This is a genomic window from Streptomyces sp. NBC_01320, assembly GCF_035974375.1.
In the GTDB taxonomy this organism is placed as follows: domain Bacteria; phylum Actinomycetota; class Actinomycetes; order Streptomycetales; family Streptomycetaceae; genus Streptomyces; species Streptomyces yanii.
On the sequence record NZ_CP108391.1, the window covers coordinates 343,636 to 458,978 of the forward strand.

The window sequence follows — 115,343 nt, forward strand, 5'->3', positions numbered from 1 at the left end:
AGCTACGGCAGCGGTTCAGGCGACTCCGAGGGGGTTAGCTGGTCCGGCGGCGGCAGTTGGTCCAGATACCGCCACGACGACGTCCACGACCACGCGGTGACTGGCGGCATAAGCCGCGGCGGGGATACGGGCTCGTCCGCCTGGACGTCGGGCGGACGCGCACCACGGATGACCCTGCGGAGCCCGTCCGTCCTGGTGTCATTCGAGGTGGATCTGCGGCTCATCGCGACGCTGAAGCGCAGCGGCCAACCCCTCAGCGCTTCCCCGGGCTCGGAGGACACACAGCTCAGGCTGCCCACGCGGGTGGTCGTCCGGATGGCGCTGGAATCCGCGCTGAAGCTGGTGACGGCAGGGGCCCTGAGCGATCCCCGAGGCCACCTGGACGCGCTCGCCCTCGCGCCCGCCCCAGCGGTGCCGTGGCACTCGACCGTTCTGGTCCGTCCCATCCTCGACGACGAGGGCAAGCGGATCGGCACGGCGTCATTCCCCCTGGCAGCCTGGCAGCGGCGCGAGGCCATCTACCAGCGGCTGAACGAGGTGACCGAGTACGTCGAGCAGCGCCCCGGCGAGACGGGCGAGCCCGTGCGCGTCACCCGCCCCCTCCCGCTCGCCGACCGGACGCGGTACTGGCTGGCCATGCACGGTGCGGACCACCGGATCACGGTCGCCACGACCGACGGCGTGACGCGGGACGTGGACGAGCGCGAGACCGGCGCCCTGCTTCGCGCGTACGGCGACCTGGCGACCGTTCCGCTCGGCGCAGTGATCGTGCTGCTGAAGGATGGCCCAGGCCACGTGGAGGAAGCGGACTCGTCGACCAACGGCGAGAGGGGAGCTGGCCGTTCCATCCCAGTGGCCCGTCGGATCGCAGCTGCAACCGGGCTGACCGTCATCGAACCCGGCGGGGCACTTCGGGTGACCGCTACGGACGACGGAACCGCGCGGATCGAGATGTCCCCGGCCCCGGACGGCGGACCAGCACGCTGGCGGATCTTCCGCCCCGGAGATCCGGAGCCGCAGGAGCACCCGGCCGCACGGCACGACGAGCCGCGGCCAGCCGGGTCTAACGGTGCCACGGAACCCGCGGGCGCGCGTGAGCCGGAGGAGGCCGTGCCACAGGTCCCGCAGCCCCCCGAGGCTCCCCGCTTCCGGCACGAGGGCCCGGACACGGTATCGTTCGAGGGACGCACCTTCCGACTGCAGTCGCCCCCGAGCGATCAACCCGGATTCGTTTCGGCCCTCCTCCACGCACTCAGCCTGGACGCGCCGCAGGCTCTGCGAGCGGTGGCAGGACTAAAGGACCAGGCACCCGGCAACTCCCCGGCGCCGCCGCCCGCCACGGCGGCACGCACCCTGCGAACCTGGCTCGACCAGCGCCTCACGGACGGCGACATACCCGCAGGCCTGCCAACTCCGGCGGATGAAGAACGCTTCTCGCTGGACGAACTGGTAGCCGCCGGATACGAGGTGAGCCGTGTGCTGCGCACCGAAGACGTGCTCATGGGAGGGAGAAGCACGCTGACGCTCGGCGCGGCGAGGGCCGGCGCTGAAGTCCGGCCGATCCAGCGGTACCGGCTGCTCGTGGCGAGGGGCGCACTGTCCGATGCGGTCCTCGCGGAGATCACGGCCCTCGTGGCGGCCCGAGAGCTCGGGGTACGGCTGGTGCTCGCCGGACCTGGTGAAGGGACGGTGAGGGAATTCGGCGTCGCGACGGCAACGCCCGTGCTGCTCGTATTGGCAGGGGGCGGATACCTGCCTGCGCTGCAGACGGACTGGTACAGCCCTTCTGCCTATCGCCCATACGCGGCGCCAGACTCGAATCCAGTGTCACATCCCGCATTCCGTGAGCCGTCGGACGCGGGAGGTGTTTTGCCCACCGAATCGTGACAGCGCATTCCGTGCCGAGATCCGCCGCATCCGGCCTTGGGTGTTGCACCCCCCGCCCCGCGCCGACCTGGCCATCGCGACTCGAGAGCTGACAGTGACATGTTGATGCGACGGCCCGAGCTACCAGAACTGGCCCGCGAGCGCCCGCCACAACCGTGCACGACGCGCGTCGAGTTGGTTACCGGTGTCAGCCTGTGACCGTGAAGGTGGCAAAAAATCACGGCGAGCTGCCGATCCCGCTTACCCGTAGGTGGTCCGGGCCGCTAGGATGCGCAGCAGCGGGTATCGGTGTGGGCCCGATCCCTGTGTGGCAGACAGCGTCCGGCGGTTCACCGCCAACGAGGTCGTCAGGCCCAGTTCGACGGATCCGGCTACGGACGGCACTCCGGAGTCGATGCGCGGAGCCGGGCCTAGGGCCTTAGCCGTCTGCTGATGTGCTGCTTCCCTGCGCGGGAGTGAGTGTCGCTGGGGGCGCGTTCGTGGGCGGCGTGCCACGCAGTGAGACACGAGGTTGCGTCCGTGTCGGCGCATCGTGCCGCGCCAAACCGGTGAAAATTTCGCCCGGCTGCCTGTAAAGGACTGCTCGGATATCGGGAATTCAGCTGCTGTCCACGCTTCCGGCCAGCCTGTTTCCGGCCAGCCCATCCCTGCCTTCCGAGAAATCCGGTAATGCCATGAGGTCATACCCATGAATACATCGCGGCCGGCCTGATTCGGGAAGATGAAGTGCCGCTGCGCACCGCAACGTTGAAACCCTGGTGCGCAGCCTCTGCCACGTGTCGAATGAGGAAAAGATGAGCAAGAACAACCCTGCCAAGCCTGAGGCGTCCGGCGACGCCGAGCCCGGCGACGTCGCTCGCGCCGAGACCGAGCCCGCAAAGGACACCGTCTCGAGCCCCGACACAGGTGCCGATACGGGCCAGGAGCTTGGCGGTGCCGCGCCCTCCGCCCCCGACGCCGCCGCAGAACAGGAACTGGACGGCACGAGCCCCGACGTCGACGAGCCCATCATCGGGGCGGGCGAGAACATGCCACCGATCCCCGACGAAATCCGCGAGGCCGGAAGGCTCGCTCCCGACCACTGGCTGGGCATGGTTGACCCGACCTGGAACGGCGAAGGCGCCCCTCCCGAGTGGGCCATGGTCGGCCGGTGGCGCTCCGGCCTCGACGGCGAGATCGAGGAGTGGCAGGACAACGAGGACTACCGGCCCTCCCCAAGGGCTCTCGGCTGGCCTGAGCCGGCCGACGACGTGGACGCCGCCGTTCAGCTCGCCGCGACTGGGTACGGGCCAGGCGAGGACGTCGTCAAGACCCTGGCGCACCACGAGGTCGCCGTGTTCGTCAAGCCGGGCGGCGGCCCGCTGCCCGCAACCACCCCTGACGGCACCTCGGTCGTCCCGGTGTTCACCTCACCCATCTATGTGCACACCGCGGGCCGCTTGGCATTCGAGTTGCTCAAGGTGCCCGATCTTCTCGACCTGGTGCCCGAGGGACACCTCATCTACCTGAACCCCTCCGGCCCAGTGAGCATGACGGTGGAACTCGACGTCCTCCGCGAAGAGATCGAGGGCCGCCATCAGACACGCGACGCCGGCGCGGACTCCGGCGACGACCAGGCCCCGGCCGAAGCCCTGCCCGAGCAGACCATCCCCGCTCTGCCCCGGTCCCGCCCGGTGACCACCGTCAGCCTCGACGGTCCGGAGAGCGGCTCCTCCCCGGGAGCGGCCGACTCCGTGAGCGAGGTGTTGTCCGGCGCACAGGAAGCAGAGCAGAGCGATGGGAACAGCTCCGGCGAAGCACCGGGCGCCCAGGCCGGAGGGTGAGTGGGATGAGCCGTTGGACCGCTGTCTTCTCGCGGGAGGACGGCAGGTCCGGGGCATCGGGCGGCATACGGCGGTCAGCCAGGCGGTCTCGCCAGGAGAGCGGGGCAGGCCAGCAGGAATGGGCTGGTTTTCCCCTTGTCGAGGATGTCGGCGGCGTCCTGCTCCTGCGGTCGTCCGACGACGATGCCCCGGATCTGGCGACCCTGACCGAAGTAGCCCATGCGGTCATGGACGAAGAGGACGTCGTCACCCTGGTGATCGGCGCCCCTCCTGGGGCGGGAACGTACCCCTCAGCGTTCTGGACGCGACTTGGCGAGGTACTCGACTCGCTACGGCACAAGGGCACTTCCTGCGTCCGGCTGGTGATGGCGGGCGCCGGTGACGAACGGCGGGGCCGCCCTTGTGCGGCCCGCCGTATCGCCGATGCCTGGAAGATGGACGTGCTCGCTCCGGACGGTGCGGTGCTGATCGCACCAGGTGGAACACTCTTCGCCCAGCAGGACGGCACCGGTTCCGGAAGGGGCTGGTGGCGCTTTGCCCCTGGACGGGCGCCGAGCATGGCGGGGTGCCGGGCCCCTGCGCCGCTGTGGCAAGACGCCTTCGCCAGAATCCCCGCGAGCACCGACGGCGGCTGCGTGATCGAGCACATACCCGCCGGGGTACTCATGCGTCCGGCTGAATCCCCCGCACCCGTGACCGGCGACCTTTGCTTCGCCGTTCCCATGGACAGTGAACTCCCCACGGTGCTGGTCGGCGCGGCGGGGGCGGAGAATGTGGCGGTCGACGAGGTCGCCGCCCTGCTCGCGGCGCTGCCCGCCGCACAGCGAACCCGGACCCGGCTGGCTCCCGGAGGCAGCCGCGACCTACTGCCGCTCGGGAACTCCGTCGCCGACATGCTCGGCAGCGATGTGAAGGTGCTTACCGGCCTGCCCCTGTTGCCGGGCGACGCCCGGCCGGGAAGGGAAACGACCGAGGCCCGCCCGACACTGATGGGCTTCGACGGACGTCCCAGGTGGCGGCCGTTCGTCGCAGCCGTGGCCTGCCGACCCGCCGGGAGCGCGGCGACAGGCGAGGCAGGGGAGGCACGGAAGGGGACGACGGTGCTGGAGCGTCCCGCCCCTCGGCTGCTCCAGTGGTTCCCGCCCCTGCCCGGCGAAGGCATCGTCGACCAGGGCGTCGTATATCTCGATGAACGGTGGCAGGTCGCGGTCACCAGGGCTGGTCTCGCGATCGGGGAGCGGGGCACTCCACGTCCCCCGATCGCCGCGAGCCCCCCGGACCCGGACGCCTTTGCCATCGAACTGGGCAGCCACGGACAGGAACTCGACCCATCCGTATGGCCTGCGCTCTCCCGACTCCTGGAGGAGCTGGGCTCCGAGGTTAGTGCCAAGGCCTCATTCCTGGTAAGCGGCACACTCGCCCACGGAGAGCGGGAGCTACGAGAGGTCGCCGCGAAGCACCGGGTGGCGGGCATCCGATACGTGGCAACCGAGTCGGCCGATCACGGCAGGCCCCGTGCAGGTGAGCGGTCGGCCGAAGCCTCGGACGCGGTAACGGGCGGGCTGGGCAGCGCCGCTCTCACCAACCCCGGCCCGCATCCGGCGGCCGCCCGCGGCGAAGGCGATGCGCCGGAACCCGCTAAGTCGCCAGATCCGTCGCTGGCTTCTTCCTCGGCACCGGACACCGCGGCGGATACGACTGCCGGTATCCACTCGGTGCCGGCGCTCAAACCCGCGACCGAAACTGCGGCCACCACGAACCCGGCGGGGCCGTCTGCCGTGCCCACCGCGGCCGCGAGAGGTGAAACGGCTCGACCGGCAACCGGTACAAGTCTTAGCCCGGGAGCCGGGTTCCCGGAACCTGCTTCAGAGGGGGAGGCGGCAGGGCCCGACGGCGAGTCGGCGGCTGGTGTGGTGGCGACTGCGCTCGACGGACAGTTCGCCGGGAACGAGCTACCCCAGGGCAGAGGCGCAGAGGGTGTGGCTGTTGCCGACGCGGTCACGACCAGGGGGCAGCATGAAACCCCCCAGCCCCACGGCGGCCACGCCGCCGACGCCGACCCTCTGCGCCCTCGGGCGCCGCACGCGCCTGCCCCGTCTCCGAAGGCGGCAGCCGATGTATCCGTCTCGATCCGCCCAGGACATGTCAGCAGCCAGGCCGAGAGATCACAGTTCCGGGAACTCGCTGCGGGGGTTTGGGAACACCACAGCGCTGCCGTGTCCCGTGCGCTCACAAGGATGCCTGCCTTGCGGGGCGAGGAGCTGGAGGCGGCAAGGGCCGATCTGATTGCCGTTCAGGCCTACCTGACGAGCTACGAGGAGTTCGTCAGCGGACAAGCGCTGGCTGAGGACCTGCTCGCGGGCGGTACCAGGCTGCTGCCCTACCTCGCCTGCTTGGCGTCTGGTCTGCGGCGGCTGTCCTCGTACCGGGGGATCAGCTTGCGTGGTCTTCGATCGGTTGGGGGTATTCCTGGGAATGCCGGCGAGGCGCTGGAACCCGGGTCCCTGCTCCAGGCGCCAGGACCGGTCAGCTCGCTGGCGCACGCTGCCGAGTGGCCAGGCGGAGCCCCCCTGGGCTATGCGATTTGGTCGGTGACGGGCCGCAGAGTCCGCCAGCTCCTCCCGGGAGGGTCCGGCTCCGGGGCCGGCGAGGTGGTCTTCGCCCCCGGCACCGCGTTCCGGGTGCTCGGGACTCAGGAGGTGGCGGGATTGGCCGTTGTCCTGCTGCGTGAGCTGCCCGCAACGGAGTCCGCCATCGCGACCAACTCGCCTGCGGGACAGCAGCTGGACCGAACGGCGCTCACCCGTCTCGAGGAGGCTCTGACCGGAGGTCTCCCGATGAGAGGCAGCTGGCCGGAGCGCTGTGTCGGCCGTGTGACGTCTGGCGGGTAGCCGGTGCCGGATTCCCCTTCCGTCCTCTTTCAACCGGGGGCAGCCGGCTGTGCCACAGCCGGCTTAACTGATGTGCATGACCTGGAGGAACAGCTGATGAAAATTCGTGGTGAGAGCGTCGAAGACGCCGACGCGCAGGCGCATCCGGCGTCAGGCGAGCCGGCCTCACCCACCGGAGAGGTCCGGCGTGCGGTGGCACTGCCAGCCATGTCCGCAAACCCTGGACAGGCGCTGGCTCCGGCCGTCTTACCCTCGGCTGTCGCCGGCGCTTCCGGCAATGAAGGCGGCGGCGAGCGCCGGACCAGGCCGGACACTGGTACGGGGCGCTCCGCCTCAGGTGCGCTGACCGCGGGCGCTACCGGAGCCGACGCAGCGCTCGGCTCCGGTAGCGCCAGGGAAGTGACGGAAACCGGTGCGGTGGCCCGGAAGGAAGCCAAGCCGGAGAGGGCTTCGTCCGCGAGCGGCCAGGCGGCTCCTACCACCACCACCGCCGGTGCCCGGCTGGCCTCCGATGCCGAAGATCAGGAGTCAGGCGTCGTCGCAGCGGTCGGCTCGATGCCTCCAGGCGGGGGCGACGAGGACGACGGCGAGAACTCGGAAAAGCCGAAGAAGCCGTTTCTGGCCGCCGCCGCCATCGCAGGCGTCGTGCTGGCAGCAATCCCGCTGCTGATCTTTGTCACAGGCAGGTCAGATGATTCGGCGAAGAAGAATACGGCGTCGTCGGCCGCTGAGGTGAAAATGCCGTTCGAGGAGTCAGGCACCGATGCACCACTCGATGTGTATGTGGCCGCCAAGCCGGGCAACGAGAAAAGCACGCCGACGCCTACACCGAATAAGTCCGCTTCGAGCCAGCCGCGCAAGTCTCCTGACGCTGGGGCCGAGACAATGCCGACAGCAACGGCCACATCCCGCCCCACGAAGGCCAAGCCTCGTAGCGGCGTCCAGAAAATCGCCCAGGCACCGGTGGGAAGCTCTGGCAGCGTCGTGACCTACCACCTCGTCAGCGCCCAAACCGGAAAGTGCCTGAGCGCCGATCACGCCTCGGACGGCGCATGGCTGTTCATCTGGGACTGCGACGGCTCCCGTGAGCAGAACTGGACGTTCAAGAATGACGGAACGATCCAGCTGAAGGGCCTCTGCATGGAAGTCTCCCACGCTTCCCGGGATGAAGGCGCGGTCGTGCAGCTCTCGAGGTGCAGCGGCAATGCGGCCCAGCAGTTCCGGCTCAACTCCAACCACGAACTGTTTGCCGTGAACTCGGGCAACTGCGTCGATGTCCGGAAGTTTGGAGAGGACAACGGCACCCCGGTGCAGACCTGGGGGTGCAGCCGTCGGGCGAACCAGTCCTGGTCGCGTAGGTAGGACCGCACCTGGCACAAACCCCGCAGCTGCGCCCGGCAGCCGGCGCCACAGATCGCAGGTCAATCAGGTCGGATTTCCACGGATCATTGATCACCGGTCAGGTGGCGTTAGCCGGGGCGCACGCCGTCGCGCTGCCCGTGCATTACACCTGCCTCCGGGGCCGGCGAGGTGGTCTTCGCCCCCGGCACCGCGTTCCGGGTGCTCGGGACTCAGGAGGTGGCGGGATTGGCCGTTGTCCTGCTGCGTGAGCTGCCCGCAACGGAGTCCGCCATCGCGACCAACTCGCCTGGGGGGCAGCAGCTGGACCGAACGGCGCTCACCCGTCTTGAAGAGGCTCTGACTGGAGGTCTCCCGATGAGAGGCAGCTGGCCGGAGCGTTGTGTCGGCCGTGTGACGTCTGGCGGGTAGCCGGTGCCGGATTCCCCTTCCGTCCTCTTTCAACGTCCGGCGTGCGGCCCTGGACAGGCGCTGGCTCCGGCCGTCTTACCCTCGGCTGTCGCCGGCGCTTCCGGCAATGAATGTCAACGGCCTCGTAGTGCTCCCCGCGGGCGGCCAGTGATCTGCCCCGCTGATGGCCAGGTGGGTGCCCCCGGTGACGGCCAGTTATCTCCCCGCCATCGGTTGGTGGTGGATCAGCTGAAGGGCTTCACTCCCTTTCCGGTGGTGGCTTCGGTGAACCTGAACGAATCACCCTGAGTGACGGTGACGTGGGCATGGTGGAGGAGGCGGTCGACGGTCGCGGTGGCCAGGGTCTTGGGCATGATCTCGTCGAAGCCATCTGGGGCTGGCACTTGTTCCCTCACAAGAGTTGCCGCTGCCACCTGGCCGTATCCCCCTCCTGCGGTCCTCGTTGGTTCTCGCGGTAGCAATCTGGATTTCCAGGTGCTGCCTTGACCGTTCAGGTGCGAGGAAGGTGTGCCGATGACCGCGTCGAGACTCCAGGTCATCGCGGGTGGGGCTGTCCCGCAGGAACCGCTGGTCACTGACCCGTGGCAGTTCCAGACCGCATGCGTTGATGCGTTCGTCGCCTCGTGGCGGGCCCGCGGCTTCAGCCCGGTGACCATCGACAACGACGTCGGGCAACTGGAACGGACACTCACGGCGCTCGGCCGACCGGCCTGGGAGGTGACGCCCGAGGACATCGACCGCGTGGTCGGTGACCTCGCGGTGAAGGGCCGCAAGACCTCGACCCGCCGCGAGTACGTGCAGATCTTCAAAGGCTTCCACCGGTTCCTGCAGGCCCGCAAGGCGGCCGAGATCGAGGCCGCCTTCGGCGTCCGACTGGTCTGCCCGGTCGACGAGTTCAACGCCTCCCGGCATGTCGGCGACGACTCCCCTGCCCTCATGCCGCCCCCGACGCCGGACCGGGTGAGCGAGTTCTTCGACTTCATGAAACAGAGGATCGCGACCGCCCGGAAGTACGGGCCCGCCGCCCGGGACTATGCGATGTTCCGGACGCTGTATCACGCCGGGCTCCGCTCCGATGAAGCATCGCAGCTGGACAAGCCGGACCTGCACTTCACCCGCGGCCCGTTCGGAAAGCTCCACGTCCGCTTCGGCAAGGGAGCTCACACCTCCGGTCCGCGGCCACGGTGGGTGCCCATGCTTGATGGCCTCGACCTGGTGCTGCGGTGGTTCCTGGAGGACGTGCGGCCCAAGTTCCCTGATTCGCCAGTGCTGTTCGCCGATGAGTCCGGCGGCAGCCTGCATCGCGGGACGATCCGCAACCGGCTGCGGTATCTCATGGAACTCGAAGGCCGGCCTGCGGCCGAGCGGTTCAGCCCGCATGCTCTCAGGCGAGCGTGCGCGACCCACAATTACGAACGCGGCGTCGATCTCGTGGCCATCCAGCAGATGCTCGGTCACTGGACCGTCAGTTCCACCATGCGGTATGTCCGGCCCTCCGCGACGTTCATCGAGGACGCCTATCAGCGGGCGGTGGCCAGCACTCTGGCGGAGCTGACCGGGAAGGACTCCACGGCATGAAGATCCAATGGCGGCTGCGGATGGCGGCCGCCCAGCGTGAGGTATGGACCGGTACCGAGCTGCGGCGGCTGCTGGCCGAGAAAGCAGGTCTGGAGCTGTCCTCGGCATCGGTGTCCGCGCTGTTCACCAAGGAGCCTTCCCAGGTGAAGATGACCACCCTGGCCGCGTTGTGCACCGCGCTGGAGTGCACCCCGAACGATCTCATCGAGGTCGACACCACCCCCGTCGAGCGCCCAATCGTCCCGCCCCGGCCCGTTGCCGACCTCCCCAAGGCCGCGTCGGGCCGGGGCCGGTCGATGCCGCCCCTGTGACAGGCTGACCGCGATGGGCAAGAAGCAACGGGACTGCGTCATCTGCGGTGCCCCGGTCGGCTATCTCGACCGACAGCACTGCTGCCGGTGCTGGCGCCGGATCAAGGAACAGTCCGAGAAGGCGAGTTGTCCTTCGTGCGGCCGTGACCGCGTACTCCAGGAGGACACCGGCCGGTGCGTGCTCTGCTCGCGGGCCTGCGAACAGTGCGGCCACCCGGTCCGGTCCGCGCGCAGTCGTCTGTGCCGCGACTGCCGGAACAAGGCCCGCCGCCTGGCGGCCCAACAGCAGTGTCCCCGCTGCGGCAAGCCGGGCTATCTGCGCGAGCAGACCGGCTGTTGCGGTCCCTGCTCTCATCCAGGATCACCAAAGCAGCCCCCGCGGACCTGCCGCGGGTGCGGGCATCTGCGGCGCCATGAAGGACTGGGACTGTGCTCGGCCTGCTGGCAAAAGCACCCCGGGCGTCCCTTCCTGAGAGGCGAACACCTCCAGGACCGGCTGACCGATCCGCCCGGATGGCTGGCCGACTTCGTCGCTCACGTCGCGGCCCGCCACTGCGTCTCCCGAGCTTGTGGCTTCATTACTGACTTGGGCCGCCTCCTGAAGGACGAACACTCTAAATCGCCCCAGGCTCTGCTCGAACGGTCCCGCCGACCCGGACGGTCGATGGGCTCCTTCGCCCGCGCACTCGAAGACTTCTTCACCCTGCGTGGCCTGGCCCTGCCCACCGACCAGGCCGAACGGCTCGCCGCCGGACGGCGAAAGCGCCGACTTGACGCGGTCCCCGATCCGCTGCGGCAAGCCGTCACCGCCTTCGACGCCTCCCGGATGCGGAACCAGGACCGAGCCCGCAGGGCCGGCACCCGTCCCCGCAGCGATCACACCCTGGAAACGGCTCTGTCCACCATGCGTGACCTGGCCGTCTTCCTCGTGTCCCACCGCGGCAAGGACGACTGGGCCCTGGCGGACGTGCACGACATCGAAGCATTTCTGGCCACCTTGCCCAAGGCCCGCAAGCGTCGCCTGATCGTGCTGCGGCAGTTCTTCCGCTTCGCTCGCTCCCAGCACATCGTGCTGGTCGATCCGACCGTGACCCTGACCGCGAAGGAGTCGAACAACTTCCGCGGCAGAACCCTCACTCTCGACCAGCAGCGCGAGCTCTTCCGCCGCTGGACCACCGGCGAGCACGTGCACCCGCACGAAGCCCTGGTGGGCATGCTCGCCCCGCTGCACGGCGCCTCCAGCGGGGAAGCCCGGATGCTGCAGATCACCGCCGTGGACCAAATCACGCGAGCAGTCTGTCTTGGCAAGCGGCCCCGTCCCACCCCGCTGGACCCTGCCTCCTGGGCGGTGCTGGAACGGTGTCTGGCCCATCGTGAGGAATGGCGGACCGACAACCCGCACGTCGTGGTCACAAAAGGAACAAAGGCCGGGCGAAGCCCGGCCTCAACTGCCTATCTCTCCCACGTACTTGACGACTGCGGATACCCGCCCCGGATGATCCGCAGCACCCGCCTCCTCGACCTGGTGAACACCATGGAACCCAAGCTCGTCGCCGCCGCCTTCGGCATGGACCCGCAGGCCACGATGATCTATCTCGCCGACCGCGTCGACCCCGGACGACTGCCAGCCCTGCCGAAAACCGCTGGCGCAACACCACACAGAACATGAGGATAAACAACCGGTGTCCAGCACTCAGCAGAGGGGAACCGGAATGGTCGGTTGGGTGGAAGTGCAGCAAGTGGACGAGGAAAGCCTCGAAGAACTTCTCGCGGTGGCCGTCGAGGATGCAGCACCCGGAGAGGTCATGCCTCCCGTGGCCGGTCCACCAGGATGGACGACCGAACGACAGGAAGCCTTCCGGAACTGGCACCGGTCTCGACGCCCCGGACTTGCCGGCCCGCTCCGCGAGTCCACATTCGCGGTCATCCACAACGGGAGAATCGTGGGGTCAGCCCGTTTGGCTCTCCGTGACAGCCATGACGTCCTCGAAACCGGCATGTGGCTCGGCCGTTCGCATCGCGGACGCGGAATCGGTACCGCCACTCTCCGCATCCTCCTCGACGAAGCCGCGAGAGCCGGTGCACGTGCCGTAGTGGCGGACACCAAGACTCACAACACGGCGGCACTTGCCGCCTTGCGCCGCAATGGTGCAACGCTCATCGCAAGCCAGGACACCGTCGAGATCCACGCCGAGCTGATGCCGAAGGAGATGCTGCCGCCTTCACCCTTCACCGCGAACCCGTGAAGCTTCGGCAGCACCTGGCACGGGTTCGCCGGAACATATGCGCTTTGGAGGGGTGGAGGTTGCTGGTGAAGTTCCACCCTGGAGCTGGACAGCCTGATACTGGGACGACAGGTTCCGGAGGAAGCAGATCCAGGTAGTGAGCAAGAAGAGCAATACGAGCAAGCGGTACACGGCCGAGTTCAAGCGGGACGCGGTCGGGCTGGTCCGCTCCTCCGGGCGGACGGTGACGGAGGTGGCCCGTGAGCTCGGGGTGAGCTCCGAAGGGCTGCGGGGCTGGGTGAAGCAGGCCGCGATCGACCGGGGCGAGGGGCCGGCCGGGGTGTTGACCACCGCGGAGCGTGAGGAACTGGTCCGGCTGCGACGCAAGGTCCGCGAGCAGGAACAGACGATCGAGGTGCTGGGAAAAGCGACCGCCTTCGTGCGTCCTGAACGGAAAGGGGCTGCCGGTGTAGGTCGGTAGCAACTGGATGATGCTGCACAGATGATGAGGGTTTTGGCCCCTCGGAGTCGCCCCCGCGGAGGGAGGCTCCAAATCGCCTCCTGCCGCGTTGGCTGAAGACCGTCGTGGTGAGCGTCGGAGGAAAAGGCGTCCTTGAAAGGGCGTCAGGTGGGGATCGGGAAGGCGAGCGAGAGCGAACCACTGCTGATGCGTCGAAATGCTTGGACGACATCGAAACCGGGGCTTGAAGGCTCCCCGGGATGAGTCTGGCGGGTGTCCGCTTCCTGGCCAGGTGGTGTCCGGCGTGAAGGTGGCGCGAGCCCGATCTGCGGGGTCTGTGCGGAACAGGAGAAGGCGTACGTCCATGCCGGGCGTGCGCCGGCGGACCGGCTCGTAGTAGTGGTGAAGTCCCTGTAATGGGGGCGGAGCGAAGGGGCCGGGTCGTTCGTGACTTGTTCATTCGATCAACCGGAAGTGCTCCGGGAGGAATTGGCGTGGATGAGTTGAAAGCACCGGTCAAGCCGTTCGGTATACCGAAGCTGCTGGTGATGGAGGCTTGGGAGAAGGTCAGGGCGAACAAGGGCGCGCCGGGCGTGGACGCGGTGGCTATCGAGGAGTTCGAGGAGGATCTGCGGGGAAACCTGTACAAGATCTGGAACCGGATGTCCTCGGGCTGCTACTTCCCGCCGCCGGTGCGCATGGTGGAGATCCCGAAGCCGCAGGGCGGCATCAGGGTCCTCGGAGTGCCGACCGTGGGCGACCGTGTCGCGCAGACGGTGGTGGCGATGGTGCTGGAGAAGAGGGTCGAGCCGATCTTCCATCCGGACTCCTACGGCTACCGCCCGGGGCGCGGAGCGATCGACGCGGTGGGCACGTGCCGGGAGCGGTGCTGGAAGTACGACTGGGTGGTCGATCTCGACATCAAGGCGTTCTTCGACTCGGTGCCGTGGGACTTGATGCTCAAGGCGGTGGGCTCGGTCTGTGAGCTCCCCTGGGTCCTGCTTTATGTCAAGCGGTGGCTTGCTGCCCCGCTGCAACATGCGGACGGTGTGCTGATCGAGCGCGCCAAGGGCACCCCGCAGGGATCAGCGGTATCTCCCGTCCTGGCGAACCTGTTCATGCATTACGCGTTCGACATGTGGTTGCACTGGGCCTTCCCGGACGTCCGCTTCGAACGGTATGCCGACGACGCGGTCATCCACTGCCGCAGTCTCGCCGAGGCGAGAGCGGTGCTGGCCGCGCTGGATGCGCGCATGGACTCGGTCGGCCTTCAACTACACCCCGACAAGACGCAGATCGTCTACTGCCGGGACGCGAACCGCAAGAGTTCTTTCGAGCACACGAGGTTCACGTTCCTGGGCTACGACTTCCGCGAGCGCACCGTGGACGGGCGGAAAGGACTGTTCCGGAGTTTCTCTCCGGCGGTCTCGGACAAGGCCCTGAAGCGGATGGGCGAGGTGGTGCGTTCCTGGCGCCTGCACCGGTGGGTGCAGGGCGAGGCCCGAGACCTCGCGGACTGGATCAATCCGGTCGTGCGGGGATGGATGCAGTACTACGGGGCCTACAACAGGTCGGCCCTATATCCCCTCCTGAAACGGATCAACGCCTACGTGGTCCGGTGGCTGCGCGGGAAGTACCGGAGGCTGCGGCGAAGCTGGTCGGCGACCTTCCGTGCGTGGTGGTCCGGGGTTGATCGACATCCCCGGCTTCTCGCGCACTGGGTTTGGGTGACCGAGCCCGCCCGGGTCTGGTGACCAGGACGACAAGAGCCGTATGACCGGAGACGGTCACGTACGGATCTGTGGGAGCCCGGGGGCGAAATCCCCCCGGGCCACCCGACTTCGCGCGGCAGAAGACGAAGTAGCCGCGCGCTACCGGTTCATCGACGCGGAGAAGGCATCCGAGGACAATCCCGGCGGCTACGGCGTGAGTCTGCTGTGCCGGGCGTTGAAGGTGGCGCGATCGGCGTATTACGTCTGGCTTGCCGCGCGGCCCGCCGCCGAGGTGCGCCAGGCGGCCGAGGACGAGCTCGCCGGGGAGATCCGGCAGATCCACGCCGATTCCCGTGGGGCTTACGGGGCCCCGCGGGTGACCGCGAAACTGCGACGCGGGGGCAGGCGGATCAATCGGAAGAAGGTCGAGCGGATCATGCGCGAGCGCGACATCCGCGGGATCACCTGTCGGCGTACGGGCTCTGGTGCAGAGGTGCGTACGGGTTGATCTGCAGAGGTAAACCGGCGTGTCGGGGTGGGGTCTGGCGTGCTGAGAGGAGTCTGGCGCTGACCGTATGAAGCGTCGAGGAGGGCCTGCCGGATGTTGCTGGAACCGGAGCGGTGGCTGGAACTGCGGCGTTTCCGGGCTCTGCATGAGGCGGGTGCGAGCATCTCGGAGATTGCCCGGGAGACTGGCCTGAACTGGCGGACGGTCAAGAAGTACCTGGAGAGCGACGGGCCTCCTGAGCCTCCGGCTCCGGCGCCGCGGTCGGATCTGGGCAACCAGGTGATCAAGCCGTGGGCGCATGTGATCGATGCCTGGCTGCGGGCCGAGGTGCTGCTGAAGGCCGCGGTGATCCATGAGCGTCTCGTCGAGCAGTATGACTTCCCGCACCACTACCAGCGCGTCAAGATGTATGTGCAGCAGGCCCGCCCCAGGATTGCGGAGGAGCTCGGATACACCCCGCGCGAGCTGGCCCGGCTGCACCGCCGCTTCGAAGTGGTGCCCGGCGCCCAGGCCCAGGTCGACTGGGGCGATGAGGGCGGCATCCTGGCCCATGTCGGGATCCCGAAGGTCTACTCCTTCCACATGGTCCTGTCTTATTCTCGGGATCCGTTCTGCTGCTTCACCACCAGCCAGAACCTGGCGGCGTTCTGGGAGTGCCACCGCCGGGCGTTCGCGCACTACGGCGGGGTGCCCGGGGTGATCGTCTACGACCGGACCAAGACCGTGGTCCGCCGTCATGTCGCACCCGGCGAGGCGGTCCCCTTGCATCCGGAGGCCGTCGCGTTCGCCGGGCACTACGACTTCGACATCGACGTACTGGCCGCCTACCGGCCCACCGGCAAGGGCCGGGTCGAGCGTCAGGTGACCATCGTCCGTGATCATGTGCTGGCCGGCCGGGCCTTCTCGGGCCTGGACGATCTGGACGGGGCGTTCATGGCCTGGGTCCCCCAGCGCCGGGCCCGCACCCACCGCACCCACGGCGAAGTGATCGGCGTGCGGGCCGGGCGGGATCATGCCGCGCTGCGGCCGGTGCCCGCTCGCCCCTACGTTGTCGCCGACCGGTTTCTGCGGCACGTGGCCAAGGACTGCCTGGTCGCTTTCGACGCCAACTTGTACTCGGTGCCCGCCGTCAAGGTCCGCCACCGGCAGTTGGTCGAGGTCAGGGCGTCGGCGGCCACGGTCGCACTGCATTCCACGGTGCCCGACGCGCAGGGCATCACGCTGCTGGCTGTCCACCCACGCGCGGTCGGCCGCGGCGCCCGCATCGTGGACGAGGCCCACTGGCAGTGCCTGCCCGACGGACATACCCGCGCCACCACCACCGATCCCGGCACCCCCGCAGCCAGGCCGGCCCGCACGGACACCGAGCCCGGCGGGCTTGTCTCCCTGCTGACCCGGGCCCGGGCCGCACAAGTCCACGTCGGCACCCGGCCGCTGGCGCTCTACGACCAGATCACCGGCACTCGCCCCTTCACCCCCGCCCCCATCGACCCCAAGGACATGCGTTGAGCGAGCTGGTCACCGCCCGGATCCGCACCACCGCCACCAAGCTCGGCCTGCCTCACCTGACCCAGTCGCTGGCCGAGTACGTCGGCCGGGCCGATGCCGGTCAGATGGCCTACCTCGACTTCCTCGACCTCGTCCTGGAAGAAGAACTCGCCGTCCGTGAAGAGCGCCGCTTCCGTCATGCCCTGCGGCTTTCCCGGCTGCCGCACTACAAGACGATCGAGGAGTACGACTTCTCCTACCAGCCCGAACTCGACCCCAGGAAGGTCAAGGACCTGGCCACCCTCGCGTTCGTCGAGGCCAAGGCCAACGTTGCTCTGCTGGGCCCGCCGGGAGTAGGGAAAACACACCTCGCGGTCGCCCTGGCGGTCGCCGCCTGCCGGGCCGGCTACACGATCTACTTCACCACCCTCGACGACATGGTCCGCGACTCTGGTGCGCAATTCTCGGCGGCTGCTTGACCGGTAGGTGATGATCGTTCCTGCGGTCGTTACGTGTCGTCCGGCCGTGGAGGGTGGGTTGTGATGTCGTTGCGGCCGATGGGGCTGCCGCCGGTCCCGGAGCAGACGGTTCGGGTCGCGCGGGCGGCGTTCCCGCAGGAGAGTTTGGCGATCCGGGTGCGGGACCGGCTCGGGGAGGTCTTCACCGATGAGCCGTTCGCTGAGGCGTTCGGGGTGCGTGGGGCGCCGGGCCTGTCGCCGGGGATGCTGTCGCTGGTCACGGTGTTGCAGTTCGCGGAGAATTTGACCGATCGGCAGGCCGCGGCGATGGCGATACGGGCCATCGACTGGAAGTACGCCCTCGGCCTGGAGCTGACGGACACCGGCTTCGACCACAGTGTGCTGCCCCGGTTCCGGGCCCGCCTGGTCGGCAACGGCATGGAACGTGTCGTCTTCGACCGGCTCCTTGAGCACTGCGTTGATGCCGGGCTGGTGGCCGCGGGAGGAAAGCAGCGCACCGATTCCACCCATGTGGTCAGCGCGGTACGGGACTTGAACCGGTTGGAACTGGCCGGGGAGAGCGTGCGGGCTGCGCTGGAGGCGCTGTCGGCCGCGGCACCGGACTGGCTGGCCCGGGCCGTGGACGTGCCGGAGTTCGCCCACCGCTACGGACCTCGGGTCGACAGCTGGAAACTGCCCGGCTCCAAGGTCAAGCGCGACCAGCTGTCCCAGGTCTACGGCCAGGACGCGTTGCGGCTGTGCCGGGCCGTCTGGTCGCCCGACGCGCCGGCCTGGCTGCGGGAGATCGGGGCCGTGGACATCATGCGCCAAGTCCTCGTGCAGACCTACACCGTCCGCACCAGCAGCCGGGGCAAGGAGGTGGTCAGCAAGCGGGAAGCCGACGAGGACGGTGTCCCGCCCGGCCATCTCCGCCTCGCCTCGCCCTACGACCCCGACGCCCGCTGGTCCGCCAAGGGCGACGACCTGTTCTGGCTCGGCTACAAGGTCCACCTCACCGAGAGCTGCGACAACACTCCCCCCGAAGCCGAAGCCGAAGCCGAAGCCGAAGCCGAAGCCGAAGCCGAAGCCGAAGCCCGGGGACTGCCGAAACTGATCACGGATGTGACCACCACCCTGTCGACGGTGCCGGACGTGAAGGCCACCGCGCCGATCCAGCAACAACTCGCCGACCGCGGCCTCCCGCCCGCCGAGCACTACCTGGACTCCGGCTACCCCTCCGCCGAACTGATCGAGGCCGCACGCAGCCGCGGAACCGTCATGGTCACTCCCGTCCTCCTCGACCGATCCGCCCAGGCCAAGAGCCACACCGGCTACGACAAGAGTGCCTTCCGGATCGACTGGAAAGCCCGCCAGGTCCGCTGCCCCCAGGGCAACACCAGCACCGGATGGCACCCGGTGCGACAACGCGAACGAGACGCCATCGTCGTCGAGTTCGCCAAGACGGACTGCCAGGCATGCCCCGTCCGACCCGAGTGCACCTCGGCCCGGCGCGGCAACCGCATGCTCACCCTCTACCCCGAGCACCTGCACACCGCCCTCGCCGCCGCCCGCACCGAACAGAAGACCAAGACCTGGAAGGACAAGTACGCCCTGCGGGCCGGAGTGGAAGGAACCATCAACCAGGCCCTCGACATCACCGGCATCCGCCGGGCCCGCTACCGCGGGCTGCCGAAAGTCCGCCTCCAGCACGCCTTCTCCGCCACCGCGATCAACGTCGTCCGCCTCGACGCCCACTGGACCGAGCATCCACTGGACCGCAGCCGCACCAGCAACCTCACCCGCCTCAGCTACCGACTCACAGCCTGACCACCCACCCGGAATTGCGCACCAGAGTCGTCCGCCAGCTCAAAGCCGCCGACTCCATCGGCCGCCTGGCCAGCAAACTCCGCACCTACCTGCGGCCAGGCGTCCTCGTGGTCGACGAGGTTGGATACCTCCCGCTGGAGCGTGACGAGGCGAACCTCGTCTTCCAGATGCTCTCCAAGCGCTACGAAAAGGGCTCCACCTTGCTGACATCGAACAAAAGTTTCAGCGAGTGGGGGCAGGTCTTCGGCGACGACGTCCTGGCCACCGCCATCATTGACCGCCTCCTCCACCACTGCGAGATCCTCGCGATCAACGGCGCCAGCTACCGGCTGAAGAACCGCCTCACCGCCATCGAAGGCGGCGTCACCGCCGTCAGCTGACACGGTCTCAAGCTCTGCGCATCAGCCCGTACATACCTCTGCACTACAGCCCGTACGCCGACATCACCCGCCGTAAGCGCCGCAGCCTGACCAAGGCCGACACCAAGGCGGCCCCGTCGCCGGACCTGGTCGGGAGGGACTTCACCGCCGCCGAGCCCGGCACGAAACTGGTCTCGGACATCACATATCTGCCCACACTCGCCGGCTGGTGGTATCTGGCGACGGTCATCGATCTGGCGACCCGCGAGGTGATCGGGTACGCGATGGCCGACCACCATCGCGCCGAACTTGTTGTCGGCGCCCTGAAGATGGCCGCCGGCCGCGGCGCCCTGAGGGAGGACTGCATCGCACACTCGGATCGCGGATCGGAGTACACGTCGAGTGAATACCGCAAGCTGATACGGGAGTTGAAGCTGAGCCAGAGCATGGGACGAACCGGGTCATGTTACGATAACGCCGCGGCTGAAAGCTTTTTCGGTTTGCTGAAAGCGGAGATCGGGACCACCGTCTGGGAGTCCCACGAGGCTGCTCGCGCGGACGTCTTCCGCTTTATCGAGGTCGAATACAACCGAACCCGTCTGCGCAAGCATCCGGTCTACGGCTACGTCACCCCGATCGAGACCAGGGCCCTGGCGGCCCAAGATCTCACCCACGCAGCGTAAACATTCGCTGTCCATGATCGTGGGGGAACTTCACCCCAACCGAAACGGCGAGGCTAGGACTACCGGGCCAAGTCACACTGTCGCCGCCTTGCAGGTAGCTGAAGTCGACCAAGCGGGCGCGGGTCCGGCCTCGACGTTGAACTCGTGGCCAGACCGGCGCCCGGGTTGGGGTGCGACGGTTTTGTGAGTGGGATGACCCGAACGGTTTCGGGACGCGGTGGACTGATGGCCGCGGCCCACGCCCTTAGGCTTCCTCGCCCTGCGAAGGAGATGGTTATTCCACTGAGGAAGGGGTCATGGGCGGCCGCCACCGTGAATGGCGGCGTTCAGCGGAAAAACTTCATATTTCCGTCGCTGCCGCTGTGGTCAGAAGTCGAACTCCGTGAAACCGCCGTAGTCGTTGAAGTACCTGGTGGCTACCGCCAGCCAGTGTCCGTTGACATATCTGTAGCCCACGGCTTCGTCGTTGGTACGCCCGGACAGCGAGGCAGACCAGCACGTTCCGGGCGCGATAACGGTCGAGGACCACCCACTTCGGTAGGGGAACTGGACGAATTCCTGATAGCCCGTGTGGTTGCAGGACCGGAAGTTGATGGTGCTGGCGTGAGCTGCGGGTGCCGGTATCAGCACAGCTGCGAGTAGGCCTGCGGCTGTGACGCCGAGCGTGGATTTGATGTGCGTAAGCACGGTCTTCAGTTCCTTCCGTGTGGGAGAAGTTCCGACGTAAGACGGTCGGTCACTTGTATAGACGCATGACATTGACTGCAGTTCATGCCACTTTTAAGCGACGTGCAAACGGGGAACTTCAGGTCGGCAAGTACGTGATGTCGCCGACCAGCTTCCGGCCCGGCTCGTCGGCGGTGAAGTCGTGTCCGATCAGGTCCGGGGACGAAGCGGCCTTGGTGCCGGCCTTGGTCAGGTTGCGGCGCTTGCGGCGGGTGATCCCGGGGATGTCGTGCTCGCGAATCAGCCGCTCGACCCTCTTCCGGGTGATCCGGCGTCCCCGGTGGCCCAGGGCCGCGTTGATCCTCGGGGCGCCGTAGGCGCGGCGGGACTCCTCGTGGATCTGCCGGATCTCGGCCACCGGTTCGTCCTCCTCGCGCGCTGTGACGGCAGCGGCCGGACGGGCGGCGAGGTAGGCGTAGTAGCCGGAGCGGGAGAGCTTCAGGGCCCGGCACAGCAGCGAGATGCTGTAGCCGTCCGGACGGTCGAGGCCGGCCTTCTCCACGTCGACGAACGCGTAGCGCGCGGCTACGTCTACTTCGTCTTGTGGTTCGCGAAGAAGGCGGTCGCTTTCCCCAGCACCTCGATCGTCCGTTCCATCTCGCGGACCTTGCGGCGCAGGCGCACCAGTTCCTCGCGCTCGGCCGTGGTCAGCGCGCCCGCAGGCCCCTGGCCGCGGTCGGTCTTGTCCTGGTTGACCCAGTTCCACAGTCCCTCGGGGCTGACACCGATCTCCCGGGCGACCTCGGTGACCGTCTTGCCCGACGAGGACACCAGGGCCACCGCGTCGCGCTTGAACTCGGGCGCGTACCGCTTGCTCGTATTGCTCTTCTTGCTCACTACCTGGAACTGCTTTCTCCGGGACTGTCCGTCCCAGTATCAGGTTGTCCTGGCAGCGGGGGGAACTTCAGGTGCGGTTGTACTCGACTTCGATGAAGCGGAAGACGTCGGCTCGGGCTGCCTGACGGGTGTCCCAGACGCTGGTGCCGATCTCCGCTTTGAGCAGGCCGAAGAAACTCTCAGCTGCAGCGTTATCATAGCATATGCCGGTTCTGCCCATGCTCTGTCGCAGTTCCAACTTCCTTGCCTGTTCTCGGAATTCGCTGCTCGTGTATTCGCTTCCGCGGTCGGTGTGCATGATGCAGCCGGGCTGGAGATCGCCGCGGCCGGCGGCCATTTTCAGGGCGTCGGTGACCAGTTCGGCGCGGTGGTGGTCGGCCATCGCGTAGCCGATGACTTCGCGGGTGGCCAGGTCGATGACCGTGGCCAGATACCACCAGCCCTCGATCGTCGGCAGGTACGTGATGTCCCCGACGAGTTTCGTTCCGGTCCGAGCGGCGGTGAAGTCCCGGCCGACCAGGTCCGGAGCCGGAGCGGCCTTCCCGTCCTGAACCGTCAAGTGGCGCCGCTTGCGACGGATGATGCCGTGGATGTCGCGCTCGCGCATGATCCGCTCGACCTTCTTCCGGTTGATCGCACGGCCGCCTCGCTTCAGCGCGGCGTGCACCCGCGGGGCACCGTAGGCGCCCCGCGAGCCGGCATGGATCTCCCGGATCTCCCCGGCCAGCTCGTCCTCCGCCTCCTGCCGGATCCGAGCGGCAGGCCGGGCGGCCAGCCACGCGTAGTAGGTGGAACGGTTGATGCCCATGACACGGCACAGCAGCGCGACGCTGTAGCCGTCGGGGTTGTCCCCGGCGGCCTTCTCCGCGTCGATGAAACGGCAGGCTTCGCCTACTTCATCGACTCCGTGGCGAAGAAGGCCGCGGCTTTTTTCAAGATCTCGATGGTCTGCTGCTGTTCGCGGCTCTGCCGCCGCAACCGGGCGAGCTCGTCCTTCTCCAAGCTGGTCAGGGCACCCGCCGGCCCCTGGCCACGGTCGGTACTGTCCTGCTTGACCCAGCCTCGCAGCCCCTCGGGGCTCACGCCCAGCTCCCGGGCGATCTCGGTGACGTTCCGATGCGGCGAGGATCGCACGAGAGCGACCGCATCCCGCTTGAACTCCGCCGTGTACCGCTTGCTCATGTTGCTCTTGCCACTCACTACCTGGACTGCTTCCTCCGGGACCAACCGTCCCAGTATCAGGCTGTCCACTTCAGTGGGGGAACTTCACTGTCGGTGATGTTGCCAACGTGCGTCACTGGTATGACTCGGAGCGGAGGTTCAGGCTTGACCTACGTCCCTCTTCGGGCCATGTGTTCGAGCGGAGCGGGCAGCAAGTGGGCGCAAGCGGGTCTCGATCGGGCACTGTCTCTCGCTCTGTAACTCGGCAATCTGGTGTCTGACCAGCAGATATACGCGAGTTTGAACGGGCTTGATCGGGCGCGAAAGCCATCAAAACTTGTCTGTTCCTGCGACTCTCCACCTTGTACAAACAATCCACAGGCCCGAACGGGCAATGTTTCCGAGGCGATAAAGGGAGTGTGAAGTGGATACCGATGGGCGTCGACGACGGGTCCTCAAGCTCGCCCGGAGTGCGGGTGGCGTTGAAGTCGCCGCATTAGCCCAGGACTTGATGGTTGCTCAGGAGACGATCCGCCGAGATCTTCGCGCGCTGGAGGAACAAGGGCTGGTCCGCCGCACGCACGGTGGGGCCCACGCGGTGGAGAGCTCCGGCTTCGAGACGAATCTGTCCAGCCGCACCACCAACTACGTTCCACAGAAGAACCGTATCGCTGCGGCCGCCGCCGAGTTGCTGGGGGAAGCGGAGACGGTGTTCATCGACGAGGGGTATACCCCGCACCTGATTGCCTCGGCGCTGCCCCGGGACCGGGCCCTGACCGTGGTGACCGCTTCTTTGAGCGTGTCCCACACTCTGGCCGACGCGGAGAAGATCACTGTCCTGCTGCTTGGCGGCCGCGTGCGCAATGCCACCCTGGCCACCGTCGACCACTGGGCCTCGCGAATGCTGGCGGAGCTGGTCATCGACCTCGCCTATATCGGGGCCAACGGCATCTCCCGCGAGCACGGCCTCACTACCCCCGATCCGGCGGTGAGCGAGGTCAAGGCGCAGGCGGTACGGGGATCCAGGCGCCGGGTCTTCGCCGGAGTGCACACCAAATTCGGCGCCGTCACTTTCTGCCGCTTCGCCGACGTCCGGGACGTCGAGTCCATCGTGACCGACACCGGACTGTCGGCAGCCGAGGCCCAGCGGTACTCCCTGCTGGGCCCAAACGTCATCCGGGCGTGAATCCACGCTCCTTGACGCCATCAGATCCTTCAACTCGCAGTCTCACCCCCTAGGAGATGTCATGTCCGAGAGCTCGGCAACCGTGCCTGTACTCCGTTCCAGAACAGTGGCAATCCGTCTCAGCGCAACAGCCGTCGCGGCCGCGCTGCTCGCCGCGTGCAGCGGGGCAGGTGGCAGCACTACCTCGGGCGGGGACGACACCCTGCGCGTCCTGATGGTGAACAACCCGCAGATGGTCGAGCTCCAGAAGCTGACCGCGGCCAACTTCACCAAGGACACCGGGATCAAGGTCGACTTCACGGTCCTTCCGGAGAACGACGTGCGCGACAAGATCAGTCAGGACTTCTCCAACCAGGCCGGCCAGTACGACGTCGCCACCATCAGCAACTACGAGGTTCCGATCTTCGCGAAGAACCAGTGGCTGCACCCGCTTGACGAGTACATCGCCAAGGATTCTTCCTTCGACCAGAAGGACATTCTCGAACCGCTGAGGAAGTCGCTCACGGCCAAGGACGGCAAGATCTACGGCGAGCCCTTCTACGGTGAGTCCTCGTTCCTGATGTACCGCAAGGACGTCTTCGCTGAGAAGAAGCTGACGATGCCTGAGCGCCCGACCTGGCAGGAGGTCGCTGACCTGGCTGCCAAGGCGGACGGAGCGACGGCGGGCATGAGGGGCATCTGTCTGCGCGGGCTGCCCGGCTGGGGCGAGGTCATCGCCCCGCTCACCACCGTTGTCAACACGATGGGCGGCACCTGGTTCACCAAGGGCTGGCAGGCCAAGCTCACCTCGCCCGAGTTCACCAAGGCGACCAAGTTCTACGTCGACCTGGTACGCAAGCACGGGGAGGCGGGCGCCGCGCAGTCCGGGTACGCGGAGTGCCTCAACAACCTCACTCAGGGCAAGACGGCCATGTGGTATGACGCCACAGCCGCGGCCGGCTCCCTGGAGGCCAAGGACTCCCCAGTGAAGGGCAAGATCGGTTACGTGCAGGCGCCGGTCGACAAGACCAGCAATTCCGGCTGGCTCTACACCTGGGCCTGGGGTATGCAAAAGGCGTCCAAGCACTCCGACGCGGCCTGGAAGTTCATCTCCTGGGCGTCGGGCAAGAAGTACGAGCAGCTTGTCGGCGAGAGCATCGGCTGGGCCAACGTCCCTGCGGGCAAGCGGACGTCGACGTACAAGAACGCCGACTACGTTCGGGAGTCAAAGGCATTCTCCGACGTAACGCTGAACGCGATCGGCGGGGCTGACCCGGAGAACCCGGGCACCCAGCCCCGTCCCACGCTCGGTGTCCAGTTCGTCGGCATCCCCGAGTTCACCGACCTCGGCACCAAGGTCTCCCAGGAGATCAGCGCTGCCATCGCCGGGCGCCAGTCCGTCGAAGCGGCTCTGAAGAAGTCGCAGGTGTTGGCGGAGAAGGTCGCGAAGGAGTACCGGAAGTGACCGTCTCCCTGAGCGCACGCCCCCGCGGGGGCGGCGCTCCACCCCGTAGCACACCCGCCGGGAGGAAGAGCGGACCGCGTGCTTGGGCGACCCGTGCCCCGCTGCTGCCCGCCCTGGTCTTCCTGATCGCGGTCACCCAGCTGCCGTTCGTGGCCACGCTGGTGATCTCGCTCTTCGACTGGAACTCGCTGGCTCCCGACGCCCGCCACTTCACCGGGTTTGGCAACTACACATCCGTCGCCACCGATCCCGCGCTGCGCGAGTCGGTCCTGACGACGGTCGTGCTCACTGCCTCGGTGGTCATCACCAGCGTCGTGCTGGGGCTGATGCTGGCACTGCTTCTGGACCGGACGTTCATGGGCAGGGGGTTCGTACGCACCCTGCTGATCGCGCCGTTCCTGATCGTGCCGGTCTCGGCCGCGCTGTTGTGGAAGCACGTGCTCTACAACCCGGAGTATGGGCTGCTCAACGGGGCCTGGACGTGGATAGCGGGCCTGTTCGGAGACGACAGTCCCGCCCAGCCCGACTGGATTTCCGGTATGCCGCTGATCGCCGTGGAGGCCTCGCTGGTGTGGCAGTGGACGCCGTTCATGATGCTGATCCTGCTCGCCGGACTGCAGAGCCAGCCGGCCGACATGATGGAGGCGGCCCGGCTTGACGGTGCGAGCACCTGGCAGATGTTCCGCTACCTGACCGTGCCTCATCTCCGGCGCTATCTCGAACTCGGGGTTCTGCTCGGCTCGATCTACATCGTGCAGAACTTCGACGCCGTCTTCACGATCACCGCGGGGGGCCTGGGCACCGCCAATCTCCCGTACACGATCTACCAGACCTTCTATCAGGCCCATGAGTACGGACTGGCCTCCGCTGCGGGGGTGCTGGTCGTGATCGGCACCATGGTGATTGCGACCTTCGCGCTGCGGGTGGTCTCGTCTCTGTTCAATGAGGAGGCGAAGCGGTAATGACCACCCGCACCGACGAAACGAACCCCACGATGGTGTGCATCGACCATGTACCGGACACCAGGAGCATCGTCTTCTTTCCACGCGCGGCCCGCAAGGCCAGGCGGCGTGGCACGGCGCTCGGCGTGCTGGCCTGGCTGGTCGGGATCGCATTCTGTCTTCCGGCGATGTGGATGCTGCTGACCTCGCTGCACTCCGAGCCGGACGCCGCGACGAACCCGCCGTCACTGACCGCACCGCTCACACTGGACAGCTACCGGAAGTTCTTCGGCGCCGCGGGCGGCGCAAGCCCCTGGCCGTCGCTGATCAACTCGACGTCGGCGAGCCTGGTCTCGACGCTCCTCGTGCTAGTCCTGGCGCTCCCGGCGGCGTACGCACTGTCGGTGCGTCCGGTCCGCAAGTGGACGGACGTGATGTTCTTCTTCCTGTCCACCAAGATGCTGCCGGTCGTGGCCGGGCTGCTGCCGGTGTATCTGTTCGCGAAGAACGCCGGGATGCTGGACAACATCTGGCTGCTGATCATCCTCTACACCTCGATGAATCTGCCGATCGCGGTGTGGATGATGCAGTCCTTCCTCGCCGACGTACCCGTCTCGATCATCGAGGCGGCCCAGGTCGACGGTGCCCGGCTACCGACCATCCTGGCTCGCATCGTCGCCCCGGTGGCCGGCCCCGGCATCGCCGCCACTGCCCTGATCTGCTTCATCTTCAGCTGGAACGAGATGCTCTTCGCCCGGGTGCTCACCAGCGTCACCGCCCAGACGGCGCCCGTGTTCCTGACCGGATTCGTCACCAGCCAGGGCCTTTTCCTCGCCCAGCTGTGCGCGGCTTCGGTTGTCGTGTCCCTGCCGGTTCTCGCCGCCGGTTTCGCCGCCCAGGACAAGCTTGTCCAGGGCCTCTCCCTTGGAGCCGTCAAATGAGAGCTGCACAGATCGAAGCTCCTGGCAAGGTCTCCGTCATCACCGTCCCCGACCCGACACCCGGGCCGCGCGACGTCGTCGTCGATGTCCACGCGTGTGGACTGTGCGGAACCGACCTGCACATTCTCCAGGGGGAGTTCGCACCCACGCTGCCGATCGTGCCGGGACACGAGTTCGCGGGCGAAGTCGTCGGCATCGGCTCCCAGGTCACCGAACTGGCCGTTGGCGACCGGGTCGCGGTCGACCCTTCCCTGTACTGCCACGAGTGCCGCTACTGCCGGGCGGGCCGCGACAACCTCTGCGAGCGCTGGGCCGCAATCGGTGTCACGGTCGCGGGCGGCGCCGCCGAGTTCGCCGTCGCACCGGTGGCGAACTGCGTCAAGTTGCCCGACCATGTCGACGCGCGCGACGCCGCGCTGATCGAGCCACTGTCCTGCGCGGTGCGCGGCTACGACGTCCTGAACAGCAGCACGCTGGGCGCCGAGGTGCTGATCTACGGCTCGGGAACCATGGGTCTGATGATGCTGGAGCTGGCCAAGCACACGGGCGTGGCGAGCGTCGACATCCTGGACGTGAACCCCGAACGACTCGCCACAGCACAGAAGCTGGGCGTCTCACGGTCCGCGGCCGCCGCGGACGAACTGGACCAGCCGCAGGGCTGGGACTTCGTAATCGACGCTACGGGCAACGCGGCGGCCATCCAGGACGGTCTCGGCCGGGTCGCGAAGGGGGGCACATTCCTGCAGTTCGGGGTCTCCGACTACGCGACGCGGGTGGTCATCGAGCCGTATCGGATCTACAACCAGGAGATCACGATCACCGGTTCGATGGCCGTCCTGCACAGTTTTGAGCGTGCGGCCGCGCTCTTCGCGACAGGCATCCTCGACCCGGAGGTCTTCATCAGCGACCGGCTGCCGCTGGAGCAGTACCCACAGGCCATCGACCGGTTCAAGGCGGGCCAGGGCCGCAAGATCGTGGTACAGCCATGAGCGACGCGAGGGCATCGCGCCCAGTACTGGTCATGGGGGAGGCACTCACCGACCTCGTCCCCGATCGCGACGGCCGTCTGCTCCCGCACCCCGGGGGCGCACCCGCCAACGTCGCCACAGGACTCGCCCGCCTCGGGGTGCATACCGCGTTCGCAGGGGCGCTGGGCGGCGACGCGTTCTCCCTGGCCCACGAGGACCGACTGGCCGCCGCCGGCGTCAACCTGGACCTCGCCGGACGCTCCGCCCGCCCCACGGCACTGGCCGTGGCGAGCCCAACACCGACCGGGATGAGCTACGACTTCCACCTCCACGACACCGCAACGTTCCGGCTGACACCCCAGGTCGAGGGGCTGGAACGCTTCCAGGCCGTATACGTCGGCGGTCTGGCGGCCGTCGTGCCCCCGGCCGCAGACGCGGTGGCCGAGACGGCCTGCGCGGCGGCCGATTCCACGCTGCTGGTCGTAGACCCCAATGTGCGCCAGGACCGCACCGTGGACCCGGGGGCGGGACTGTCCCGGCTACGGGACCTGTGCGCGCTGGCCCACGTGGTGAAGGCCAGCGACGAGGACATACAGACGCTGTGGCCGGAGAGTATGCCGGATGCCAGATGCCGGAGGCTGGCAGACGAAGGCCGCCTTGTCGTCCTGACCCGAGGGATGCATGGCAGCACCGCCTTCCTGCCGTCGGGCGTCCAGATCTCTGTGCCCGCAGTGCCGGTGACGGTGGTCAACACGATCGGCGCGGGAGATGCGTTCATGGCAGGGCTGCTCGCCGGGCTTGCCGCACGCACAGTCGTGGCAAGCGGACAGTCAGTCGACATCACAGCCGCCCAGGCTCGTGACCTGCTGGAGGAAGGAGCGCGAGCGGCAGCGTTGGTGTGCGCGCAGACGGGGTCCGACGCTTCGTTCCGCGCCCTCGGCGCGAGACCCGGTTAGGACACTGATCCGGGCGAATCGTGGACCGCCTCCCGGACCGGTCACAAAATCGCCGCGCAATCGCGTAATGACGTGGACGACGTTCCTGGGTCGGAGCGTGCAGAACCACACGTCGTCCCACGTCGAGCTCACGGCCGTCCCCTGGAGGCGCTTCAAGGGCGAAGCAGGGCGGACGGACTCCGCGATCCGCGCCCAGACCGGACACCCACCCGGCCGCCTTCGCCCGCTCTACGGTCCGTCAATCAGTCAGGTGCTGCAGCGTGCCCGACACCGTGGGTAAGAAGCTCCGCTTCTGGACGGTCGCCCCGCAGGACTGGGTCCCGCCCGGCACGTGAGTGATCTTGCGCCGGGTACTCGAAAACGTGCACCCCGACTCCGTGATCCTCCTGCATGACAACGGCGGGACCAGAAACCGGGCAGTACCGCACTGTCGAAGATCCTCACCACTCTCCAGGCGCGTGGAGGCAGTTCCACCGCAAGGAGCCGCTGACCAGTCAGATTGCGAACTGGTCGTGCTGAACCCATTGACTCACATATTCGTAGAAAGCACTGATCCCAACAGAATGCGATTCATGGTCATGAGTGATGATCTGGTGCAGGAGCGTCTGTCTGAGGGCGCGGAACTGACAACCGACTCCGTTCACGAGCGTGCCGAGCGTCAACTGGAGGAAGGTCTCGAATGCCTTCGGCAGGCGGTGCGACGGGCACAGGACGCTTTAAGAAGGACAGAGGCAGGTCAGGCAGGGAGTGGTCGGCCCCAGGGCCCTTGAGTTCTCCGGGCTCGTCCGGTTTTGATCACGGGATGCCGTGGAGAGTGAGGATACTTGCGGCCCCGTATAAGCCCGTCGGGCGCTGGCCATGTTGGCCCGGCCTGAGGGTTGTGAACTGCACAGCGATGGTCCTCAACGACGACGTGCTCAGCTATCTCGAGCTGGACCGGCGCTCCGACACGATCGCCGAACATCTCGCCCAACTGGGTGCAGGACCAGAGACCGTCGTGGGCCTGTGCGACCAGCCCCACCCGGACTGGCTGGCCGCCCTGCTGTGGATCCTCAAGGCTGGTGCGGCCCTCCTGCCCCTGGACCCGACCTACCCCGCAGGTCGTGTACAGACCATGCTGGCGGACGCGTCCGTAGAGACAGTGTGTGTGACAGGGCCGCCGCCGCGGAACCTGGCTGACTTCGCGGGACATCTGCTCGACTGCACGCAGCCGCTGCCGCCCGAGCACAACCGTGCCTGCTGACCGGTCCGGTCAGAAAGCCGCCCGGATCTCGCCCACCTCCGCGCTGCCGCCCAGCAGCGGCGCCCGGCCGATCCGGTCCAGCACCGGTGCATCGACGCCGAGCAGCTCCAGCGCCCTGGCCAGCACCGGGCCGAGCGCCCGGCCCCCACCGTCGGTGATCTTGAAAGCCAGCGCCCGGACGTTCGGCAGCGCCGCCGCCGGGACCGCCTCCGCGCCCATCTTGAAGAGCGTGCCGGGCACCTCCCGCATCAGCCAGGTGTCGGGGCGCCGGGTGCCCGCGACGTACTCGGGGTGGGCACGCATCGCGTCCGCCACCCGGCGCTCCGCGGTGCCCTCCTTCGCTCGCACGAACGAGCGGAACGCCCGCGCCAGACCCACCAGGCTGATCGCCATCAGCGGCGCCCCGCAGCCGTCCGTACCGACCGCCGCGACGGGTTCGCCCGCCGCCTCTTCGACCACCTGGTGGACCACCTGCTGGAGCGGGTGCGCCGGGTCCAGATAGGTCGCTCGGTCCCAGCCGTTGAGTGCGCACACCGCGAGCATGGCGGCGTGCTTGCCGGAGCAGTTCATGGTGATCCGCTCACGGACCTGGCCTGCGGCTAGATACGTCTCCGCCTCCGCCGGGGCCAGCGGCAGATCGGGCGGGGTCTGCAGATCCTCGGGCGTCAGTCCGTAGTCGGCGAGCATCTTGCGTACGAGGTCGAGGTGGAACCCCTCGCCCGAGTGGCTCGCGGCGGCCAGCGCCAGCCGCTCCCCGGAGAGGTCGAGCCCGGCCCGCAGCACGGCGGCGGCCTGCATCGGCTTGTTCGAGGAGCGGGGGAAGACCGGCCGTCCGGGGTCTCCGAGGGTCCGCTCCACACTGCCGTCCGCTGCCAGCACGACCACGGAGCCCCGGTGGTGGCCCTCCACGAGGCCGGAACGTACGACCTCGGCCAGAATGGGAAGAGCGGGGCCGGCGGGCAGCGCGGGGTCGCCGGGGATATGAGAGGTGTGGAGGTCATGGGGGGCGGCCTGCCGGGCGGGGCGAGTGACCCGCCCCGCCCGGCAGGATCGCTTCAGGCGAGCAGGTCGTCTACTTGTGCTTCCCCATCACGGTACCTGCGGGCGATCTCGGCACTGCAATCGTCAGCGGCCTGAACGGCCATCTCGGTGAACCGGTCGGCACGGGCGACCCTGCGGGTACGCAGCCAGATCTCCAGCCGTGCGGCACCGATCCGGCACAGGGCGGTTGGCATCAGGTAGCCCGTCAGCACGACGAGCGAGCCAGTGTTGTTGAGGCCGAACACGTTCCAAACTCGGGAAGATGCCAGTCAGTTGAGCGGAGAGACGGTTGATGGCGGAACTTCGCTCTTGGAGTGAACCTGCGTGTCCGCGCCGCCGTTGAGTAGATGCCGGAACAGTCATTCCCCGGACACCGGCACCCATTAGCCCGGCGGCTCGACACATTCGGCCGTCGGGCTGACCCACATCCGGCTTGCCGTGGCGGACTCCCCGGGAGCTCAAGCGTCCGCCGCTTGTGTACCGTTCCTGGGCAGTGAGCGGGAGTGAGTCCTGGCTTACGGGCACGCCCCGAACGGTCTTGTGCGCACTGGTCCCCCGCTTTCGCGTCCCGGTCGGCGACACATATCCCGTATGCGGCCCAATCCCAGGCGGGCCGAATCCCCCACGACCTGGCCCCTATGGGTGTTGCCAGAGGAGACGGGCAGGCCTCGAACCATCTCGCTGGTGACGCGGAGGCCCCGACTGCTGACACCACACCCGACCTCCCGGATCACTGCGGATCTTCGTTTTCTGGCAGGCATCGACGAACGCCTTCGAGGTTTACTCGCGCCGTGATCGCTGTGGGAAATGACACTGTCGACACGGCCGCCGGGTCCGGACGGCTGCGGCCAAGGCGTCGGTGACCAGCTCGTGCGCATGTGGCCGACGATGGGCCAACCCAGCAGACGCCGCGAGTTAATGTCGATCACCATCGCCGAGTACAAGAACTACTCGTCAGCCCGGAAGCCGACAGCGGCTGGACGACCAGCACCGATGGCATCCGCGAAACCGGCACGAACAGTAACAGCGCATGCCGTGAAGAATCTGGTCGAACGGCTGCTCTTGCTTGTACAAACTACGCACGGGTCCGGACGGACACGGGCCCGTAACAAGATCGCACCTCAAGCAGGGGAGTGTGCCGTGGATACCGATGAACGCCGACGGGGAATCCTCGAGATGGCCCGACGGAACGGGACCGTCGACGTCAACCATCTGGCTGACCTGTTCAAGGTGGCCAAGGAGACCATCAGGCGGGACCTGCGCGCGATCGAGGAACACGGTCTGGTCCGGCGGACGCACGGCGGGGCGTACCCCGTGGAGAGCGCCGGCTTCGAGACCACGCTCGCGACGCGGACCACCCGCTATGTGCCTCAGAAGTCGCGGATTGCTGCAGCGGCCGCAGATCTTCTCGGTGACGCGGAGACGGTCTTCGTCGACGAGGGGTTCACCCCACAGCTCATCGCCGAAGCTCTCCCGCGGGACCGGCCCCTGACCGTGGTCACCGCGTCCCTGGTGGTGGCGACCACCCTCGCGGATGCGGAGAAGATCGTCGTGCTTCTGCTCGGGGGGCGTGTCCGTGGCGGTACCCTGGCCACGGTCGACCACTGGGCCCCCCGCATGCTCGCGGACTTCGTCATCGATCTGGCGTATGTCGGTGCGAACGGTATCTCCCGCGAGTACGGGCTGACCACGCCCGACCCAGCAGTCGGCGATGTCAAGGCGCAGGCCATGCGCAGCGCACGCCGCCGGGTGTTCGCCGGTGTACATACGAAGTTCGGCGCGGTGAGCTTCTGTCGTTTCGCCGACGTCCGTGACTTCGAGGCCATCGTCACCGACGTCGGACTCCCTTCGACCGAGGCCCAGCGATACTCCCTCCTCGGCCCGCAGGTCATCCGCATCTGAGCAACTCCGTACGCCCTCTGTCCGCGCCAGGACGGCCAGGGGCACGGTCACCATCCCTGATCTTCGCAGGGATGGTGCGGACAGCGTCGACCGGTAGTTTCGGGTACCAACTCCCGCAGACGACCATGCCGTGATCCGCGAAAGAATGGTTGGCCCCGCGCCGGTGCGAAGTACCGCAGGGCCAACCCGAACGCTACGTCCTGTCAGGAAGCACCCGCACCGACCGTACGGGCACGGCGCCCTGACCGCTCGTCGGCGATGCCCAGCTGGCCTACTTTCCGGCATACAAGAGGACGTGCGGAACGCCGTATGCTCGGCCCTCGCCCACCGGGGCGGCCGGGGCGACGGCTGCCACCAGCTAAGCCACTCCCCCACCGTCACCCAGGAACACGTGTCGACCGAGTGCGGCCCCGCGCACGCTGGTCCGCGAAGAAGTTGCGGCTGGGCACTACTCAACACCGAACAGCAACGACGACTGGATGAACTCGGCGTGAAACCCGGTGCACGGCCCCAGAAGGCTTCGGCGCGAGCCAGTGCGAGGACAGGGACACGACAGGGCGCAGCACGCGGTACAGAAGCCCTCCACCGGGGCGTAGGAGCGTGGCCGCTGGTACCTCACCGCGTCCTGGCAACGCCCCGTCATCCGGACCATCCCCTGGAGACCGCCCACGCCCGGAGCATGACCGGCGTCGATACCAACGCCGACCACTTCACCGCCTACCGGCTCGACCGGCACGGCAACCCCATCGGTGACCCGCACCGCTTCCCCTACGACCTGCCCGATACGGCTGGTCACCGCGACGTGCAGATCCGCCACACCCTCACCCAGCTGATCAACTGGGCGGGGATGTTGGTGTGACTGCGATCGGGATTGAAAGCCTCAATTTCACCACCGATAAGACCCGCGAGAATCGCGGCCGCCAGAAGCGATTCCGGCACCTCACTCCGGTATGCCCGCCCGGCAAGCTCAAGGCCCGGCAGGTCTCCATGGCCGCCGAACACGGCCTGAGCATTGTCGAGGTCGACCCCGTCTACACCAGCATGTCGGGTGCCCAACCTGGCAGAAACCGCTGGCCACCCCACGGCGAAAGATGTCCCGTCACGATGCCGCGGGTATCGCGATCGGACGACACACCCTCGGACACCCGATCCGGGATGGGGTATCCCCTGCTCAAACGGAGTTGAGAGCTTGGGGAAGGACGGCACCGCCCCACACGACCAGAGCGATCGCGCGGGGCATCGGAGCGCCCGGGCCGGACCAGGCGCCCGCGGGTGTGAGGGAACCCGATCGCCCGCAACGGACCGGCCCCCTGGAAGGCCGTCGCCGAGCGGGATGCGAAAGGTGGAACCCAGTGCATCCATTCGGGATGCACCCAGTACGCAACAGCGGACCCAAGACTCACTTACGCACGCTGGTTGGGAACGGTTCCACCGATCTGACGTACGTTCCTAGCTTCGCTCCGAGGGCGGTCGTACGTCAGGTGGCCGATGTTTCCGAGGAAGTGTCTGAGCAGAGTGTTCCTTGCCAGCAGACAGGGCGGCGGACCGCCCCGTCAAAAAGGGGATCACTATGACAACCGCGCTCCTCACCCGCCGCAAGGCCAGCCGCCACGACGCCCCCCTCCATGTCACGACTCACCCGCCCACGGCAACCCCCACGACACACCGCGCAGAGACAGCTGCGACTCAACGGACGGCAACCACGGCCCAGATGGAAATCATCGTTGAGCTGCACGGATCCGCGCTGCACCGATTCTGCCTGTCGCTGACGCGTGGAGACCGTTGGCGTGCGGAGGAGATCACACAGGAGACCCTGGTCCGGGCGTGGAAGCACCCGACCGCGATCGACGCCAGCCGGGAGTTCGAATCGTTCCGGCCTTGGCTGTTCACCGTCGCCCGGCGTATTGCGATTGACGCGGCCCGAGCGCGCCGAGTGCGGCCCCCGGAGTGCAACGACGCTGTGCTCACGCTGATTGCTGAGCCTGAACGCGGCTATGACCGGCTGCTGGTCGCCGAGTTGGTCCGGGATGCTCTCGCATCACTGACGGCGGAGCAACAGGCCGTCATTTACTGCCTGTATTTCAGGTCGCTGACCGGGCTCGAGACCGCGAAAGAACTAGGTGTGCCGCTCGGAACCGTCAAATCCCGCTCTCACTACGCCGTCAAGGCACTGAAGCAGGCACTCGAGGGAGTCGGCTTCGGGAAGTGAGCCGCCCCAGCACTCGAGGAAGTCGGCCTCCGGAAGTGAGCCCCCTAAGGATAGTGGCACATGCACGGAGCATGTGGTGAGACGCGGCACACCCGAGACACCACGCCGTGGAGCGCACAATCCGTCACCCCTAACCCTCTTTTGTGCTCAGCGCCCTCCTCGCTGCAAACAGGCTCACTACCGCCCCCGAACAGCCAGCGCCCCCGCCTGCGGACCACACCATGGCTGACCATCCAGCCGCGCAACAACAGAAGTTTTCGGCGGCCGGCATTTTGATGACCTGGCGGGCTCCCCTCGGACCACTTTCAGCGTCACCTCGCCGCAAATTGCAGCGACATCAGCGATGTGCCATGAGCCGTTCAGCGTCAACGGACCAGATCCGGTCGCAGCGCCTCCCTGCCCGTATTGCATCGCCTCCCCGCCCGTGCAGCTGCAGCGGGATTCCGGCGCCCGCCACCCAGGAAAGCGAGAATCCCATGTCAGCACCCACCGCGTCAGCGCCTGCCGCGCCCCTTCTGACGACCACGTGCACCATCGACCGTCCTCGGCACGCACCCTCCTCATCGGCTCCCGGGCGCCGGACGCTGCTACGCCCTCAGCGCGGCTGCGACGATCCGGTCTCCCCGCCGCACCCTGCGACTGCGGCCACGACCCGAAGTACCCACCCCTCCGCGGCAAACCCAGGGACACCGGACGAGACCGAAGAACAGGATCCGCCGCTCACCCCGCAGCAGCGGACAGCCCTCATCGAGCAGCTGTACACAGAGAACGTCCGCTACCTCACGTCCCTGCTGCTGTCGCGCGTCGACGGCGACCGGCAGATGGCGGAGGACATCGTGCAGGAGACGATGCTACGGGCCTGGTCCCACGCCGAGAAACTGTCCGCCGAGCCCGAGGGCGCGCGGCCATGGCTGATCACCGTCGCCAAGCACCTGCTCACCGACCTCCACCGGCGCCGCCAGTGCCGACCGCAGGAGATCGCCTACAACCCCTCCTGGCCCAGTCACGTGCCCATCAGCACGGATATCTCCGGACGCATCGTGAGCGCCCTGACCGTCCAACAGGTCCTGCCCAAGCTCACACCGCAACAGAGCGACATCGTCCGACGGGTCTACCTGATGGACCACTCACTGGAAGAAGTCGCCACCGCACTCGGCATACCACAGGGCACCGTCAAGTCACGTCTGTTCTACGCCCTGCGGTCCATGGGACAGATCCTGGCCCGCGCAGAAGCACATGCCGACCTCAACCGATGAGGTCAGCGGCGCGTACGGTCCCACTGCCCACCGGGGCGGCGGCCACACGCACCAGAGCGCCACGGATATTCCAGTCGACCCAGGATGTGGAGGCAAACGGCCCCAGCGAACGCCGCGACTTGAGGACATCACCGGTAAGTTCGGCGCCCCAACCGCTGTCGCGGATCTCGTCGTCCGGCTCGAACGCTGCTGTACACGCGGCGGGCGAAGCCTTGAGGACGGCCTGGTGAATCTGCTCGGTGATGGTCATGCCGACCGAGTACGAAGGCCACCTGCCCCACTGGGCGAGCCAGGCTGTTAGCTCGTGGGTGCCGCCGCCAGAGTCGGTGCGAATCAGCGTGGGTTCGCCCGCTACCTCGGCGTCCCCCCACCACCACCCACATGACACAGGCCCGGATCACCGAAGCGGTCCGCCACACCTACAACCAGGCTGGCGTCCGCCTGGTCCTCATCAACGAGATCCACCGCCTCAATCCCCGCACCACCACCGGCGCCGAAACTGCCGACCGGTTGAAAGACCTCACCGAACGCATCGCGGCGATGTTCGTCTACGCCGGCATCGTCGTGACCACCATCGCGCTGTTCAGCGGTGTCCGCGGCGCACAACTCGCCGGATGCGCCAGCCTGATCGACTGCGACGCATTCCCCGCCCGCCTCGGGAAACGCGAACCCTTCCGCGACCTGATCACTCCTCGAAAACGCCATCTCCCTCGAGCACCACCGACCAGGCACCCGCCCCCGCCGCGCGCCCTACCTCCACCAGCAAGGATTATCGGCATCGCGTTGTTGCTGGCGGCCTCGGCGTTCGGGCTGATCAGGCCCATGCCGACCGCGATCCAGGTGAGATCCAAGGCGAAGAGCACGAGCCCGAACGCCGCCAGCCACTCCAGGACGCCGCCATCCGTGGACCGGAAGCCGATGGCCACGACGCCCGGACACCGCAGGTCTGCCGGTACCCGGGCAGGTCAGCCCCGCTCCGTCCCCGGTCAGTCCTCGGTCCAGCCGTGAAGCTTACCGAACTGCAGCAACCCGCTGCGGATCTGGAGGATCTGAGATCCGGTCAGTGACGGTGCCGACTCCAGCAGGACGTCGGTCACCTCCTTCGTGTACTCGGCCGTACCGAGCACATCGCACAGGGTGTCATCGTCCGCCGATCCGGAAACGACGCCGGCCGCGGGTCTCGGAGGAATCAGCAGCTTCCCGACGGAACCCTCGGCGAGCCGGACAGACGATGCCTTCAGCCCGCGGTCACCGTCCTCGACCTCGAACGCCACCGCCGTACCTCCGCGCACGCAGGACTCAGGGATCAGTAGATCGTTCGCATGAACGAAAACATCCTCACCTCCATGATCGGGTGAAATAAAACCGTATCCCCGTGCTTCGTCGAACCGCACCACACGACCGGTAACCACACCAACCCCCAGAAAAAGGCCGGGCCCCTTGCCCGTTGTCACACATAGCCCGCCCGAAGGCGCCGGAAAGTTCACTCGCCGGCCCCGAGTGAACGACCGGCCCGGCGCGGGCCCTCCGCACACGCGCGTCGCACCCATAGATCTCCCGCCTGCAAGGCCCACGCAGCAACCACTTCGGGGTGATGCCCAGCACAGCAGTGCGGATCATCCAGCCGCCCCACCGCGAGAAAATCCGCCGTCGCACACGGCCCGTGATCACACCAGCCCCCATGCGGACGCACCACACGCGCAGGCACCACCAGTACCCCGTTCACCGGCCGCTTGTCGAAATCCACCATTCCCTGTCCTGTCCCAGAGCCGACCCTGCCGGGCGGGCGGCAACACGCCCTGCCCCTATGCACGTAACTACGCACACTCAGGCCCCAGGGATCAGCACACTCGCAGCCGCCTGAAAACACTCCTGGGAACCTGAAGTTCCCATCCTGATCCGGACAGGTTGATACTGGGATGTATGGGTCCCGGAGGAAGCAGTCCAGGTAGTGAGTAAGAAGAGCAATACGAGCAAGCGGTATGCGGACGAGTACAAGAAGGACGCGGTCGAGCTGGCCCGTTCCTCCGGGCGGACGGTGGCCGATGTGGCCCGGGAGTTGGATGTCAGTACCGAGGGCCTGCGAGGCTGGCTGAAGCAGGCGACGATCGATCGGGGTGAGGGCCCGTCGGCGCGCTGACCACAGCCGAGCGGGAAGAACTCCAGCGACTGCGCAAGCAGGACCGGGAACAGCAGTAGACCATCGAGATCTTGAAAAGGGTCTCGCCTTCGTGCGTCCTGAACGGAAAGGGGCTGCCGGTGTAGGTCGGTAGCAACTGGATGATGCTGCACAGATGATGAGGGTTTTGGCCCCTCGGAGTCGCCCCCGCGGAGGGAGGCTCCAAATCGCCTCCTGCCGCGTTGGCTGAAGACCGTCGTGGTGAGCGTCGGAGGAAAAGGCGTCCTTGAAAGGGCGTCAGGTGGGGATCGGGAAGGCGAGCGAGAGCGAACCACTGCTGATGCGTCGAAATGCTTGGACGACATCGAAACCGGGGCTTGAAGGCTCCCCGGGATGAGTCTGGCGGGTGTCCGCTTCCTGGCCAGGTGGTGTCCGGCGTGAAGGTGGCGCGAGCCCGATCTGCGGGGTCTGTGCGGAACAGGAGAAGGCGTACGTCCATGCCGGGCGTGCGCCGGCGGACCGGCTCGTAGTAGTGGTGAAGTCCCTGTAATGGGGGCGGAGCGAAGGGGCCGGGTCGTTCGTGACTTGTTCATTCGATCAACCGGAAGTGCTCCGGGAGGAATTGGCGTGGATGAGTTGAAAGCACCGGTCAAGCCGTTCGGTATACCGAAGCTGCTGGTGATGGAGGCTTGGGAGAAGGTCAGGGCGAACAAGGGCGCGCCGGGCGTGGACGCGGTGGCTATCGAGGAGTTCGAGGAGGATCTGCGGGGAAACCTGTACAAGATCTGGAACCGGATGTCCTCGGGCTGCTACTTCCCGCCGCCGGTGCGCATGGTGGAGATCCCGAAGCCGCAGGGCGGCATCAGGGTCCTCGGAGTGCCGACCGTGGGCGACCGTGTCGCGCAGACGGTGGTGGCGATGGTGCTGGAGAAGAGGGTCGAGCCGATCTTCCATCCGGACTCCTACGGCTACCGCCCGGGGCGCGGAGCGATCGACGCGGTGGGCACGTGCCGGGAGCGGTGCTGGAAGTACGACTGGGTGGTCGATCTCGACATCAAGGCGTTCTTCGACTCGGTGCCGTGGGACTTGATGCTCAAGGCGGTGGGCTCGGTCTGTGAGCTCCCCTGGGTCCTGCTTTATGTCAAGCGGTGGCTTGCTGCCCCGCTGCAACATGCGGACGGTGTGCTGATCGAGCGCGCCAAGGGCACCCCGCAGGGATCAGCGGTATCTCCCGTCCTGGCGAACCTGTTCATGCATTACGCGTTCGACATGTGGTTGCACTGGGCCTTCCCGGACGTCCGCTTCGAACGGTATGCCGACGACGCGGTCATCCACTGCCGCAGTCTCGCCGAGGCGAGAGCGGTGCTGGCCGCGCTGGATGCGCGCATGGACTCGGTCGGCCTTCAACTACACCCCGACAAGACGCAGATCGTCTACTGCCGGGACGCGAACCGCAAGAGTTCTTTCGAGCACACGAGGTTCACGTTCCTGGGCTACGACTTCCGCGAGCGCACCGTGGACGGGCGGAAAGGACTGTTCCGGAGTTTCTCTCCGGCGGTCTCGGACAAGGCCCTGAAGCGGATGGGCGAGGTGGTGCGTTCCTGGCGCCTGCACCGGTGGGTGCAGGGCGAGGCCCGAGACCTCGCGGACTGGATCAATCCGGTCGTGCGGGGATGGATGCAGTACTACGGGGCCTACAACAGGTCGGCCCTATATCCCCTCCTGAAACGGATCAACGCCTACGTGGTCCGGTGGCTGCGCGGGAAGTACCGGAGGCTGCGGCGAAGCTGGTCGGCGACCTTCCGTGCGTGGTGGTCCGGGGTTGATCGACATCCCCGGCTTCTCGCGCACTGGGTTTGGGTGACCGAGCCCGCCCGGGTCTGGTGACCAGGACGACAAGAGCCGTATGACCGGAGACGGTCACGTACGGATCTGTGGGAGCCCGGGGGCGAAATCCCCCCGGGCCACCCGACTTCGCGAAGGAGATGAAGTAGGAGTGCACCAAGCGTAGCCAGACCGCCACTCCCGTTGCTTTGATCATCAAGTGATCTCAGCCATCTCGGCGTTTCCGCCGGGATGGTGACGACAGCGGCGACGTGCACGTCCGCCGCCTCGTGCTTCTCATAGCCGAGGTGATCGGTGATCTCGCCCTCCAGGGCGGACTCCAGAACCCGCTTGGTCAGCTGCTGCAACAGCCCGCCCTCGCCGGTCAGCTGCAGGCCCTCGCTCCGCGCCCGGTCGACCAGCATCGCGATCAACTGCTCGCCCGACGTGGCCGCACCGACCGGCTCAGCCACGGACTCATACTCGATCGTCATCGCAACAGATCCGCCGTTGATTAGACACTCCCATCCCGGTGCGGTGCGGACACGACTGAACCGGCAACGTTGCTTTCTCGTTTGTCTCGACAAAGCCGGGTGGTAGTCACGACCTTGAGGGGTGCACGGATGGGTTACGCGCAGAGAGCGATACTTCATGGCGTGCGTGCCGACAGAGCAGGTAATCATGCCCCCGCACTCGTCAGGCCGATCGCCCCGCTTCCAGAAGGCTGACCCATGTCCAGCGGAAACCGGATGCTTATCCCTTCGTTCCTGGCCGGGCTGAACTCACGGGTTCCCTGTGCCGAACAGCCTTACCTCTTTCATCCGCCCGACGACGGTTGCAGCGACCTGGGTCCTCGTGGTCGGCAACGGAGCGACGAGGCGATCGCCTTGTGCCGCAGATGCGAGGCGATGTCTGCCTGTCGCCAATGGGCCAGGGATCAAGGCGAGTTCGGTATATGGGGAGCCGAGACGGACGCGCAGCGGGCCGCCGCAGAGCATCCGTCGAAGGTCCAAGGCAGTCAAGTGGGGAACCGAGCGGCCGTGACCGCGAACAAATCTGCGCGGACGGACCCGCACGCGAAGCGGCAGCGGCCGGATTCCGCTCCGGCCACTGCCCCAGCCCCGCTGTGGCCGCCACGTCTCACCCCGACGGAGCGATCGGTGTTGCTCGCTTTGTGCAAGGGCATCGACGCCGACGATCTTCAGGCAGAGTTGGCGCGCAGCCGGATGGCCGTGATGCGTGCCGTCGTCGGATTGCAGCGGAAACTGGGAACCGACATGGCTGGCCTCACGGGCGTCGCGCGCGAGGCAGGGCTCCTTCAGGTTCCGCGCAGGCCGGCGGCCTGAGTCACCAGACCGGGCGGTCGGGCCGCCCGCTGCTGTGCAGCCCCCTGGGCATCGGCCTGAGTCCGGGGGAACGGGTGAGCGCCTCTCACTCGCTCACCCGGTTAAACGGGGGCCACGCGCTGCCTGGGCCTCTCCCTTCGTGGCAATGTCGGCGTACACGTGAACGTCGCAGGCAAGATTTTCGTAGCCGGAGATCATCCCGGTTCGGCGGTCGTCCGGTTTGCGGGGTGGGCAGCCTTTGGGTGCGTGCTGTTGAACTGTCCAAATTTTTAACGCACTTGGCCGGGATGCTGGTGTTCTCGGTCGACACTTCCGGTCCTGTCGTGGTGATCGAGGCGAGTACGCGCTCCCGTGTTCCAGCGGGATGCAGCGGCGTCCTGAGCGACTGGATTCATAGCCGCTATGTCCGGCACCTCGCCGGTGCAGCGATCGGCGGCCGGCCAGTCCGGATCGACCTGAGTGTGCGCCGTCTGTACTGCGAGAACGCGGCCTGCGCGAAGGTGACCTTCGCCGAGCAGGTGCCGGGGCTGACCGTGCGCTACCAACGGCGAACGCCACCGCTGCAGCTCCTGGTGGAGGCGGTCGGCGTGGTACTGGCAGGCCGGGGCGGGGCCCGGATGCTGCGCGTCATGAACGTCAGACTCTCCCGGCCAACCGTGCTCACTCAGCTGATGCGGATGCCGCTGCCGCCGCCGCTGGTCACGCCCAGAGTGCTGAGGGTGGACGACTTCGCGCTCAATGGCGACGCCTACGGCACCCTCCTGGTCGACGCAACGACCCGTCTTCCGCTGACGCTCTGGGAGGGCAGGGACGCCGAACAGCTCAGCCGATGGCTCCGCACGCATCCCGGAGTCGAGATCGCTTGCCGCGACGGCTCCCTCACCTACCGGCAGGGCATAGCCGATGGTGCCCCCGACGCCATTGATGGCGATCTTTGAAATCGGCCACCCCCTGCTCGGGGGCCTCATCTACCTGCGAAGACTGTGCACCCTGGACGTCCTTACTGACGCCCTGGGCGACGTTAGCCGATCCTCCATCGGCAACGTCGTCCGCGAGATCCGCCCCCTGCTCGAAGCAGACGGATACGTCCCAGCCCCGGCCACCACCCGCTACCGCACCGCAGCCGACCTCCTTGCCGCAGCACACCCTGACGACACACCGACATCGTGACTCTTTACGGCTTCACTACGCCCGCAACCTGCTCTCTCAGGTCCCCAAGTCCGCCCAGCCATGGGTGGCGACCCTGCTGCGGACCGTGTTCGATCAGCCCGACGCAGCCGCCGTCCGCACGCAGATGGCCGCCATCGCCGGGCTGGACGAGAAGTACCCCAAGGCCGCCGAGCACCTCGAAGCCGCCCGCGAAGACCTCCTGGCCCTCGCCGCCTTTCCCCGCGAAGTGTGGAAGCAGATCTGGTCCAACAACCCCCAAGAGCACTTGAACAAGGAGATCAGGCGCCGGACCGACGTCGTCGGCATCGTCGCCGACCGAGGCGCAATCGTCCGCCTGATCGACGCCGTTCTGGCCGAGCAGAGCGACGAATGGGCCGAACAGCGCCGCTACATGGGACCCGAGATCCTCGGCCGCTGCCGCCTTCACCTGATCAAAGGAAACCCACCGAGACAACCGAGCCGACAGCCCTCACCGCCTAGCATTCACAGTGGATCACCGAGTCGCCGTCGATACACCACGCCACCGGACGTGACCCAGTTGGCGCTCGAAGAGCGCCTGCAATGGCTTGGCGCCCAGGCGTTGGCGGGCCCTGGTCAGCGCCGAGCTGGTGGGAAGGCACTGGACAGCCCCACCCGGCAGGTGACGGAGTTTCTCGGTCAAGGTGCGCAGAACCGCCCGACATCCCGGCGGTCCGGCGCTGTCCGAGCTGCTGAACAGGCACAGGTGAAAGTCGGCCTGGGGCGCGGTTCCGGTCGTGAGACCGGCCCGTTTCCCCAGGCCGCTTCCCGAACCCGCCGTGCGGCTCTCACCGCAACGGGCTCTCCACAAGTCCCGCTGGGGGCTCACTGATTGGTCGTCATCCTGTGGTCGCCCAGGGAGTCGGGATCGCTGCGCCCCGGTACCGGTAGCGGGTCGTGCCTACCTTCTCGGGGTTGAACAGTGCCCTCTCCTGCCCGGTCGGCCATCCCCATGGGTCGCAGAAGCGACGATGGAGGTCCTTCCAGGTGATCCGGCGGTGTTTGCGGCGCAACCACCGGATGACCTGTTCACGCGCGTAATGCGCCAGGTATCCGAAGGTGGCACTGGACACGCCGGGTTGGAAGAAGGCGCACCAGCCCCGCAGCATCTGGTTGAGCCGGATGAGCAGGGTGTCGAGCGGCTGGCTCGTGTCCATCTCGCGGCACCAGGTCTTGACCTTGGCCATCAGGGCCTTGAGGGCCTTGCGGGCCGGGTAGGTGTAGACGTAATACCGGTCGGTGCCTCGTTTTCGGTGGCGCTGGATGTGCCACCCGAGGAAATTCAGCCCGTCGTCGATGTGGGTGATCAGGGTCTTCTCCTGTGAGAGCCGCAGTCCCATCCTGGTGGACAGGACGTCGGTGATCTCCTCCCGCAGGGTCACGGCATCGGCTCTGGTGCCGGAGATCATCAGGCACCAGTCGTCGGCGAAACGGACCAGCCGGTAGTTCGGCAGCCCGTGACGGCGACGTCTGCCGCGCTCCACTTGACTGGAAGCGGGACCTCCCGGTCCTTGGGCGATATACCCGTCCAGGACCGACAGGGCCACGTTGCTGAGCAACGGGGACAAGATCGAACCCTGTGGGGTACCGGCGTTGTTCTCCCGCAACACGCGGTCCTCACCGAGGATGCCCGCCTTGAGGAACGCCTTCACCAGTGCCAGGACACGTTTGTCTCCGACTCGCGCCCGCACCCTGTCCATCAGGTCCGGATGCGAAATTTCGTCGAAACAGGCTTGGATGTCTCCCTCAACGATCCACTCGTAGGAGCGGGAGGAGAGGTAGCGCACCTCGGCCACCGCGTCGTGGACCCGGCGCATCGGACGGAACCCGTAGGAGCACGGGAGGAAGTCCGCTTCGAACACCGGCTCCAGCACCAGCTTCAAGGCTGCCTGGACCACCCGGTCGCGGATGGTAGCGATCCCCAGGCGACGCAGCTTGCCGTTCGCCTTGGGGATCATCCGCTCCCGTACCGGCTGGGGTTGGAAACTGCGGTCCTTCAGCGAGGCCCGCAGCCCGTCGAGAAAGCTCTCCACGCCCGTCCCCACAGTGACCGACGCCGCTGTGCGGCCGTCCACCCCGGCGGTCTTGGCACCCTTGTTACCCCGCACCCGGTCCCACGCCACCAGAAGGAACGCGGGATCGGCGACAAGATTGAAAAGATCATCGAACCTGCGATGAGGATCACCGCGAGCCCAGCGGTGCAGCTTGGTCTGGATCTCCAGTACCCGCAGCTCCGCCCTGAACAGGGCGTGCTCCAGCTCGTCGGTGTTCACCGGCGACAACCTCCCAGCCTTCCAGTCCTTCAGCCACCAACTTGCTGTCCTCCTTCGCCATGTACGCACCTCTCGTGCGCGCGGACTACTACGAGGACTCCGCCCCATCCCACGGCCCTCAGTCGGCAACGGACCTGCCCGCCCCCCAGACCGGCTGCCTGGGCCGCGGACGGCCGCGGATGGTTCCAACGTTCCCTACGCCTCGATCGGCCAAGTAGGCGCCCAGCTCTGCCCCGGCAGCCTCGCCATACCTACGCCGCAGACCTTCGGCATGGCCTCCCCACCGACCTCGCTCCTCGGCTTCGGAGTTGACTGACACCTCACGACGTCCGTCACGCGCTGCTGACCGGCCCCGATCCACCAGATTCGAGCCGGCACTTCGATTACGGGACTTCAACCACTGATTCGCTTCCGCTGCACCTCTTGGCCTCGCTCGCCGACCCCGGACCGTCTGGCAGTACCGATCCGTCCCGGCTTTGTCAGGACTGCTTCCCGCCCTCCCCGGCGATCCCCGGATCAGGCTGTCCTCAGCTTCGATCAGGCCGCTGCGACGACCCAACGGCAGGGGCCTTCCACCCCTGCTCGAACACGTAGAACCTCGTTGCGCACTGCGAGGACGAAGTAGACCACCGCCCGGTCCGGCAGCAGTCTGCGGCGGCATTCGACGCGGCTGGTCAACTCCCGTACTTCATCGACTACTTCGGGGGTGATTTCTCCTCGGACAGCACACCGAGGCGGATTCGGTTCCCGAACCGCTTGCCTACTGGATTGCAGGCGTCTCGCGAAGGGGCTGGACCTGCTGCTGTCGTGGCGGACGCGGCAAGGAGGATGGCAGACCGAGCACCCAACGGAGCTCCCATGCGGACAGTCGGATCTTGGTCGATCTCCTGGCTTACCGCTCCGTTGCTATGTCCCGAGATCATCTGGCACATCATCAGTTCGTGGCGAACTACCCAACCACTTACCCACCCAAATCGGGCTCTCCTGCCGTATGAGTGGGTCACTCTGTGGCGGGTTGGCGGCCGGGGAGGGTGGGACGTTCCCCGGCGAGGGTGAGCATGACGAGGGCGATGATCGCGTCCGCGCTGTGGAAGCCGAAGCCGCGGCGGATGATCAGTCGGGTCTTGGTGTTCGTCGACTCGATCAGGCCGTTGCTCATGCCCGTCAGCAGAGCCGCGCGGATCGCCTCGCGGTGACGGCGGACGCGGCGTTGGAGGTCGACGAAGGCGGGGATGCGGCAGCGGCGGGCCCAGCCGATCCACCGGTCCAGGGCCTGTAGCGCCACGGTGGGACGGGTCTTGGCCAGGGTGAATACGGTCCGCAGAGCTTCCTTGAGGAGGTAGGCGCGGTGGAGGCGGGGGTCGGTCGCGGCGATCCAGGTGAGCTTGGCGGCCTGGCGGTCGGTGAGGTCGTCGGCGTTCTTCCACAGCGCGAACCGGGAGTCCTTCAACGCGCGGGCCGTCTCGCGGCCGCCGGTGTCCTGGGCCTGGTGGCGGGCCCGGTTCCACGAGGCTCTGCGTTCGGTGTCCAGGGCATCGGTGGCCCAGGCGACCACGTGGAAGGGGTCCATCACCCGTACCGCCCTCTCAGCACGCTCGGCGAGGACGTCGGCGATCCAGCCGGCGCCGTCGGCGCTGATGTGGGTGAGTGCGGCGGCCCGTTGGTCGCCGAGGCCGTCGAAGAAGCGGTGCAGGACGGTCCTGCCGTGCCCGTCGGCCATCCAGACGACCCGGCCGGTGTCGTGGTCCACGACCACGGTCATGTACTTCTGCCCCTTGCGGCAGCTGATCTCATCGATCCCGAGCCGGGTCAGCCCCGCGAGCCGGTCGACGGTCCGGTCGCGGTCGGCGACCACGCGCGCCACGATGCCGCCGACCGTGCGCCACGAGGTCCGCATCAACTGCGCGGTCGCGGACTTGGAGCACTCCGCGGCCATCCACGCGGTCTGCCGGTCGAAAGCCAGGGTGTGCCCGGCGTCGTGGCGGGCCCAGGGCACGGCGGCCGTGACGACGCCGTGCGACCGGCACCACACTCGCGGCATGTCGGCCTCCAGGAACACCCGCACCGCCCCGTGGTCCAGGCACCGCCACCGGCGCCTGCCCCGGCCGGCGTCGTACCCGGCGGCCGGACGGCGGCACTGTCCGCACCTGCCACGACGGCGGGCATCAGGCCGTACTGACACGATCACACACTGTTCGTTCTCATCGATCCGGACGCCCTCGACCACCATGTTTTGGGTCATCAGCGTCCGCTTCCATATCCTGAAGACAGACACGCCGTTTTCCTGCTTGATCCAACTTGAGCCTCAACACCTCAAGGATCACAGGAGACGGCGTGTTTCACGTATCAGGGCAGGTCAGAGCACCCACTCATACGGCAGGAGAGCCCCAAAATCGGCTATCGACGCGCTCTCTACCTGCAGCGATGCACTAAATCACCGGCATTGCTCTGACCAGCGAGAATGAGGATTTCTGAGTCCTTGTTCCCGCCCCAGCAGCCCGATCGATGTTGGGTCTGACGGCGCCACGAGGATGAGCCGACAAGCGGTGTTTCCGCCGCGAGGATGTTACGGCTGGACAGCGTGTAGGGATGGACAGAGCCCACAGCCCGGCCGTAGTCGGTTAAGTTTCGACGGTAGACGTCGACCGCCTTCTGATGCTCCCCGAACTTGTTGCTCGCTCCCCGGCCGGCGGTGCCGTGGCGGCCGGCTCGACGCCCGTTGATGGACGGCACGGTGATGTGCTGGACCGTGGCGAGGACCGCGCGGCCGGAATGCTTGCCCTCGTACAGAGAGGCGTCGGCCGCCCGCTGGAGCTGCGACAGGTCGGTGGTGCCGAGCACGTCGGGGGAGGCGGCGCCGACCGACGCGGCGACGTCGACGGCCTGGCCGTTGTCGAGAATGACTGGCTTGCCGAGCATCCGAACGAGCTGCGCCAGGCGGAGCTCTCGACAACCGGGACCGATCCGCAGCGTCACGGCGAACTCGTCTCCTCCGAGCCTGCCCACGGCAGCGCGGCTGCCCGCCCAGGCGGTGAGCCGCTGCGCGGTGGCGGCCAGTACGGCGTCCCCGGTGGCGTGGCCGCGACTGTCGTTGATCTCCTTGAAGTGGTCCAGGTCGCAGATGACCACTAGGGAGCTGTCGCTGTAGCGGGTGAGGATTTGCCGGGCCTTGGCGGTGTAGCCGTCGCGTCCGAGCAATCCCGTCAAGGGATCACGGCGAGCAGCGGCCAGACGGCGGTGCAGCGCAACGGCGTGCACGGTCCAGCCGGTCAAGGGGACCGCGAGTGTGGCAATGAGCAGAGCACGGTGTCTGGTTCGGGCCTGCAGGTGCAGGGCGGAGTCCATGCTGGGATCTCCTCTCGTCGCGTACGGGATGGGTGGCCCCGGGGACGGCCGACTGGTGCTCCGGCCTCTGACGACCGCTCGGGGGAATTCAGATCAGGCTGTTGGGGTTGCCCCACTCGTTCGCGGTGGCCTTTTGCCAGTCAAGGACCCAGTCGGGACGCAGGCCGCGCACGGCCCATCCGTCGCCCGGAGCATCCGGCACCGTTGAGCTGGCGGCCACGTGCTGCGCGGCTCGGTCGTAGGCGGCGCGCGCGGCGGTCAGAGCATCTCTGGCCCCAGTCGCCGGTCCGGTGAAGGCGTGCAGGCCGTGCCGGGACTGGTTGGTGCAGTGGTGCATCGGGACGTCGACCTCGTAGTAGGAGAGTTGAGTCATGACGTCCACCTTCTTTCGGTGTTAATGGTGGTGAGGGGCCATCACGACCGCCCCGGCCCCCAGGTGTGCGAGGCCGGGTCGGCACAGAACGTCCGTCATGCGCAACAGGGGACTGGCGTCGGCAACGGGCGCTGGCGGGCAATGTGGGTGTGACCCATGGCCTCCGCGACGTAGCGGGCATCAGGCACCCGGCGCGGTAGTGCTGGGTGGTCAGCGTGCGCGGTGCCCGGTCGGCCTGTCCGGTCCTTGGCAGCAGAGGCGGCCGAGGGCCAGACAGAGCGAAAGGTCAGGCGGCGCGGTCGGCTGGGCGCAGTCCCGGCCGATTATTTCTATGCGTTCGACGAGAGGCTTGGGGAGGTGGATGGAAGGGTGTACATGAACGGAGGGTGGCTTGACATCGTCGTTAACTTGAACGAAAGAAGGTGGGTGCGGGTTCAGTCCGCGTAGGGCGAGGGGGCAAGGCTACGGTCCAGGAAACCCCGATCATCCCTGGAGGGTGAGGAATCCACTCCCTTCAGGACTCCGTTGGGAAATCCGCAAACCGGTGATCAGGGACTGTCCGGGCTGTCATGATCGTGTCGTTCGTCGATCGAGGGTGGGGCTGGGGTGTCGCTGGAGTCGCGGGCCGATCGCGCGGTGCCGGAGCTGGCCGCGCTGGTGGTTCGGGCTTCGTTCCCGAAGGGGACGCTGGCGGTCTGTACTCGTGAGGCGCTCCGCCCGCTGGTCGAGGACGGGTCCTTCGCTGAGGCATTCTGCAGGCGGGGTCGGCCTGGGGTCTCGCCCGGGGCGTTTGGCCCTGGTGTCGGTGCTGCAATACGCCGAGGGGCTTACCGACCGGCAGGCTGCTGACCAGGTGCGGGCACGCATCGACTGGAAGTTCCTCCTCGGCTTGGAGCTGGCCCATCCGGGGTTCGACTTCTCCGTCCTGAGTGAGTTCCGTGCCCGGCTGATCGGGCACGGGCTGGAAGAGCATGTCCTGGACCTGGTTCTGGCCAGGTGCTCCGAACTCGGGCTGCTGCGTGCAGGCGGTCGGCAGCGCACCGACTCCACCCACGTCCTGGCAGCCGTGAGGACGCTGAACCGGATGGAGTTCGTCGGTGAGACCTTGCGCGCGGCGTTGGAGGCACTGGCCGCAGCCGCCCCGGCATGGCTGTCCCCGCTGGTCGACGCCGACTGGGCCAAACACTACGGCACCCGGATCGACTCCTATCGCTTCCCCAAGGGCGACAACGTCCGCCGGGAGTGGGCCGAGCAGGTCGGCCGGGATGGCTTCACCATCCTGGAGGCCGTCTACGCACCCGAGGCTCCTGCGTGGTTACGGGAAGTCCCCGCCGACCAGGTCCTGCGCCGGGCCCGGGTCGAGCAGTACCACCGCGACGGCGAGGAGGTGCGCTGGCGGGAGGGCAAGGACCTCCCGCCGGGCAGACGCCGGCTCGCCTCGCCCTACGACCCCGACGCCCGCTACGCGACCAAGCGCGGCTCGGGCTGGTGCGATTACAAGACCCATCTGAGCGAGACCTCCGAACCCGACGCCCCGCACTTGATCACCCACGTGGCCACCACTGACGCCCGAGATGACCGGGACCATCCACCAGGGCCTGGCCGCACGGGAGTTACTGTCCGTCGAACACGCTGTGGATGCCGGCTTAGATTCCGCCGCCCACATCGCCACCGCCCGCGACGACCACACCATCGAACTGTTGGGGCCGGTCGGGCTCGACACTGCCACGACAACCACCAGGGCGAGCACTTCACGCGGAGAGCCTTCACGATCGACTGGCAGGCAAAGAAGGTCACCTGTCCCCAGGGCAAGGTCAGCGCCAGCTGGTCCGACAGGCGGTGCGGCGCACCCGCATCCGCCGGTCCCGCTACACCGGACAGCCCAAGACCCACCTCGGCCACATCCTCGCCGCCACCGCGATCAACATCATCCGACTCGACGCCTGGCTCACCGGCACCCCGATCGGCGAGACCAGAACCTCACACCTGGCCCGCTCGAACTCGCCGCGTGAACCCGTGGGTCCAATCCTCGGAGCGGAATTCGTCGTCGCCGCCGCAGGGGACATGACGGCGTCCGCCGACGACGGCCATCTCGCCTCCGCCGCCAGACCACTACCCGAGCCCCGGGACTCCGGGCGCCCGACCGGCAACCTGGGCCGGCCCGCACGGTGTTCTACTGTCCGCGCAGACCAGCATCATCCGCGAAAGTCCGAACCGGACAGCGTGGCGAAGGCTGCAAGCCCGTCCAGGCCGTCGTCGCCCTGACCCGCCGACGCGCCGCAGCCTTGTAGGCACTCCTGCGCGACCATCGGCATTCACCCACACCCCACGTCGCGCAGGCGGTCTGACTTCGTCATTTAACCTCTGGCGGACACGGGTGATCTTGGTCGAGGGCCCGTTTATCAGGCGCTTCGTCGCTGCACAGGACAGTCCAACTCGCGGTAATTACCAGCAGATTGACAGAAACTCAGTGAACCACTGCAAGTCTGAGCACGTAGGTGCAGTTACCGGATCAGCAGGCGCACAGCTATCCCCTGCCGAACTCTCCGCACCAGGGCAGGCACACCAAGTCGCTGCCCCACCGCCTTGGTACCGCCCCTAGAGGAGGGCCCCGTGTCGCTGCTAGGTGCACCCTTCACTTCGTCGCAGTCTCCACCGAAAGCCCTGCATAAGCGCGTGCAATTGATCAATACAGCGATCGATACACGCCAGTACATGCTCGCGGCCAGACAGGCCGATCGGCTCGTCTGGCGCATCATGGCTGAGTATGATATCAATCCCGAGTGCGTACTGTGCCTACGACAACTAGGCGCCTACGCTCGCTTCCTGGACGGTCACTACGGGTGCGCGGCGCATGAAAGCCTCGAGCTTGCCCGCGCCTGGGCGCTCAAAGGCGACTACACGCAGGCCACCGACGATCTGGTCCGTGCTGCGTCGGCCTGGCTACACATGCCGGACTCCGACGACGCCAGGCACCTTGGCTATGTCCTACTGGCAGCGTGGGATCGGACGCCCTCGCCCGCCCGGACCCCTGGACTCATGCGCCGTCGCTACAGAGCACAGATCGAACACCGCATATCCGCCCTTACTCACCGGCTTCAGCGACTTCCGCGGAGGGGTTGTGAGCTGGCGTCGATTTACTGAGCTGGAGTGAGAAGCCGTATCTCAGCCGATCTTGGAACGTGAAGGTCGAACAGGGTTCCTGGTCGGGTATCTTCCGGCTGAAGTTCCCCACCCTCCGGATGACGCATACCAACGGCATACCGCAAGGATCATCAACCGTCACTACCCGACGACAACCGGAAAACCTCAGTAGGTGCGGCGTTACTTCGTTGAGGTCGATGAGGGGCGCGGCCGGCGTTGTCGTGGGCATGGTGGGTGAGTTTGCCGCGGCGGAGCGAGACGCGTGGGTGCCGGCCTGGGCGGCCCATGCGTCGACGAGGAGCCGGGTGGTCATGGCCTCAGTGTGGCTGAGGGGAGGCTGCCTCCTGCGCAGTAGGCGACTCTGCCTCTGAAGGGCAATTTCAGGGGCAGAGTCGTCTCGGGCCGCCGCTCGCTCACGGCCCGAGGCCTCGACGGGACGCGCGAGGCCACTTGCAGTTCGCCCCAAGAGCGGGGAGAGGGCGGACTGGTTCAGGCAGCGGCCAGGGAGAGTCGGCCGCCTGTTTCCTGTCACCCCCACGGTAGACGGGAGCCTTCACCGCCTACAACGGCTGCCGTCTGCGCGCAGTTCACCTTGCTTTCGAAGGTCACGTGCCCGCGAGCAGGAGCGGAACGGTCTCCAGGCGCTGGAGGAGAATGTGTAGTGCGGGCCCTGTTCCTAGGCGATGGAAGGGCAGGGCCCGCCTGGCGCGTGGTGTGTTCCGGGGCACGCGCTGCCCAATGCGCCTGGAGCGTGTGGGGGCATGCATCGCTTCGCTTGTCGGCTCATACTGCCGAGTCGTACGCCGAGATGGCAAGTGCGGCGGGTTGCTGCGTGCTCATTCCCTCGTGATGTGGTGGCTGATGGGCTGCTGCTGACATACTGTGGGGTTCTCTCCGTTCTGCGCTAACTGGGTGTTATACGCGTCTTGAAGTCGGCTGAACCTTTCAAGGAGACGCGTGGCGGACGCGCAGGTGGTGTCAGCCTGGCAGGCCGTGCACGTAGTGCTGTGGACAGTGTGCTCGTGGGCGGCGGTCATGTAGCGCTCATACAAGGCGTTCATCATGATCACGGTGCCCTGCACGCGGGTTACTGTCAAAGCCGGACGATTGCCTGTCCGGAGCGGCTGCGCGGCCAAGTCGTTTGGAGAGTGCAGCAAGTTGCTCCTCACTTAATACGTAAGCATTCAGAAGGTCGGCTGTGCGTCAGTCTCCTGACGATGTGACAGGTGTGGTGTGGGTGCGGCAGGATCCGTGCATGTCGTCCGCTCTGGAGTCCGCATCGCGTGAGGATCTCCTCATGCTGATCGGGCTGCTCCAGCGGCAGGTGGCAGCGGCGGAGGCGCGGGCCGATGCGGCGGAGGCCCGGGCGGCCGAACTCGCGGTGGCCAACGAGCGGTTGACGGCTCGGGTGGCGGAGCTGGAGCGGCGTCTTGGCCGCAACTCGGGCAACTCCTCGATGCCGCCCTCCTCGGACACCTTCGGCCGTCCGGAGAAGAAGCCGCAGCCCAAGAGCGGACGCAAGCGGGGCCGTCAGCCCGGCTCCGGCGGGTCCGGTCTGGCCATGACCGACAGGCCCGATGCCACCGAAGACCATGTCCCGGCGGCCTGTACCGGCTGCGGAAGCACGTTGGGCCAGGGCGACAGCGTCGGCTTCGAGCGGCGCCAGGTCCGGGACATTCCCCTGTCCACGGTGAAGATCACCGAGCACCGGGCTCACCGCTGCCGGTGCGCCTGCGGCACCATCACCGCCCAGCCGATGCCCGGACGGATCGCCGGGTCCCCGTCCTCCTACGGGCCGAACCTGCGCGCGCTCGCCGTCTATCTGCTGGTCTTCCAGCACATTCCTGTTGAGCGGACCGCGCAGCTGGTCAGGGATGTGACCGGGGCGGAGGTCTCCACCGGCTGGGTCGCCTCCCTGCTTCCCGAGGCCGCCGGCCTGGTCGCGGACTCCGTGAACCTGATCCGGGCCCTGCTGGTGATGGGGCACGTCCTGCACGCGGACGAGACCACCACCCGGATCGGCTCCGTGCGGCGCTGGCTGCACGTGGCCTGCACCGACCTCCTCACCCTGCTCCATCTCGCCCCGCGCTCGCGCGCCGGGGCGGACGCGGGCGGGGTGCTGCCCCACTACCGGGGCGTCCTGGTCCACGACTCACTGTCGCTGTATGCGGGCTATCCGCACTGCAGCCACCAGTTGTGCGGTGCCCATCTGATCCGTGAACTGACCGCCGCGGAGGAGGACTTCCCCCACCAGAAGTGGCACCAACAGATCCGCTGGGCCCTGGCCGGGCTGAACATCCAGGCCCTGCGGGTACGCGCCGGCGAGATCGGCGAGATCACCCCCGAGGCCCTGCTGCTGCACCAAGGCGCCTTCCACCACGGCATCACCGTCGGACTCTCCGAGCACCCCCGAGCACCGGGCCGCAAACAGTCCCCGGCCCGCAACCTGCTCGAACGCCTGCGGGACCAGGCCCACTCGATCCTGCGGTTCGCCGACGACCCCCGACGTACGCCCTTCACCAACAACTGCGGCGAGCGAGCGCTGCGGCCCGTCAAGACCCAGCTGAAGATCTCCGGCTGCCACCAGTCCGAACACGGTGCGACGGCCTGGCTCGCCGTGCGCTCCTACCTCGACTCCGCCCGCAAGCACGGCCTGAGCGCCTTCGAGGCCATCCACCACGCCTTTACCGGCAACCTCTGGATGCCCCCGATCGAACAAGCCGCTTGACCAGCACGTCTCACACACCGTCATCAGTCAGCCGCATTCCTTCTGAATGCCTACCTTAATACTGCAACCGCATTTGGGGGTTGTGGCCTCGACGTTTGTAGTGGGAGCGGCGGGCTCGGGCCTGGCTGCGTCGTCGAAAGCGTGACCAGTGCAGATGGTGCTCGTTGGTCTGGTGACGGGGCTTGACGAGGTGGCCCATCAACCGGCGGATCTCCGGGACGCTGAGGGGTATGAGGTCTTGCTCGTCGTCTGCGGTGCCCCTTTTGCGGCTTCTGCGGCGCGGACGGCAGTCAGGTAGGCGAGTGCGGCCATGGCCAGGGTGATGTGCCGGTACCACGCCCGGTAGAGCCTGACCTGGTAGTGGTCCAGGCCGCACTCGCCCTTCGCGGTCTGGAAGCACTCCTCCACTGCCCACCTCGCGGCGGCCACCCTGACCAGGTCTTTCAGCCGGGAGATGGCCGGTCCGTAGCAGACGTAGTGAGCGATCTCGGTGGGGTCGCTGACACTGCGGCGGGCCAGGACCCAGTGCCCGAATCCCTCTTCCCAGCAGGGGCGGATTGCGACGCGGGCCCAGTCGTAGATCCGTTCCCCGTGCGCGCCCTGCCCGCCCGACAGACGCTTCCAGCGTTGCCGTGGCAGCGCGGCGATGAGGTCGTCGACGCGCGACTCGGCCCAACTGGTGGTGATCACGGTGTCGTTGACCTTGGTGGCCAGGACATGCGCGATCTTGCGTTCCTCCAGCCAGGCCCGCGTGTGCTTGACCTGCCCGTACGCCTCGTCCGCGGTCACCCAGGCGAACGGAACGCCGGCGTCGATGGCACGTTGCAGCATCTGCCGGAAATGCTCGTTCTTGGTCGCGAAGGGCACCTCGTCGTCGATCCCGGCAGCGCGGCAGCGGTCCCGGTCATCGGTCCAGGAAGACGGCAGGTAGAGCTCCCGGTCGATCAGGGCTCGCCCCTTCGCCGAGGCGTAGGCCAGGAAGGTCCCGATCTGGCAGTTCTCGGTCCGGCCCGGGACTTGCAATTGAATAACTGTCAGATTTGATCTGAAGCATCGTCATCGTCAGGGTGCCGGTGGGAGGCTGTGGCATGGCTACGCATCCGCAACCCCGTACAGCGGCCGAAGCCCTGCAGACAAAGTTCGACCAGATCCTGCCGCACCTTGATGAGCGCCGTCGTCGGCTCTATCTGGCCAGCGAGGCCACCGCGATCGGCCACGGCGGCATCGCTCTGGTGGCGACGGCCTCCGGTACCAGCACCGCCACCATCGCACGCGGCATCGTCGAACTGGCCGGGCAGCCTGCACCGACCCGTCGGATCCGGGTTCCGGGAGGCGGCCGCAAGCCTTTGACGGCCACCGATTCCGGTCTACTGCCGGCACTCGAGGCGTTGATCGAGCCGCACACTCGCGGCGATCCCGTCTCCCCGCTGCGCTGGACCACGCTGTCGCTGCGCGCCTTGGCATCGTCCTTGACCGACCAGGGCCACCCGGTCAGCGCCACGACCGTCGGGCACCTGCTGCACAACCTGGGCTACAGCCTGCAGGGCACCGCGAAGACCCACGAGGGCGTCGGCCATCCGGACCGCGACGCCCAGTTCGCCCACCTGAACCGCACCGCCGCCGCCTTCCTCAACGACAACCAGCCGGTGATCAGTATCGACACCAAGGCCAAAGAGTGGCTCGGCGACCGCGACCGGCCCGGCCGCACCTGGCGACCGGGCGGAAACCCGATCAAAGTGGACTGCCACACCTTCATCACAAGCGACCAGCCGGTAGTCATCCCCTTCGGGATCTACGACATCGCCCACAACAGCGGCTGGGTCAACGTCGGAACCGACCATGACACCTCCGAGTTCGCGGTGGAGTCCATCCGCCGCTGGTGGCAGCACCGCGGACAAGCTGACCACCCGGACGCCACCCGGCTGCTGATCACCGCCGACTCCGGCGGCTCCAACGATCCCCGCCGCTGGACATGGAAGAAGCACCTGCACGCCTTCGCGCAGGAGAGTGGGCTCGAGATCACGGTCTGCCACTTCCCACCTGGCACATCAAAGTGGAACAAGATAGAACACCGAATGTTCTGCCACATCACCGCGAACTGGCGAGGACGGCCGCTGACCAGCTACGAGGTCGCCCTCGAGACCATCGCCGCAACGACCACCACGACCGGGCTTTCGATCGGGGCCGAACTCGACACCGGTAGCTACCACCTTGGCACGACCGTCACGCCAGCCGAGTTCCACGCTCTGCCGATCACACCGAGCACGTTCCACGGCGACTGGAACTACACCCTCGCACCTGCCCCGCCCAAGCCTCCCGAGGCGCCACGGACTCGTCGCCGGATCGACCCGGCCGGTGGATTTCAAGTCCAGTGAGACGTTTGTGTGGCTATGAGATCTGTGGTGTGGTTTCCCTGCGCTTGGCGGGGTCGTTGATCCACGCTTGCTGGGGTATCTCGGGCGGTGTGGGGCGGCGACCGAAGCGTTCGGGGTGGCGGGCGAACGCTTCGGCGAGCGTGACGGCTCTCTGGTCGCGGACCTCCTCGGCGGTGCCGAAGTGGACGCTGGCGGGCGTGTGCCATCCAATGCCCGAGTGCCGGTGCTCGTGGTTGTAGTACGCGATGAACGCGTCGAACCAATCACGGGCGTGGGCCAGGGAATCGAACCGCTCGGGGTAGTCGGACATGTACTTGGTGGTCTTGAAATGGGCCTCGCTGTAGGGGTTGTCATTGGAGACTTTCGGCCGGGAATGGCTGCGGGTGACGCCGAGGTCGATCAGCAGCTGGGAGACCTTCTTGCTGGTCATGGAGGTGCCCCGGTCGGCGTGGACGGTCTCGGGCACGATGCCGTTGCGCTCGATGGTGTCCCGGATCAACTCCTCGGCACGCTCTGCTGATTCGGCGCGTTCGACGGTGTGGCCGACGATGTAGCGGCTGAAGATGTCGATGACGACGTAGGCGTGGTACCAGGTGCCCTTGGCCGGTCCGGCGAGCTTGGTGATGTCCCTTGTGTCCTGAACACGGAAAGGAAGCGCGTATAGGCGGCTTTCTGTAAGTGATGCTGTACGGATGATGAAGGTTTCGTTGGCCCTTCGAAGTCGCCCTGCGGGGGGAGATTTCAAACCGCCTCATGCTGCGTTGGCTGAAGACCGTCGTGGTGAGCGATGAGGAAAAGGCATCGGAAGAGATGTCAGGTGGGGACCGGGAAGACGAACGCAAGTGAATCGCTGCTGACGTGTCGTAAAACAATCAGGTGGCGTCAAAACCGGGGTGTGGGATAGACCCCGGGATGAGCCTGACGGGAGCCCGTCTATTGGTCAGGTGGCGTCCGGCATGTAGGCGACGTGAGCCCGGTCTGCGGCGTCCGTACGGAACAGGAGAAGGCAGGTCCCGGTACTGTCCCGCCGCTCGGCGGTGGACGAGAGGGAGAACTTCGAGCAGCGGAATCTGCAAGGAGCTGAGTACCGACCCGGGTCCTGCTGGCGGACCGGCCCGTAGTAGTGGGGATGCCCCTGTAACGGGGGCGGAGCGAAGGGGCCGGGTCGTTCGTGACTGTGTTGATCGCGTCAACCGGAAGCACTCCGGGAGGAATTCGGTGGGCCAGTTGAAGTCGAGGACCAAGCCGTTTGAAATTTCCAAGTGGGAGATCAAGGAGGCATGGGAGGAAGTCAGGGCGAACAAAGGCGCCCCGGGAGTGGGCGGGCAGAGTATCGATGACTTCGAGAAGGATCTGAGAGGTAATCTCTACAAGATCTGGAACCGGATGTCATCGGGCTCATACTTCCCGCCTCCGGTGCGCGCGGTGGAAATTCCAAAGTCGCAAGGAAGCGGCACGAGAATGCTCGGCATTCCCGCTGTCGCGGACCGCGTGGCGCAGACCGTCGTGGCCCGGCACCTGATGCGGCGGGTGGATCCAGTGTTCCACTCGGACAGCTATGGGTATCGGCCGGGGCGGTCCGCCTTGGACGCCGTGGAGAAGTGTCGGGAACGCTGCTGGAAACGGGATTGGGTCGTCGAATTCGACATCGCCCGGTTCTTCGACAGCGTGCCCTGGGATCTCCTGGTCAAGGCGGTGGAGGCTCACACCGACGCCGTTTGGGTGAAGTTGTACGTGCGCAGGTGGCTCGCCGCCCTGCTCGTCATGCCCGACGGCTCCCTGCTGCAACGGGAGCGCGGAACCCCACAAGGGGCTCCGGTCTCACCGGTGATGGCGAATCTGTTCTTGCACTACGCGTTCGACCTCTGGATGGACCGGGAGTTCCCGTCCGTCCAGTTCGAGCGGTATGCCGATGACGCGGTCATGCACTGCGTCACGGAGCGTCAGGCCCGCGAGGTCCTGGACGCGCTGCGGAACAGGATGGTCGAGGTCGGGCTGGAACTGCACCCGGACAAGACCCGGATCGTGTACTGCAAGGACGCCAGGCGTCGCGGCTCGCACGAGCACGAGGCGTTCACGTTCCTGGGCTACACCTTCCGCGCCAGAATGAGCCGCGACCGGCAGGGAGTTCAGTTCCTGTCGTTCACGCCAGCCGTCAGCAAGGAAGCCCTGAAGAAGATGGGGCGGGAGGTGCGGTCCTGGAGGCTGCACACCCGCTCGGACCTGTCCTTCGTGCAGCTCGCCCGCAGGATCAACCCTGTGGTGGCGGGCTGGGTCAACTACTACAGCCGGTTCCGGCCGTGGGAGATGAACCCCGTCCTCAGGCGCATCAATGCCTATCTGGTGCGCTGGATCCGGCGGAAGTACGAGCGGTTGGCGCCGAAGCGCAAGGCCATCGCGAAGTTCCAGGAGATTGTGAAGCGATACCCGAGGATGTTCGCGCACTGGCGAGTGACGATGGCGATCTCGGTGGTCTGACGATCAGGGCGACAAGAGCCGTGTAACGGGAGACTGTTACGCACGGTTCTGTGAGGGCCGGGAGGTGAGATTCCTCCCGGCTACTCGGCAGGTGAAGACCTGGGATGGGGCGGTGGCGACCAGTTCGGGCACGGTCTTGGCCGGGTGGGTGGCCTGACGGCGACGCTCGCCGGACTGGCCCTTGTCACGCAGGATCCGGTACATCGTGGAGACCGAGCAGTGATAGCGGCCCGCGTCCAGCTCACGGGCCCAGATCTGCGCGGGCGGCAGCTCCACGTACTCGGCGCTGTTCATCAATTCCAGTACTGCCGCACGCTCTTGATCCGTCAGCGCCGAGGGCTGGGCCTGGACGTGGGAGCGGGGCGTGCGGTCGGTCGGGGGCTTGAGCCTGCGGTAGTGGGTGGCCCGGGAGCGGCCTGTCAGCCGGCACGCGGCCGTGATGCCCAGCTGGCCCTGAACGCCGGTGAACGCGGTGTCCATCACGGGGTCGGTGGCGTGTTTCAGTCCGCGCTCTCGGAGATCATTTCCAAGAGCGCGGAGGCTTTTCCCATCACCTCGAGTGCGGCCTTGTTCCGGGCCAGGTCCTTCTGCAGCCGCTCCACCTGCTGTCGCAGCTTCTCGTTCTCCACCTCCGCGGCGGACTTCTTCGTGCGGGCGGGGCTGGTCCGGCGGTCGACCAGGTTTTCCAGGGCCCCGGCATCCCGGGCGGCCCGCCACTCCTTGACATGCGAGTGGTAGAGGCGTTCCCGGCGCAGGACCGCGCCCTTCTCGTTCCTGGGCGCGGCGTCGTACTCGGCGACGATCCGCAGTTTGTACTCCGAGGTGAAGGTACGGCGCTTCGGCCTCGGTGCCGGGTCGGACCCGACGGGCTCAGTGCTGGGCATAAGGGGCGGTTCTCCTGTCGTGCCCTCTCAGGCTAACCCCGCAGAACGGGACGTCTCACCCGAGGCTGACAGAGAGGGGGCCCTGACCGAACTGCTCACCGACCCGGCCCTGACGGGCATGGCCCGCTCCGACTTCGACCACTTGGTGGCGGTCTCGGAGCCGTACTGGGACGCCTTGGCCGAGGCAGCATTCCAACGACGCTTTCACCGTCCGCGCAGCTATCTCCACCCGCAGACCAGCAGCCTGGACCACTACCACCGACTGCTGACAGCGTTGTTACGCCGCCGCAGAGCATCGACGAGTACGCTCCTGGCCCACTTGCTGGGCGTCACCCGCACCAACCTGTCCAATCAGTTCCAGGACGGGCACCGTCTCCTGGACCTGCACAAAATCACCGTCAAGCCATTGCCCGGAGCGCCCGCCCGCACCCTGGAGCAACTGAAGGCCCGTGGGACGCCTATCGAAAGACACCCCACAGATCAAATCTGACAGTTATTCAATTACAAGCCCCCGCGGTGCCCGAGTACTGCCGCTGGACACCGGCGGACTTGGTGCCCTTCTTCAAAAAGCCGGTGTCGTCGCAGATCAGGACGCCGTCCGCACTGCCGATGGTCTCCACGACGAAGTCGCGGATGTCGTCGCGGACGGCGTTCTCGTCCCAGTCGGAGTGGTTGAGCAGGCGCTGGACGCCGTCGGGGCGCAGCTGCCCGACCTGCTCCGACAGCGTCCACCCGTTCTTTTTCTCAAGCGGCGCGAGCAACCCGTTCAGGTAGTCCGACGCCCGCTCGCGGGGCTCCGACCTGCCGAAACGGTGGGCGAACCGGGCATGGAACCCGGCTATCCCCTCGGACCACGACTCGACCTGCTCAACCGTCAACGATTCATCGCACAGTCGGAACAACGAGCCACTCCGGTACCTGTCACGGCAGATGCGGTTGCAGTATTAACCGGTCGCACCAGCTCTTCTGGTTGCTCAGAAAAGACGTCCAACCTCACGGAACTACCGTCCGGGAACTCTGCAACATGCTGCCTTCCGACCACGCACTTCTCCGGTCACGTCCGGTGGCGTGGTGTAACGACGGCCACGGTGATCCACTGTGAAAGCTAGGCGGTGAGGACTGCCGGGTTCGTTGTCTCGGCGGTATTTCCTTCGATCAGGTGAAGGCGGCTGCGGCCGAGGATCCCGGGTCCCATGTAGCGGCGCTGTTCGGCCCATTCGTCGCTCTGCTCGGCCAGAAGGGCGCCGATCAGGCGGATGATGGCGCCTCGGTCGGGGAAGATGCCGACGACATCGGTCCGGCGCCTGATCTCCTAGTTCAAGCGCTCCTGGGGGTTGTTGGACCAGTTCGGACGGCCGACCGGCCCGACGACGAGCTGTGCTGCTGACGACCTACAGGCCGACCGACTTGGGCATGTCCAGCAGGGTCTGTGTTGTTGACCGCGGCCTGCAGCGACTCGCGGGCCGCCCGCAGCAGCCCGGCCTGCGCGTCCGGGGTCTCCACGCCGCCGGCCACGGTCGCCGCGTAACTGGCGCCGATCACGGCTCAGCCCTTGACTGCACCCCGCATGATCCCACCGACGATCTGCTTGCCGAACAGCGTGAAGGCGAGCAGCAGGGGTAGGGTGCCGAGGAGTGCGCCGGCCATGATGACCGACTGGTCCGGGATGTAGCCGCGACCCAGGCCGGTCAGAGCGACCTGTACGGTCGGGTTGTCCTGGGTCAGCGCGATGATCGGCCAGAAGAAGTCGTTCCACGCCTGGACGAAGGTGAGCATGGCCAGCACCGCCATTGCGGGCCGCGCGGCCGGGAAGACCACATGCCATAGCATGCGCAGGCTGCTCACGCCGTCCACCCGAGCTGCCTCGATCAGCTCGGTCGGCAGCGCCTCGGTGAGGTACTGCCGCATGAAGAACACGCCGAATGCACTGACCAAGGTCGGCAGGATCACCGCCTGCAGCTGGTTCGTCCACTCCAGTTCGGCGACCAGCATGAACAGCGGCACCACGCTGAGCTGCGGCGGCACCATCATGGTGGCAATAGTCAGCATCAACAGGACGTTCTTGAGGCGGAAGCGCAGCTTGGCGAAGGCGAAGCCGGCGATGGTGGAGAACAGCACGGTGCCGAACGAGATCGTGGCCGCCACCGTGGTCGTGTTGAGCAGGGCCAGGCCCATGTTGCCGTCGGACCAGGCCGTCTCCAAGTTGGCGAAGATCCTTCCGCCGAACCAGAAAGGCGGGGGTGTCTCTGCCAGCCGGGTGTTGGTACGGGAGGCGGCGATGGCTGTCCACACCAGGGGGAAGAGGGAACCAGCGGTGAAGAGGATCAGTACGGCGTAGGTGATCCTGCCACCGCTCAGTTGCCCGTCCACGTGGCGCGCGTCGCCCATGCGCCGCGGTGTCATGCGCTGCTGCGCAGTGATGGCCTTCGCCGTCATACTGCTTTCTCCTCACGACCCTTGCGCAGTGCCCGCGCCACAACGAGATAGAGCGGAAAAATCACCATCAGGATCAGAAACATCGTCCAGGCGATGGCCGCTGCCCGGCCGAGGTGGAAGTTGATCCAGCCCTGCTCGTACATGTAGAGGCCAAGGGTCTGGAACTGGTGTGAGGCGCCGCCCTTCTGGCCGCCAGCCCCGCCGAACAACAGCGGCTCGCCGAACAACTGGGTCGCGCCGATCGTCGAGACGACCACGGTGAATTGGATCGTCGGCCGCAGGGAGGGGATCGTCACGTGGATGAACTGCTGCCAGCGGGAGGCCCCGTCCAGGGCTGCCGACTCGTACAGGTCGTTCGGCACGGCCTGCATGGCGGCCAAATAGATCAACGCGTTGTATCCGGTCCACCGCCAGATCACGATCGACGAGACTGCGATCTGCGAACTCCATTTGCCGTTTTGCCAGTCGATGGTGTCGATCCCGACCTGGCCGAGTGCCCAGTTGACCATCCCGTAGTCGCGTCCGAAGAGCAGCACGAAGACGAGTGTCGCGGCCGCCACCGAGGTGGCGTATGGGGTGAGCATCGCGACCCGGAAGAACGTTGAACCGCGCAGGCGGTAGTTGAGCAGTTGCGCGATTCCGAGCGCCATCAGTAGCTGCGGGACTGTCGATATCACCCCGATGGTGAAGGTGTTACGCAGCGCGTTCCAGAAGAATTCGTCCTCCAGCAGGCGCGTGTAGTTGTGCAGCCCGTCCCACTCCATCGCTGTCGGGTCGTTCAGCGAGACCTGGTGCAGCGACGTCCATCCCGTATAGAGCAGCGGGAAGAGGCCAAAGGCGGTGAAGAAGAGGAAGAAGGGTGCGATGAAGGCGTACGGGCTCCAGCGTATATCTCGCCGGTAGCGGCGGTTGCGCCGTTCGGCTTTGCGCTCTGCTTTGAGCCGCTCGCGGTGGGCAGCGCCCCCCTGCTTGGCGGGGGGCGCAGCCGTTCCGGACTCGACAGCCATCGGTGTCGCCGTCACTGGTCCAGGGCGTTGTCGATGTCTTTCACCGCCGCGGCCCAGCCCTGCGCGGGCGTCTTGCCCTGCTGCTCGACCTGGAGGATGCCGACGTCGGTGATGGTGTTCTGGATGATCTGGTCCTTCTCGCCGACCACCAGCGTCGGGATGTCTTTGGCGGCGTCGGTGAAGATCTCACCGATGGGGGCGTTGTCGAAGAACGCGTGCTTAGCATCGGCGACTTCGGGTAGCTCGTAGGCCGCCTGCGAGCTGGGGAAGCTGCCCTGCTTCGCGAAGAGCTTGGCCTGCTGCTCGGGTGCGGTCAGCCAGGTGGCGAGCTTGATTGCCTCGTCCTTGTTCTTGGCCGCCTCGGGGACGCTGAGGAAGGAGCCGCCCCAGTTGGCGGGCTTGGGGGCCGAGGCGATGCCCCACTGGTCCTCGGCCTTCGTCCCGGCCTTCTCCTTAATGTAGCCAAGCATCCAGGGTGGGCAGGAGACGGTGGCGAAGCGGGCGTTGGCGTATGCCTGATCCCAAGTCTGGTCGAACTGCTTGAGCTTAGCTGTCATCTTCCCGTCGATGACGTCCATGGCCAGGTTCCAGGCCTCTTTGACGGCCGGGCTGTCCTTGTAGATGAGCTTGCCATCCTTGTCGTAGTAGCGCTCTTCGCTGCCCGAGATGACGGCGTTGTAGACCCCTCCTGCGGCGTCCATGAAGGTTGTGCCCTTGGGGGCGTTAGCCATGTAGTCCTTGCCGGCGTTGACATATTTCTGCCAGTCGCCCGTCCACAGCTTCCCGACCTTCTCCGGGTCGGTCGGCAGCCCGGCCTTTTTGAACAAGTCCTTGCGGTAGCAGATCGCTATCGGCCCGATGTCGGTGCCGAGGCCGACCGTCCTTCCGCTCGCTGTGGTGGCCTGCGCCCACTTCCACGGGACAAAGCTGTTCTTGTCGACGCCCTGAGCCTTGCCAAGGTCGACGAATTGGTCGGAGTGCCGGTTCACGATCTCGGCGATGTTGCCGACCTCGAGGGCCTGGATGTCCTGCATGCCGCTGCCGGCTCCGAGATGGGTGAGCAACTGCGGGTAGTACTGGTCGAGCCGCTCGATCGAGGTCTCCTTGACGGTGACGCCGGGGTTGAGTCTCTCGTACTCGTCGTACAGCCCGGCCTGCTTGTAGCCGAAGACGCCGAAGACCCCGATGGTGACTGTGATCTTCCCCTTGCCGTTCGTGCCGCCGCCCGAACTCCTGGTCCCCGGTGTGTCACTGTCGTCGGCGCAGCCCGCCAGCAGGACGGCGCCCAGAGCGACGACCGCCGTGAGGGCAGCCGCCCGGTGGGAGGTGTGGGACTTCAATCGCATTTCGTCCTCCTGTGCAACTAACGGTCAGATCCGGCACCCCGTGATCGGCCCGCGACTCCAGCGACATCCAACCCCGCCCTCGATCGACGAACGACACGATCGTGGCAGCTCGGACAGCCCCTCATCACCGGTTTGCGGATTTCCCAACGGAGTCCTTCAGGGCGGGGAGGGGTCACGGGCGCCTGACGATTCCTGCTTCCGTCGCTGGGGGGTGCCCCTATCTGTTTCGTCAAGCCTGGCGGGGCTGGTTCGTAGGGGTTGGTCCTGGTTTTCGGGAACGTCCCGCGAAGCGGGATGTTCCCGGCGGATCGGGTGCCTGGTGGGCAGCTCGGTGGCCGGCAGGACGGGGGTGGCGTGCCGGCGTGCGGACGTGAGGAGGGCTGAAGGGCAGACGGATGGGGTGTCAGGCTGCGAGGTCGACGTCACTCGGAGTGCGTGGTTCGTAGAGGGCGCCGGTGCGGATCATCGCGTGGATGACGTTCACGCGTTGCCGGGCCAGGCGGAGGACCGCCTGGGTGTGGGTCCTGCCGCGTGCGCGCTGGCGGTCGTAGTAGATCCGGGAGGACGGGTCGCTCTTGCAGCCGATCGCGGCGAACGCGGCCTGGAACAAGGCACGTTTGAGGAGCCGGTTGCCGCGGTGGGGTGCGTGCTCACCGCGGATGGAGGTGCCCGAGGACTTCGTGGCGGGGGCGAGTCCGGCATAGGAGGCGAGGTGTCCGGCGGTGGGGAAGCCGGTGCCGTCACCGATCGCGACGATCACCGCGGCCGTGGTCCTGACGCCCAGACCGGGCAGCGACGTCAGGAGATGGAAAAGAGGGAGGGCCTCCAGCAGGACGGCGATCTCCTGCTCGGTGGCCTGACGCTGGGTATGGGCGGCGGCGAGCTGGGCGGCCAGGCCCGGCACGATCAGCGCGGACGCCTCGGTGCCGGGAACAACCAGGGTCTGCTCGGCAAGCGCGTCGTAGATCTCGGTGGTGAGGTGGTGGGCCTTGCGCGAGCCGTGTGCCTTCAGCAGAGCCTCGCACCGCGTGCGGCCGAGCTTCTTCAGCCTGGCCGGCGAGCCGTGCCTGGCCAGGAGGGCCAGGACGTAGGGGTAGGCCAGGCGCGGGCCGAGCACTCGCTCGAGGGAAGGATGAATCTGGGAGAGCAGACCGCGCAGCCGGTTGGTGGTGCGGTTGACCTCGCCGGCCAGGTCGTTGTCGTAGCCGGTGAGCATCGTCAGCTCGGCCAGCACCTCGTCGTCGCGGTCCACCGCGCGCAGGGTGTGCGGCATGGACCGGGCGGTCTCCGCGATCACGAACGCGTCGCGGGCATCGGTCTTGGCCTCGCCCGGGTGAAGGTCGGCTGCCCGCCGCATCGACAACCCGGGCAGGTAGGCGACCCGGCAGCCCGCCGCGCGGGCTGCCGTCAACGGCAGCGCGCCGATGTTGGCCACCTGGTCCACGATCACCAGTACGGTGCCGAACTTCGCCACCAGTTTGGTGAACAGCTCCAGCAGCTTCGGCTCGGTGTTGGGCAGCCGTTTGTCGTGCACGGTTCTGCCGTCCGCGGTCCGGCCGTGGGCGTGGTGGAACTCCTTGCCCAGGTCCAGACCGAGGAAGAGATCTGTCGCGGTCGTGTCGACCATGTGCGCGTGCCCCTCGCCTCTCGTCGCCTCAACTCCCAGCCGTCCCTGCGGCACCACACGCCGGCAACCACGTTACGCAGACATCCCCACCCGCAAAGCGGTCCGGCATTGCGCCGGACCAGGCGGTCGTCAGGCCCCTCATCAGCGGTCAAGCGGTGTCAATCCCCTGATTTCGTAGAGACCTTGTTATGCAACTTGGCCCTGATGGTGGGTGTGGTTGCGTGCTTCTTGGATGGTGTTCTCGAACGTGACGGGCGGCTGCCCGCCGGCGGCGCTGTGGCGCCTCCTCGTGTTGTAGAAGTCGGTGATCCAGGTCGCGGTCTTGATCCTGGCCTCGGCCCGGGTGTCGAAGCGGTGCCGGTGCACGTACTCGACCTTCAGCACAGAGTGGAACGACTCCGCGGCGGCGTTGTCCAGCGCCGACCCCACGCGCCCCATCGACTGCACGACACCCCACCGGCCGCAGAGCTGCTGGAACGCCGCACTGGTGTATTCCGAGCCGCGGTCCGAATGAAAGATCACGCCGTCCACCTCGCCACCCCGGGTGGCGATCGCCATCTGCAGTGCGGCGCTGACCAGGGCGGTGTCGTGCCGGGAACCCATGGCGTAACCGAGTGCCCGGCGGGAGAACGCGTCGTGGACGGAGGCAAGGTAGAGCTTGCCCTCGCCGGTGTCAATCTCGGTCATGTCGCCCCACCACAGCACGTCCGGAGCGATGGCGTCGAACCCGCGTCGCACCAGGTCAGGAGAGGCTTTCCGTTTGCCCTGCCGCGTCAGCGACTTGCGCCGACGCGGCGGCCTGCGGCCCTGGAGGCCGAGCTCGGCCATGATGTCGGCGACGGTGTTCCGCGACACCTGCCAGCCCTCCTCCCACAGATCCAGCGTGATCCTCGGCGAGCCGTACGTCCTGCCCGACCGGTCGAAGAAATACCGGATCCTCTCCGCCAGCTCGGCCCGTCTCACCTCGCGTTTCGTCGGCCGGTCAGGGCGCCGGTGCCACTTGTAGAACCACGCCTCCGACACCCCCAGAGCACGGCACGAGACGCGATACGGAATGTTGCACTCGGTCTTCTGGTCGCTGATCACCCCGACGACAGCCGTCGGGTCCGCCGCAGCTACTTCACCCAGATGACCATGCAGCGTTTGAGGACATCACGCTCCATGACCAGCTCCTTGTTGTCCTTCCGCAGCTGGGCGTTCTCCCGCCGCAACCGGACCAGTTCCTCGCTCTCCACCGCCTGGCCGGCCCCGGCCCCGCCGACCCTGCGGGCCCGCGAGACCCAGCTCGCCAGCGTCGTCTCGTTGATCCCCAAATCCTTCGCGACCTGCCCGACCGGCTTCCCGGTCTCGGTCACGATCCGCACAGCCCCCTCACGGAACTCCGCGTCGAACTTCCGCCTCTTCTCCGCCATGACTCCCAACTTCCCCTGCAGTCACGGTCTCTACGCTACGAGGGAAGACTCAGCGGTGCCCCGAAGCCCGGCGGCAACACCCCCCAGGTCATCGACTTCGACAGGGGGCACACAGCCATACCGGACCCGGGGGCCAGGCACCCCATTGCGGGGCCACGAAAACGGTAACGGGGCATAGGTTCTGCCAGACGGACACCGCAACTGACCTTTCGCGCCGCGCACCGACCGAATCAAGTCATTCCCGGGGCGGCGTGAACCTTGTCGGGAGGACCTCGTAGTCACGGGTGCCCGATCCGGGGTCTTGGATATACGCGGGCTTTGCATAGTGCAGGAGAAGGCGGACAGACTGAGGTGTGCGGTCGAGATCACGGAGGCAGCGGTGGCAAAGCTAGCCGTCCTGTCGCGCCGCCAGGAGCCCGGGCTGGCACCGGCACCTATGCGAACCTCCCGGCCAAAACGCAGAAAGAGCATGATGAGGGCTCACGGACGAGGACGACACCGAGACGAGGTCCCAGCCCGCCGTTCTGGACGAGGATGAGGATGCCCGTGCCCTGGTACAGGCGGTTCGTCGTGTTGATCGATCCGAGGAGTGCCCCCTGGGGGGCGATCGCTTACCTGGACACACTGGAGAAGCCAGGATGCACGAGCGCCAACCCGAACGCGCAGGGCACCTGCATCTGCGGACGACTCCTTGTGGCACGCCTGCGCAGTGCCACGGCCGACGTGCCGTTGGCCTGGCCGCGAGCGCGTGATGTGCTAGATGGCTCCTCGCGCAGAGCGGTGGATGCCGGGCACATGCGTCGATCAAGGACCGTGCTGTGCGTGATGCCTGGCCCTGACATGGCTGTTCGCGTGCCGAGACGATCCCTCGCTCGAGGTGAGCCGAGCCGAGCCTGGCGTGCCAGGGGCATTGGTGGCCCACGATGTGGAGTGGCGAGCCGGTTGCTCGGCGGCTCTCTCGTCGAGGCAGTGGGTGCGCGCGGTCACGGTGACGTCTCCCGTGGCTGGTGTGAGCGTCGGTGCGGCACTAATCCAGGGAGTGCTCCACGCACGGGTGCCTTAATGCCACACCGACAGCGGCCAGAAACCTCGGGACAGGCCCGGCCACTGGGCCGGGATGCTGCAAGATGCGGTGGATGCTCACACGTGTGGGCCACACCCGATCACAGTGACATTTCAGGCTCAAACCAGCTTCCTGCGTTGGGAGTCCTCTCCATGTCCACCTTCCCGCCCGGTTTCCGGTGGGGCGTCGCCACATCCGCATACCAGATCGAAGGAGCGGCACGCGAGGACGGCCGCGGCCCCTCCATCTGGGACACCTTCAGTCACACGCCAGGGAAGATCGCCGGCGACGAGAACGGCGACGTCGCCGTCGACCACTACCATCGCTACCGCGACGACGTGGCGCTCATGGCCGAGCTCGGACTGAACGCGTACCGCTTCTCGGTGTCTTGGCCGAGGGTGCAGCCGACCGGGTGCGGCCCAGCCGTCCCGCGCGGTCTGGACTTCTACCGTCGGCTCGTCGACGAACTGCTCGGTTATGGCATCAAGCCTGCCCTCACCCTGTACCACTGGGACCTGCCGCAGGATCTGGAGGACGCGGGCGGCTGGCCCGAGCGCGACACGGCGTACCGGTTCGCCGAGTACGCTGCGCTGGTCGGTGAGGCCCTGGGCGACCGGGTCGAGCAGTGGATCACGATCAACGAGCCGTGGTGCGGGGCATTCCTCGGCTACGGCTCGGGCGTGCACGCGCCGGGCCGCGCCGACCCGGTGGCGGCCCTGCGCGCCGCCCACCATTTCAACCTCGCCCATGGCCTGGCCACATCGGCCCTACGCGGCGTCATGCCGTCCAGTAACAGCATCGCGGTGAGCCTCAACTCGGTGAGCGTTCGGTCGGTCACGGACTCGCCCGAGGACCAGGTGGCCCGGCGGCGCATCGACGACCTGGCGAACGGGATCTTCCACGGTCCGATGCTGCACGGCGCCTACCCCGAGCACTTGTTCGGGGACACTGCCCAGGTTACGGACTGGTCGTTCGTACGCGACCAAGACCTGGCGGTCAGCCACCAGCGGCTGGACTGGCTGGGCCTGAACTACTACACGCCCGCACTGGTGTCCGCGGCCGACGACCCCGCCTCCGCGTCCTGCATGGAGGGGCTTGGCACGAGCGCGCACTCTCCTTGGCCGGGCGTGGACGACATCTCTTTCCACCAGCCGCCGGGCGAGCGCACTGCGATGGGCTGGACCGTCGACCCGTCCGGTCTGTACGACCTGCTGCTGCGCTACAGCGGAGAGGTGCCGGGACTGCCCCTGTACGTCACCGAGAATGGGGCCGCGTATGACGACAAGCCCGAGCTGGACGGCCGGGTACACGACGCCGAGCGGATCGCCTATCTGAACGGGCACCTGTCCGCCGTTCGCCGTGCCATCCAGGATGGGGCGGACGTACGCGGCTACTACCTGTGGTCCCTGCTGGACAACTTCGAGTGGTCGTACGGCTACGAGAAGCGGTTCGGCTCCGTGTACGTCGACTACGCCACCTTGGCCCGTACGCCCAAGTCGAGTGCCATTTGGTACGGGCGAGCGGCGCGGAACGGATCTCTGCCTCCGGTCGACGACTGCATATAGGCGCGACTACGTGTCAGCACCGAACCGTTCCTGGGCAGTGAGCAGGGTGAGTCCTGGCCCACCGGCGCGCCCCGAACGGTTTTGGGCGCGCAGGTCCTCCGCTTCGCCTCCCGGTCGGCGACGCATATCCCGTATGCGGTCCCTCCCAGGTGGGCGGAAAACCTCACGACATGGCCATATGGGTGTGGCCAGAGGCTACGGGGAGGCCCCGAATCATCTCTCTGGTGACACGGGGCCCCGACTGCTGACGCCACACCCGGCGTCCCAGATCGCACCGAGTAACGTACACCTCGCCAGGTATACCCACAGACCGTCACACCGTTCACCCAACCGGCTATCTGCGCCGAAGCGGCATGGATGCTCAGCAGTTGTGAACTCTTGGGGTAAATGCCGGCGGGACCCACTCGGACATGCCGTTCATGACGCTGCCTGCACAGGTTCCGTTATCCGGCCCGGCAGGGCTGGGACGCCTGAGAGGACGCCGCAATCCACGAGGGCACAGCACCAGGTCGAGGTCACCGGCGATACGGCCTCGGCCTGGCCCGCTATCCGCACGAACACGACGTGACTTTGGCCGGGATCGACCGCCCGGACCTCAAGACCCGCCGCTGGCAGGGCAAGTCCGATCTCCTGGACGCGGAGGCCGCGGCCAGGGCCGCGCTAGCCGAACGTCGCACCAGGAGCCCGGCTCACCCAGGAGATCAACCCGGTCCTGACCGAGCGAGACGCTGTCGGACCAAGAGGCGAATCACGCGTACATCGCGATAGGCCCCAGAGAGCCAGGCTCTCACTGGTGCCGGCGCCTGCTGGGTGTCTCCAGGCAACGGTCCGGTGTTACTGATCGGTGGAAATAACTGTGGGATGGCGGTTGAAGGCTTCCCGGGCGATTTCCACGCGGCTGCTCATCCCAAGTTTGGCCAGGATGTGGGAGATGTGCGTCTGCACCGTGCGCCGGGTGAGGTACATGCTCTGTGCGATGTCGGACGTGGAGCAGCCGGTTGCGACCAGGAGGGCGACCTTGTTCTCGGCCGGGGTCAGGGCGTCCCAGCCGTGCGTGGGCCGCTTAGGCCGGGCGCCGCGCACGCCGCAACGGATCCCGTACTGGCGCAGCCGCCCCTCGGCACGGCGGATGTCCCAGGCCGCGCCGAACCGGCTGTAGAGGTCGAGTGCATCGCCGATCACATGCTTGGACTCGGCCGTGTTCCCTTGCTCAGCGAGAACGACGGCCAGGTCCTCCAGCGCACCCGCCTGCTCCACCCGTACGCCGACGGCTCGGTAGTGCTCTATCGCCGACCGCAACGGCGCCGTATCGCGCTCATACAGTCCTGTGCACCAGTTGGCAGCCGCCGCGGCGCGGGCGGGCACCTGTTCCGCGGCGGCCTCGGTTCGGCAGGCTTCCAGCGCGGCCACGGCGGCGGAGCGGTCATCCACGGCCAGTGCCAGGCGGAGAACCCCCGGCAGCCATTGGTGGATCAGCGTCATCTCGCTGGGCTGCCGGGCGAGGAGATCACCCAGGTGCGATAGAGCACGGGGCTGGTCACCGTCCTGCTCGGCGGCGAGCGCTTGCGCGAACAGCATGAAGTCGGTGTTCTCGCGATCGGCGATCGTGACCGGTGTTTGACGCAGCCCGGCCCTCAGGTGTGCGTCGGCTGTGGCGCGATCATCCCGGCGGACAGCGATGAGGGCGGCTACTCCGTGCCACAGCCACACGGGGCCGCTCTCGCGCAGGCCCCGGTAGGTCATCGCGGAGACGCTGTGGTCGACGGAGTCAAGCTCCGCCAGCGCGTCGTCCCATTGGCCCAGCCAGTACATGAGGACCGCGGCGGTTACGCTGGACATGGTGTCCTCGGCACGGTCGGAGTTGAACAGGAACTGCCGCGCCTCCCGCAGGGCTTTCTCGGCGTCCGACCACCGGCTCAAGTTCTGCAGGGTGAAGATCCTGGCGTGTAGCGCATAAGCCCGCAGGTCCGCGTGGTTGTCGTTGCTGTTCAGCGTCTGTAGCGCCTGGTCCACGCATTCCAGCGCCGACAGGTGCCGCCGCTGCACAGAATGGTTGGCCCACAGATCGGTGAGCGCGTATGCGACGGCGACGGTGTCCCCAGCTTTCTCGCCGATTTCCAGGGCTCGGCGCGCGGTGGTGTCGGCGGCGTCGAGCGCGCCCGTTCCCGCTCGTTGGAACATCGCCAGTGAGGCGAGCAACCGAGCTCGCCAGGCGTCTGGCACGTCGGTTTGCTTCAACGCCTGCTCCAGGGCTGCGACGGCTGCGTGGTTGTCACCGCCACTGAACAGTGCCCGGGCCAGCACCCAGTACATCCGTCCCCGGTCGGCCGGATCCTTCGACACCGCCAGGGCCTGCCGGGCGCGGATCGCGGCTTTCTCGTGATCGCCAGTGCCGATCAGGATCTGGGCAAGGGCCACGCTGAACACGGCACGGTCACTCTCGTCCGCGACCCCATGCTCCAGTTCCCGATGCAGCAGCTCAGTAGCGATGTGCGGTGCCCTGACCACCAGCACCGGTGCGGTGTCGGCGAGCCAGCGCCGGGCCCAGCGGTTGCCGACGCGGCCCGACTCCAGCAGTTGCTGTGCCACCCGTTGAGGCTCGACACTGCCGATGTCGTGGAGCGCCCGGGCCGCGTCCTGGTGCAGCGCGACGCGCAATGCCGTCGGCATGCCGTCGTAAAGTGCCTGGCGGATCAGTGGATGCCGGAATGCCATCTGCTGACCGGCGTCGACGAGGATCCCGGCTGCGGCAGCCTCTTGCAGATAATTAGCGATGCCGATGGTGGACCGGCCCAGGAGGGCTGCCACCTCCGTCACCGCGAACTCCCGGCCGAGCAGCGCGGCCACCCGCAGCATGTCGAGCGCGTCGGCGCCGACGAAGCTCAACCGGCTGTCCAGCGCCGCAGCCAACGACCGCCGGACTGTGCTCAACGAGGTCTCCCGCAGCTCGGCGTGCTCGCCGATCGTCACCCCGCCTTCACGTACCAGGGACTCGACAAGCTCCCGCGCGTACAGGGGATTGCCGCTGGTCTGAGCGGCAAGATCGATCAACGCAGGGCCCGGGGGAGCGCCGACGACATCGGCCAGCAGATCATGGATCGCGTCCGGACCAAGCGGCCCCAGCGAGATCGTTGCCGTGGTGTGGCCGCGTAGAGCGGCGCGCAGTTGTCGCATCCCCCATCCACGGGGAACCGGTCGGCAGGACAGGACCAACAACAGCGGCAGGTGCGCGGCGGTTGATGCCAGGCGCCGGCACACATCCAGTGACATGTCGTCGGCCCACTGCACATCGTCGAGCACGATCATGGTCGGCGCGCTGGTGCAGTCCTCCTCGATGAGGGTGACGAGCATGTCGGGCACTGCGGCGTGTACGGCGTTGCCCAGGAGGACGTCAGGCCACTCGGCGCGCGCGACGCGCAGGATCTCCGCGTTGCGTGGGTCGGTCGCGTGCTGCGTGATCCCGAGGCAGTCGTACAGCAAGCGCAGCGGCAACGGGTGAGTGGCCTGATCGGCGATCCCGAACAGCACTGTGCAGCCCGAGTCCTGGCCGGCCGCGGTCGCTGCGGCGACCAGCGACGACTTGCCGATACCAGGCTCACCTTCGACCAGAACCACGCCGCCGGTGCCCGCTTGCAGCTGTGCGATGGCATCTCGCAGTACCGTCAGCTCCGCCTCGCGTCCCACAAGACGAGCCGGGAGACCCAACGCCATCGTCGATTCCCCTCGCCTCGGAGGCGATATCCGGGGTTTATGGGTGGTATCTCCTGCACCCGCCGTCATGTGGCCTCCACCCCGCCGCACCACCCAATTTCCCGCTCGGCATAAAGCGTACTGCCGCTGTCGCAGCCTGCCACACTCTGCGTTAAGAATCGCCGATCCCAGCACGTCGACGGTGACGATGTGTGCCGCTTCGGCACCACTATGTTGGCGAAGTCCTGCCGTCATGCGGCGATGTGTGAGCACCCAAGCGCGTCCGAGTATGTGGGGTTGTCAGCACCATCACGGGCGACGGCATCCGCGCCACAGCTGCCATGGGCGAGCTGAGAGCCGCCATCGGCGCCCTGGCCGCTCTGAACCTGGAACCGGACGAACTTGTTCAGCGCCTGCACGAGCTCGTCACCTGGCTCGGCCAGGAACCCCCACCCCGGAAGCCGGACCGCGCACCGCGACCGCGGGCGCCACCTGCACCTACGTCATCTGCGACCACGTCAGGCGGCACGGCGCCCTGTCTGTGGCAGGTCACCGGCCGCCGGTCTTCGTCCTCCCGGATGGCACCATGCAGCTCGCCGGCACCCCGCAGGGACCAGCACTCGGGTAGGGACGACCCACCTATCAGACAACGGAACACGAACTGCCCGAGGGAACCGTCCTCATCCTCACCAGCGCCGCCGAACGCAAGGACCGCGCGCCGCAGAACACCACCCAGACACTGGCCCAGGTCCAGGCCGTCTTCACGTCCGGCACCGGCTCACTCCAGGGAGCCTGCCACGCCCTCATGGACATCCTGCCCCCCAGCCCCCTGAGCGCGGCACGAACCTGCTGCCGGCAAAAACCTGCGCCCTCGGCCCCGAGCAGCTGGCGTCCTGGACCCTGTAACCCTCGCCCGAGCACGTGGCCCAGGCACGCAAGCACGCCGCCGACCAGCTTGCCGCCTGGAACCTCAACGACCTCACCCCCACCACCGAACTCGTCGTCAGCGAACCGGTCACCAAGGCGGCCACGCATCTCGCCCCGGTCCTCGGCCTCGGCGAGCTGTGCGGACCGGACACGCACGGTTTCCTCCGCCTCCACCGCGGCCCGGCCTTCACGCGCGTGCGTAGGGCGGTCTCACGAGTTCGACGGATGTACCTCTTCGCAGGTCATGAGGGTGGGAGCCAGGTCTCACGGGCGATCGGTCAGTTGCGGAAGCGCCAGCGGGTGAACACGCACGTTGTCCCCTGCGTGTATAGCGAAAGGGCAATCCGATGGGGCTTCGCCTGACTTGGCAGAACGAAACCCTTGGCCATGTACGCCGTTCTGCGGCTAGTGATGCAGTTCTTACCGACACCCCAACCGGGGACAACCTGAACGAAGGAACACACTGTGCCCGTCAGCCTCGACAAGACCCCGGGACCCCGCCCCGAAGACATGGACCGTGCCCCCGCCTACCGCCCCCAGCTCTCTAAGCTCACCGCCCTGTTCCTCGTGATCGCTGACGACCAAGGCCAGTGGGCATCCGACAACACCACCCCCCGAACCCGGGAGGTCCTCGCCGTCGAACGCGCCGCCACCAACGACGTGGAGCGCGCCATGCGAAAGGCAGACATCACTGAGGAATGCCAGGCGTCCGGTCTCACGCTGGTGGAGGTCTACGCCGACAGCGCCGCGCAGGCCGCCGTACTCGCTTGCCGGGCCCACGCCGACGCCCTGGTGATCGAAGCGGTGGAGAACGCCGTACTCGGCCAGCTTGACGCCTGACTGACAGGCCCGCTACGCGGTCCCTTCCGGAGTGGAGGACCCCGCCACCGAGTTCGCCCATGGTTACGGCACTACTCGATGGCAGACCACCACCGCGCATCCCTGGTCGTGGACGCGCTGACGATGGCCGCCGGACGCGGCGGGCTGAAGCCCGGCTGCATCGCACACTCCGCTCGCGGATCGGAGTACACCTCTGACGAACTCGGTGGCAAACTAGGCCGGTTGGGGTTGCGGCAGTGTATGGGCAGGACCGGCTCGTGCTTCGACAATGCCGCCGCAGAGAGTTTCCTCGCGCTGCTCAAAGAAGAGATCGGCACCCGCAGATGGCCCGACCGGGCCACCGCCCGTGCGGAGATATTCGCCTTCGTCGAGGCCTTCTACAACCGCGAACGGCTACGGAAGCAGCCACCCTGGGGCTACCTCACCCCACGGGAGATCTGGCAGCGACACGAGCAAGGACATGCCCTCGCGGCGTAATGGTGTGCGGCCCTGCTCGCAGCCACGGCCCGCACATCTGCCCCGGAGCCGCTCTCTCGCGGGTGGAAGCCGGCATCGCGCTGCCGGCGCTGTTCGGCCGGTTCCCCGGTCTGCGGCTCGCCGTGCCGGACGAGGAGATACGCAAGCTGCCGGTGATGACGCAGAACGACCTGGAGTCCCTCCCCGTGCGGCTGAACGGCTGAACGGCTGAACGAGGGAGAGGGCGGACCGCCCGTCGTCGTCGCGCCTCTTGGTGGGACGGGGGCACGGTCCACACGGAACTCGGCAGTGGTGAGCGTTATCCGACCGTGTGTCGACAGCATCGTGCGGCATCGGCAATGGGGGTGAGGTCGATGCGTCTTGCTGTGCCTTGGCCGGCGATTTTCAGTAAGCGTGAACCCGACCTGCCCTGATTCCGTCATTTGTTTGGTGCCCGGGCAACATGCCGGGCCGCGGGTGCTCGCATCCCGCGAGCTGAACGGAAGGGGCGGCCTGGATGCCCATCTTGGCAAGTGTGTTAGGCGTGCTGCTCGGCGTGAGCTTTGCGGGAGGCGGTGGACGCTTTCGACGCGGTCATTCCCACCGATACCGGCATGGCCTATCACTACGGGTCGAGTCGGTTCACGGTCGATCCTCGGGATCCTCTCGTGCCCGGATTCGTCCTCCGGTGACATCCATGAGGGAACTTCCGATCCTCTCGGCTGATGACGTCGAGCGGGCTCTGACGCGGGGCAAGCAGCAGAAGCAGTAACCCGGGCGCTTCAGGCCGGACTGGAACCGTTCCCGACCAGCCGAAACCGCTTCGTACACCACACCGTAAGGATTCGATCCATGACGCAGACGACTCTGGCAGGGCCGGGCCACCAGCCCGGTGAGCCGGACCGGGCGGACAAGCCGGGCTCCTCCGACGGGCTCCAGGCCGGTCTCAAGAATCGTCACCTCTCGATGATCGCCATCGGCGGGGTGATCGGCGCCGGCCTCTTCGTGGGCTCCGGCGCCGGTATCGCCGCCGCGGGTCCCGCCATCCTGCTGTCGTACGCACTGGTCGGCCTCATGGTCGTCTTCGTGATGCGGATGCTCGGCGAGATGGCCGCGGCCCGACCGAGCTCGGGCTCCTTCTCCGCATACGCCGACCAGGCCCTCGGCCGCTGGGCCGGATTCTCGATCGGCTGGCTGTACTGGTTCTTCTGGGTCGTGGTGCTCGCCGTCGAAGCCACGGCGGGTGCCAAGATCCTGGAGGGCTGGGTGCCGGGCGTCCCGCAGTGGGCGTGGGCGCTGATCGTGATGGTGGTGCTCACCGCGACGAACCTGGTCTCGGTCGGTTCGTACGGAGAGTTCGAGTTCTGGTTCGCCGGGATCAAGGTCGTGGCGATCGGCGCGTTCGTCGTCGTCGGGCTGCTCGCCGTCTTCGGGCTGCTGCCCGGTTCGGACAACCCCGGCTCGGGGCTCGCGCATCTCACGGACACCGGCGGGTTCTTCCCCAAGGGGCCGGGCGCCATCCTCACCGGTGTGCTGATGGTCGTCTTCTCGTTCATGGGCAGCGAGATCGTGACGCTGGCGGCCGGCGAGTCGGAGAACCCGCAGCGCGCCGTCCAGAAGGCCACCAACAGCGTGATCTGGCGCATCGCCGTCTTCTACCTGGGCTCGATCTTCATCGTGCTGACGCTGCTGCCGTGGAACGACGCGTCGATCCTCAAGGACGGCAGCTATGTCGCCGCACTGAACTCGATCGGCATCCCGCACGCCGGCCAGGTGATGGACGTCATCGTGCTGACGGCCGTGCTGTCCTGCCTCAACTCCGGCCTCTACACGGCCTCGCGGATGGCGTTCTCGCTCGGCGGCCGCGGTGACGCGCCGAAGGCGTTCGCCCGGACGAACAAGCGGGGCGTGCCGCAGGCGGCCATCCTGTCCTCCGTCGTCTTCGGCTTCGTCGCCGTGTTCTTCAACTACCAGTGGCCGGACACCGTCTTCCAGTTCCTGCTGAACTCGTCCGGTGCGGTCGCCCTGTTCGTCTGGCTGGTCATCTGCTTCACCCAGCTGCGCATGCGGGGCATCATCCTGCGCGAGTCGCCGGAGAAGCTGGTCGTACGGATGTGGCTCTTCCCGTATCTGACCTGGGCGACCATCGCGATGATCTCGTTCGTGCTGGTCTACATGCTGACCGACGACAGCGGCCGTGAGCAGGTGCTGCTCTCGCTGCTCGTCGCGGCGGTCGTGGTGGCGATCTCGCTGGTACGTGAGGTCCGGCAACGCAAGAACGGAGCGGTCACGGTCACGGCGGACGCGTCCGCCGACGCCTGACCGGGCCGTCCGTGCACAGCACCGCGTCCGTGAGCTCGAAGAGCACGTCCGCTCGGGCGTAGAGGCATTCGTGGAACTCGACCCGAAAGCGGGACTGCAGGCCGAGCGGGAACACCGGCACCAACGCGATGTCTTGGTGGGCGGCGCGCCGTGCGGAGAAGATCGTGTCCGCATGCCGTACGAGGGCTTGTCCCGTCGGGGTGAGCCGCAGTCCGCGGCCGACGCGGATCCAACTCGCGCCCTGTTCACCCATGACGACGGGTTCGGCCAGGTCACGGCCCCGGCGCACGATCAGCCGGGCGGTGACCCGCTCGCTCTTTTTTGCGGCTCGCGAAGGCGGTGTATTGAGTTTCCGGGACCGCTTCACGGCGGCCTGTACCAGCCTCGGCTTCGAGCCCCGGATCAGCGCGACCGTCGACGACACACGCACCATCCAGGCGCTGGTCGCCGCAGGCCTCGACATCAACCTGATGAGTGAACTGGCCCTGCGCGACAACACACCTGGAACTGGTGCACCGGACCCTGCGGGACTGGCCGCTGCGCCGCACCTACGCACTGCTGTGGCCGGATATGGAGCATGTCACGGCCGTTGCCACGGTGCTGCGGAGGTGCGCCGTGCGGCCTACTTTCTGCGTACCGTGGATGGCCTGAGCGGCCCGCACGTTCCGGACGGACCGGGTGGTCCGGAGGGGGCGAGCGGGTCGTACAGTCCCGAGGAGTCGGGCGGTCCCGGCGGTTCTGACGGGTGACGGGTGGCAGCTGACGGCCGGATGCGGGTCGTCACCTGCCGGGAGAACCATCCTCCGCCGGGTGTGGCCTGGACCGTGTGTCATCCGGGTTCGTGTCCGTGCTCCCGGTCGCCGCCGTGCCGCACAGGACCTCGAACACTGTCTGAGTCAGGGAGGTCCCTGGCGTGGGTGACGCCGGCACCGGCTCGGCCGCGGACGCCGACGTGGCTTCGGGCATGGGCGTGGGCACGGGTGCGGGGGCGGTGGGCACGGCCGGCAGGAAGTGCAGTGGGCTGTCCGTGATGTGCATCAGCGTGACGGGTGTACCCTCCTCGGGTCCCATCACACTGACCCACCCGTCGGGTTCGACGAGGGTAAGGCGCAGCCCGAAGCGCTCGGCCGCGAGCCACGGCGTGACATCGCCGGCCAGATTGGCGAAGTTCTTGTGCTTGCGGATGTCAGCGGCGAGCCGCCTCACGGACGTGTCCGTTGCCTCACCGCCAATGTGGTCGGCGTACCTGTCCTGATGGGTGGTCAGCTCCTCCGCCGTCTGTGCGCGCATCGTCGCGATCAGCTCGTCCATGCCGGTCCGGTCGGTCGCGCCGGTGCGCTGTCGCAGCTTGTCCCCGGCGACCTCCAGCAGCGCCCGGAAGAAGCAGTCGCCGTCGCCGTAGACGTCGCGTGGGGCGAGCCGCAGCGAGTCGAGATGAGCCCACTGGTACGCCGTGAGCAGCCGGTGCCCGCCGTCGTACCGGGGCACGGGGCGGTCCGTCACGAACGTCGTCGGGTCCGGTTCGGGGTCGGTCTCCGGCGATGCCTGCTGCTCGGCTGGCTCGGCCTGCTCTGCCTTATGGTTTTGCTCCGCCGATTCGGGATGAGGGGTCTGCTCGGCCTGTTCCGTCCGACGACTCTGCCCGGTTCCCTCCGGCTGCTCGGTCCGCTCGGTTCGACCTGTCTGATCGGACAGGTCGGTTTCGGGGGGTGTCTCGGTCGTGCGGAACAGGACGTCTCCGGCGACCCAGCGCGCACCTTGGGGGCCGTGGACCTCCAGCAGTGCGACGGCGCGGACCCGGTGGCCGACCAGTCCTTCGCCCTTGGCGTTGGCCATCGGAGTGCCGATCCGCAGCAGTTCACGGCGTTGGCTGGAGGAGGTGGCGTTCTGGCCGAGCGTGGCGTGGTCGCCCGCGACCGGGACGGTCGGCCCCCCGCGGTCGGCGGAGCTGTAGCTGTACCGGGAGGAGTGGTTGTAGCCGAGGCTCGGCGTGATGGTGTTGTCCGCCTGCGTCTGGAAGCCGTCCGCGGACAGCTCGATCCGGTCGATGGCAGTGTCCTTGCTGGTCACCTCCGTACGCGGCGAGTACAGAGTGATCTTCGCCGAGATGCCGGTGCCGCCCGGGTGACCGAGGAAGGGCGCGACGGCTGCGGGCTCCAGCCGGGTGAGCCGGTTGCTCTGTGCCAGAGTCGTCAGGCGGATGAACATGCCCTCGGCCGACATGGTGGTTTTCGGTCCGGACGTCCCCTTCAGAGAGTGGTCGACGGCTCGCAGCGCCTCACCCAGCTCGTGTACGCCGCCGAAGTCGTAGATTTCGATCGGCCGTGGGGGCACCCAGGCCGGACCGGACAGCAGGGCGCGCAGGTCCGCCGGGACTTCCATCTCCACGGCCATGCTGCTGGCCGCGGGCGCCGGGCGCGGTATGGACGGATCGGTCTCGAAGACGGCCGGCCTGACGGACGCGGCGCGCCGCTCGCCCTCGTCCGGTGCCTCCGAGGCGTTGAACCGCAGCACAGTGGTGGCCGGTTCCACCTCCCGGCGCCCGGTCCGGGGTGCAGGCAGGACGTCGGCTCGCGTGCGGGGCAGGACGAACACGTCCTTCGCCAGGTCCAGACCGGTGCCGATCACGTTGATGAGACGTCCGAAGAGGGACTCGGTCAGCGGGCGCGAGGAGACGCGCACCTCGTACTCGTACGGTACGGAGAACTCGGTGGTGTTGCCGAACGTGCGCTGCCAGGAGCGCATTTCACGGCTGGAGTTCTGAGCGTCCAGCCGGTTGCTCTGCCGTGCCAGGCTCAGCGTGGGCCGGGCCTGCTCTCCGTCGCGCTCGCCGAGCGGCGAGAAGTCGGCCTGCATGCCGAAGGTCCGGGTGCTGCTGGTTCGGGTGGCGCCAGGGACCTCCAGTGCGGTGCCGTCGCCGTGGGAGTGGCCGAAGACGTTGTCCATGCCGGACGTCGCCGTCACCCGCTTGCCGCGCCGCGCCGACAGGTCTTGGCAGGGGGCCGGCCGCGCGACGAGCGCCACCTCGACCAGCCGGGGTCCGAGCCAGGAGCGGTGGACGAAGTGGAAGGCGGTGTGCCCCCTGGGCCCGGCGTTGACCAGGGCACGCAGGCCGAGGCTGGTGGCGTGCTCGTTGATCCGGGTCAGCACCCCGGGCACGTAGGCGGCGTGACCCGGCGTGGTGACACCGGGCGCGTCCTGCTGAACGAGGCGGTGGATGCGCCGCTGGAACGAGCCGCGGCCGCCGGCCGTGTGGACCTCCGTGACCGCGCCCGCGCCGATGGTGCCGCCGCTGTCGATGTACCACGACGGCAGGCGGTGGTTCGATGGGTTGGCGGGCAGGGACGTCTGACCGGCCTCGGCGACCAGCGCCGCCAGGTCCGGGTGGTTCTGCGGGTCGTTGTCGACCAGCAGGAACTCCACGCCCTCGGGCAGTTCGACGACGCGGGTTCGGTCCAGGCCGCCCTGTCCCGGGGCGACGGTGCCGCTCACCACGTTGCGCGCGCCGCTGCGGACGGTCACCACGTAATGGGCCTTCGCGGTGAAGCGGTACGCGGGAGTGGTGTCCTCGGTGGTGACGCGGAAGACACCGGTGTTGTCATTGACGGTGACGCCGTCCGTACGCGCGACGCGTGCCTGGAGGCCACCCTGGGGCTCGAAGGCACTGTTCCTCCCTCCGTAGCGGCCCGCCAGGGACAGGCCGCCCTGATGGCCGGACTGCCTGTTCTCGGTGGAGGCGGAGGCGTCGGTGGACTGCAGCCAGCGTTCCGCGTCCAGCTTCGGCGGTTGCGGCAGCACCCGCACGTCGGTGAGGTACCCCTTGACCTCGATGGTGAAGTCCGTGCCGGCCAGCGCGCCCGGAGTGGCGGCACTTTCGATGACGTAGGAGTCGCGGAAGATCCGCAGCGCGTTGGCGGACAGGTGGTGCGGAGAGAGCGCGGTGTCGGCGACCTCGTTCGCCAGAGACTCGCGGTCGGTGGCGGGCTCGCCCACCGCGGCGCGCCACACCCAGCGCCCCGCGTCGGCCGTCCGGCCGCCAACCCAGTGCGCGCTGCCGGCGATGAGGCCGCCCGTGGCCCGCAGCAGCGACGAGGGCCACCAACGGGCGGCCGCCTGCGGCACCGCAGGCGCCCCCACCGCGCCCGTTCCGTCGGCGTCCGTACCTGCAGTGGCCGGGGTGCGTGTGGCGAGGGCAGGCGGCGGTGGACCCGTCGTGGTGTCCTGGGCTTCGAGGTCGTCCCGGTTCTCCCCGTCCTCCTCGACCCACCCGCCCGGGGTGGGCGGCATGACGTACCGCTCGGCCTGCTCCGTCGCTTCGCGCTCGATGTCCTTGATCATGTCCAGGACCTCGCGGCGAAGGTCGGCGCTGCCATCGACACGGTCGAGCCAGGCCGTCTCCGGCAACCGCAGAACGCCCTCCTGGAGGGTGCGCCCGGGATTCGGCAGGTTGAGCATCCGGTCGTCCTGGTGGCGGTGGTCGCGGACCTCCGCCGGGCCGGGGCGGGGAGCGCAGGAGGGGCGGTCGAGCGTGCGGTAGGTGGGCACTGCCAGGCGTACGCTGCCGTCCGCGCTGCCCGGTTCGGGGTTCGGGCCGTGGCTGTCGGAGATCTCCATGCGGTAGGTGACCGGGACGGAGAACGCCTGGATGCCGTTCTCGGTGGGACTGAGCATGTAGTACTCGTGGCCGGTGCCCGCGCCGGCCCCCGTGATCCTCGTGGTCTGCGACGTGTACGAGTACTGCGGCCGGATCTGCCGCAGCCGCTGGTCGCCGTTGACATCGAAGGGGTTGCTGACTGCGGCGTCGCCACCGACGTTCCAGGCGAAGGGCGTGCTCTGGAACTGCTCGTCCCCCGTGATCGTGGACCCGGTGTAGTTCAGCGTCTGGATCTTCGGGAAGGTGCGCTGGTGGTCGACGCCCGTGTTGGCGTCCTGGCCGATGTAGCGGCGCTCGGCGACCAGGCGGACGGAGACGCGCCGGGTGCCGAGGGGGCCGGGCAGCTCGAACCATGTGGTGTCGCCGCCCTCGACCATCTCGTCCAAAGCAGAGCGCAGGCCCAGCCGGGAGCGCATCTGGTCCAGCTTGCGTAGGTTGTTCAGCCGCTGCGTGCGGGCGGCCTGTTCGGTCACCCTGTCCCACTGCCGTGGCCCGGGCCGGTCGGAGGGCAGCAAGCCGTTGTCGCGCAGCCACCGTTCGGCCTGGTCGAACAGGAGCTCGGTGCCGGAGACTTGGAGCGGGGTGGTGGACACGCCGAGCTGCTTGAGGTGCAGTACCTCCGGCGGCAGATAGCGCGTCTGGACCGGCATGTGGCCGAGGGCGTCGAGCGAGGGGACAAGCATGTCCACCGGGTACTGTCTGCAGTCGGCCAGGGGCGATCCGGTGGCGGGGGAGAGTGGTGCGCTGTCCGGGCGGACGAGGGTGACGTGCAGCTGCATCCGGGGCGTGACGTTGAGCAGCGGGGTCCCCGTCCGCAGCGAGTGGGCGATACGGGCGCTTCCCCCACTGTTCAGGGCGTGCGCGAACTGGTGCTGCGCGCCGAACTGGAACGTGAGCTGTCCGCCGATCGGCTCCACGCCGGTGAGCGTGTCGGGGGCGCCGGCCGCGAAGCCGAAGGTGACCGATAGGTTGAGGCCGGCGCCGTTGCTGATCTGGGCGTTGCCCTGCATGCGCATCGAGCGCAGGACGTACGTCTCCAGTACCGAGCTCGCCGTGGTGGGGCCGGTGATGGTGTTGCCGCTGGTCAGCTCCGCGCTGATCCGCAGATAACCGATGGTCTCGCCGGAGGCGGTGTAGAGGGTGGGGGAGGCGACCGAACCGCCCCACGCCTGCGGCAGGTTGCCGCGGTGGTTGCCCTCACCGAAGAACTCGAACAGCTCCCGGCGGGAACCGTCCGACAGCGAGGCGAACTGGTCGGCGAACGAGCGCAGCACGTCGGCGAAGAGCACGTCGTGGTCCGCCAGGGCCTTGGGGCCGAACAGCGGCATCTCGTCCAGCAGCCGGTCGAGCGGTGCGGGCACGGTCTCCGGCCGCGCGGGGTCGGCGTCGGGCAGTTTTTCTGAGGTGGACAGGTAGGTGGGGAACCACACCAGCAGGTTGTCCGGCGTGCCCGGGACGGACTCCCATCCGAGGTCGGGCAGCGTGCCGAGCGGCGACCCGATCGGCACGTCGTTGCGCCGCAGTTCCCAGTTCATCGCGTAGTCGAACGGCCAGTGCCGGCCCTTGCTGCGGATCAGCACCATCGGCTGGACCGTCGTCCCGACTGTTACCGAGGTCGTGAGCTGGTTGTACGTGAGCCTGATCTGCGGCGTGAGGGTGATGCGGCGCAGCGGCCCCTTGTCCACCGTCCACGTGTGGGAGAAGGGATGTCCGAAGCCGCGCAGATCGCCGCTGCCGCCGGTGTCACCGGCCTCGTTGATGCCGAAGGTCCAGCGCTGGATGCTCACCGGCGGGCCGTCGGGCATGGGATCGAGCTGCTGGGGTGAGGGGCCGAGGGCGGTGAGGCCGAGGCGGAGCGAGACGGGATGCCGCTGCCTGCGGTAGGTGACGTTGAGAGGCAGGCCAGCGGTGCTGAACAGCCGAGCCCACTCGGCGGACAGCAGGCGTGCGGTCAGGACCCGGCGCACCGCGGCGCGGAAGGTGGGGTCGGGACCGCGGCCGTCCTCCACCAGCTCGATGGACCGCTCCTGCAGCCACTCGACAGTCGCCTGCGGAACGGGCGTCACGTGGGCGAGCTCCTGCGCACCGTCACGACGCGTACCGAAGCGCAGTACGGGTGTGCTGAGCAGACGGGCGGGTGCGCTGACCACGGGGGCGGGGGCCGGTTCCGGATCGGACTCGGGCAAGGGAGCTGGATCCGGAACGGGGGTGGAGGGCTGCTCGGATTCGGGGATGAGGGCGGAGGCAGGTTCGGGTTCAGGCTGGGGGATGGCCTCAGGGCGCTGCCCCCGCTCGGAGACGTCGTTGATGGGTGGGGTGACGACGATGGTGGGCAGCTCCTCCAGCGGTGGTGTGACCGTGATCGTCGGTATGGGGGTGGGGGCAGGGAGAGACGCGAAGGCTGCCGGGGTGGTGGCCTCGGTGTCGGGCAGGGGGGTGGCTACTGCAGGCCCGCCCGAGGGAGCGGCCGGGGTGTGGGGTCGGAATGGCGGTCGGAGTCTGACGGGGGTCTGGTACTCGCCCAGCCACATGGTCGGGTGCTCGCCTACAGCGGCCGGGGTGTCGAAGTCCAGCCACGCGGCGGCTGCGGCGGGCAACCTGACTTGGTGCCAACTGTCGCCATCGGCACGATGGAGAGTGAGCGTGACTGCCTTCGAGGCGAGTTCGGGCCACTGCGCGATGAACGCGAGGGCCGCTTCCCACAGCAGATCCCGTTGCGGATGTCCGTGCAGTGCTTGGTCAGCCGCCGTCAGGTGAAGATCGCCATCGCGGTTGTACAAGTCGCGTACCAGGGACTGGATGAGTAGTTGTGCGGTGCGCAGCGTCTCGGGATGTCCCGGCGCAGGGGCGCCTTGCGGCGCGGGCTCCGGCTTGTCGAGCCAGGTCAGGGCGCTCGTGGCGATCACTCCGGGCAGGCTCGGGTAGTCCGCTGGGTCGATCCCGATCCGTAGCGCCACGCTGTTGAGGACTGCGGTGTTCCGGCGGATCCTGCCCTGGGGAGTGGCGAGGTATGTGCTGTCCGCGGAGTGTATGTCCGGTGGCATCAGGTCGCGCTGGCTCTTGCTATAGCGCTTTTTCATCTCGTCGAGGTAGACAGCGGCGAAGGGATGGTTCATGGACATCGCCAGCGAGGAGTTGCCTATGCTGCCGGTGTTTTTGTCGTGGTCGATGGCGTATCCCTCGCGGGAGTCCAGCACCTCGGTCAGAGACGACGGATCGTGGAACGCGTTGTCGCCGTCGAGGTATACGCCGCCGAAGCGGCGCGTGACCTCCAGACGGAGGATGTCGCTGGCCGCCGCGTGTCCGGGGCCGGTCTGTTTGGCGCTCTCGGCCTTGTAGAACTCGTGCAGGAGCATGGGGGATTGCGCGTTGAACACCTCGTCGACGTTGACGACGACGATATTCCGCGGAGCCGCCCAGCTCAGCATGTTGCCCACGTCGGCGAGACGGGGGCTGTCCCAGGCCTGCCCAAGCGCTTTGGCGCGGTCGAAGTCAGCGCGTGGGATGTCGGTCCACAGGACGAACTGCAGGTCCCTATAGTTGCTGGCCGTCCACTCCAAGCTCTCACGGAACAATTGCGCCTGGCCGCCCAGCCAGATGTAGTGCAGGAGGGCGGGGGTCTCCGTTGTGGCGGGCAGGGGCGGCAGGTCGGCCCTGCCCGCCCAGGCCCTCAGCTCGGGGTCAGACCTCTCGGTCACCCACACCCGTTCGTCCTCCGCCAGCTTCGCCGGGGCCATCTCGGTGTGCGACGGCGCCTCCAGCGCCACGTCCAGCCGCCGGAGGAACGTGATGGCCTGTCCCCCTGCCAGCGACGTGAAGTCGTGTCCGGCCAGGAAGCCGGGGGGCGGTGCCGGCCAGCGTGTACCGAACAGGTCCGGGCCAAGGAGATAGGTGTCCTCTTCCGGCCGCCTCACGTGGGGCGGGGCGATCACCGACGCGCGCAGGTCCGCCAGCAGCTCGTCCGCGCTCCTATACGGGGCCGCCGGAGGCCGGGCGCCCTGGCCGCCCGGAACCGGGCTTCCCCCTCCCGGCGTCCGCGGCGCCCCGCCCCGCAGACCAGCCGGCCGGCCGGAGAGGAGGATCTGCGCGATCGCCTCGCCGCGTTGCCGAAGCGTCCCTCGCAGCAGGTGGGAGGGCAACTCGTCGTGCAGCTGGTCCTGTGCCGTGGGCTGATCGAGGTCGGTTTGCTGGCTGCTGGTCGGGGCGGGGTCGACGGAGGCGCTGCTGTCCGCCTGGGGCTCGGGGGCGGCGGGGTCGGGTCCTGCACCGCCGTTTCCTGGCCCCTGTGGCCCGGGGCCGCCCCTGCCCGAACTGTCGGGGCCGGAGGCGTCAGGGCCCTTCGGACTGGGCCCGTCGCCCGCTGGTCCGTCGTTTGCTGAAATGTCGGGGTCCGGGCGGCCCTTCTCGCGAACCAGGAGGTGTTCGTAGCGCTCTCCGGTCAGTGAGTTCTGCCGCAGCTCGCGGTGGAGGACGTCCAGCACCGCGTCGTCCGCGTAGCGTGCCTGGCCCATACGGGCGAGGTCCGTGAAGCTGGAAATGTCCCTGGCCGAGGAGTCGGCCACCTCCACCAGCACGAGGTGGTGGCCAGTGGGCCGGGGCCCGCCCGCGGCCATCGTGTTGAGCGCTGTTGGCTGGTTGAGCGAGCCGGGCTGGAACCGGGCAACGGTGATCGTGTCCGGGGCGGGCGCATCGCCGTCCGGCGGGCCGGGCGCCCAGGTGCCCCACCACACGGGCGCGGCCACAGCCGGAAGGGCACGCAGCGCCCGTGCCGCCATCGCGAGGTGTGCGGGGATCTGAGCCTGGACGGTGCCGACGAGCTCGCCGGCGCGCCGCAGCAGGGCCATGACGGCGGGATCCGTCTCGCTCAGCGTGCCCTCAGCAGTCAGTGCAGCAGTGGTCTGCTCGGCCTGGCTCTGGAAGGCAGCGTCGCGCATCAGCAGTGTGGGCCATGTCCCGTCGGCGCCAATCCCGCCCAGTACCGCGGAGCGGATCTGCTCGGCTAGCCGCGTACGGCCTCGCGCACCGCCGGTAAACCTCGTGTCGAGCAGCTGGGCATCCGCACCAGCCAGCAGGCGCAAGGCTGCCGCCTCGTGGCTGGACAGGACCTGGCCGTCGGTGGCCGGGAGGGCAGCCGGACCCGCCAGATTTCCGTATGCCGCCAGGTGCGGCGGAATCAGCCGGTCAAGCAGCTCGCCCGGGTTCAACGAGCGGGGGGCGTACACGCGGTCCACCCACTCGTACAGGTGCGCGGCGTCGGCGGCCACTGCCGCCGAGGCCGCCACTGCCTGCTTACTGTCGAACACCACGTTGGCGGCTTCCATCACGGCATACAGCGATGCCGTGTTGTCGGGCAGCAGCCATGCGGTGACCGCGCTCACGATCGCCGCCCTGCCCCTGACGGGGGCGTGCTGAAGGAGCCGCTCGTAGGCATGGAAGAGGTCGAAGGACAGCCGCTGCTGGTCAAAGATAATGACCAAGCCGCGCTCGTCCTGGTCCATCTCGACCGTCTGGGGGCTCAGTGACGTGGTGTCGCTGAGCAGATCCGGGCTCTTCCCCAGAAGTCCGTGGCTGACCGCCGTCATCAGCTCGTGCAGCGTCACGCCCGAGTTCTCGTCTAGCAGGCGGTCGAACGCGGCCGGATAGTCGATCGTCTCCGGGGGGTTGGGGGCGAAGAACTTCCCCCTGGCCGCGTCCGGGCCGCCCAAGGTGTTCTGATAGGCGTCGAAGGCCCAGCGGATGACGTCCCTGACATCCCCGAGTGTGCGCGGGTCGGCGGCGAGCACGCGGCCGAGCGCGTCCTCGTACCGCCGAGCCAGTTCCGGCCAGTCCGAGGCCGCGTACACGCTGGCCCACACCGACTGGTCTGCCGGGCCCGGGGGCGACTGACCAGCAGACCCGGACCGCTCTCCGGGGCGGCGGACCTGCCACGTCGCCTTGGGCTCGTAGAGTCTCTGGCGCAGAAGTAGTCTCTGCCCATTGTCGTCACCAACGAACACGTCATCGGGCGTTCCGTAGGTGACGCGACCGACGCGGTCTGCCACCTGCTGAATGCCCGGCCCAGCGCCCAGATGGCACGACTGAAGCACTAGCTCCGTCTCAGGCGGTATCTGCTGATCGCGCAGCACGTTACGAAGGTAGACGCCCGCCTCGTAGAGGCTGACACTTCTCAGACCCGCGGGAGAGACGGTGACGACGTAGGCGGGTCTGCCGTGCGCGGCAAAGTGGTAGACATTTTCGCCCCACGGCACCGGCTCGTCCGGATCAGTGCTGCGATCGTCACCGCCGCCGGGCCGAGGCCAATAGGTGTGGTAACTCTGCGCGTCGGGCAGTTTGCGGAGCGGCCGCCCCATTTCGAACCAGTCCCGCTCGTGCAGGCTGGCCTGACCGACCAGGCGGCCGTCGCCGACGATGGGTCGGGTGATGATCTCCCGCTGCCACAGCTGCCGGTGCAGCGGGGCGGCGACTTCACGGACCCTTATGTAGGCATACGGCTGCCCGCTCGCGTCCAGACGCCTCTCTCGCGCGACGACCTCGAAGGTCACCGGGTCGGCATAGCGGACTGTGCCCTCGCCAGGAATGCGGGAGAACGGAGAGATGTCGCGACCGGTGGCATGCTCCGCCTCCCATATGACCGGGTGGCCGTCCGCGCCCCGCGCCAGCGCTTGGGCGCGCGCGGTCTCGAAACGCGTCGTCGCCCAGTGAAAGCGCGGCAGGGTCAGACGTGCACCCTCAGCCGGGGAATACGTCTCCTGGCTGCTCCAGTACACGGCGGACGCGACGGGCGGCAGCATGCCCAGCGCCTCGGCCGCCATCTCCCGATGCTCCCCCAGCGCTTCTGGCTCTTCCCCGAGTACCTCGGCCAGCTGCTCGGCACGTTCCGTCAGCGCCCGCCGCAGCTCGGTCAGCGCAGTCCCGGGCTCCCCGGGCGTCGCCTGGTCGGCAAGTTCCCCAATCTGGCGGGTCAGTTCCCGGAACCGCTCGTCGCGCAGGAACAGCAGCGGCAGCAAGGACCGCAAGTCCCCTTCTGGTGAGCGGTCAGCCGCTGCGAAAGCGTCCTTGACCACCACGCGTGCCCGCACCGTCAACAGCCGTCTGCCCTCCTCGCCGCGGCCGAAGCGTTCGCTGAGAAGCCAGGCGTCGGGGCCACTAATCAGATACAGCGCGTGAACATAAGCAGTTTTGGTGTTCTTCCGGAGAAGTTCGATGTCGTCGTGGTGGAGCAACCAGTCATGCAAGGCCTGGCGCCTCCCACGCCAGACGGAGTGGAACTCTGACGACACCGGCCCGCGAAGGTCTATCCGGGCGATCACGGCCGCATCAGCGCCTTCGCCGGTGACGTCCGAGGTCAACCATGTCGTCCGAGCCAAGTACATCCGTTGGTGTGGCGGTATGAGCGACTCCTCGAGCGCTGCCCTTTTGTCGACCTTGATCCGCTGCCGGACGTCTGAATTGTCCAGCAGCCCGTGTGGGTCGAGGTTGCCGTCCGCCCAGCCGTGCAGGCGCACGGCGTCGATCCGGGAGAGGTCCGGTTCGGTCACGTCCCGCATACCGGCCTGGTGCGACGCCTCGAGGATGTCAAACAGGGAGTGTTCGCCCAAGGGCAGCAGCCAGCCCATCAACGCCTGGCGGAACAGCAGTTGGTCGCTGCCTGGCACGTTCAGCCATTGGTGGGCTGCGACCAGCCACTTGACGACGGCCGCCGTGTTCGGCCCGACGCGGAGGCCACGCCGGTCGCGCATCTCAGCCAACCACTCGGTGTCACGCGCCCGGGCCAGCTCGGGGCGGGACGCCATGGCGGCTCCGGCGCGGATACCGGCCCCTCGGCGCGAGGACCACAAGCGGCGGATGGTGGAGGGCAGAGCGGTGATGTACTTGAACGCCCGCTTCCCTCGCGCCCGCGGCCTTTTCTCGTGGCCGCTCAGCACCCCGCTGAGCGTGTAGTGATGGGACGGGTTGGCGTACGCGGCGTTGGCGAACGCCGTCATCAGCTCGGACAAGCTCGCGTCCGAGTGCTGGTCGAGCAGCCTGCGCATCGCCTGCTGCGTGTCGGCACCATCCCGATGCTCAGGGAAGAACGCCTGACGGGCCTTGACCAGCCCGTGGCGGGAGGTCAGGTGGGCATACAAGCGGCCGACGGCGGCACGGGCGTGCTGGATGACCACCGGTTCTTTGGCCAGGACCCAGCCGATCGCCTTCTCGTGCTCCTCATTGTATTGCTGCCATTGCGGCATGCCGTAGTACGCACCGAAGCGCGGGGTGAACGTCTCCTCCGGGAGGTTCGTGCCGTGGGGTCGAAGGGAGTCGACGTTCGGGGGCGATATGGCGGAGCTTCTGCGAGACTTCACCGATCCGACGGGTTCGTCTGCGGACGCGGCCGGCTGCGGGAGCTCCGCTGGCACGGCCGGCACGGCAGGCACGGGGGTGTGGTCGGAGAGGGGCTTACGGTCCGCCGCCTGGGCCTCTGGGAGCGGCGGCTGCGGCGCCGTCTGCGGGAGGGTGGGCTCTACGCTCGTCGAAGCTGGCGCTGGGTGCGGAGCCTGTGTGGGTGCCACCCAGGCCGCGCTCTGCCCACCGTCGTCGCGGCCGACGGACCGCGCCCGGGCACCGTCCGCGGCGGAGGCGACAACTCGTTTGACCGTGCTGAGGAAGTTAGTGGCGGCAGTGTTGCTGTTGTTCCAGCCGCGGGGTGGGTACGGCGTTGTGTCGGGGGTGGTCCCGCCTGCCGTGTTGCGGAGGCCCGTGGTATCGCGTGTGGTGGCGGACTTGCTCCGGGGGTGGAAGGTGCGCCAGGCGGTGGGTTTGCCGTCGGCGTCGTATTGCAGGTGGACGCGTGGGTCGTGGTCTTCGGACCCGATGAAGGTCACCTCGCCGGCGGGTGCGTTGACTGTCCAGCCGGTGATGTCCGCGATGGTCTGGGCGTCGGGCTGTGTGCGGTTGGCGGTGGTGGGATCCGCTCCTGCCGTGCAGGACAGCAGAGTGATCTGCTTGAAATCCGACAGGTCGTTCTTGAATGTGTCCAGTTCCCGGCCGAGTTCCTCCGCGGTCCAGACCCTGCTGCGGCCGTCCGGCCCGACGACGTGGAATCCCTTGGTGTCATGGTGGAGCGCCAGGAAGAAGGACTCCCCGAACCCTTGCGGAAGGTCCCGCCACTCACCGACCTTCTGCTTCTGGTCGTCCAGCCGCCACTGCACATAACTCTTCTGCGCGGCGAGCTTGCCGTAGACGTCCTTGCGGTCCTTGAGGTCATTGGCGTTGAAGGACATCACGCCGATACGCCGGCCGCTGGAGTCGGTGATCTCCTGCGCCACCGCTTCGGGGGCGTCCCACCGGGACTTCGCCCGCCCGCCACCGGACGGGTTCGGCGACGGGGGCGCGGCCTGGGACTGCCGGGAACGAGAACGCGGAGCGGGTTCGCCGTCGCCTCCCGCGGCGCTCTGTCCCTGGGCCGGCAGCGCTCCACTGCGTGTGGCTATGGTGACCGGTTCCACCACGATCCGTGGGGGCGTGCTCCCCACGGACGGCCCCGTGACGCCTGGGGCGGCCTGCGGAGCCGGCCCACCGCCGGCCGTGCCTATCGCCGCTGCGCGTGTGGTGGCCGTGGCACTGGACGGTGCGACGGTGGTCCTCGTGCCGCCGCTGGCCGTGGGCGTCCCGGTACCGGACTGGCCGTCCGGCCTCTGCAGGCCGGAGGCCAGAGCCGCGGCGGATGGCGGTCCGACGGACGGCACTGGTGCCGAGGCGGTGCTCGCCGCCGCGGTGCTGCTCCCGGTCGCGGTGGTGTCCACGGTTGCCTGCGCAACCCCCGTCCCCGTCTCCGTTCTGGTTCCGGTCCTGGCCGGAGTTGGGGTGGGGGGTGCGCCCTGCGCAGGAGTGGCCAACGTGGCCTGCGATGGGGTCGCAGGGGTGGACGTGCTCTGGGCCGGAGCGACCGGCTGGCCGGGGGTGGCAGGGGTGGAGGTGAGGGGAGCGACCGGGGTGGCGGAGGCGCTCGGGGCTGGAGTGAACCCGGGCTCGGCCGTGTCGGCGTCTTCCTGCCCTTGGAGGGCAGCCGTGTCCACGTCCGTATCCACGCCCTGGGCGTCGGCGGTGTCCGTGGCTGTGTCCACGTCCTGGGTGTCCTGCGGGCCGGTCTCGCGTTCGCCGTCCTGTTGCGGGGCGGCCGGTTGCCGGCGCGTCTCAGGGTCTGTCGCAGAGACCGGGTTGCCGGTGCGAGACAGTTCCGCGGAACCGGCGCCGGGCGAGACACCAGGAGTGCCGGACAGCGTCGGCGTGTGCAACGTGCTGGTGCCCACCGGGGTGTCCTGGCCAACTCGATGCGAGCCGTCGAGCACGTTCTCGGGCCCGTCCTGCGGCTGCACACGCTCGACCGTGCTGTCCTGGGCCCCAGCCCGGCTCGGCACCGGACTACGAACCTCGCCGTCCACCCCGGTCGAGCCCCCAACCCCCGCCCTGCCGCCAGCCGGCCACGACTCCTGGCCTGCGTCCGTGACCCCGGGCAGGGAGGACCTGTCGAACATACCGGTCGCACCGACGGTCCCATCGACACCCGCCGCCGGCACCCCCGCACCCCTCACAAACCCCGAACCCGAATCCGTACCGCTGCCCGGCGCAGGCACGAAATCGCCCTCGACATCGCTGAACGAGGACCCATCGCTGACAACGCTGAAAACCGAGGCCCCGTCGCTCAAGCCGCCGGCGTCGCTGAAAACCGACGACTGGTCGCTCAAGTCGCCGACATCGCTGGAGACCGACGACTGGTCGCTGACATCTATCACATAGCTGAGGTCGCTGGGGAACGGTGGAGCATCCGTCAGGCCACCGGCACCACCCGGCAGGGATCCCGCAGTCGCAACCCCGCCGAACCCGCCCTCCGATCCCAACTGGCCCGGAATTTCGGGGTCTTCCGGCACCGGCGGAACCACAAGCGCATCCGGAGACGACAGCGTCACGACCGGCCGTCTTGAATCCGGAACACCCAGACTCACACCTCCGCCGGCACCCAACAACTCGGGCGACACCCGGAACTGTCCGCCCTCCCAGTCCCCTACCGCCAACGGATGACGGCTGTTGTCCCGCACCGCGTCCGCCACATCGACCACACCCGGCTTGCCACCGAAAGAGCTGTCGTTCAGCGAAGTCTTCTGGAAAAACTGGTGATACAGCCCCAAACCGGCCGCACCCACCGCGATCTCCGCGCCGGCTGTCAGCCCACCACTCACCCCCGACATCCAAAAATCCCGGCCACTGACTGCGAACCGCCCCTCGAAGATCAGCTTGTCCATCCCCATGGCGAACACCTCAGCCTGACCCTCGTTCACAAAAGCGAACGGAACCTCTGAGCCCTCCTTCAGCCAGTGCCGGTCCTTGAAATGCTTCGCGACATACTTCCCGTACACCTCGCCCAGCGCACCCCCGAACACGCTGGCGATGAACCCGACAAGCGCCGACCTGCCCACGTCCTGCCAGTCGAACTTCGTCCGACGCCGATCCGGACTGTCCGGCACCGTCATCGACAGGAACTGCGCGAAGAACGACGTGAACGCCTCCTCAAACGCCTCCAGCACTGCCGTGAACGGCATCGGCGCAGCACGCCCCAACCGCTGCATCGCCAAAATGATCGACAACGCCGTACGCGCCCGCACCATCGCCGCCTCGGCAAACGACGTCCCCCCCGTGAACACCGACAACGCCGCGATCAACGCCAACTCGAGATTCATCAAAGAGAACTCGATCAAAATCTCGTACTTGCCCTCGGCCAGCTTCCGCGAACGGTCGACCTGCCGCTCACCCGTCCTCTCCAGCTCATCCGCCAGCCGGAACAGATGGTTCACACCGTTGTCATCGACGAACAGCCTCATCGCCCCGACGAACTGGTCCCCCACCGCCGGGGGCATCGAATACCCCACCTGCGCGATCGCACCCTGCATCGCACCCGACAACGCCCGCAGATCACCCGCCAGCTTCTGATACGGCAACCGGCTCTCATACCCCAGGTCCTCATCCCCCGACGCCACACTCGCGCCAACCCAAACCTCAAGAAACTCCCTGAAGGCCCGAGAGAACTCAATCGCCATAACCGTCATTCCCTGCGCCGAAAGCGCTGCCGCAGCCGATCACCGTACGATGCGCCACCTCGTTTCCGGGCGGCGCAACAACCCGCCTAGCTGTTCTGACCACGGAGGTTGGTGACAGATTCCACAGCTTGGGGATCTTGAACGAGTGAGGGCCTTCCAGGTTCGGTGTGGATTGCGACATCGACACTGAACGATCAGAAGGCCCGCATGCCCCACCGTAATGCACCGCTGACCGAAACCGGCCGTCTGCGTCTGGCCCGCTGTGTCGTCGACGACGGGTGGCCGCTGCGCCGTGCTGCCGAACGGTCCTGACCGACAACGGCTCCTGATACAAGTCACATCTCTGGAGCAACACCCTTGTCCAGAAAGGGATTTCACACAAGCGCACGCGACCGTACCGGCCCCAGACCAACGGCAAGGTCGAGCGCTTCAACCGCACCCTCCTCGACGAATGGGCCTACGCGAGGCCCTATCGATCCGAGGCCGAACGGCGCGACGCCTACCCACAGTGGCTCCACACCTACAATCACCACCGCGGACACACCGCGCTGGTTCGGGCTATCCCGCGTCCTATGCGCGAGCAGGCCCACGCCGGATTCCTCCCCGGAGTCACCAAGTCGTCCTCGTGATTGTCCCGCCCGGGCGGCGGATCTCGCGGAACGTGGCCGCCGCAGGTCGCTTCCCCGTGTGGGCGAGCGTCAATGCACCCGACGGTCTTCCAGAGGAGCCGCGCTCATCCCTTTGTCGGCAGCGCGGCGGCTGCCAGTTGCGATGGCTTCGGCGGTAACACCATGGACACTGGCAGCAGATGCGGAGTGGAGCGCGACCGGGGCGCGCAGCGCGGGGACGGTCCGCGCGGTGGGGAGGGGCAGCGAAGTGAAGCTTCCCCTTGATGTTGGCCACCTGGAGACTGGGACGTGAGGTTCCAGAGGAAGTAGTGCCAGGTGGGAAGCAAGAGCTACCGCAGTAGGCGGTATACGGAGGAGTTCAAGCGCGACGCGGTCGCGCTGGTCCGGTCTTCCGGCAAGACCGTCACCGAGGTGGCCCGGGAGATCGGGGTCAGCGCCGAGGGACTGCGGAACTGGGTCAAGCAGGACACGATCGACCGCGGGCAGGGGGCGCCGGGCGAGCTGACGAGCGCGGAGCGGGAAGAGCTGCGTCGGCTGCGGCGGCAGAACCGTGAGCAGGCCGAGACGATCGAGATGCTGCGCAAAGCGGCGGTCTTCTTCGCGAAGGAGAGCGATCGATGAGCGAGGTGTACGCGTTCATCGAGGCGGAGAAGACCACCCACGGAGTCGCTCTGTTGTGCCGGCTGCTGAAGGTGGCCCGGTCCTCCTTCTACGCCTGGTTGGCCGGCGAGCAGGCCCGCGCCGCCCGCCGGGCCGCCGACGACGCCCTGGCCCACGAGATCACCGTGTTGCACATCGCCTCCCGGTGCACCTATGGGGTGCCGCGTATTCATGCCGAGCTGCGCAGGCTGGACCGGCGGGTCAACCGCAAGCGAGTGGAGCGGATCATGCGTGAGCGCGGCATCGCCGGGGTCACGCGGCGCAAGCGCCGGTCGCTGACCCGTCCGGCGAAGAGGGCGGTGCCCGCCGCGGACCTGATCGGCCGCGACTTCACGGCCGGCGCCCCGGGCCGGAAACTGGTCGGTGACATCACCTACATCCCCACCGACGAGGGCCGGCTGTATCTGGCGACCTGGCTGGACCTGGCCACCCGCGAGATCGTCGGCTACTCGATGGCCGATCACCACCGCGCCTCTCTGGTTGTCGACGCGCTGGCGATGGCCGCCGGACGTGGCCGGCTCCAGCCCAGTTGCATCGCACATTCCGATCGTGGATCGGAGTACACCTCTGACGAACTCCGCCGGGAAATACGCAGGTTGGGACTGCGGCAGAGCATGGGACGAACCGGCTCGTGCTATGACAATGCCGCCGCCTGACAATGCCGCCGCCGAGAGTTTCTTCGCACTGCTCAAAGAGGAGATCGGCACCCGCCACTGGCCCGACCGGACCACTGCCCGCGCGGAGATCTTCACCTTCATCGAGACCTCCTACAACCGCAGACGACTGCGGAAGCATCCGGCCTGGGGATACCTCACCCCGCTGGAGATCCGACAGCGACACGAGCAAGAACACGCCCTCGCAGCGTAAGCAACGAGTGTCCAGCATCACGGGGAAAGTTCAGAGACGTGTGGTGGCTGTGCTCGGGGACATCCGGCAAGCAGAAGACTTCGCGGCCCAACTGGCGGTGCACATGATCGAGGCTGAGATCGTCGTACCACCGCTGAAGGCCGTGAGCTATGAGCACAACCAGCCGGTGATCCGGTGCCAGCGCGCGAGGGATCCCATGCCCGCCGACCTCGACGCCGTCGTACTTCCCGGCTCCGCTTACACCACGTTGAATCTGGTTAACGTCTTCTCACCCCTGCTGGGACAGCACACAGACCGCGCCGCGCAGACGGCGATCGTCGTTCCTGAGGCCATCGCCCCCGACGCCGACACACGCTGTTGCACCCTCTGCCATCATGCGCTGTACCGCAGCGGCACTGTGGGCCCACGCCCCCCGACCTCCGTTGAATCACGCGCTGCTTCGCCCGCTTCCAGCGGCTTGTCTTGACGCGGTGCGGCAAGAGTGGGCAACCCCCGTGGAAATGCATCCCGGGGCGGACCGCAATAGACTCTTTTCAACTTGAAGGGGCACTCGCCACATTATGGCCATTGCCCCTCTCTTCTTGCCCGCATACAGCTGCAGCGGGCTTTCAGCCTCGGGCGTGCACGCGCGACGAGCGCAGGAGATGCGCGCTGCTGCGGATGGTCAGCTGGCCACTGCCTCCTGCTGAGGCTCGGCCGCAGCAGGCTCCGAAGCGGCCGTCGCGGTGTAGAAGACGGACGAGCCCTGCTTGGTGCGCTGAGCCTGGCTCTTGGCGACCAGCCCTTCGAGGGTGGTACGCACAACGGTGGTCTTGACGCCGCGGTCAGGGTGGGCCTGCGTGAGCGCGGCGGAGATCTCGGTCGCGGACCGCGGCTCGCTCTGCTGCTCCAGGTGGCCGCGGATCAGGTTGACGAGGGTCGGCTTGGTGTCTGTCTTGGGTGCCTTCGCGGACGAGGTCTTGGCGGCGCTCTTCTTGGATGCCGTCGCCTTTGCACTCGTGGCGGCCGCCTTCTTCGGCTTGCTCTGCCGGGGTTCGGCGGTAGCCTGGCGCGGTACGGTCGGCGCGGCCGTGGTGTCTGCCTCGCCGGCTGCGTTCGCGCCGCCGAGTGCCTCCCGCATGCTCACCAGCACGGAGTGGTCGTGATGCAGGGCACCCAACTGCTCCTGCAACGCCTCGATTTCCGCATTGATACGTTCCTGCTCCTTGACGTTGCGCTCAAGGTCGCCCGTCACCTGGGCGATGTACTGCGACGTCAGTCCTGTGGCGTGGGCCTGAATTTCAGACATGTCATGGGCCTTTCTGCAGCTCGCGGATATGACGGTTGAAAGCACAGACCCGGTCCGCGAGCGGGCGGAGACGGGTGCCCCGTCTGCGCTGGGGCACCCGCAGGACACAACTGCCGCAATGTGCAGCAGTATCTAGAGATACTACCCATGAGTAGGGCCGGATGTGCCAGTCGAGTGAAGTCTCACGCTTCCCTTCAAGGTGAGGAACCAGCAGATGCGGGGCACATAACGACGAGACTGACCGAGGCGTTGTCACCGCTGAACCACTGTGCGACCCACCTGGGCCTGCTCGGGAGGGTCACGTCCGGTGGCGTGGTGTAACGACGGCCACGGTGATCCACTGTGAAAGCTAGGCGGTGAGGGCTGCCGGGTCCGTTGTCTCGGTGGCGTTTCCTTCGATCAGGTGAAGGCGGCAGCGGCCAAGGATTTCGGGTCCCATGTAGCGGCGCTGTTCGGCCCATTCGTCGCTCTGCTCGGCCAGGACGGCGCCGATCAGGCGGATGATGGCGCCTCGGTCGGGGAAGATGCCGACGACGTCGGTCCGGCGCCTGATCTCCTTGTTCAGGCGTTCCTGGGGGTTGTTGGACCAGATCTGCTTCCACACTTCGTGAGGAAAAGCAGCGAAGGCCAGGAGGCCTTCGCGGGCGGCTTCGAGATGCTCGGCGGCCTTGGGGTACTTCTCGTCCAGGCCGGCGATGGCGGCGGCCATCTGCTTGCGGACGGCGGCTGCGTCGGGCTGTTCGAAGACGGTCCGCAGCAGGGTCGCCACCCATGGTTGGGCGGATTTGGGGACCTGGGAGAGCAGGTTGCGGGCGTAATGGGTGCGGCAGCGCTGCCAGGCGGTGCCGGGCAGGGCGGCTCCGATGGCGCTGACGAGGCCGACGTGGGCGTCGGAGACGACCAGCTCGACGCCGGTCAGGCCGCGGGTGGTCAGGGAGCGCAGGAACGCCAGCCAGCCGGCGCCGTCCTCGCTGGAGGCGACGTCGATGCCGAGGACCTCGCGTTTGCCCTCGTTGTTGACGCCGACCGCGACCAGGCAGTGGACGTTGACGACGCGGCCTCCTTCTCGGACTTTCTGGGTCAGGGCGTCGACCCACACGAAGGTGTAGGGGCCGGCGTCCAATGGCCGGTTGCGGAACTCGGCGACCCGGGCGTCGAGGACCTTGGCCATCTCGCTGACCTGGGACTTGCTCAGCTGGGTGATGCCGAGAGTGGCGGCGAGTTTCTCCACCCGGCGGGTACTGACGCCGAGCAGGTAGCAGGTGGCGACCACGGAGATCAGGGCCTGCTCGGAGCGGCGCCGGCGCTCGAGCAGCCAGTCGGGGAAGTAGGAGCCGGTACGGATCTTCGGGATGGCCAGGTCGACGGTTCCGACCCGAGTGTCCCAGGATCGATTGCGGTAGCCGTTGCGGGAGTTGACGCGTTCCTCGCTCGGCATTCCGTAGGCGGCTCCGCAGGCGTTGTCGACGTCGGCGGACATCATGGCCTCGGCGAAGGTCTTCACCATCTGCCGCAGTAGATCCGGACTCGCCGAGGCGAGGTTCTCCTCCAGCAGCGCGGTAAAGGGCAGACTGTCGGGTGCGGTCATCGTGCTGTTCTCCTACAAGAGCTTGGTCGTTCTCGAAGGATCAGCCGGTGGCCGTCTTACGTTCAGGCTTCTCACTCAACTACGGGATCAAACCCCCGATTTAGGTGGAAACCTGTACACCACTTCCCTGGACGCAACCCTCGGGAGACAGGGCCCGGGGAACCAGAACCGAGAACCTCCAGAGTGCGGCAGGTAATGCCGCCGCCTGCCGCTGAAAATTTGCCAAGTCGACCTTGGCGCAGGTAGCGCGGATGATATGGTCGAACCCTGCTCTGAGCAGCGGCGCGGGGCACTCTTGATAACCTCTGCTCGGACTTGAAGGGGCACTCGCCATATTGTGGCCACTGCCCCTCTCTTTCTTTTACCCGCACACCAATTCTGTGCGGGTTTGCGTATTCCATATCCATCCGGCGACGCGGTCAGCGATCACGCCAGACCTTCTGCTGCCCCGACGCGAGGCGTCAGTACGCCAGTGGGCGTCTGCCATCGGCACAGGGAGCTTCGTCAGCGTTCGCCCGCCACCCGCTGACCATCAGCCCGCCAAGACGCCGGGCGCGACGGACATCCCGGAGAGGTCCTGGACATCCGCTACGAGTGCTCGGTCGAATTTGTGACTCACCAGGCCAGGCCGCAATGCGCGGATCCGGCCGGTTGCCACGTTCACGCGGCGAGCGCGGGAATAGCGACGAAGCGGTCGAGGGCGCTGCGGACGGTGTTGACGCTGCCGGTGCTGTCGTTCGCGGCCGAGTCTGCTGTGGCAGCGCCGCGAATGGCAGAGTCCCCGAGCGAAGGCCGTGTCAGGGCTCCGTGAGACAGTCGGCCCCCTAATCGTGGTCTGGGGGAGGGGCACATGCGCGTGCTGCCTGAGAAGCCGTATCTCAACCGATCATGGAACGTGCGGGTCGAACAGGTTTCCCGCCGGGGTGATCTTCTCGTTGTACGCGCATGAAGACAGGGCCTCTCGGTAGCTCGGGGATGCGAATCTGACCGAGCAGTACCGGGAGGCCCTGGTGTCGTTGTTGTACGCGTCCGAACCCGTTCACTTCAACTCGGCTGCTCCATCGTGTGATTGCCTCGCGCACGTGTACGGCAACGCCGCCGACCATCCGGACCGGGAACGCCGGTATCCCTCCGACATGACAGACGCGGAATGGGCGGCCATCCGGCCTTTGCTGCCGGTGCCAGCCTGGCTCCAGGGCCGGGGCGGGCAGCCCGAGGGCTACTGCCACCGCCAGCTGCTGGACGCGATCCGCTACCTGGTCGCGGGCGGGATCTCCTGGCGGGCGATGCCCGCGGACTTCCCTGACTGGGGCCGGGTCTACGCCTTCTTCCGCCGCTGGCGCGAGCATGGGCTGATCGACGAGTTCCACGACCGGCTGCGCGGACGGGTCCGTGAGCGAGAGGGCCGTGAGGCGGAGCCGACGGCCGGGATCATCGATGCGCAGTCGGTGAAGGCCGCGGCCTCGGTGCCGTCCGTCTCACGCGGCTGGGACGGCGGGAAGAAGGTGGGCGGCCGCAAGCGGCACATCGTGACCGACTGCCTCGGCCTGCTCCTGGTCGTCGCGGTGACCGCCGCGAACGTCGGGGACCGGGATGCCGCGCTGGGCCTGCTGCAGCGGCTGCGGCGCCTGCACCGCGACATCACCCTCGTCTGGGCAGACGGCGGTTACACCGGCGGCCTCGTTGACCGGTGCCGGCAGAAACTCGCGCTCACCCTTCAGATCGTCAAACGCACCGACGACATGGAGGGGTTCGTGGTGCTGCCGAGACGCTGGGTGGTAGAGCGCACGTTCGCGTGGCTGATGCATTCACGCCGGCTGGCCCGGGACTACGAGACGTTGCCGGCCAGCAGCGAGGCGATGATCCGGTGGTCGATGGTCACGCGGATGGGGCGGTGTCTGGCGCGGCCACGGGCCGCCGGCCGGCGCTGAACATCCCCGACGTCTCCTGCACGAGCCACCCGCGCTCCGCCAGCCGCCTGGCCTTCGAGCGCACCCCTTCGACCTTCGCCGACGTCGTCTCAAGGCCCAGCTCCACCGTGATCTCCTTGGCCTTCATCGGTCCTTGGCCCGCCAGTTGCCGCTCGTCGAACACGTCCAGGATCCGCTGGTAGTCCGGCGCCAGCACCGTCAGCGGCAATCCTTCGCGCCAAGGCGGCACGATCGAGCCCGGCACCGGCGCGGGCGAGGGCACGGTTTTCTGCTCCGCCTCGGTTCCGGTCACGGCGGTGGTCTCGGCAGCCGAGGCTGCCAGGGCCTCGACCAGCTCTTCCCGCGCGATCACCCGCCGGTCCAGCTCGATCTCGGCGGCCTCCAACACCCCAGCCAACCGGGCGACTTCCTCCCGCAGCCCTTCCACCCGCACACGGGCCGCCGTCTCCCGCTCCTCCAGCATCCCCAGCACCGACGCCATCGCGCACCCCTCGCTCACTGAGCGGAAACAAGACGCAGGATGCCTCCCTCATTCCGAGCCGGACCATGCCTGACCAGCAGAAATCAAGCGATCATGTTCGGTTGAGATACGGCTTCTGAGATTGTCGGACGTGATGAATTTGCTGCCCTGATCATCAGGACCGACTACAACGCCGCATGGCAGGCGGTGGCGACGGCTCTGACGCAGTCATGGGGTGAGAACGGCGAGCACGAGGCCCACGTCCACCTCATCGACGATCCGGCCTGGGCCGACGCCACGCCCGATGAGGTCCCTTACCACCGTGAGACGGGACGAGAACCTGAGCGTGGTGTCGAGAAAGTCCCCGAAGATCAGCGAGGTGCTGCCGCTGCTTTACCTGCACGGCCTGTCGGCGGGTCGCTTCATGCCGCGCTGAAGCAGTCCCTCGGCTCTTCGGCCGGCGTCTCGCTACGATCTCTTGGTTTGGTGTCAGTGGTGGTGAGAGTCAGTGGTCGGGGTCGTGGTTGTCCACAGGCGCGCCATGGCTTCCTGGTCGGCATGAGCGATCACGAGTAGCAGCCGCCCCGCGCCGCGGCAAGGTCCTGGAGGCCCTCGCGCGGGCGGAGCGGGAGGTGTTCACCCGGCCCGTGCCGAAATCCGCAAAGGCTCAGGTGAAAATCCTTCTCACGCGTACGAAGGACTCGGCGCGGAACCTGGCGGACCGCCTGGGCGTCTCGATCCGGACGGTGGAGCGCTACCGCGCCGGGAAGCTGACGAAGCCGCAGAAGCGTCTCCAGGCCGCGCTGGTGGAGGCAACCGAATCGGAGTGGCAACCGCAGGTCAGGGAACAGGCGCGAGAGCAGGCAGCCATCTCCGCCAGCATGATGGTGCACGTCGTCGCCTACTTCGGATTTACCGCCCGCGGGTCCTCCGTCGACGGCTGCGAGCGCCACGTCACAACCGCAATCTCACGCACCTACGCCGCCCAGATACCCCAGCCCCAGGAGGCCGATGCGACGGAGCAGGAGCTGCATCCGATCGTCGCTCAGGCCATCACCGAGTCCCATTTCACGGACTGGGGCACCCGATGCCAGGGGCTGGCTGCGGATTTCACGCACGTCCAGTCAGCCGGGCCCCGCCAGCTACTGCACCGAGAATCCCGAGCTGGGAGTTCTCATCCGACCTGAAACCCGGGCGGTGCTTTGCCTCGCCTGGTCATGTGCCTCACCTGTCGGTGATCTCGGAGAACCAGGCAGTGTCCGCCGGGCCCGGCGCTTCGGAGCTGGGCGCGGGCAGCCAGCGGACCTCGCCCGTGTGCAGGGCGACCGTGGCCCGTGGCCGCATCGGCCCGTGGCCCCTGCGTGAGAGCAGGACGAGCTCCCAGACCGTCGCCGTCATGGCGTCGAGCCGGGTGGCGCAGGCGGTGGTGACTCGCCGCGGATCCCGGGTCCGGCCCAGGGACATGTGTGGGGTGAAGTTCTTGGCGGGCCCACAACAGCGCGGGAACCGCTGCTGCAGTGCGCGGTACAGGTGCGCCCGCGGCGCCTTGCCGGCCGCAGCAGCCAGACTCCCTTGCCCGCTTCTGCCGACGGATCTCCGGCGCAGGACATCAGCGGGTCGCAGCGAGTTCGGTGAGGACCCCGACGGCGCGGTCGATTTCGGCTTCGGTGTTGTAGTAGTGCGGCGAGAGCCGTACCAGCGGGTGGACGTCCCGGTCCTCGGTGTCGAACTGGGTCTCTGCCGGGTTGGTGGTGCTGACGTTGATGCCGTGCCCGGCGAGGGCGGCCGCGACATCGGCCGTGGCCATGTTGTCGATCTTGCAGGTGACGATCGCGCACCGTTGCCGGCCGAGGTCGTAGGTGGTGATGCCGGGCACGGCGTCCAGCCGGTCGCGCAGGTAGGCGCCGAGGGCGAGGGCGCGTCGGCCGATCTCGTCCATGCCGAGATCCAGGGCCTGCTGGACGGCGGCGCTCAGACCCAGGACGTTGGCGTAGCTGACCTCCCATGTCTCGAAACGCTGCGCGCCGTCGTGCCAGGTGAAGCTGCGCTTGCCGTCCCAGGTGGCCGCTGCTATCTCGGTCACGTGCGGCTCGAGGTGTGCCAGTGCCTCGGGCCGGACCCACAGGAAGCCCGTGCCGCGCGGGCCGCGCAGGAACTTGCGGCCGGTGGCGCTGAGCATGTCGCAGCCGAGCTCGGCGACGTCCACGGGGAACTGGCCGACGGACTGGGTGGCGTCGAGGAGGAAGGGAACGCCGGCGGCGCGGGTGATGCGTCCGATCTCGGCGGCCGGGTTGACCAGGCCTCCGCTGGTGGGGACGTGGGCGATGCCCACCAGCTTGGTGCGGTCGTCGATCAAGTTCGCCAGGGCGGCGGTGTCGAGCTGGCCGGACTCGTCGTTGGGGACGACGACAACCTCGGCTCCGGTGCGCTGGGCTATCTGCAGGTAGGCCAGGACGCTGCTGCCGTACTCTGCCCGGCCTGTGAGGATGCGGTCGCCCGGCTTGAACGTCATGGAGTAGAACGCGGCATTCCAGGCGTGGGTGGAGTTGTCGAACAGCGCGATCTCGTCCGCCTGCCCACCCACCAGTCGGGCGATGCGCCCGTAGGTGGCATCGATGCGGTCCCGTTCCTGGCCCGCGGCCTCGTAGCCGCCGATCGCGGCCTCCAACTCCAGATGGGAGGTCACGGCCTTGAGAGCCTGCCGCGACAGTAGGCCCGCGCCCGCATTGTTGAGGTGAATCCGGTTCGCGGTGCCCGGGGTGTCCTGGCGGAGCGCCTCGATGTCCATGCCCTGTATTCCCATCTGTGCGGTGCTTCTCTGCCTTTACAGTCCCAAAGCACCTCCCTTCAGTAAAGTGAATGTTTCAGGAGTAGACAGGTCACAGAATCCGATGAATGGAGTGAGGGACGTGTACAACCTGCGCCGCCTTGCGGTGCTGCGGGAGCTGAAGTACCGCGGCACGCTGGCTGCTGTCGCCTCGGCCATGTCCTACAGCCCCTCGTCTGTCTCCCAGCAACTGATGCTGCTGGAGTCTGAAGTCGGCGCTCCGCTGCTGGAGCGGGAAGGCCGGGGGGTCCGGCTGACACCGCAGGCGGAGATCCTCGTCGCCCGCACGGAGATGGCGCTGCGGGAACTGGAGCGCGCCGAGGTGGAGATCGTGGCCTCGTTGCGGGAGGTGTCCGGGACGATCAGGGTGGCGGCCTTCCAGACCGCGATGCTCGCACTGATGCCCGTCGCGCTGACCTGGCTGCGGGAGAACCATCCCCGGATAAGGGTGGAGGCCACCCAGGCCGAGCCCGACACCTCGCTGCCAGGTCTGCTCACCCGGGACTTCGACCTCGTGATCGACGAGACGTTCGCCGGGCACGCGCGGCCGGCCCGCGCCTCCGAGTTCGAGCACCACCTGCTGTGCGAGGACGCCATGCGGCTGACAACCCCCGCACCTGTGGCGTCGCTCGTTGATCTGGCCGAGCACCCCTGGGTGATGGAACCCGCCGGCACGCCCGCCCGGGCATGGGCGACGGCCATCTGTCACGCCGCCGGGTTCGAGCCGGACGTCGCTTACGTGTCCGCGGACATGCTGGTCCACGCACGGCTGGTCGAGCAGGGCCACGCGGTGGCCTTCCTGCCCGACATGCTGTGGTTCGACCGCGCCCCCGACCTCATCCTCGACGGCTCCGCGGGCCACACGCGCACCGTTCTCGCGACCGTACGCGCCGGAGCCGGGGAGCACCCCCTGATCCAGACCTTCCTCACCGCGATCCGCCACGCGCTCGGCGAACTGCCCGCCCGCACCGGGTAACCGCCGCATGACCCCGACGCTTTCACCCCAGTCCCTCCGGCGGATCTGTGCTCCCTCCCCCGCCCAGGGCACGGCGAACCGCCGGATCCGAACCAGCCTTTTGGTTCGGCCGTGGGACTTGTGGGCTCGCATGTTGAGGCGTCGCGTATTCCTGCCAGGATCACCCCTGCGGTCACCCTGAGCGATGGCCGATGGCTCTTGCTCTATGACCACACTCTGGCGTGCTCTCCTGGAGTCGCTTATCATCCGCCTTTCGGACCCGGACACCGGTCCGGTATCCGGCGAGTTGGCCGGGACTGCGGCGGAGGCCGCCGCTCGTGCTGTCCCGGTTTCCTCTGGCCTTTCGGCCTGCCGGCCTTCGCTTCTTGAGCCGTCCTGTCCCGCCGGAGACATCAGCCTTCCTCACGGTCGGCCCACCGCCAGCCCTGTCCGGGCGACGGCCTCCGTCGGGGTTTCCACGTTCCGCGTGTGCGAGATGCGACCGGATTGGGCGCCCTCTATATCCCGGGGCGGCGGTGTCCTCCCGGGCGGCATGCAGATCCGCCCGGCGCCTGCCGCGTTTCAGCGGCCCGCCCTGCACCCTGCTGTCGCGTCCCACCGGCAGGGCTTTTCCTCACGAGACGTCATCGAGGGTTCACGGGTGTTCGCCCGCCCGGTCTTTCCCTTGCCTGTTGCCACCGGGTGGAACGGCGGCGCTTGGGCTTCTCCCCGGAGCTTCGCACCCCGCCGTTACCAGCGACGCACGTCCAGGTGGGAACGGATCATCGGACACGGACCCGGGACTACCCTGACGTCGGCGACATCGCCGACCCCCTTTCCAAGAGCATCCACTCAACACAGTGAGGTCGGCTCGGAGCGCCCTTCCAGCGTCACCGCTGGTGGGTTTCTCCGAGCCGCCTCCCGAACCCGCCGTGCCTATTACTAGGCAACGGGCTCTCCACAAGCCCCGTGAGTTCGTGATGAGATCTCATCCCGCGCTCGGCCATGGTGTTGGGATGCGGTAACCCCGGTAGTAGTAGCGCTTGGTGCGCACTTTGGCGGGGTCGAACATCCCGGTATCACCGTCAGCCGGCCAGATGCCGTAGCGTCGGCGTAGCTGTTTCCACGGCGTCCGCCGATGCTTGCGCCTTTCCCACCTGATGACCTCCTTCCACAGATAAGACCGCAGGTAGTTGAAGGTCGCTTTCGAGCATCCGTGTTTGAAGTACGCGGTCCATCCCCGCAGCACCCGGTTGAGCTGATGCAGTAGGTCGGAGAGCGTCAGATTCGTGTTCCGCCGACAAATTGTCTTCACCTTGGCCATGACGGCAGCCAGTGCCTTCTTGGCCGGATAGACATAGACGTACTGTTTGCCGGTGCCTCGCTTCTGGTGACGCTGGATGCGCCAGCCGAGGAAGTCCAGCCCCTCGTCGATATGGGTAATCAGGGTCTTCTCTGGCGACAGGCGTAGGCCCATCGTGGACAAGACCCCTGCGATCTCTTCCCGCAGGGCTTCCGCGTGTGCCGCGGTGCCTGCCACGAGCAGGCACCAGTCGTCCGCGTACCGCACAAGGCGGTAGTTGGGCAGACCTTGACGACGTCGTTTGGCCCTTCCATACGGGCTGGCTGCGGGACCGCCCGGCCCTTGGGCGACGTACTCATCCAGGACCGAGAGAGCCACATTGCTCAACAACGGGGAGAGAATTGACCCTTGCGGAGTTCCAGCGTTGATACCCGCAAGCGTGCCGTCCTCATCGAGGATGCCCGCTTTCAGGAATGCCTTCACCAGGGCCAGGACGCGTTTGTCTCCAACTCGATTCCTCACCCGGTCCATAAGGGCGGAGTGCGAGATCTCATCGAAGCAGGCTTTGATGTCACCTTCCACGATCCACTCGTAAGAGCGGGACGCGAAATGGTGCACCTCGGCCACTGCGTCATGAGCGCGGCGGTTCGGGCGGAACCCATAGGAGCATGGGAGGAACTCTGCCTCGAAAATCGGCTCCAACACCAGTTTCAGAGACGCTTGGACCACCCGGTCACGGATGGTCGCGATCCCCAGGTAACGGACCTTGCCGTTGGGTTTGGGAATAGCGCGCCGTCGCGCCGGGAGAGGCTGGAAGGTACGGGCCTTGAGGTCATCCCGAAGTTCCGAGAGGAACCCTTCCACCCCACGCACGGACTCGATGTAGTGGGCGGTCTGCCCGTCCACTCCGGCCGTGCGCGCGCCCCTGTTGTTCCGCACCCGATACCAGGCGACCAGCAGGAAGCCCGGATCGGCGGCGAGATTGTACAGATCATCGAACCTGCGATGAGGGTCATCACTGGCCCAACGGTGCAGCTTGGTCTGGATCTCCAGTACCCGGCGTTCCGCCTTGAGTAAGGCGTACTCCAGCTCGTCGGTATTCACCAACGTCCTCCTGGCATTCCGGTATCCGTACTGCAGACTTGCTGGCCCCCTTGGCCGTGTACGAGCCCTTCTCTCGCTCTGACTACTACGGGGCCTCCGCCCCATCCCGCCCCTTCGACGGACAACGCATCTATCCCCCGCTCCGGATGGATTCCGGGCTGTAGGAACGACGCGGGATGGTTCCCGTGTTCACTGAAAACCGATTGATCGGCTTGGCATCCAGCTCTGCTCCGGCAGCATCGCCACAGTTACGCCGCAGACCTTCACCGTGGCCTCCCCACTGACATCGCATACCAGCTACGGAGTCGGCCGCTCTATTCGAGCGGCTGTGCGCTGCATCCCGGCCCATATCCGCCAGATTTGAGCCGGTGACACGCTTACGGAGCTTTACCAACGGTTCCTCTCGTATACCGTCCGATCTCGCTTGCCGAACCCAGCCCATCTGGCAGTTCCAGACTGTCTCGGCTTTGTCAGCGCTGCTTTCCGCCCGCCCCAGCGTTTCCTGGTTTGGACTGCGCTCAGCTCCTGCTGGGCTGCTGCGACAGCCCAGCGAGGAGGTCTTGCACCTCCTACGGTTTTCAGCGCCTCACGGCGCACCGCGACCTCGTGTCGCACCTTCACGCAGAAAGTGCCTTCCGCCTGGACCGACAGAACCCCTCGACAAGGTTCATCATCCCAGCTCAGAAGGCACTTTCGCGTTGCCGCGCAGAACCCAGCCCCACGCCAAGTGAAACAGCGAGGTTAGTTGGCAAATGAAGGTGTCGAAATTCCCTGGTCAGAGAGTTGTGGCCGCTTCATAGTTGACTGACGCAAGTCAGCTGGCAAGCAGTCGTCACGGCTGGTGTGACTCCGGCAGTACGCGACCAGCTTGCCCCACGGAACGGCAAGCCGCGGGCTGGTGCTCAACGCGCGCACCGGTGGTCCCGGGATCCGGCGGATGAGGGCGGGGTCGGCTCTCAGGCGGGCAGTCCGGTGATCTCCAGGCATTCGGGGTTGAGGGTGACCATGGCGGGGCGCGTCGGATCCCAGTCGGTGCTGCGCTGGTAGTAGCGGCTGCAGTGGCCCTGGAAGGCGGCGCTGGCGCTGATGAGGTAGTCGAGTTCTGTGAGGTAGGTGGCTGCGTGTGGGATGCGCCCGAGGTCTGAGGCGAGGAGTTCGTCGCGGGCTTTGGTGAACGCACTTTCGTTGAGTTCGATGAGGCGGGCGGTTTCGTTCACGGCTTCCTGGAGGTCCAGTTGATGGGCCGCGCCGATGGCGGCGACGGTGTTCAGTGACCAGTCGCCGTCGCGGATCTCTTTGGCGAGGGAGAGGATGTCGTTGAGCATGAAGAAGCTGTCTGCCCACCGGTTGTGCACTTCGGTGACGCGGGGGTCGGTCAGGAATTCGGGTGGTAGTTCGATATTCAGGACGTACTCGAGGAGCAGCAGGCAGACGTCGGCGTAGATCGGTCCCCTGCGTAGCCGGAGTAGGGTTTGCAGGTCGGGTACGTTGTCCGACTTGCGGATGGCAGTCTCTTCGGTGATGCCTTCCAGCACGTCGTGCATCGCCTGGGTGAGGCGTTGGAGCAGGCCGGTGGGGGCGGTTGCGGTGAAGTCTTGCCAGACGTCGTGCAGGGCCTGGCCGAGGGGGAAGCTGTCCTGGGGCCGGTGACCGCGCAGGATGCGGTTGATCTTCTCGGTCTGGGCTGCCGGTTGTGGGCTGCCCCCGTCTGGTGGCGTGCTGGAGACGTCGTCGTAGATGGTGACCACGTCGATGAAGTTGCAGACGGTCACCAGCCGGGCCGCCTCGCCGTGCGGGTAACACAGGCACATGCCCCAGGGCAGGTTCCACGCGATGTAGGTGTCCATGTCATCGCGGCGGGCTATGGTGCGGCTGTGAGCCGTGTTCTGGGCGAAATGAGCTGCGAGGTGCCGACGGCCCCATTGACGGGACAGTTCCCCGATCGACTGGTGGTCCCGGTGGTGCGCGACGGGAAGCTGGTGCAGGAGCCTGGGCAGGCGGTAGGTCGTACCTTGCCAAAGGTCGGCAGACTGCCACGGACTGGTCTGGGCCTGTTGTGGTGGGTATGCGCTCATTCGCTCCTCGCCCTTCGGAATGGATGCTCTCGATGTCGCTTGGCTATTGGTTGTGAGGTGCCTGGGTGGGGCACGTTTGCGGTGGGAAGCTGTGTCAGGCGACGGCCAGGAGTCCTTCGTATGTGCCGTGGGGACCCTGGTTGGCTGCAAGTCGGCCAGCCGGACCCGCTTCGTGAATTTACTCGTCCTGGCGTTGGCGCGGAACGCTCTGGACAGAGCGAATCCGTGCACGTGTTGAACGCTTGTGCACCCGTTCGAAACCTCCTTTGTGTGCCGCAGCGAACAGCTCGACCGCGGGTACGACAGCACCAAATCACGTGTGCCTATCGGCGAGTTGGGCTTCTCGGCCGAGATCGCCCGCAAGGGCGTGCCCGCCCCGATCCAGGCCGACAAGCGCTGGCTGGTTGAGCGCACGCACTCGTGGATGAGCGACTACGGCAAGCTGCGGCGCTGCACGGAGAGGAGCGGCGATGTCGTGGACTTCCACCTCTACCTCTACCTCGCCACCGCCCTCGTCACGCTCCGCATGCTCATTCGACGCTTGACGAGCGGCTACCGCTGGGACGGCCGCCCCAACACCGATGCCTCAAGTGATCCATTTGCCGGTGGGTCGTAGTCAGGCCGTACGACACGCCGCGCGCGCCTCCACGGTCATCGGCAGGGTCTTCGGGCGGAGGAGGACGTCCGGGACCTCTCGCAGCTTGTAGCCGGGTACCGTGGTCAGCCGCCACTTCCTGACGATGGTGGTTAGCACTATCAGAATCAAGGTGCGGGCGAAGTGGTCCCCGATGCATTTGTGCTTGCCGGCGCCGAAGGTGATGAACGTACGCCGATCCGCCGGAGCGGACAGCCAGCGGTCCGGCTCGAAGCGCTCGGGGTCTGGGTAGTGCCGGGGGTTGTGGTGTACCGCGTCGGGGCTGTAGATGAGCTCCGTCTCTGCCGGGATGTGGACGCCGCCCAACTCCACGTCCACCTTGGTGCGCCGCATGGAGAGCCACGGTGCGTGGAGCCGCAGCGTCTCGTCGACGAAGCGTGCCGCGTACTCCAGCTTCGGGAGGTCGTCGAAAGTGACGGCTCGGTCCCCCAGCACGGTCTCGAGCTCCGCGAGCAGACGCTCCTCGACCTCCGGATGCCGGGTGATCTCATAGAAGAGCCAGGACAGGGTGGTGCTTGTGGTTTCGGTGCCTGCGATGAACAGCGTGATCAGTTCATCGTGGACCTGTGCGTGGGTCATGCCCTCGCCGGTCTCCTCGTCCCGGGCCCGGAGGAGCGTGGACAGCAGGTCACCGTGGTCAACGCCTTGCTCCTCGTACGCTGACATCACCTCGTTGAGGATCTTGCGCGTACGGGCGATGGCCGCGAAGAAGCGGCGGTTGCCGGGCGTCGGCAGACGGTTGATCACATCCGGGACCATGACCCGCCGCATGGCCTCCTTGGTCATGAGGGGAACCGTCTTCTGGACCTCGGCCACCGCGCGATCGCCGAGCTCGGAGGTGAAGAGCGTCTTGGCCGCCACCCGGGCGGTCAGACGGTTCATCTCCTTCTCGAGGGGGAGTACGGCGCCTGGTTGCCAGGTGCCGGTGATCGCCTCGGTTTGACCGCGCATCACCTCTCCGTAGGTGCGCAGCTGCGTCCGGTGGAAGGCCGGGGACATCAAGCGTCGCTGCCGGTGGTGGAATTCGCCCTCGGAGGTGGCAATGCCGTTGCCGATGATGTCGGTGCTCCTTGTGAAAAGGCGCCCTTTTCCGTAGTTGTCGGTTTCCGTCACCAGGACGCGGTGGATCAGGTCGGGCGAGTTCACCACGTAGACCGTTACCGGGCCGAGGTGGAGGGCGACGATGTCGCCGTGGGCCTGTAGCGATCGCAGCGTCGTCACAGGACTGTGCCTGAGAACGGAGGGGATGTGACCGAGGAGCGGGACCCGGCCGGGGGCCGTCGGCACGGCGTGGGTGCTGGAGGAGAGGCTGTTGGTCATGGTTGGGGCCTCGCTGTCGGCGTTGTCGGGAGCGGGTCGTGGAGTAGGCGCTTGGTCCTCACAGGCCGAGGTACGAAGTCAGGGCGTAGGACGTGGTCACTGCGTCACCCCGCCGCTGGGAACGAGGTACTCCGGGCGCCGCCCGGACGTGGCCTGGATGGCGTTTCGCACGGTCGCGAGGGACCAGTCGTAGGTCACACGAGTCTGGTACGTCATGGCTGCGACGTAACGCTCGGCGCTTTCACGCTCGGACGGGTCGCAGGACAGGCGGTCGCAGAAGGCGGGTATCCCCGGCAGCGGGGTGGCGTGCCGAGCGTCGGCCTCGGCGAGAAACGAGCGCAGGAAGCGTCCCCAGCCGTGGCCGGCCCAGGCACGCCACTGTGGGGACATGGGCTCGCGCATCCGGGCCCACAAGTCGGCTGTGGCGGTGGGCAGGGACTCGGTGCCCGCAGGAGCTGCGTGCTCCCTGTCGGTGTCGCTCACTGAAGTGAGCGCCGAGACTGCCGCGGTGGCGAAGGAGGGGTCGTCACCAGCCGGACTGTCGAAGAAGTCGTCGCAGACCGCGGTCCGGGTGATGACATCGGTCATGAGCTCGAGATCGGGACCGTCGATGTCTGGGCAGAAATCGGTTGGCACGTCTTCCAGTCGCATGCCCAGGAAGTAGTCGAAAGCGGCCCCCGCGACTCTACGTCGAGCCCGCTCGACCGAGCTCGGCGTGGGTCGTGGTGGGGCGAACGGGATGTGAAACTCCACGTCGGTAGGCATGCTGTCCACGGTGTCCTTTCCGTCTCGTATCCGACTTTTGCGAGAGAGCGCGGTTGCCGGCCTCGAGGTGGTCGCACGGGCGGGTTCGGGCAGGCGGCCCGCCTCGGCCGTGTGCGTTCGTCCACCTGCCGATCAGTGGTTCCGGTGGCTCATCAGCAGTGCGATTGCGTGGAGTTCGTCGCGCGGCCCTGCGGCCGGGTCGATCGCGGCCAGGGATTCGAGGGCCGTGGCGAGCCGGCGGTCCGCCTCGGCTTCGCACCACTTGCGGCCGCCGGCCTGCTCGATCAGCTCAGCGGCGGTTTCGAGGTCGGCGGAGGTGAGCGGCTCGGGGCTCAGATAGAGCTCGGCCAAGTGGTCGGCCTGTGGGGTTCCGGTGGTCAGGGCGGCCACGACGGGGAGCGATTTTTTGCGTGCTTGGAGGTCGGCGAGGGCTGGTTTGCCGGTGACGGCGGGGTCGCCCCAGATGCCCAGCAGGTCGTCGGTGAGCTGGAAGGCGAGGCCGAGTTGGTAGCCGAAGTCGTGGGCCCGCTGGACGTGTTCGGGCGGCGCTCCGCCAGTGAGCGCGCCGAGGGCGCAGGCGCAGGCGATGAGGGAGCCGGTCTTGCCGGCGGCCATGACCAGGGTCTCGT

At 67.3% G+C, this 115,343-nt stretch carries 84 protein-coding genes and 24 pseudogenes (2 of these 108 only partly in view); 63 read left to right on the plus strand and 45 right to left on the minus strand.

Features of this window, described 5'->3' with window-relative positions; genetic code table 11:
- On the plus strand, positions 1-1,887 hold the end of the coding sequence (locus OG395_RS56680) for a hypothetical protein (protein WP_327249993.1). 77,097 nt of this gene lie to the left of the window's left edge; 1,887 of the gene's 78,984 nt are visible here — the last part of the coding sequence; its start codon lies off the left edge, out of view; it ends in the stop codon at positions 1,885-1,887.
- Positions 1,888-2,681: 794 nt separating this feature from the next.
- A complete protein-coding gene (locus OG395_RS56685; protein WP_327249994.1) occupies positions 2,682-3,710 on the plus strand; it encodes a type VII secretion system-associated protein in 1,029 nt (342 codons plus the stop codon).
- A 74-nt stretch (positions 3,711-3,784) separates the two neighbouring features.
- On the opposite strand, the gene OG395_RS56690 is transcribed toward OG395_RS56685, so the two are convergent.
- Entirely contained in the window at positions 3,785-3,931 is a 147-nt protein-coding gene (locus tag OG395_RS56690; protein WP_327249995.1) for a hypothetical protein, read from the minus strand.
- A gap of 6 nt (positions 3,932-3,937) precedes the next feature.
- On the opposite strand from OG395_RS56690, the gene OG395_RS56695 reads away from it, so the two are divergent.
- A complete protein-coding gene (locus tag OG395_RS56695; protein WP_327249996.1) occupies positions 3,938-6,601 on the plus strand; it encodes a hypothetical protein in 2,664 nt (887 codons plus the stop codon).
- Positions 6,602-6,673: 72 nt separating this feature from the next.
- Positions 6,674-7,963 carry a ricin-type beta-trefoil lectin domain protein gene (locus OG395_RS56700; protein ID WP_327249997.1) on the plus strand — a complete coding sequence of 430 codons (1,290 nt, stop codon included), beginning with the start codon at positions 6,674-6,676 and terminating at the stop codon, positions 7,961-7,963.
- Between the two features lie 632 nt (positions 7,964-8,595).
- On the opposite strand, the pseudogene OG395_RS56705 reads toward OG395_RS56700, so the two are convergent.
- Positions 8,596-8,745 (minus strand): annotated as a pseudogene (locus tag OG395_RS56705) (ATP-binding protein); the annotation flags it as partial.
- A gap of 139 nt (positions 8,746-8,884) precedes the next feature.
- Here OG395_RS56705 and OG395_RS56710 point away from each other — a divergent pair.
- From OG395_RS56710 to OG395_RS56765, 12 genes and pseudogenes are all read left to right on the plus strand, one after another.
- Positions 8,885-9,949, plus strand: coding sequence for a tyrosine-type recombinase/integrase (locus tag OG395_RS56710; protein ID WP_327249998.1), 1,065 nt, complete (start codon positions 8,885-8,887; stop codon positions 9,947-9,949).
- Complete coding sequence (locus OG395_RS56715) at positions 9,946-10,260, plus strand: helix-turn-helix domain-containing protein (protein WP_327249999.1); 315 nt, start codon at positions 9,946-9,948, stop codon at positions 10,258-10,260. Before OG395_RS56710 ends, OG395_RS56715 begins: the two co-directional genes overlap by 4 nt.
- Before the next feature lie 664 nt (positions 10,261-10,924).
- On the plus strand, positions 10,925-11,929 hold the full coding sequence (locus OG395_RS56720) for a site-specific integrase (RefSeq protein ID WP_327250000.1): 1,005 nt from the start codon (positions 10,925-10,927) through the stop codon (positions 11,927-11,929).
- 136 nt (positions 11,930-12,065) lie between these two features.
- Complete coding sequence (locus OG395_RS56725; RefSeq protein WP_327250160.1) at positions 12,066-12,506, plus strand: GNAT family N-acetyltransferase; 441 nt, start codon at positions 12,066-12,068, stop codon at positions 12,504-12,506.
- Between the two features lie 136 nt (positions 12,507-12,642).
- Entirely contained in the window at positions 12,643-12,966 is a 324-nt protein-coding gene (locus tag OG395_RS56730; RefSeq protein ID WP_327250001.1) for a transposase, read from the plus strand.
- 473 nt (positions 12,967-13,439) lie between these two features.
- A complete protein-coding gene (gene ltrA / locus OG395_RS56735; protein WP_327249075.1) occupies positions 13,440-14,699 on the plus strand; it encodes a group II intron reverse transcriptase/maturase in 1,260 nt (419 codons plus the stop codon).
- 19 nt (positions 14,700-14,718) lie between these two features.
- On the plus strand, positions 14,719-15,165 hold the full coding sequence (locus OG395_RS56740; protein ID WP_327250002.1) for an IS3 family transposase: 447 nt from the start codon (positions 14,719-14,721) through the stop codon (positions 15,163-15,165).
- Positions 15,166-15,258: 93 nt separating this feature from the next.
- On the plus strand, positions 15,259-16,674 hold the full coding sequence (istA, locus tag OG395_RS56745; protein WP_327242964.1) for an IS21 family transposase: 1,416 nt from the start codon (positions 15,259-15,261) through the stop codon (positions 16,672-16,674).
- A pseudogene (locus OG395_RS56750) lies at positions 16,671-17,123 on the plus strand (ATP-binding protein); the annotation flags it as partial. The gene istA and the pseudogene OG395_RS56750, both read left to right, overlap by 4 nt.
- A 72-nt stretch (positions 17,124-17,195) precedes the next feature.
- Positions 17,196-18,938, plus strand: a complete 1,743-nt coding sequence (locus OG395_RS56755) for an IS1182 family transposase (RefSeq protein WP_327250003.1) — start codon at positions 17,196-17,198, stop codon at positions 18,936-18,938.
- Positions 18,939-18,964: 26 nt separating this feature from the next.
- Positions 18,965-19,318, plus strand: a pseudogene (locus OG395_RS56760) (ATP-binding protein); the annotation flags it as partial.
- Between the two features lie 62 nt (positions 19,319-19,380).
- The gene (locus OG395_RS56765; RefSeq protein ID WP_327250161.1) at positions 19,381-19,980 is read left to right on the plus strand and encodes an IS3 family transposase; all 600 of its coding nucleotides are present in this window, start codon (positions 19,381-19,383) and stop codon (positions 19,978-19,980) included.
- 366 nt (positions 19,981-20,346) lie between these two features.
- On the opposite strand, the gene OG395_RS56770 is transcribed toward OG395_RS56765, so the two are convergent.
- The 5 genes and pseudogenes from OG395_RS56770 to OG395_RS56790 all read right to left on the minus strand — a co-directional run bounded on the left by OG395_RS56770 (position 20,347) and on the right by OG395_RS56790 (position 22,743).
- Positions 20,347-20,667, minus strand: coding sequence for a hypothetical protein (locus tag OG395_RS56770; protein WP_327250004.1), 321 nt, complete (start codon positions 20,665-20,667; stop codon positions 20,347-20,349).
- A 118-nt stretch (positions 20,668-20,785) separates the two neighbouring features.
- A complete protein-coding gene (locus OG395_RS56775) occupies positions 20,786-21,208 on the minus strand; it encodes an IS3 family transposase (protein WP_327250005.1) in 423 nt (140 codons plus the stop codon).
- Between the two features lie 29 nt (positions 21,209-21,237).
- On the minus strand, positions 21,238-21,543 hold the full coding sequence (locus OG395_RS56780) for a transposase (protein ID WP_327250006.1): 306 nt from the start codon (positions 21,541-21,543) through the stop codon (positions 21,238-21,240).
- A 67-nt stretch (positions 21,544-21,610) separates the two neighbouring features.
- Positions 21,611-22,420, minus strand: a pseudogene (locus OG395_RS56785) (IS3 family transposase); the annotation flags it as partial.
- Between the two features lie 14 nt (positions 22,421-22,434).
- Positions 22,435-22,743, minus strand: coding sequence for a transposase (locus OG395_RS56790; RefSeq protein ID WP_327250007.1), 309 nt, complete (start codon positions 22,741-22,743; stop codon positions 22,435-22,437).
- 385 nt (positions 22,744-23,128) lie between these two features.
- Here OG395_RS56790 and OG395_RS56795 point away from each other — a divergent pair, with 385 nt between their 5' ends.
- From OG395_RS56795 to OG395_RS56825, 8 genes are all read left to right on the plus strand, one after another.
- The gene (locus tag OG395_RS56795) at positions 23,129-23,890 is read left to right on the plus strand and encodes a DeoR/GlpR family DNA-binding transcription regulator (RefSeq protein WP_327250008.1); all 762 of its coding nucleotides are present in this window, start codon (positions 23,129-23,131) and stop codon (positions 23,888-23,890) included.
- Between the two features lie 61 nt (positions 23,891-23,951).
- On the plus strand, positions 23,952-25,334 hold the full coding sequence (locus OG395_RS56800; RefSeq protein WP_327250009.1) for an ABC transporter substrate-binding protein: 1,383 nt from the start codon (positions 23,952-23,954) through the stop codon (positions 25,332-25,334).
- Positions 25,331-26,296, plus strand: a complete 966-nt coding sequence (locus OG395_RS56805) for a carbohydrate ABC transporter permease (RefSeq protein WP_442818824.1) — start codon at positions 25,331-25,333, stop codon at positions 26,294-26,296. The genes OG395_RS56800 and OG395_RS56805 overlap by 4 nt, the downstream gene beginning before the upstream one ends.
- Positions 26,297-26,328: 32 nt before the next feature.
- Positions 26,329-27,216: a carbohydrate ABC transporter permease gene (locus OG395_RS56810; RefSeq protein WP_327250163.1), complete on the plus strand. Its 888-nt coding sequence runs from the start codon at positions 26,329-26,331 to the stop codon at positions 27,214-27,216.
- Complete coding sequence (locus OG395_RS56815) at positions 27,213-28,205, plus strand: zinc-dependent alcohol dehydrogenase family protein (RefSeq protein ID WP_327250010.1); 993 nt, start codon at positions 27,213-27,215, stop codon at positions 28,203-28,205. The genes OG395_RS56810 and OG395_RS56815 overlap by 4 nt, the downstream gene beginning before the upstream one ends.
- Complete coding sequence (locus OG395_RS56820; protein ID WP_327250011.1) at positions 28,202-29,140, plus strand: PfkB family carbohydrate kinase; 939 nt, start codon at positions 28,202-28,204, stop codon at positions 29,138-29,140. The genes OG395_RS56815 and OG395_RS56820 overlap by 4 nt, the downstream gene beginning before the upstream one ends.
- 67 nt (positions 29,141-29,207) lie before the next feature.
- Positions 29,208-29,420, plus strand: coding sequence for a polysaccharide deacetylase family protein (locus OG395_RS59015; protein WP_442818825.1), 213 nt, complete (start codon positions 29,208-29,210; stop codon positions 29,418-29,420).
- Between the two features lie 600 nt (positions 29,421-30,020).
- A complete protein-coding gene (locus tag OG395_RS56825) occupies positions 30,021-30,383 on the plus strand; it encodes an AMP-binding protein (protein WP_327250012.1) in 363 nt (120 codons plus the stop codon).
- A gap of 9 nt (positions 30,384-30,392) precedes the next feature.
- Here the strand turns inward: OG395_RS56825 and OG395_RS56830 are convergent, their stop codons facing one another.
- Together OG395_RS56830 and OG395_RS56835 are read right to left on the minus strand one after the other, a co-directional pair.
- A complete protein-coding gene (locus tag OG395_RS56830) occupies positions 30,393-31,364 on the minus strand; it encodes an asparaginase (protein WP_327250164.1) in 972 nt (323 codons plus the stop codon).
- 74 nt (positions 31,365-31,438) lie between these two features.
- Positions 31,439-31,519, minus strand: a pseudogene (locus tag OG395_RS56835) (ABC transporter substrate-binding protein); the annotation flags it as partial.
- Between the two features lie 1,045 nt (positions 31,520-32,564).
- Between OG395_RS56835 and OG395_RS56840 the strand changes: the two are divergent.
- From OG395_RS56840 to OG395_RS56855, 5 genes are all read left to right on the plus strand, one after another.
- On the plus strand, positions 32,565-33,326 hold the full coding sequence (locus OG395_RS56840; protein ID WP_327250013.1) for a DeoR/GlpR family DNA-binding transcription regulator: 762 nt from the start codon (positions 32,565-32,567) through the stop codon (positions 33,324-33,326).
- Between the two features lie 679 nt (positions 33,327-34,005).
- Positions 34,006-34,185 carry a hypothetical protein gene (locus OG395_RS59020; RefSeq protein WP_442818826.1) on the plus strand — a complete coding sequence of 60 codons (180 nt, stop codon included), beginning with the start codon at positions 34,006-34,008 and terminating at the stop codon, positions 34,183-34,185.
- Complete coding sequence (locus OG395_RS59025) at positions 34,182-34,511, plus strand: hypothetical protein (protein WP_442818827.1); 330 nt, start codon at positions 34,182-34,184, stop codon at positions 34,509-34,511. Before OG395_RS59020 ends, OG395_RS59025 begins: the two co-directional genes overlap by 4 nt.
- 526 nt (positions 34,512-35,037) lie before the next feature.
- Complete coding sequence (locus tag OG395_RS56850) at positions 35,038-35,535, plus strand: sigma-70 family RNA polymerase sigma factor (protein WP_327250014.1); 498 nt, start codon at positions 35,038-35,040, stop codon at positions 35,533-35,535.
- Positions 35,536-36,011: 476 nt separating this feature from the next.
- Complete coding sequence (locus tag OG395_RS56855; protein ID WP_327250015.1) at positions 36,012-36,791, plus strand: sigma-70 family RNA polymerase sigma factor; 780 nt, start codon at positions 36,012-36,014, stop codon at positions 36,789-36,791.
- Between the two features lie 121 nt (positions 36,792-36,912).
- Here the strand turns inward: OG395_RS56855 and OG395_RS56860 are convergent.
- Positions 36,913-37,140, minus strand: a pseudogene (locus OG395_RS56860) (IS1380 family transposase); the annotation flags it as partial.
- On the opposite strand from OG395_RS56860, the pseudogene OG395_RS56865 reads away from it, so the two are divergent.
- A pseudogene (locus OG395_RS56865) lies at positions 37,099-37,557 on the plus strand (ATP/GTP-binding protein); the annotation flags it as partial. The pseudogenes OG395_RS56860 and OG395_RS56865 overlap by 42 nt on opposite strands.
- Here the strand turns inward: OG395_RS56865 and OG395_RS56870 are convergent.
- Positions 37,556-37,717 (minus strand): annotated as a pseudogene (locus OG395_RS56870) (ABC transporter permease); the annotation flags it as partial. The pseudogenes OG395_RS56865 and OG395_RS56870 sit on opposite strands and share 2 nt — an antisense overlap.
- 60 nt (positions 37,718-37,777) lie before the next feature.
- Positions 37,778-38,203, minus strand: a complete 426-nt coding sequence (locus tag OG395_RS56875) for a cold-shock protein (protein WP_327250165.1) — start codon at positions 38,201-38,203, stop codon at positions 37,778-37,780.
- 539 nt (positions 38,204-38,742) lie between these two features.
- On the opposite strand from OG395_RS56875, the gene OG395_RS56880 reads away from it, so the two are divergent.
- Together OG395_RS56880 and ltrA (OG395_RS56885) are read left to right on the plus strand one after the other, a co-directional pair.
- Positions 38,743-38,931 (plus strand): transposase, encoded by a 189-nt coding sequence (locus tag OG395_RS56880; protein WP_327250016.1) that lies wholly within the window; start codon positions 38,743-38,745, stop codon positions 38,929-38,931.
- Positions 38,932-39,537: 606 nt separating this feature from the next.
- Entirely contained in the window at positions 39,538-40,797 is a 1,260-nt protein-coding gene (gene ltrA, locus OG395_RS56885; protein WP_327249075.1) for a group II intron reverse transcriptase/maturase, read from the plus strand.
- 218 nt (positions 40,798-41,015) lie between these two features.
- On the opposite strand, the pseudogene OG395_RS56890 reads toward ltrA (OG395_RS56885), so the two are convergent.
- Positions 41,016-41,228, minus strand: a pseudogene (locus tag OG395_RS56890) (IS256 family transposase); the annotation flags it as partial.
- Between the two features lie 255 nt (positions 41,229-41,483).
- Here OG395_RS56890 and OG395_RS59030 point away from each other — a divergent pair.
- The 5 genes and pseudogenes from OG395_RS59030 to OG395_RS56910 form a co-directional block, all read left to right on the plus strand.
- Positions 41,484-41,711 (plus strand): annotated as a pseudogene (locus tag OG395_RS59030) (WhiB family transcriptional regulator); the annotation flags it as partial.
- Between the two features lie 183 nt (positions 41,712-41,894).
- Positions 41,895-42,080: a hypothetical protein gene (locus OG395_RS56895; RefSeq protein WP_327250017.1), complete on the plus strand. Its 186-nt coding sequence runs from the start codon at positions 41,895-41,897 to the stop codon at positions 42,078-42,080.
- 287 nt (positions 42,081-42,367) lie between these two features.
- Positions 42,368-43,018, plus strand: a complete 651-nt coding sequence (locus OG395_RS56900; protein WP_327250018.1) for a hypothetical protein — start codon at positions 42,368-42,370, stop codon at positions 43,016-43,018.
- Positions 43,019-43,043: 25 nt separating this feature from the next.
- A pseudogene (locus OG395_RS56905) lies at positions 43,044-43,250 on the plus strand (ISAzo13 family transposase); the annotation flags it as partial.
- 7 nt (positions 43,251-43,257) lie between these two features.
- Positions 43,258-43,674, plus strand: a pseudogene (locus tag OG395_RS56910) (transposase); the annotation flags it as partial.
- A 69-nt stretch (positions 43,675-43,743) separates the two neighbouring features.
- On the opposite strand, the gene OG395_RS59035 reads toward OG395_RS56910, so the two are convergent.
- From OG395_RS59035 to OG395_RS56930, 6 genes and pseudogenes are all read right to left on the minus strand, one after another.
- Positions 43,744-44,097: a transposase domain-containing protein gene (locus OG395_RS59035; RefSeq protein WP_442818843.1), complete on the minus strand. Its 354-nt coding sequence runs from the start codon at positions 44,095-44,097 to the stop codon at positions 43,744-43,746.
- A 10-nt stretch (positions 44,098-44,107) separates the two neighbouring features.
- The gene (ltrA, locus tag OG395_RS56915; protein ID WP_327250020.1) at positions 44,108-45,541 is read right to left on the minus strand and encodes a group II intron reverse transcriptase/maturase; all 1,434 of its coding nucleotides are present in this window, start codon (positions 45,539-45,541) and stop codon (positions 44,108-44,110) included.
- Between the two features lie 537 nt (positions 45,542-46,078).
- On the minus strand, positions 46,079-46,315 hold the full coding sequence (locus OG395_RS59040) for a transposase domain-containing protein (protein ID WP_442818844.1): 237 nt from the start codon (positions 46,313-46,315) through the stop codon (positions 46,079-46,081).
- Positions 46,316-46,541: 226 nt separating this feature from the next.
- Positions 46,542-47,783 (minus strand): ISL3 family transposase, encoded by a 1,242-nt coding sequence (locus OG395_RS56920; RefSeq protein ID WP_327250166.1) that lies wholly within the window; start codon positions 47,781-47,783, stop codon positions 46,542-46,544.
- A gap of 434 nt (positions 47,784-48,217) precedes the next feature.
- Positions 48,218-48,886: pseudogene (locus OG395_RS56925) on the minus strand (GGDEF domain-containing protein); the annotation flags it as partial.
- Between the two features lie 88 nt (positions 48,887-48,974).
- Complete coding sequence (locus OG395_RS56930) at positions 48,975-49,259, minus strand: hypothetical protein (RefSeq protein WP_327250021.1); 285 nt, start codon at positions 49,257-49,259, stop codon at positions 48,975-48,977.
- A gap of 606 nt (positions 49,260-49,865) precedes the next feature.
- On the opposite strand from OG395_RS56930, the pseudogene OG395_RS56935 reads away from it, so the two are divergent.
- The 3 genes and pseudogenes from OG395_RS56935 to tnpC all read left to right on the plus strand — a co-directional run.
- Positions 49,866-51,251 (plus strand): annotated as a pseudogene (locus OG395_RS56935) (transposase); the annotation flags it as partial.
- Positions 51,252-51,872: 621 nt separating this feature from the next.
- On the plus strand, positions 51,873-52,403 hold the full coding sequence (locus OG395_RS56945; RefSeq protein ID WP_327250022.1) for a hypothetical protein: 531 nt from the start codon (positions 51,873-51,875) through the stop codon (positions 52,401-52,403).
- 1,255 nt (positions 52,404-53,658) lie between these two features.
- Entirely contained in the window at positions 53,659-55,131 is a 1,473-nt protein-coding gene (tnpC, locus tag OG395_RS56950; protein WP_327249919.1) for an IS66 family transposase, read from the plus strand.
- Between the two features lie 198 nt (positions 55,132-55,329).
- Here the strand turns inward: tnpC and OG395_RS56955 are convergent.
- A pseudogene (locus OG395_RS56955) lies at positions 55,330-56,142 on the minus strand (IS701 family transposase); the annotation flags it as partial.
- Between the two features lie 77 nt (positions 56,143-56,219).
- Here OG395_RS56955 and OG395_RS56960 point away from each other — a divergent pair.
- Positions 56,220-57,485: pseudogene (locus OG395_RS56960) on the plus strand (ISAzo13 family transposase); the annotation flags it as partial.
- 34 nt (positions 57,486-57,519) lie between these two features.
- Here OG395_RS56960 and OG395_RS56965 read toward each other — a convergent pair.
- Positions 57,520-58,251 (minus strand): DDE-type integrase/transposase/recombinase, encoded by a 732-nt coding sequence (locus OG395_RS56965; protein WP_327250023.1) that lies wholly within the window; start codon positions 58,249-58,251, stop codon positions 57,520-57,522.
- 473 nt (positions 58,252-58,724) lie between these two features.
- Between OG395_RS56965 and ltrA (OG395_RS56970) the strand changes: the two genes are divergently transcribed.
- A complete protein-coding gene (ltrA, locus tag OG395_RS56970; RefSeq protein WP_327250024.1) occupies positions 58,725-59,984 on the plus strand; it encodes a group II intron reverse transcriptase/maturase in 1,260 nt (419 codons plus the stop codon).
- A 36-nt stretch (positions 59,985-60,020) separates the two neighbouring features.
- Here ltrA (OG395_RS56970) and OG395_RS56975 read toward each other — a convergent pair whose 3' ends face one another.
- Both OG395_RS56975 and OG395_RS56980 read right to left on the minus strand, forming a co-directional pair.
- Positions 60,021-60,464, minus strand: a complete 444-nt coding sequence (locus OG395_RS56975; RefSeq protein WP_327250025.1) for a hypothetical protein — start codon at positions 60,462-60,464, stop codon at positions 60,021-60,023.
- Positions 60,465-60,484: 20 nt separating this feature from the next.
- The gene (locus tag OG395_RS56980) at positions 60,485-60,868 is read right to left on the minus strand and encodes a hypothetical protein (RefSeq protein ID WP_327241097.1); all 384 of its coding nucleotides are present in this window, start codon (positions 60,866-60,868) and stop codon (positions 60,485-60,487) included.
- 19 nt (positions 60,869-60,887) lie between these two features.
- Between OG395_RS56980 and OG395_RS56985 the strand changes: the two genes are divergently transcribed.
- Positions 60,888-61,358, plus strand: coding sequence for a hypothetical protein (locus OG395_RS56985; RefSeq protein WP_442818828.1), 471 nt, complete (start codon positions 60,888-60,890; stop codon positions 61,356-61,358).
- 19 nt (positions 61,359-61,377) lie between these two features.
- Here the strand turns inward: OG395_RS56985 and OG395_RS56990 are convergent.
- The 9 genes and pseudogenes from OG395_RS56990 to OG395_RS57025 form a co-directional block, all read right to left on the minus strand.
- Positions 61,378-61,746: pseudogene (locus OG395_RS56990) on the minus strand (transposase); the annotation flags it as partial.
- Positions 61,747-61,973: 227 nt separating this feature from the next.
- Positions 61,974-62,213 (minus strand): annotated as a pseudogene (locus OG395_RS56995) (transposase); the annotation flags it as partial.
- Positions 62,186-62,410 (minus strand): DUF6245 family protein, encoded by a 225-nt coding sequence (locus OG395_RS59045; RefSeq protein ID WP_442818829.1) that lies wholly within the window; start codon positions 62,408-62,410, stop codon positions 62,186-62,188. The gene OG395_RS59045 and the pseudogene OG395_RS56995, both read right to left, overlap by 28 nt.
- Before the next feature lie 3 nt (positions 62,411-62,413).
- Positions 62,414-63,271 (minus strand): carbohydrate ABC transporter permease, encoded by an 858-nt coding sequence (locus OG395_RS57000; RefSeq protein WP_442818845.1) that lies wholly within the window; start codon positions 63,269-63,271, stop codon positions 62,414-62,416.
- 29 nt (positions 63,272-63,300) lie between these two features.
- The gene (locus OG395_RS57005) at positions 63,301-64,311 is read right to left on the minus strand and encodes a carbohydrate ABC transporter permease (protein WP_327250026.1); all 1,011 of its coding nucleotides are present in this window, start codon (positions 64,309-64,311) and stop codon (positions 63,301-63,303) included.
- 11 nt (positions 64,312-64,322) lie between these two features.
- Entirely contained in the window at positions 64,323-65,657 is a 1,335-nt protein-coding gene (locus OG395_RS57010; protein WP_327250027.1) for an ABC transporter substrate-binding protein, read from the minus strand.
- A gap of 403 nt (positions 65,658-66,060) precedes the next feature.
- Positions 66,061-67,284: an IS110 family transposase gene (locus OG395_RS57015; RefSeq protein WP_327250028.1), complete on the minus strand. Its 1,224-nt coding sequence runs from the start codon at positions 67,282-67,284 to the stop codon at positions 66,061-66,063.
- Positions 67,285-67,470: 186 nt separating this feature from the next.
- Positions 67,471-68,370, minus strand: coding sequence for an IS3 family transposase (locus OG395_RS57020; RefSeq protein WP_327249962.1), 900 nt, complete (start codon positions 68,368-68,370; stop codon positions 67,471-67,473).
- Positions 68,371-68,399: 29 nt separating this feature from the next.
- The gene (locus tag OG395_RS57025; RefSeq protein ID WP_327249963.1) at positions 68,400-68,696 is read right to left on the minus strand and encodes a transposase; all 297 of its coding nucleotides are present in this window, start codon (positions 68,694-68,696) and stop codon (positions 68,400-68,402) included.
- A 1,215-nt stretch (positions 68,697-69,911) separates the two neighbouring features.
- Here OG395_RS57025 and OG395_RS57030 point away from each other — a divergent pair.
- Entirely contained in the window at positions 69,912-71,324 is a 1,413-nt protein-coding gene (locus tag OG395_RS57030; protein ID WP_327250029.1) for a GH1 family beta-glucosidase, read from the plus strand.
- An 834-nt stretch (positions 71,325-72,158) separates the two neighbouring features.
- Here OG395_RS57030 and OG395_RS57035 read toward each other — a convergent pair.
- Positions 72,159-75,269 carry a helix-turn-helix transcriptional regulator gene (locus OG395_RS57035; protein ID WP_327250030.1) on the minus strand — a complete coding sequence of 1,037 codons (3,111 nt, stop codon included), beginning with the start codon at positions 75,267-75,269 and terminating at the stop codon, positions 72,159-72,161.
- A gap of 41 nt (positions 75,270-75,310) precedes the next feature.
- On the opposite strand from OG395_RS57035, the pseudogene OG395_RS59050 reads away from it, so the two are divergent.
- The 6 genes and pseudogenes from OG395_RS59050 to OG395_RS57060 form a co-directional block, all read left to right on the plus strand.
- Positions 75,311-75,847: pseudogene (locus OG395_RS59050) on the plus strand (hypothetical protein); the annotation flags it as partial.
- Positions 75,848-75,935: 88 nt separating this feature from the next.
- Positions 75,936-76,304, plus strand: coding sequence for a hypothetical protein (locus OG395_RS57040; protein WP_327250031.1), 369 nt, complete (start codon positions 75,936-75,938; stop codon positions 76,302-76,304).
- A gap of 102 nt (positions 76,305-76,406) precedes the next feature.
- A complete protein-coding gene (locus OG395_RS57045; protein WP_327250032.1) occupies positions 76,407-76,781 on the plus strand; it encodes a hypothetical protein in 375 nt (124 codons plus the stop codon).
- A 78-nt stretch (positions 76,782-76,859) separates the two neighbouring features.
- On the plus strand, positions 76,860-77,258 hold the full coding sequence (locus OG395_RS57050) for an integrase core domain-containing protein (RefSeq protein WP_327250033.1): 399 nt from the start codon (positions 76,860-76,862) through the stop codon (positions 77,256-77,258).
- 23 nt (positions 77,259-77,281) lie between these two features.
- Positions 77,282-77,461: pseudogene (locus OG395_RS57055) on the plus strand (cytochrome P450); the annotation flags it as partial.
- Positions 77,462-78,089: 628 nt separating this feature from the next.
- On the plus strand, positions 78,090-79,559 hold the full coding sequence (locus OG395_RS57060; protein ID WP_327250034.1) for an amino acid permease: 1,470 nt from the start codon (positions 78,090-78,092) through the stop codon (positions 79,557-79,559).
- Here OG395_RS57060 and OG395_RS57065 read toward each other — a convergent pair.
- Complete coding sequence (locus tag OG395_RS57065) at positions 79,531-79,992, minus strand: hypothetical protein (protein WP_327250181.1); 462 nt, start codon at positions 79,990-79,992, stop codon at positions 79,531-79,533. The two genes, OG395_RS57060 and OG395_RS57065, sit on opposite strands and share 29 nt — an antisense overlap.
- A 41-nt stretch (positions 79,993-80,033) precedes the next feature.
- On the opposite strand from OG395_RS57065, the gene OG395_RS57070 reads away from it, so the two are divergent.
- On the plus strand, positions 80,034-80,210 hold the full coding sequence (locus OG395_RS57070) for a hypothetical protein (protein WP_327250035.1): 177 nt from the start codon (positions 80,034-80,036) through the stop codon (positions 80,208-80,210).
- 129 nt (positions 80,211-80,339) lie between these two features.
- Here OG395_RS57070 and OG395_RS57075 read toward each other — a convergent pair whose 3' ends face one another.
- A complete protein-coding gene (locus OG395_RS57075; protein WP_327250036.1) occupies positions 80,340-96,188 on the minus strand; it encodes a hypothetical protein in 15,849 nt (5,282 codons plus the stop codon).
- Between the two features lie 306 nt (positions 96,189-96,494).
- Here OG395_RS57075 and OG395_RS57080 point away from each other — a divergent pair, with 306 nt between their 5' ends.
- The 6 genes and pseudogenes from OG395_RS57080 (at position 96,495) to OG395_RS57105 (ending at position 98,909) form a co-directional block, all read left to right on the plus strand.
- Complete coding sequence (locus OG395_RS57080) at positions 96,495-96,599, plus strand: leucine zipper domain-containing protein (protein ID WP_327250182.1); 105 nt, start codon at positions 96,495-96,497, stop codon at positions 96,597-96,599.
- Positions 96,587-96,916, plus strand: a pseudogene (locus OG395_RS57085) (integrase core domain-containing protein); the annotation flags it as partial. The gene OG395_RS57080 and the pseudogene OG395_RS57085, both read left to right, overlap by 13 nt.
- Before the next feature lie 315 nt (positions 96,917-97,231).
- Complete coding sequence (locus OG395_RS57090) at positions 97,232-97,537, plus strand: transposase (protein WP_327250037.1); 306 nt, start codon at positions 97,232-97,234, stop codon at positions 97,535-97,537.
- Entirely contained in the window at positions 97,534-98,232 is a 699-nt protein-coding gene (locus OG395_RS57095; protein ID WP_327250038.1) for an IS3 family transposase, read from the plus strand. The genes OG395_RS57090 and OG395_RS57095 overlap by 4 nt, the downstream gene beginning before the upstream one ends.
- Complete coding sequence (locus OG395_RS57100; RefSeq protein ID WP_327250039.1) at positions 98,219-98,443, plus strand: IS3 family transposase; 225 nt, start codon at positions 98,219-98,221, stop codon at positions 98,441-98,443. The genes OG395_RS57095 and OG395_RS57100 overlap by 14 nt, the downstream gene beginning before the upstream one ends.
- A gap of 43 nt (positions 98,444-98,486) precedes the next feature.
- On the plus strand, positions 98,487-98,909 hold the full coding sequence (locus OG395_RS57105; protein WP_327250040.1) for a hypothetical protein: 423 nt from the start codon (positions 98,487-98,489) through the stop codon (positions 98,907-98,909).
- A gap of 198 nt (positions 98,910-99,107) precedes the next feature.
- Here OG395_RS57105 and OG395_RS57110 read toward each other — a convergent pair whose 3' ends face one another.
- Complete coding sequence (locus OG395_RS57110; RefSeq protein ID WP_327250041.1) at positions 99,108-99,731, minus strand: hypothetical protein; 624 nt, start codon at positions 99,729-99,731, stop codon at positions 99,108-99,110.
- A 349-nt stretch (positions 99,732-100,080) separates the two neighbouring features.
- The gene (locus tag OG395_RS57115) at positions 100,081-101,319 is read right to left on the minus strand and encodes an IS256 family transposase (RefSeq protein ID WP_327250042.1); all 1,239 of its coding nucleotides are present in this window, start codon (positions 101,317-101,319) and stop codon (positions 100,081-100,083) included.
- Between the two features lie 1,136 nt (positions 101,320-102,455).
- Between OG395_RS57115 and OG395_RS57120 the strand changes: the two genes are divergently transcribed.
- On the plus strand, positions 102,456-103,250 hold the full coding sequence (locus OG395_RS57120; RefSeq protein WP_327250043.1) for an IS5 family transposase: 795 nt from the start codon (positions 102,456-102,458) through the stop codon (positions 103,248-103,250).
- On the opposite strand, the gene OG395_RS57125 is transcribed toward OG395_RS57120, so the two are convergent.
- Positions 103,198-103,731 carry a hypothetical protein gene (locus OG395_RS57125; protein WP_327250044.1) on the minus strand — a complete coding sequence of 178 codons (534 nt, stop codon included), beginning with the start codon at positions 103,729-103,731 and terminating at the stop codon, positions 103,198-103,200. The two genes, OG395_RS57120 and OG395_RS57125, sit on opposite strands and share 53 nt — an antisense overlap.
- A 153-nt stretch (positions 103,732-103,884) precedes the next feature.
- On the opposite strand from OG395_RS57125, the pseudogene OG395_RS59055 reads away from it, so the two are divergent.
- From OG395_RS59055 to tpg, 3 genes and pseudogenes are all read left to right on the plus strand, one after another.
- A pseudogene (locus OG395_RS59055) lies at positions 103,885-104,019 on the plus strand (DUF6924 domain-containing protein); the annotation flags it as partial.
- A gap of 43 nt (positions 104,020-104,062) precedes the next feature.
- Positions 104,063-104,190 (plus strand): annotated as a pseudogene (locus OG395_RS59060) (IS256 family transposase); the annotation flags it as partial.
- A gap of 167 nt (positions 104,191-104,357) precedes the next feature.
- Complete coding sequence (gene tpg / locus OG395_RS57130; protein WP_327250045.1) at positions 104,358-104,897, plus strand: telomere-protecting terminal protein Tpg; 540 nt, start codon at positions 104,358-104,360, stop codon at positions 104,895-104,897.
- A gap of 37 nt (positions 104,898-104,934) precedes the next feature.
- Here tpg and OG395_RS59065 read toward each other — a convergent pair whose 3' ends face one another.
- Together OG395_RS59065 and OG395_RS57140 are read right to left on the minus strand one after the other, a co-directional pair.
- Complete coding sequence (locus OG395_RS59065; RefSeq protein ID WP_442818830.1) at positions 104,935-105,174, minus strand: hypothetical protein; 240 nt, start codon at positions 105,172-105,174, stop codon at positions 104,935-104,937.
- A gap of 145 nt (positions 105,175-105,319) precedes the next feature.
- On the minus strand, positions 105,320-106,513 hold the full coding sequence (locus tag OG395_RS57140; protein WP_442818831.1) for an aminotransferase class V-fold PLP-dependent enzyme: 1,194 nt from the start codon (positions 106,511-106,513) through the stop codon (positions 105,320-105,322).
- 106 nt (positions 106,514-106,619) lie between these two features.
- Here OG395_RS57140 and OG395_RS57145 point away from each other — a divergent pair, with 106 nt between their 5' ends.
- Positions 106,620-107,513, plus strand: coding sequence for a LysR family transcriptional regulator (locus tag OG395_RS57145; RefSeq protein WP_442818846.1), 894 nt, complete (start codon positions 106,620-106,622; stop codon positions 107,511-107,513).
- A 967-nt stretch (positions 107,514-108,480) separates the two neighbouring features.
- On the opposite strand, the gene ltrA (OG395_RS57150) is transcribed toward OG395_RS57145, so the two are convergent.
- Together ltrA (OG395_RS57150) and OG395_RS57155 are read right to left on the minus strand one after the other, a co-directional pair.
- Positions 108,481-109,899, minus strand: coding sequence for a group II intron reverse transcriptase/maturase (gene ltrA, locus OG395_RS57150; protein WP_327250047.1), 1,419 nt, complete (start codon positions 109,897-109,899; stop codon positions 108,481-108,483).
- A 956-nt stretch (positions 109,900-110,855) separates the two neighbouring features.
- Positions 110,856-111,974, minus strand: a complete 1,119-nt coding sequence (locus OG395_RS57155; RefSeq protein WP_327250048.1) for a terpene synthase family protein — start codon at positions 111,972-111,974, stop codon at positions 110,856-110,858.
- Positions 111,975-112,260: 286 nt separating this feature from the next.
- Between OG395_RS57155 and OG395_RS57160 the strand changes: the two are divergent.
- A pseudogene (locus tag OG395_RS57160) lies at positions 112,261-112,590 on the plus strand (hypothetical protein); the annotation flags it as partial.
- Here the strand turns inward: OG395_RS57160 and OG395_RS57165 are convergent.
- The 3 genes from OG395_RS57165 to OG395_RS57175 form a co-directional block, all read right to left on the minus strand.
- Positions 112,591-113,949 (minus strand): cytochrome P450, encoded by a 1,359-nt coding sequence (locus OG395_RS57165; RefSeq protein ID WP_327250049.1) that lies wholly within the window; start codon positions 113,947-113,949, stop codon positions 112,591-112,593. It lies immediately after the preceding pseudogene.
- 96 nt (positions 113,950-114,045) lie between these two features.
- A complete protein-coding gene (locus tag OG395_RS57170) occupies positions 114,046-114,537 on the minus strand; it encodes a terpene synthase family protein (protein ID WP_327250050.1) in 492 nt (163 codons plus the stop codon).
- A 309-nt stretch (positions 114,538-114,846) separates the two neighbouring features.
- Positions 114,847-115,343, minus strand: partial view of a polyprenyl synthetase family protein gene (locus tag OG395_RS57175; RefSeq protein ID WP_327250051.1) — the final stretch only. The gene runs 505 nt beyond the window's last position; 497 of the gene's 1,002 nt are visible here — the last part of the coding sequence; its start codon lies beyond the right edge, outside the window; it ends in the stop codon at positions 114,847-114,849.

Excerpts from the sequence above, each read along its gene's own strand:
- OG395_RS59020 (WP_442818826.1), top strand. The coding sequence starts at position 34,006 with ATGACCGGCGTCGATACCAACGCCGACCACTTCACCGCCTACCGGCTC.
- OG395_RS57155 (WP_327250048.1), bottom strand. The coding sequence starts at position 111,974 with ATGAGCGCATACCCACCACAACAGGCCCAGACCAGTCCGTGGCAGTCT.
- OG395_RS57080 (WP_327250182.1), top strand. The coding sequence starts at position 96,495 with ATGCCCCACCGTAATGCACCGCTGACCGAAACCGGCCGTCTGCGTCTG.
- OG395_RS56685 (WP_327249994.1), top strand. The coding sequence starts at position 2,682 with ATGAGCAAGAACAACCCTGCCAAGCCTGAGGCGTCCGGCGACGCCGAG.
- OG395_RS56815 (WP_327250010.1), top strand. The coding sequence starts at position 27,213 with ATGAGAGCTGCACAGATCGAAGCTCCTGGCAAGGTCTCCGTCATCACC.
- OG395_RS57100 (WP_327250039.1), top strand. The coding sequence starts at position 98,219 with ATGCCGCCGCCTGACAATGCCGCCGCCGAGAGTTTCTTCGCACTGCTC.
- OG395_RS57025 (WP_327249963.1), bottom strand. The coding sequence starts at position 68,696 with ATGGCGGAGAAGAGGCGGAAGTTCGACGCGGAGTTCCGTGAGGGGGCT.
- OG395_RS56710 (WP_327249998.1), top strand. The coding sequence starts at position 8,885 with ATGACCGCGTCGAGACTCCAGGTCATCGCGGGTGGGGCTGTCCCGCAG.
- OG395_RS56920 (WP_327250166.1), bottom strand. The coding sequence starts at position 47,783 with ATGACCCAAAACATGGTGGTCGAGGGCGTCCGGATCGATGAGAACGAA.
- OG395_RS56850 (WP_327250014.1), top strand. The coding sequence starts at position 35,038 with ATGGAAATCATCGTTGAGCTGCACGGATCCGCGCTGCACCGATTCTGC.
- OG395_RS57005 (WP_327250026.1), bottom strand. The coding sequence starts at position 64,311 with ATGGCTGTCGAGTCCGGAACGGCTGCGCCCCCCGCCAAGCAGGGGGGC.
- OG395_RS57140 (WP_442818831.1), bottom strand. The coding sequence starts at position 106,513 with ATGGGAATACAGGGCATGGACATCGAGGCGCTCCGCCAGGACACCCCG.
- OG395_RS57010 (WP_327250027.1), bottom strand. The coding sequence starts at position 65,657 with ATGCGATTGAAGTCCCACACCTCCCACCGGGCGGCTGCCCTCACGGCG.
- OG395_RS56715 (WP_327249999.1), top strand. The coding sequence starts at position 9,946 with ATGAAGATCCAATGGCGGCTGCGGATGGCGGCCGCCCAGCGTGAGGTA.
- OG395_RS57095 (WP_327250038.1), top strand. The coding sequence starts at position 97,534 with ATGAGCGAGGTGTACGCGTTCATCGAGGCGGAGAAGACCACCCACGGA.
- OG395_RS57165 (WP_327250049.1), bottom strand. The coding sequence starts at position 113,949 with ATGACCAACAGCCTCTCCTCCAGCACCCACGCCGTGCCGACGGCCCCC.
- OG395_RS56690 (WP_327249995.1), bottom strand. The coding sequence starts at position 3,931 with ATGGGCTACTTCGGTCAGGGTCGCCAGATCCGGGGCATCGTCGTCGGA.
- OG395_RS57060 (WP_327250034.1), top strand. The coding sequence starts at position 78,090 with ATGACGCAGACGACTCTGGCAGGGCCGGGCCACCAGCCCGGTGAGCCG.
- OG395_RS56755 (WP_327250003.1), top strand. The coding sequence starts at position 17,196 with ATGTCGTTGCGGCCGATGGGGCTGCCGCCGGTCCCGGAGCAGACGGTT.
- istA (WP_327242964.1), top strand. The coding sequence starts at position 15,259 with ATGTTGCTGGAACCGGAGCGGTGGCTGGAACTGCGGCGTTTCCGGGCT.
- OG395_RS56980 (WP_327241097.1), bottom strand. The coding sequence starts at position 60,868 with ATGCCCAGCACTGAGCCCGTCGGGTCCGACCCGGCACCGAGGCCGAAG.
- OG395_RS56855 (WP_327250015.1), top strand. The coding sequence starts at position 36,012 with ATGTCAGCACCCACCGCGTCAGCGCCTGCCGCGCCCCTTCTGACGACC.
- OG395_RS56740 (WP_327250002.1), top strand. The coding sequence starts at position 14,719 with ATGACCGGAGACGGTCACGTACGGATCTGTGGGAGCCCGGGGGCGAAA.
- OG395_RS57030 (WP_327250029.1), top strand. The coding sequence starts at position 69,912 with ATGTCCACCTTCCCGCCCGGTTTCCGGTGGGGCGTCGCCACATCCGCA.
- OG395_RS56900 (WP_327250018.1), top strand. The coding sequence starts at position 42,368 with ATGCTGGTGTTCTCGGTCGACACTTCCGGTCCTGTCGTGGTGATCGAG.
- OG395_RS57015 (WP_327250028.1), bottom strand. The coding sequence starts at position 67,284 with ATGGTCGACACGACCGCGACAGATCTCTTCCTCGGTCTGGACCTGGGC.
- OG395_RS57125 (WP_327250044.1), bottom strand. The coding sequence starts at position 103,731 with ATGGCGTCGGTGCTGGGGATGCTGGAGGAGCGGGAGACGGCGGCCCGT.
- OG395_RS56725 (WP_327250160.1), top strand. The coding sequence starts at position 12,066 with ATGCCTCCCGTGGCCGGTCCACCAGGATGGACGACCGAACGACAGGAA.
- tnpC (WP_327249919.1), top strand. The coding sequence starts at position 53,659 with ATGTCGTCCGCTCTGGAGTCCGCATCGCGTGAGGATCTCCTCATGCTG.
- OG395_RS56820 (WP_327250011.1), top strand. The coding sequence starts at position 28,202 with ATGAGCGACGCGAGGGCATCGCGCCCAGTACTGGTCATGGGGGAGGCA.
- OG395_RS57115 (WP_327250042.1), bottom strand. The coding sequence starts at position 101,319 with ATGACCGCACCCGACAGTCTGCCCTTTACCGCGCTGCTGGAGGAGAAC.
- OG395_RS57000 (WP_442818845.1), bottom strand. The coding sequence starts at position 63,271 with ATGACACCGCGGCGCATGGGCGACGCGCGCCACGTGGACGGGCAACTG.
- OG395_RS59065 (WP_442818830.1), bottom strand. The coding sequence starts at position 105,174 with ATGTCCCTGGGCCGGACCCGGGATCCGCGGCGAGTCACCACCGCCTGC.
- OG395_RS56800 (WP_327250009.1), top strand. The coding sequence starts at position 23,952 with ATGTCCGAGAGCTCGGCAACCGTGCCTGTACTCCGTTCCAGAACAGTG.
- OG395_RS57065 (WP_327250181.1), bottom strand. The coding sequence starts at position 79,992 with ATGGTGCGTGTGTCGTCGACGGTCGCGCTGATCCGGGGCTCGAAGCCG.
- OG395_RS56810 (WP_327250163.1), top strand. The coding sequence starts at position 26,329 with ATGGTGTGCATCGACCATGTACCGGACACCAGGAGCATCGTCTTCTTT.
- OG395_RS56930 (WP_327250021.1), bottom strand. The coding sequence starts at position 49,259 with ATGACTCAACTCTCCTACTACGAGGTCGACGTCCCGATGCACCACTGC.
- OG395_RS57120 (WP_327250043.1), top strand. The coding sequence starts at position 102,456 with ATGACAGACGCGGAATGGGCGGCCATCCGGCCTTTGCTGCCGGTGCCA.
- OG395_RS56720 (WP_327250000.1), top strand. The coding sequence starts at position 10,925 with ATGGGCTCCTTCGCCCGCGCACTCGAAGACTTCTTCACCCTGCGTGGC.
- OG395_RS57170 (WP_327250050.1), bottom strand. The coding sequence starts at position 114,537 with ATGACCGATGTCATCACCCGGACCGCGGTCTGCGACGACTTCTTCGAC.
- OG395_RS56695 (WP_327249996.1), top strand. The coding sequence starts at position 3,938 with ATGGACGAAGAGGACGTCGTCACCCTGGTGATCGGCGCCCCTCCTGGG.
- OG395_RS56975 (WP_327250025.1), bottom strand. The coding sequence starts at position 60,464 with ATGGACACCGCGTTCACCGGCGTTCAGGGCCAGCTGGGCATCACGGCC.
- OG395_RS57110 (WP_327250041.1), bottom strand. The coding sequence starts at position 99,731 with ATGTCTGAAATTCAGGCCCACGCCACAGGACTGACGTCGCAGTACATC.
- OG395_RS57050 (WP_327250033.1), top strand. The coding sequence starts at position 76,860 with ATGGCAGACCACCACCGCGCATCCCTGGTCGTGGACGCGCTGACGATG.
- OG395_RS59015 (WP_442818825.1), top strand. The coding sequence starts at position 29,208 with ATGACGTGGACGACGTTCCTGGGTCGGAGCGTGCAGAACCACACGTCG.
- OG395_RS57035 (WP_327250030.1), bottom strand. The coding sequence starts at position 75,269 with ATGACGGCAGGACTTCGCCAACATAGTGGTGCCGAAGCGGCACACATC.